Here is a 112,510-nt window from a genome sequence, read left to right on the forward strand (position 1 = left end):
ATCGTCGACGGCGTGGTGCGCGACCATGTGCGTGCCGGGGGTCAGCGCCGTGCGACGCGAGACGAGGCCGTCCCACTCCACGAGGTCCGCGCCCGGCGGCGACGCCGACCTGGAAGACTGGGACGATGTTCGTCGTCGTGGGAGTGACCGGGGGCATCGCCGCCTACAAGACCGTGAGCCTCGTGCGTCTTCTCGTCAAGGCGGGGCACGACGTGCACGTCATCCCCACCGAAGACGCGCTGCGCTTCGTCGGCCTGCCGACGTGGGAGGCGCTCAGCCGCAACCCGGTGACGACGTCGGTGCACGACGACGTCGCCCGGGTCCGGCACGTGGCCCTCGGCCAGTCCGCCGACCTGGTCATCGTCGCGCCCGCCACCGCGAACACTCTCGCCGCGATGACGGCGGGGCTCGCTTCCAACCTGCTCGGCACGACCCTTCTCGCGACGACCGCGCCCGTGGTCGTCGCCCCCGCGATGCACACCGAGATGTGGCGGCATCCGGCCACCGCCCACAACATGGACGTGCTGCGCGCCCGCGGCGTGTTCGTGGTCGGCCCTGCCGACGGCGTCCTCACCGGGGGCGACTCCGGACCCGGGCGCATGTCGGAACCCGAGGAAATCCTGGCCGCAGCCCTCGCTCTGGTCGAACGCCCGCGCGACCTCGAGGGACTCTCGTTCGTCGTGAGTGCCGGCGGCACCCGCGAGCCCATCGATCCCGTCCGCTTCCTCGGCAACCGCTCAAGCGGACGACAGGGCGTGGCGATCGCGCGAGCCGCCGCCGACCGCGGCGCGCGCGTGACGCTCGTCGCCGCGCATCTCGATGCCGACGTCCGCCCCGATCCTCGCCTCGAGGTGATCGCGGCCGGCACCGCCGATGAGCTCGGACGAGCGATGGATGCCGTAGCCCCCGACGCCGACGTCATCGTCATGGCCGCGGCGGTCGCCGACTACTCCGTCGCCCAGGTGTCGGAGCACAAGCTTCGCAAGCACGACTCCCCCGGCGGTCTCACGCTCGAGCTGCGAGAGAATCGCGACATCGTCGCGGGGCTCGCGGCTGCTCGTCGCGCGGGGCAGACGATCGTCGCCTTCGCCGCGGAGACGGTCGCCGACGATGCGGAGCTTCTCGAGCGGGCTCGCTCGAAAGCGGCCCGCAAGGGAGTCGATCTTCTGGCCGCGAATGCCGTGGGGTGGAGCCGCGGGTTCGAGACGTCCGACAACGCGCTGACGATCGTGGATGCCGCGGGTGAGATCGTCGCGACCGCATCGGGGTCGAAAGACGACACGGCGCACGCCGTGCTCGACGCCGTCCTGGCGGCGCGCGGCCGCTGAGCGAGGAGCCGTGCGGCGACCGCCGAGGCTCCAGGCCCCGACGGTCGCCTGCGGTCAGTTCTCGCTGAGACGGTCGACGGCCCCGACGATGTCGGCGACCTCGGTGCGCGAGGTGTAATCGACGTGGACGTCCGCGAAGCGGATGCGTCCGGCCCGATCGATCACGTAGACCGAGGGGAAGGGCACGCGCGCCGTCGCGTCGGCATTGCTGTCGGAGACGGCGAACCCCAGTTCCGTGTGTGCTTCCTGCGCGTGCGCGCTCGGTTCGGTGACGATTCCGAACCGGTCGGCCAGGACGTTGCCGGGGTCGGACAGCACTGTGAACCCGAGGGCGCCGTTGGTCTGGCTCTGCGCGGTTCCGTCGGCGGTTTGGGGCGAAATCGCCACGAGCCGCGCGCCCCGCTCCTCGAGAGCCGGCAGAAGGTCCTGCTGGTAGGTGCGCAGGGTGATGTTGCAGTACGGGCACCACGCGCCGCGGTAGAAGACGACGACGGTCGCGGCGTCGTCGAGGACGGACGAGAACGTGACCGTCGCACCGTCGGCGGTCAGCAGATCGGCGTCGGGAGCCGTGTCGCCCTCACCGAGCGCGCCGTCCGGCACACCGGCCGCGCGAAGCTCGCTCTGCTCCCCGGAGAAGACCGCGGCGAGACGATCGCCGATCTGCGATTCGAAGCCGACGTTGAAGTCGTCGACCTGCTGGGCGATGGATGGTGTGGACATGCGTGGCCTCCCCGGCGGAACCGACATCGGGCGTCGGTTTCAGGAGCGTATGTCGGCCAGGGAAGGCCGCGGGCGACGCTGTCGCGCGGGGGAACATTGCGTCATACAACGTCATGCGGGAAAGGCCGGAGGGGTGCTGCCGAGGCGAGAAGCAGCACCCCACGCCCCGTCAGTAGCCGTAGCTGCTGGAGAACTCGCTGCCGAGAGACACGAGCTGCGAGATCAGCACGACGGCCCAGATGATGAAGCCGATGACCACGACGACGTTGACCGCGATGGATGCCCAGATCGGGGCGAGACCCGACCCGGTGCGGCGACGCAGGACGACGCCGCGGCCGATGATGTAGACCAGCCCCGAGCCGATGGCCAGCACGAAGAAGCTGAAAGCCCAGTGGAACGGCCGATCCACGCCGCGTGCGCGCAGCTGACGCCAGTCGAGGAAGGCGAAGAGCACCGTGAGCGCCGAGACCACGATGCTCACCACCGAGGTCACCCCGGTGAGCAGCCCGGTCGCCGCATTGATCCCTGTCATCGACGCGGGGCTCGAATCGTACGAGTACACGTCGACGTAGAAGGCATCGCGGAAGTACGACGACCAGTCGAAGATGATGATGCCGAGCAGGCTGAGCAGCGGCAGGAAGACCATCAGCCACACCCACACGGTGTTGGTCTTGATGTCGCGGCGGGGAGCGGCGGTGTCGTACGCGACCGGTGGGGCGCTCGGGTAGCCGGGAGTCGCGCTGTAACCCGCGCCTGCGGCGGCCGCACCCGCACCGTACGCCGGAGCGGAGGGGTACGACGGGGCGCTCGAGAACGCGGGCGCCGACGTGTACGCCGGGGCGGCGGGAGGGTCGGCGGGGGCTGCCGGGGCGGGCGGCGTCACCGGCGGGACGCTCGCCCCGGGCGCGGTGTACTCCGTCTGCGCCGGGCCCTCCGCCGGGCTCGCCGCCGGGGTCTCCGCCGGGGCCGAAGCCGCGGGCTCGCCCTGCGGGTCGAGGCTCGCCGAGATGCCGTGCGACGATCCCTCGGCGGCGGGCGCTGCCTCGGACGAGGAGCCGTCATCGAGTCCTGCCGCGGAGCTCTGGGCCTTCGGGGAGGAGTCTTCCGACGGGGAGTCGGCTGCCGGCGGGTGCGCCTCAGCGGACGCGGGCCCGTGGGCCCCGGTGGATTCGTCGTCCGCGCGGGACACCGCCCCGGCGTCGTGCTGCTCGGATTCGGCCGGCGCCGGCTGCCCGCCGTCGGCGGAGCGCACCTCATCGGTCCAGCTCGTGCCGTTCCAGCGGCGCAGACCGCCGCCTCCGGCGGGATCGGGATACCAGCCGTCGGGCGGGGTGGGAGTGTCGGTCATGTCGTTTCCCCTGTCAGGTGCGGAACCGGGCGAGATGGCCCGAGTCTAGTGAGGGCGTCCGATGTCATCGGAAGTCTCGCGACGTGTGGGCCACCCCCACCCGGAGATCGGTGAACCCGTCGGCGACCACGTTGGTCACCCCCTCGACCGAGCGCTCGAGCATCCCTCGGACGATGAGGGCGGGTGATTCGCGGGCGACCCGGCGATACCTGTTCCACACCCCGACGGAGCAGATGATGTTCATCAGCCCGTGCTCATCTTCGAGGTTAAGGAACGTGATCCCGGATGCCGTGGCCGGCCGTTGCCGGTGCGTGACGAGCCCCGCCACCTCGATGCGCCGATCGGTGGCGAAGGTGCGCAGTTCGCGCGAGGTCAGCACCCCGCGGGCGTCGAGCGCGGCACGGAAGTGGGTCAGCGGATGGTCGTCGGCCGACAGACCCGTCGCCCACAGATCGGATGCGAGGATCTCATAGCTCGACGGATCGGTGAACAACGGCGGCTGCACGGCGACCAGCGAGTCGGGGAGGAACTCCGGGCGATCCAGAGCGGCCGAGCCCGACAGCCAGATCGCCTCGCGCCGCGTGTGCCCGAGGCACTCGAACGCCCCGGCCGTGGCGAGGGCCTCGAGCTGCGCGGTCACCAGCCCCGTACGGCGCACGAGGTCACGCAGGTCGCGGTAGTCGCCATGGGCGTCTCGCTCGGTGACGATGCGCTCGGCGATCTTGGCGCCAATCCCGGTGACCCCGGCCAGCCCGAGACGCACGGCGAATCCTCCGTCGCGGCGATGGGCGAGGGACTCGTCGGCTTCGGACGGGTCGAACTCCCCCGTCGGCGGGTGGATCGCGTGCGCACAGGCGTCGAGCCCGGTCGGCTCGCTCGGCCCGGCGGCATCCGCCCGCTCTGTCCCGGCCCGACCCGGCGTATCATCAAGGCCCTCGAGGGTCGCCTCGACCCCCGAACGCAGCAGGTCGGGTCGACGCACCTGCACCCCGTGCCGACGGGCGTCGGCGGTGAGCGTGGCGGGTGAGTAGAACCCCATGGGCTGCGCGCGCAGGAGACCCGCGAGGAACGCCGCCGGGTAGTGCAGCTTGATCCAGGAGCTGGCGTAGACCAACAGGGCGAACGACAGCGAGTGCGACTCCGCGAAACCGAAGTTGGCGAACGCCTGGATCTTGGCGTACAACTCGTCGGCGACCTGCCCCACCAGGCCGTTCTCGGCCATGCCCGCGTACAGCGTCTCGCGGAGGGAATCGATGCGCTCGAGTCCTCGCTTGGAGCCCATGGCCCGGCGGAGCAGATCGGCGTCTTCGGCGGAGCAGTTGCCGATGGCGACGGCCATCTGCATCAGCTGCTCTTGGAACACCGGCACCCCCATCGTGCGGGCGAGCACGGGCTCGAGCTTCGGGTGCACATAGGTGATCTTTTCCTGCCCGAGCTTGCGGCGGACGAACGGGTGCACCGCCCCGCCCTGGATGGGTCCGGGGCGGATGAGGGCGATCTGCACCACCAGGTCGTAGAACACGCGCGGCTGCAGTCGGGGCAGCAAACCCATCTGCGCGCGCGACTCCACCTGGAACACCCCGATCGAGTCGGCGCGGCACAGCATGTCGTAGACCGCCTTCTCTTCCTTGGGCAGCGTCGACAGCTCCCAGTCCTCGCCCGTCGCCCCGCGGATGAGGTCGAAGCAGTACTGCAGGGCTGCGAGCATGCCGAGGCCCAGCAGGTCGAATTTGACCAACCCCATCCACGCGGCGTCGTCTTTGTCCCACTGGATGACCGTGCGGTTCTCCATGCGCGCGTGCTCGATGGGAACGACCTCCCCCACCGGACGGTCGGTGAGCACCATGCCCCCCGAGTGGATGCCGAGGTGTCGCGGCGCCTTCAGCAGCTCCGACGCGAACTCGATGACCTGGTCGGGGATGTCGTGGTCGGCACCGGTCTCGAGCGTCGCGCCCCACCGCTCGACCTGCTTCGACCAGGCGTCCTGCTGCCCCGGGGAGTGCCCGAGGGCTCGGGCCATGTCGCGCACGGCGTTCTTCGGTCGGTATTGGATGACGTTCGCCACCTGCGCCGCACGCTCGCGCCCGTACTCGCCGTAGACCCACTGGATGATCTCTTCGCGACGGTCGGAGTCGAAGTCGACGTCGATGTCGGGCTCTTCGTCGCGCAGGCTCGACAGGAACCGCTCGAACGGCAGCTTGTAGTAGATCGAGTCGATCGCGGTGATGTCGAGCAGGTAGCAGACCGCACTGTTGGCCGCCGACCCGCGCCCCTGGCACAGGATGCCGCGTCGACGCGCCTCGGCGACGATGCCGTAGACGATGAGGAAATAGCCCGGGAAGTCCTTCATCTCGATGACGTCCAGTTCGCGCTCGATGCGCCGCCGGTCGTCATCGGAGAGGTTCGGGTACTTCCGGGGGACGGCCTCCCACACCAGATGTCGCAGCCACGACATGGGTGTGTGCCCCTCGGGGACTTTCTGCTTCGGAAGCGCGGGCTTCACCCGACGAAGCGGAAAAGCGATCTCGTCGGCGAGCTCGACCGTCCGAGCGACCGCTCCGGGATACCGCCGGAACCGCGCCGCCATCTCGACCCCCGAACGCAGATGCGCTCCGGCGTGGGCGGGGAGCCAGCCGTCGAGCTCGTCGAGCCCGCGGTTGGCCCGCACCGCGGCGACGGCGGCCGCGAGCAGCTCCTTCTGCGGAGCGGCGTAGTGCACGTTGTTGGTGGCGAGGATCGGCAGGCCCCGCTCGGCGGCGAGACCGGCGAGCACGTCGTTGCGACGGGAATCGAGCGGATCGCCCTGGTCCATCAACTCGACGTAGACCGCTTCCGCGCCGAACAGGTCGATGAGCGTGTCGAGTTCTCGCGCGGCTCCGGCCGGGCCCTCGAAAGCAAGGGCCTGACGCACCGCTCCCTTGCGGCATCCGGTGAGCACCGCCCACTGCGGGTCGCCCGGTCCTCCGGCCCGCTCGGCGAGGTCTTCGAGGTCGTAGACCGGTCGGCCCTTCTCGGCGCCGGTGAGCTGAGCGTGGGTGATCGCCGCGGCGAGCCGGTGGTACCCCTCTTCCCCACGGGCGAGGACGAGGAGGTGCGAACCCATCGGGTCGGCCTCACCGTTCTGGGGACCGGCGAGCCCGAGCGAGAGCTCCGCGCCGAAGACGGTGTTCACCGCCCGCTGCTCGGCGGCCTCGGCGAAGCGCACGATGCCGTAGAAGCCGTCGTGGTCGGTGAGGGCGAGCGCGTGCAGGCCCAGACGTTCGGCCTCTTCGACGAGCTCTTCGGGAGAGGACGCACCGTCGAGGAACGAGTACGACGAGTGCGCGTGCAGTTCGGCGTAGGGCACGGTGTCGGCCGGTCGGTCGATCGAGGGCGGCACGTAGGCGCCGCGCTTGTGCGACCATGCCGGGCTGTCGCCTCCGTCGCCGTTCGGCGGGGCCCCGGTGGGACGGCGGGAGTCACTGAGCAGGCGCTCGAGCTCCGACCACTTGACGGGAGGGTTGGTCCAGCCCATCAGCGCACCCCGATCCCGAGGCCGGATCGCTGGTCAGTCATACCGCCCCTCCGCCCGCCACTCGCCCTCTTCCACCACCAGGAGCCACGCACCGCCATCGGCGTCCACCACCTGGAAGCGGTGTGCCTTGCGTGCGCGCAATGCGTCCCACCCCCGCTCGCTGATCGGCCACGGGCCCGCCCACTCGCTGATACGGCGTCGCTGCCCCGCGGTCTCGAGGACCGCGGGCGGAGCGCTCAGGACGTCGCGCTCCCCCACCGTGACCGGAGCCCCCGCGATATCGGTGACCCCCACCAGACGCGGCTCGGGGTAGACGGTGGCGGGCAGGGGGTCGGGGAGGCTGCCGGGCCACGGCCGGGTCCGCACCTTCTCGGTGACCGCGCGGTCCCCCCACGGCACGAGCACTTGACGCTCGGCGAGCCAGCGCCCACCGCCGATCGTCGGGGTCACGACCCCGCGGTGTCCGAGCATGGCCTGCACGCGCGAGAGGGCGTGGTGCACGCGCTCGTCGGGTCCGGCCCCGAACAGCCCCTTGGCGTGGTGCGCCGCGGCGTCGACGGCCTCGGGTTCGATGTGCACGCCCGCCACGCCGCTGCCGAAGATGCCCTGGGCGTCTTCGGCGAGCTGCCAGCGCACGCGGTCGACCACCCCCGCGGCATCGAACGAACCGGGGTGCAGCCAGACACGCTCGCTGCGCTCGCCCCGTTCCCCCGTGAGCACGACCCGCAGCTCCGTGCACACGAGGTCGTGCGCGCCGAGCTGGGCGATGAATTCCTCGGCCGCCACGCGCATGCCGAACGCGATCTGGTCGGCGAGCTCGAGCGGTGGTTCGAACGCGACATCGCGGTGCAACTCGGGCGGGGGTGTGCGCGGCTGGACCGGTTGGGAATCGAGTCCCCCGGCGAGCGCGTGCAGGCGCACGCCCCTCTCGCCGAAACGCTCTCGTACTCGTTCGACCGAGAGCCCGGCCAGCTCTCCCAGGGTGTGCACGCCCAACCGCGACAGCAGGCTGCCGAACTCGTCGTCGTCGAGGGTCGCGATCGAGAGGGGCGCGAGGAAAGCTCCGGCCTCGCCGGGTTCGACGATGCGGACGGGGTCGTCGGCCGCAGCCGAACGAGCGGCCTGCTCGGCGGTGAACACCCCGTCGGCGACGCTCGCACGCACGCCGGCGAACCCGTCGTCGTCGAGCTGACGGATCAGCATCCGAGCCGCCTCGAGTTCGCCGCCGTAGTACCGCGCCGGCCCCCGCGCCCGAAGAGCGCAGAGCCCCGGCCGCACGACATGCACCCCGGGCGCGCGCTCCTCGATCCGGGCGACCACCGGGGCGAACGCCCGCACGTCCCGTACCGGGTCGGCCGGCACCACCTGCAGCCCGGGGCACAACGCCTGCGCGTCACGGCGCTTCTGCCCGCGGCGTACGCCCTGTGCGCGAGCCGCCCACGAGCACGCGATGACGAGGTTGTGCGCGAACACCGCCACCGCGGCATCCGGTCGAGGAGGACTGACGGCCTCGCTCACGAACGCCGTGATGGGCCAGTCGGGGAACCACAGCACGAGGCTGCGCGTCGGGGCCTGCATCACCCCACCGCCCGCACCGGGAACGCGGTGCGCTCGCGCGGAACCAGACGCTCGGCCGGAGCGCCCAGCAGCTCGATCGACCCGTCGGCCGCGGGCAGCAGCATGCGGGCGCGCCGGGGGTTCGGCGAACGGCGGCTGGTCACCGACACGGTCAGTTCGCGACCAGCCAGATACCCGTGCCCCTGGCCGAGCCCCGACCATCGGGGGTCGGCCACGTCGATCACGGCCTCGGCCTGGGGCCAGGCTCCCTGCACCAGCAGGACCGACCCGCGATCGCGCAGGCGAGCGGCCAGTCGCGTGGTCTCGGCACCCCCGCGCGCGGCCGTCGATCCCGAGGGAGGGCGCACGGCCACCACGGGGAGCACCTCGGTGATCGTCGCCGTCACGGCCAGCCACCGGGGACCCGGATCGGGGATGAACACGAGACGGTCGAGATCGAGACCGTACTTCTCTGCGGCCTCGGCGCCGAGCTCGGGCATGCCGATCACCCCGCACCACGCCCCGTCTTGGGAGGGACGGGCCATGAGCGCCAGCAGAAGAGAGGCCGAGCGGGTCAGCGCGTACGCCGACCCCGGCCGCAGGCCCCCACCGGGTAGCAACGACGAGAACGCCGGGTGCGTCGGCAGGACGGGGGCGTCCATGCGGCGCCCCTGCATGCGCTCGAGGCGATCGCGCAGCGCATGGATATCGGGTACGGCCTGTACCTGGTCTCTCACGATCGCCCTCACTCCCACAGGTTAGAACATCTGTTCGATGACCTCAATCCCTGTGGGTCGAAGATACGATCGACCTCCGACATCGCGCGGAAAGCGCCGATCGCGGAACGAAAAGCGCGCGCGGGCTCGCCGACACCCCGCCGAGGACGGCTCCGCGCACACGCCGTTTCAGACCAGATCGGTCGTCGCGGTGATCCGCGCGAACCCTCCCTGCTGCAGCACGACGGCCGTGTTCGCCATGAGTTCGGCGGCCGTGCGGGTGACGGTCCCGAGCCCCGCGATCTCTCCGCTCAGGTCGAAGGTGCGCGTGGCATCCAGCACCACGGTGACGTCGTAGCCGAGGTTTCCCGCCATGCGCGCGGTCGTCTCGACGCACATGTTCGTCTGGATGCCGCAGATCACCAGTTCCCGGATGCCGCGCTCGCCCAGCCAAGCGTGCAGGTCGGGGTCTCCGTAGAACGCCGAGTTGACGCTCTTCGACACGACGAGGTCCGCCGGGGCGTCGGCGACCACCTCCACGAGGGCGTTGCCCTCGGCATCGGGGTGAAGGGGGGAACCGGGAGAGGCCGAATCGTGCCGCACGACGACGATCGGCTCCTCCGCCCGGCGCCAGGCGTCGATCAGCGAGGCGACGTTGCGTTCGCAGTCGGGATTCGCGGTCGGCCCCCAGAAGGCGAGGTCGTCGAACCCCTGCTGCATGTCGATGACGAGGAGAGCTCGGGTCATGCACCCATCTCACCACCCGAGCGGTGCTCCTCGGCCCGAGGAGACGAAGCCTGTCGTTTCGGTCGCTCGCACGTCAAGGACTGTGCGGGTGAACTTTTTCTCAAAGAGGATGAAAAGTAGACGGAAAGGTTCACAAACGTGATCGTCGAAACCACCATTCATCGCGACGACCTGCGACGAGAGGTTCGGCGTCGAGAGCTGTCGAAGGCGCGACGTCTCGCTCTCGTGCGAATCATCGTGATCCTGTCGGCCGCCACGGGACTCAACTACATCACGTGGCGCTGGCTCGCCTCGGTGAACTGGGAGTCCTGGTGGATCGCCGTCCCCCTCGTCCTCGCCGAGACCTACAGCCTCATCGACTCCCTGCTGTTCGGCCTGGGGGCGTGGCGACTCCGCGAGCGCCACGACGCTCCCCCGCTCCGGCACGACGTCACGGTCGACGTGCTCGTGACCACCTACAACGAGCCCCTCGACCTCGTGATGCACACCGCCCGCGCGGCGAAAGCGATCCGCTACCCGCACGAGACGTGGATCCTCGACGACGGCGATCGCCCCGAGCTGCGCGCCCTCGCCGAGGCCGAGGGCATCGGGGTGGTCACCCGCTCAGAGGCGTGGCGGGACCGCCCGCGCCACGCGAAGGCCGGCAACCTCAACAACGCCCTCATGGTGACCGAGGGCGAGTTCCTTCTGATCCTGGATGCCGATCAGGTGCCGTCCCCCGATATCCTCGACCGCACCCTCGGGTGGTTCGAAGACGACACCGTCGCGCTGGTCCAGACGCCCCAGTGGTTCGTGAACGTGCCCGTGAGCGACCCGCTGGGGAGCCAGGCCCCGTTGTTCTACGGCCCCATCCAGCAATCCAAGGACGGCTGGAACGCCGCCTTCTTCTGCGGGTCGAACGCGATCCTCCGCCGCGAGGCCATGATGCAACTGGGCGTCTCGCGCTACGTCGGCGAGGTCACCCTCGCGGTGAACCGTGGCATCCGCTCCTCCCGTCGGGTTCTCGCCCGTGCTCGCCGCGAGCACGTCTCCGATCCCCGCATCACGGCATCCCTCGACGCGGTCGGGCGAGCCCTCGACGATCTGAAGTCGGGGATCGCCCGCGGGGACGCTCTGGCGGATCTGACGTTCGCGTTCCAGCGCCGCATCGTCGAGGTGCGCCGAGAGCTCGCCGACCAGGACATCGCGAGCGTGCGCGCCGAACTCGCCGAGCTGGCCGAGGTCACCGGCGACCCCGCCGCTCTAGCCGCCGTCGACGACCTCGCCCTCGACGCCCTCGGCGAGCGCAGCCTGTCGCCGCTGGCCGCGGTGGAGTCGGTGAGCATGCTCGTGGAGTCCTTCGACGTCGGACGCGAAGAGGAGGCCCAGGCGATCATGCCCCTGGCCACCATCTCGGTCACCGAGGACATGGCGACCTCGATGCGCCTGCACGGCCTCGGGTGGACGTCGGTCTACCACGACGAGGTCCTCGCGAAGGGACTCGCCCCCGAGGACCTGCCCACCATGCTCACCCAGCGCCTGCGTTGGGCCCAGGGCACCATGCAGGTCATGTTCCGTGAGAATCCGCTGGTGCAGAAGGGCCTCAGCTGGGGTCAGCGCTTGATGTACTTCGGCACCATGTGGAGCTACCTGTCCGGGTTCGCGGCGGTCGTCTACGTCGCCGCCCCCGTGCTGTATCTGTCGTTCGGGGTCATGCCCGTGCAGGCGTGGAGCGTGGACTTCTTCGCCCGCTTCATCCCGTTCTTCGTCATCAACCAGGTGCTCTTCCTCGTCGTCGCGAACGGACGCCCCACCTGGCGCGGCGCGCAGTACTCGTTGGCGCTCTTCCCCGTGTGGATCCGTGCGGTGACCAGCGCGTTCGACAACGTCTACCGCGGTCGCTCGCTCGGCTTCTCAGTGACCCCGAAGACGCGCTCGCTCGAGAACCGCCCGCGGTGGGATCTGGTGAAGCCGCAGCTGTGGGTGATGGGCGCCATGATCGCCTCCCTCGGTGTCGTGGCGATCCGCTATGCCGCCGGTCAGGCCGAGGGCATCGCTCCCCTGATCAACATCGCGTGGGTCCTCTACGACCTCGCCGTCTTCAGCATCATCGTGCGCGCGGTGCTGTACTCCGCTTCCGATCACCAACCGAAGGGTTACTGACATGCTCCAGGTCGACATCGACGCCCGAGACGGGGGTACCGTCGTCATCCCCCGAGGCCGACTCACCATGGTCTCGGCGAAGACGTTCCGCGAGACCGTGACCGCCGAGATCGACCGTGGGGCGGGTGGAATCGTCGTGGTCGACCTCTCGCAGACCGAGTTCGTCGATTCGTCGGGGCTCGGCGCCCTCGTATCGTGCCTGAAGGTCGCGCGACAGTCGGGCGGCGACCTGCGTCTGGCCGCGCCGTCCGAGCAGGTCACGATGGTTCTGGGTCTGACCAATCTCGATCGCGTGCTGCGTCCGCGCCCCAGCGTCGACGAGGCCCTCCGTGGCTGATTCGACCGCCCACCGCTCGCTCGACGCCGCGGTCGCGCCGGCGAGCCTGGAGGCGGTGTTCGAGCTGCTCGCCGCGTGGTGGTCCGAGGTAGGCGAGGTCCCCGCCGCGACTCGTCTCGGTTTCGAGACCGCCGTCATCGAGATCGCCGGCAACGTCGTCGAACATTCGCGGGGGGATGCCGATGAGCGCCGGTTCACCCTGGAGCTGTTCGCGGATTCCAGGGTGATCCGGGCCACGTTCCGCGACGACGGCGATCCTCCCCTCCTCGATCTGGACGCCGTGCGTATGGCCGGCGAGGAGGAGGTCAGCGGCCGGGGCCTCGCTCTCGCCCGTGCGAGCGTCGACGACGTGGCTCTCGACCGTGATGGCGACCGGAACGTGTGGACCCTGGAGTCGAGAAGAACGTGAGACGGATCGGACAGCGGGTCGCGGCGGCTCTGGGGCTCACCGCCGCGCTCCTTCTGACCGTGGCGGCTCCGGCCGCCGCCGCAGTCCCCACCGAAGACGGCGTATGGTTCGGGGCCGAGCTCAACTGGGGAGACGACGGCCCGGACGGCTACCGTGGTCGACTCGGCGAACAGCCCGCGATGTATACCGTTCGCCTGTCGTATCCCCTCGACGACCGGGCGATCTCCGAGTGGGAGCGCGCGGCGACACAGGTCGCCGGTCAGGGTGCCGCCCTCGTCCTCACTCTCGAGCCCTCCATATCCCTCGACCGGCTCACCGACGCCGACGCGGCCGATCTCAATTCCCATCTCGAGAATTTCCGGGCGCAGTACGACGCGGTGCAGTTCGTGCGCTTCGCCCCCGAGATGAACGGGTCGTGGGTGTCGTGGGGACAGCAGCCGACCGCCTATGTCCGCGCCTTCGAACGAGTGGCCGAGGTGGTGCACGCGGGATCGTCGCGGGCCGAGACCGTGTGGAGCCCCTCGTACGCCGCGGGCTATCCCTTCGAACGCGCGGACGGCCGACTCGACACCCTGATGACGAGCGACCGCCTCACCCTCGACACCGACGGAGACGGGCTCTTCTCCGAAGCCGACGACCCGTACGGCCCGTACTTCCCCGACCCCGACGCGGTCGATCGCGTCGGACTGACGATGTATTACTTCGGCAAGGGCGAGTCGGCGGCCGCCGCCGGACGTGACGTCCCGCTCGAAACGAACAGCGCCCCCGACGAGGGCGAGGTCGCCGCGCGCTTCGACGAGAGCTGGGGCTACGCCACCGGCCAGCGCACATCGTTCTACGACCGCTTCGCCGTCGCCGAGGACAAGCCCATGCTCCTCGACACCGGTGCGCTCTACGACTTCGGCCGCGAGGGTGACACCGAGCTCGCGGTCAAGCAGGGGTGGTGGCGGCAGATCCTGGCCGAACTCCCCGACCACCCTCTCCTCACGGGGGTCACCTGGCTCGAGGTCGTCCGCGAGGAGGCGGAGGCGGGTGGTCAGGTCGTCGATTGGCGGGCGACGGCGAACGGTGAGCTCGCCGGATCGCTTCGGGCGGACCTCGATGCCGCAGGGCTCATCCGCTGGGGCCCGGTCACGACCGTCATCACCCCGGAACAGGCCTCCGCGGCGACGGTCCAGGTCCGCCAGGGCGGCGCCGAGCCGGATGAAGAGATGAACTGGATCACCGGCAGCGCCGCGGTGCTGGCCGTGGCCTTCCTGGCATCCGGCATCGTCGGGCGTGCCGTGCCGAAGTGGCGGTACGACGACTCCTCCGCGAGCCGGGATCTGCGCATCGACATGGTGCGCGGCTTCATCATCGTGGTCGTGGTGGTCACGCACATCGAGGTCACCAGCCCCTTCGCCTATGCATCGCTCAAGGCGATCGGCGCGATCACCGGCGCCGAGCTCTTCGTCCTGCTCAGCGGCATCGTCCTGGGGATGGTCTTCCCGGCCGCCATCGCGCGCGGGGGTGAGTGGGCCGCCGCCCTCGCCGCATGGGCTCGCGCACGCAAGCAGTATCTCGTCGCCCTGGCCGTGATCCTGCTGATCTTCGCCGTCGGTTTCGTCCCCTTCGTCGACACCACCGCAATCACCACCTTCACCGACCGGGGTACGGGCGAAGGGGGCACCGGAGACAGCGGCCGCGTCTACGACCTCTACCCCAACGCGGAACGCCTGCTCGACTACCCACCGCCCTGGTACGCGGTTCGGCAGTTCCTCCTGCTCGAGATGGGCCCGTGGCCGTTCAACATCATGGGCCTGTTCGTGGTGCTGAGCCTGGCCTATCCCGCCCTCATGTGGTTGATCCGACGCAAGATGTGGTGGCTCGTCCTCGCCCTGAGCTGGGGCGTCTACGCGGTGCACTATGTGGCGCCCGGTGCGCTGAGCCTCCCCTCGCAGTTCGATGCGGTCTTCCCCCTGGCCCTCTGGCAGGTGCTGTTCACGCACGGTCTGGTGATCGGTTACTACCGGCGACAGATCATCCGCGCCCTCACCTCGATCCCGGGCAAGATCGGCGTCGGTGTGTTCGTCGTCGGCTACGCGGGTTTCCTCGTGTACCTCTGGGCCGGTCAGACCTACGGCTTCACGCCCGTCCCGTTCCCCGCCGACCTCTACGGTTCGCTCTACGATTCGGGGTACCAGCGCATCTTCCTCGAATGGGGACGCCTGCTCGATCTGCCCCTCGTGATCGTGTGCTCGTACGCGGTGCTCACGGTGGCGTGGAAGCCGCTGTACAAGAGCATGGGCTGGCTGTGGATCCCCCTCGGCCAGGCGAGCCTCTACGTGTTCATCGTGCACGTGTTCTTCGTGCTCGCCGTCGCGAACATCCCCGGCCTCGACCGCGGCAGCATATGGCAGGGAACGCTCATCCACAGCGTCGTGATCGGACTCATCCTCTTCATGGTCCGAAAGCGATTCCTCTTCTCCGTCATCCCGCTGACGTTGGAGCAGACCCAGGATGCCGTCACCCCGAAGACCGTGATCGGTTCGCCGGGGTGACGGATTGCGCGGAGGCCGTCAGCTCACCGACAGCACGACCGCGGTGACGTCGTCGTCGACCTGGTGCGTCGACACCCGCAGAGTCAAGCCGTCGAAGAATCCGTGCGGGTCGGCGGCCGCGCGCAGGTCGTCGCCGATGAGACGCAGGCTCTCGAGGGTCGAGTCGTACGCGTCCAGGGCGCCGTCCGACACGCTCACGAGCAGGTCTCCTCGGCTGACGCTCGCGCGCCCGGCCTCCCACTCGACGTCAGCGGGGCGCAGCCCCAGGGGGAGGTTCCGCGACGTCAGACGCTCCGACGACCCGTCGGCGCGGAGCACCAGGGTCAGACCATGACCGGCGTCGATGTAGTCGACCGTGCCGGCGGCGGCGTCGATGACCGCGTGGAACACCGTCGCGAAGGTGTCGAGGTAGAGGCCGCTCGAGCGGGCCTCGTCCTCGACCGAGAGCATCGCCGCCACCGGAGACATGTCTCGACGCGCCTGTAGTGCGTGCAACAGCGCTTCCGCCACCGCACCCGCCGCCTCGCCTTTGCCCATGACGTCGGCGAGCGTCACGACCACGCGTCCGCCCACTTCCTGCCACCCGCTCCGATCGCCGCTGACGACCCCGTGCGGAATGGCGAGGGATGCCAATCGCACACCGTCCGCGGTGAAGTCGTCCGCTCGCGGCGTTCGGCCGGTCGCCACGGCACCCTCGACCGGACCCGGATCGCTCTGTCGGATCTCGGCTTGCGCCCATCGACCGAGATGCTCCAACGACCGACGCTGATCCTCGTCGAGGGCATGCGGATCGGGGTCGATGAGGCAGAGGGTACCGACCGGCTCACCGTCGTCGGTGCGCAACGGGAAGCCCGCGTAGAACCGCATCCCGTACTCGGTCACCGAGGCGATGTCACGGAAACGCTCGTCGAGGGTCGCGTCGTCGACTTCGAGGATGCCGTCCTGCTTGACCGTCTCACCGCAGAACACCGCCTCGCGGGGAGTGCGACCGAAGTGGGTCTCGGGCGGCTGCGACTTCGTGTACACCTCGTCTTCGCCGACGATGTTGACGAGCGCGTAGTCCACGTCGAACATCTCTCGCGCGAGCCGGGTGATGCGATCGAAGCGCTCTTCGGGGGGCGAATCCATCAAGCCGATGCGCTCGACAGCGGAGACGGTGCGGTGAGAATCGGTGGCCATCGAGGACTGCCCTTCGCGTCGCGTGGATCCCGTCGGGGACGACGAGACCGCGACGGATCGGCGCACGGGCATCGTGTGAACGGCTCGAGTCGATGCCGTCCCCACGCCACCGCGGAACCGATCGCGCCGACCGTTTCAGCCTATCGACGCCCGCGGGAGGAGGTCCCGAGTTTGTCGTTTTCAGGCCGCCAGCGCCAGATATGGTTCCCAACGCGGGTCGCTCTTGTCCACGCCGCGCACGGTCCACGACGAGCCTCGAGGGGGCGCCGGCACCAGCCGGAGCTCCCAGCGCATCTCCTGAGGTGTGCGATCGCCCTTCACGTTATTGCAGAGCAGGCAGCACGCTACGAGGTTCTCCCACGTGTCCTTACCGCCGCGCGAGCGGGGAAGCACGTGATCGATCGTCGACGCCGCTTTGCCGCAGTATCCGCAGCGGTGCGCGTCACGGCGCAGAACACCGCGGCGGGTGACCGGTACCTGGCGGGCGCCCGGCACGCGCACGTAGCGCGTCAGGATGATCACCGCCGGACGGTCGTAGGTTCCGTGGGCGGCCCAGACCGGGTCCTCGTCCACGCTCTCGATGACGGTGGCCTTGTCGTTCATGACGAGCACGAGGGCTCGCTTGAAAGACACGACAGCGAGGGGTTCGTAGCCCGCGTTCAGCACCAGTGTGCGCATTTCTCGTCCTCTCGAATGGCCGAGACGGCTTCTCGGATGTTCGACTCGCGACGACGGCAGGCGCGAAAGGGTATGAAAAAGGCGCTGTCTAGGCAGACAGCGCCTGAGAGGTCACGGCGAGGCCGCGGCATCCGATCACACGATGCCGAAGAACGAGCAGCCCGAGAGCATCCATGGTGCGGATGCGCGGGCTGGTGTTCATCGGTTTGTCCCTTCGGTTCTTCCGACGTCGCTGACAGGCTAACCCACGACGACACGCCCGGGGTCGGCCACGGGAGGAAACAGAAAGCGGCGTGTCGGAGAACGATGTCCTCCGGCACGCCGCCCCGCGAGAGAGGTCAGCCCGCGTTCTGCTGCAGCCAGGCGTAGGGGTCGACGACCGAGCCGTTGATGTGCACCTCGAAGTGGAGGTGGTTGGCCGTCGAACTGCCCGTCGATCCGACCAGGCCGATGAGCTGGCCGGGGGCGACGGTCTGGCCGGCCTGCACCTGGCGGCTGCCGTAGGTCATGTGGCCGTAGGTGGTCGACACCTTCTGGCCGTTGATCACGTGCTCGATCACGATCGCGACCCCGTACCCGCCGTAGCTCTCTTGCGAGACGCTGACGACTCCACCGGCGGCCGCGAAGATCGGCTGCCCGCCGGGAGCGAGGAGGTCGACGCCCTGGTGGTAGCCGGAGTCCCACAGGCCACGCCCGAGGGTGTAGCTGGTGAGAGGCCAGCGAACCTCTCCCGAACCGGGCGCGGTCATGTTCAGATCGACGGAGCTGACCGACGTCGACGCCTTCGAGGCGTTGGCGGCGAGCTGACGGGCACGCTCGGCTGCGGCTGCGGCAGCGGCCTCCTGATCCTTCTTCTTCTGGATCTCATCGGCCGTGGTGGCCGAGTAGCTGCTGCGGTCGAGGGTCTCGGCGGTCGCGTCGGAGGCGACGACGAGCGACTGGTTGTCGGCGGCCGACATCTCTTGCAACGTCATGGTCTCGGCGGCCGGCATGGTCGCGGCGTAAGCGGGGATCGCGACGGTGGCGACGAGGCCGGCGACCATCGAGAGGATCACGGCGCTGCGCAGCGGCTTGCCGACACGGCGCGGCGACGAAGCGGTACGAGTGGGGGCGGTGCGGGCGACCGGGGCGGTCGCGGGAGCCGTGGCCTGCAGGGCTCGACTCGACGGTCGGGCCACCGCGGCACGCGTGCTCTTGCGGGTGGGTCCCGTCGCGACACCTTCGGGTAGGTGCGCTGCGGGCTCGTTGTGTTCAGCCAATGTTCCTCCGGCGCCTCTGCGTCTTCGGGGACGCTGGCTCGTCAGCACTCGAATGTGGGGCACGATGTGCGGGCTGGGCCCTGCGCGGACGACGAGCCGATGAGGCAAACCGCGAGGGGTCCGACGGCGGGCTTCTCGCCTGTGGACTTTCTGAGGCTACCCGAAGATAACGAACAAGTCACGCTTAGGTAACCGCTCCCAGGCGATGCTCGGCCCGGCTCTTCGGAAAGCGGCCGAACTCAGTCCTCAGCGACGAGGAAGATGTGCGAAGCCACCTCGACGGGTAGTTCGAGACCCTCGTCGACGCCGTCCATCTGGACGAGCACGTATCCCTCGTTGAAGCGGTAGTCGCCTCGTGCGCCCGGCAGAACGCCCGCGGCTTTGAGCTGCTGCAGAAGCTCGGGGTCGACCTGTGCGGGCTCGGCGAGCCGGCGCACCGTGCCCGTGATGGGGCCGCCCGCGTCGGTCAGCTTGCGGACCAGGCCGACCACTCCCGCGTCGAAGGTGGCGCTGGCGGCGTCTCCCAGCTGGTCGAGACCCGGGATCGGGTTGCCGTAAGGCGACTCGGTGGGGTGGCCCAGCAGCTCGACGAGCCGACGCTCCACCTGCTCGCTCATCACGTGCTCCCAGCGGCAGGCCTCGTCGTGCACGTACGCCCAGTCGAGACCGATGACGTCGCTGAGCAGGCGCTCGGCGAGCCGGTGCTTGCGCATGACGTCGATGGCCTTCTGCCGACCGGAGTCCGTCAGCTCGAGGCGGCGGTCTTCCGACACGACCACGAGACCGTCGCGCTCCATCCGACCGACCGTCTGCGAGACGGTCGGACCCGAGTGCCCCAAGCGCTCCGAGATGCGCGCGCGCAACGGCACGATCCGCTCCTCCTCGAGCTCCAGGATCGTGCGCAGGTACATCTCAGTGGTGTCGATCAGATCGGTCATTCGGGTGTCCTCGATGTCGCGCGGCAGATGCTCCCAGCCTACCGACCCCCTCCGACATGAGCGCGGGTGGCGCCCGGGGGTGACCCTAGAATCGGTGCCATGTCGCACGTGGAACTGCCCGCCGATCTCCTGCCCGCCGACGGTCGCTTCGGTTGCGGCCCCTCGAAGGTGCGCGGTGCGCAGCTCGAGTCCCTCGTCACCCGCGGCGCCTCGATCCTCGGTACCTCGCACCGCCAGGCGCCGGTGAAGAACCTCGTCGCCAGCACGCGCGAGCGTCTGTCGCAGCTGTTCCGCCTGCCCGAGGGGTACGAGATCATCCTCGGTAACGGCGGATCGACCGCTTTCTGGGACGCCGCCGCGTTCGGTCTCATCGAGAACCGCAGCCAGAACCTGGTCTTCGGCGAGTTCGGCGGCAAGTTCGCCTCGGCCGCCGCCGCCCCGTGGCTGCAGGCACCCGATGTGCGCAAGGTCGAGCCCGGCACGCGCGCCGAGGCCGAGGCCGTCGTCGGCGTCGATGTGTACGCCTGGCCGCACAACGAGACCTCGACGGGCGTCGCCGCGCCGATCCGTCGCGTGGAGGCGGATGCCGGAGCCCTGACGGTCATCGACGCGACCAGCGCCGCAGGAGGCATCGACTTCGATGTGACGCAGGCGGACGTCTACTACTTCGCCCCCCAGAAGAACCTCGGCTCCGACGGCGGACTCTGGTACGCCGCCGTCTCTCCCGCCGCGATCGAGCGGATCGAGCGGATCGCGGCATCCGACCGCTACATCCCCGAGTTCCTGAGCCTGAAGAACGCGCTCGACAACTCGCGTCTGCAGCAGACGCTGAACACCCCCGCTCTCGCGACGTTGCTGCTGCTCGACGACCAGCTCGGCTGGATCCTCGACAACGGGGGCCTCTCCTGGGCCGGTGCTCGCACCGCCGAGTCGTCCGGCGCCCTCTACGAGTGGGCCGACGCGAGCGCGGTGGCGACGCCCTTCGTCGGTGACCCCGCCGACCGCTCCCCTGTGGTCGTCACGATCGACTTCGACGACAGCATCGACGCGGCGGCGATCGCCAAGAGCCTGCGCGCGAACGGCATCGTCGACACCGAGCCCTACCGCAAGCTCGGCCGCAACCAGCTGCGCGTGGCCACCTTCGTCTCGATCGAGCCCGAGGACGTGCGCCGTCTCATCGGCGCGATCGACTACACGATCGAGCGCCTGCCGCAGTCCTGAGCCCTGTACGACGAAGGCCGTCCCGCACCAGCGGGACGGCCTTCGTTCGTGAGCGGCGATCAGTAGCTGCGGTCGCCCTCGTCGTAGTCGTCGTCGTCGTCCGCGTCGTCGTCATCATTCACGTCGTCGTCCGAGCCCTCGTGCTCGTCTTCGCCGGTCGCGGAACCTCCGTCGAGCTCGTCGATGTCGACGCCGTCCAGGTCGCCCGCGTGGAATCGCGCCTTCGGCTCGTCCGCGTCGTCGTCCTCGTCGTCGTCATCCGACTCGTCGTCGACGTCCTCATCGGTGTCGTCGTCCTCGTCGTCTTCGTCGTCCTCGACGGCCGCCGCGGCCTGGGCCGCCTGGTACTCAGCGAGACGGGTCGCCCACGGCACCCAGTCGGGGGCGAGCAGTGCGCCGTCGCCCGGCAGCAGCTCGACCTCGAGCACGGTCGGCTCGGAGTCGTCCACCACGGCCACGCTGACCGTCCAGAACCAGCCGGGGTAGCCCGAGAGCCGGGTGTGGAAGCGCAGCGACACCGCGCCGTCCTCCTCGGCCGTGTATCCGGCCGCAGGGCCGATGGTGTCGGCCGGGGTGATCTCGTGCAGAGCCGCGAGCGCCAGGTCGTGAGCGCCGATCAGGCGCTCGTCGACGGGCTGCTCAGGCTTCGAAGTCATCGGCGACCTTGCGCAGGACCGCGGCGATCTTCTGCGCGTGCGGACCGTTGGGGTAGCGACCGCGTCGCAGATCCCCGCCGATGCCGTCGAGCAGCTTCACGAGGTCTTCGACGATGATCGCCATGTCGTCGGCGGGCTTGCGCGAGCGCTTCGACAGGCTGACGGGGGCGTCGAGCACGCGGACCGAGAGGGCCTGCAGACCGCGCTTGCCGTCGGCCACGCCGAATTCGAGGCGCGTCCCGGCCTTCGGTCCGGGGGCTCCGGCGGGCAGGGCGGTGGCGTGCAGGAACACGTCCTGGCCGTCATCGGTGACGATGAAGCCGAAGCCCTTCTCGTCGTCGTAGAACCTGACCTTGCCGGTGGGCATGGATACCTCGCTGGATGAGTGCGCGAAGAGCGCGGCGGAACTCGGGACCCGAACGGATCCCGGTCTTCCAGCCTACGGCACCGCCGCCAGGCAGTAGGCTGAGCCCGATGAGCACCCGCACCTCCGGTGGCAGCACACCGGGCGACGACGTCCCCGTCCGCCGCATCGACCGCATTCTCGCGTTCATGTCGCTGGGCCTTCTCGCGCTGTCGATCGTGTGCTTCTTCGCCATCATCATCGGCTCGAGCTCCGGGGCCGACATGGGTACGGGCGTGTGGCCGGTCATCGGCCTGCTCGTCTACATCGCTCCCCCGGTGGCTTTCGCGTGCCTTCTGGCCGTGCTCATCATGAGCTTCATCCGAAGGGCCAAGGCCAACAAGGCCTGACGACGTGCCCGAGACCTCCGCACAACGCGCACTGGCGGTCTCGTTGAGCGCGCGCAGCGACACCGACCTCGCCCGCCTCTTCGCCGAGCGCCACATCTCGCCTTCGAGCACGTGGCGCGACATGTTCGATGCCGCCGAAGCGCTCCTCGACCCGGCGTCCGTCGCGCGCGGGCTTCCCGCGCTGAGCCGCGACGATGCCGTCGCCCTGCTCGACGCCGCCGAGGGACGAGCGGCGACCGGAGCGATCCGCGAGCATCTGGCATCCCGCGCCCTCGTCGGAGACGACGGCCTTCCCTTCCCCACGGTGATCGACGCGGTGCGCGACATCCTGCCCTCGGGGATCCCGGATGCCGAGCCCCCGCGCCGTACCGTGGCAACGCCCGAGAGCACGGCCGCCGCCTCCGAGGCGGTGTTCACCAACGCCGCGTCCCTCGCCGACATCCTCATGCAGACCCTCGACGCTCCGCTCGGACGCATCGGATCGGGATCACTGGGCGCCGCCGAGAGACGCCGCCTCGTCGACGCCGGTGCCGTGTCCACCGCTGCCGAAGCCGACCTCCTCGTCGGGCTCGCGGCCGAGGTGGGGCTGCTGGGCACGAACGACCGCGCGTGGCTCGTCTCTCCCGCCGGGCGCGAGTGGCTGCGCCTGCCGACGCTCGAGCGCTGGCAGCGCACCGCCTCGGCCCTTCGAGACGCCCTGCCGGCGGCCTTCCGCTCTCCCGAAGGCGGGTGGATCCCCACCGAGCAATGGCGCTCTGCGACGCCGTTCGACCCCGAGGGCCCCGACCGCGCCGACCTCTGGATCACGCGTCTGGTGCGCTGGGGGCTCCTCGACACCGCCGGTCGCGCGACGCCCTGGGCGCTCCCGCTGGCCGGCGGCGCAGACGTCGACACATCCGCTCTGCGGGAGCTCCTGCCCCCCGAAGTCGACCGCGTGTATCTGCAGAACGACCTGACCGCGATCGCCCCCGGCCCGCTCGCCCCGCACCTCGATGTGCGGCTGCGCTCCATGGCCGCCCGCGAGTCCCGTGCCCAGGCCTCGAGCTACCGCTTCAGTGCCGCGACCATCGGCGCCGCCATCACCGCGGGAGAGACGGCCGACAGCCTCCGCGACTTCCTGACCGGGATCTCGCTCACCGGCCTCCCGCAGCCGCTCGCGTACGTCATCGAGCGCACCGCGGCCGAGCACGGCCGCGTGCGTGTGACCACCGACGCCGAGTCGCATCTCACTCGGGTCCTGACCGACGACGAGACGCTTCTGCGCTCGATGGAGGTCGACCAGTCGCTGCGCTCGATCGCGCTCACCCGCGCCGACGACGAACTCGTCTCGCACGTCTCGGCCGACGTCGTCTTCTGGGCACTCACCGACGCGCACTACCCCGCGGTCGCGGTCGACGCCGAGGGACGCCCACGCGCCCTCGAGCGCGCCAGACTGGCGGCTCCCGAGCAGCCCACGGAAGCCGCCAACGACATATACGCAGATCTCATCGCGCGCCTGCGCACCGGCGCGGAGGACTCGGATGCCGCGTGGCTCGAGCGCGAGCTCGATCAAGCGGTTCGCGCTCGTTCGATCATCGACGTCACCGTCCGTCTCCCCGACGGTTCGGCACGGGTCTTCCGCCTGGAGGCCACGGGGCTCGGCGGAGGGCGCCTGCGCGGACGTGATCGCGGAGCGGACGTCGAGCGGACGCTGCCCCTCTCGCACATCGACGGCGTCGCACCCGTCGAGTGACGCTCGCGCACGCCCCGCTCCCCCTGACCCCGGTAGACTCGAACGCTATGGCTGACGGCCCCCTTATCGTACAGAGCGACCGCACCGTGCTCCTCGAAGTCGCGCACCCCCACGCAGAGACGGCGCGCCATGAGCTCGCGGTCTTCGCCGAACTCGAGCGCGCACCCGAGCACATCCACACCTACCGCATCACCCGTCTGGGGCTGTGGAACGCTCGCGCGGCGGGTCACGACGCCGAGTCGATGCTCGACACCCTCGACCGGTGGTCGCGCTTCCCCGTGCCGGCCTCGGTCAGCACCGACATCCGCGAGTCGGTCAACCGCTACGGACGCCTGGTCATCGAGCGCAACGACGAGGGCGAGCTCGTGCTGCGTTCGACCGACGCCGCGGTGCTCAGCGAGGTGTCGCGCAACAAGCGCATCGCGCCGCTCCTCATCGGTCGGCCGAGCCCCGACAGCTTCCTCATCGACGCCTGGGCGCGCGGCCACATCAAGCAGGAGCTGCTGAAGATCGGCTGGCCTGCCGAGGACCTCGCGGGCTATACGCCGGGGACGCCGCACCCCATCGATCTCGCCGAGGACGGCTGGAGCCTCCGCCCCTACCAGCGCCAGGCGGTGGATTCCTTCTCCGAGGGGGGTTCGGGCGTCGTCGTCCTCCCCTGTGGAGCGGGAAAGACCCTCGTCGGGGCCGGTGCCATGGCCGACACCCGCACCACGACACTCATCCTCGTCACCAACACCGTCAGCGCGCGCCAGTGGCGTGACGAGCTGCTGCGGCGCACGAGCCTCACGCCCGAAGAGATCGGCGAGTACTCCGGCCAGGTCAAGGAGATCAAGCCGGTCACCATCGCGACCTACCAGATCCTCACGGCGAAGAGGAAAGGCCAGTACGCCCACCTCGCCCTGCTCGACGCGCTCGACTGGGGACTCGTCCTGTACGACGAGGTCCACCTGCTTCCCGCACCGGTCTTCAAGCTCACGGCAGACCTGCAGGCGCGCCGCCGTCTCGGTCTCACCGCGACGCTCGTGCGCGAAGACGGCCGCGAGGGCGACGTCTTCAGCCTGATCGGGCCGAAACGCTTCGACGCACCGTGGAAAGAGATCGAGGCCCAGGGCTTCATCTCGCCCGCCGCCTGCTACGAGGTGCGCATCGACCTTCCGGCCGACGAGCGGCTCGAGTACGCCGCGGCCGCCGACGAGGATCGCTACCGTCTCGCCGCGACGGCGCCCGCGAAGATCGACGTCGCCCGGCGCCTGGTCGAACGGCATCCGGGCGAGCGTGTTCTCGTGATCGGACAGTATCTCGACCAGATCGACGAGCTCTCCCAGGCGTTGAACGCCCCGCAGATCACGGGGGCCACGCCGATCCCCGAGCGCGAGGAACTGTTCCAGGGCTTCCGCGACGGGAGCATCCCGCTGCTGATCGTCTCCAAGGTCGCCAACTTCTCGGTCGACCTGCCCGAGGCATCGGTCGCCATCCAGGTGTCGGGGTCGTTCGGCTCGCGCCAGGAAGAGGCTCAGCGCCTCGGACGCCTTCTGCGACCGAAGCAGTCGAGCCACACCGCGAGCTTCTACACGCTCATCGCCCGCGACACCGTCGACCAGGATTTCGCGCAGAATCGCCAGCGCTTCCTGGCCGAGCAGGGGTACGCCTACACGATCCTCGATGCCGACGGAATCGACGCCCAGGCCGCCTGACGCATACCAGCACGCGGCTTTCCGTTCCATATCCAGCACATTGCTGGGTCAGGTCACGATAATGAGGGCATGACAGCTCCTCGCATCCTCGTCGTGGACGACGAACCCAACATCCGCGACCTGCTCATCACGAGCCTGCGTTTCGCCGGGTTCCAGGTGCGAGCCGTGGCCAACGGCGCGCAGACGATCTCGGCCGTGCTCGAGGAAGAACCCGACCTCATCGTGCTCGACGTGATGCTCCCCGACATGAACGGGTTCAGCGTCACCAAGCGCCTGCGCGGCGCGGGGTACACCGCACCGATCCTCTTCCTGACCGCCAAGGACGAGACCGAAGACAAGATCATGGGGCTGAATGCCGGCGGCGACGACTACGTCACCAAGCCGTTCAGCCTCGACGAGATCGTCGCCCGTATCCAGGCGATCCTCCGGCGCACGATGCAGGCCGACGAAGAGTCGATCATCCGCACCGGCGAGCTGACGATGGATCAGGACACCCACGATGTCAGCGTCGGCGACGTCTCGATCGACCTGAGCCCGACCGAGTTCAAGCTCCTGCGCTATCTCATGCTCAACCCCAACCGCGTGCTGTCGAAAGCGCAGATCCTCGATCACGTGTGGGAGTACGACTTCAACGGCGACGCGGGCATCGTCGAAAGCTACATCTCGTACCTGCGCCGGAAGATCGATCCGCACTCCTCGGAGCCGCTCATCCAGACCAAGCGCGGCTTCGGCTACATGCTGAAGTCGGGCAAGACCGCCTGAGCGAAGGGCTCGCTCCTGTCGCACTCCGATGACTCCCTCACCCGCTGGTGGCGCGGGCTGAGCCTGCGCACCAAGGTCACGGGCGTCACCGTCGCGCTGCTAGCCATCGGGCTGTTCACGGCGGGAATCGGAACCATGGTGTTCCTGCGCACCACCCTGGTGAACAACCTCGACGAGCAGCTCGCTCAGCAGGCCGCCGGGAGCATCGCGAACAGCATCTTCACCACGGCTCCCGTCGACGGTCGCGTCGTCTTCTCGCAGGTCGAGAACGCCCCGCAGATCGGGTCGATGGTCGTCGTGTACGGCCCCGACGGTCAGCGCGAGGCGTTCTACAACGGCACCTCGACGACCGCTCTCCCCGACATCCCGCCCACCTTCACGGTCGAGCAGACGTACAGCCAGATCGATCGGCGCATCGAGCTCGAGGCACCGGATTCGGGCCAGCACTTCCTCGCGCGGGTGGGGGTCTTGCAGGTGCCGGGCAATCCCGGCGTCTACACCCAGATGGTGATCCAGCCGCTCGCCCCGACCGACCGGATCGTCGCGGCCTATGTCGGTATCTACGCCTTCGTCGCACTGCTGATCCTGATCGCCACTGCCCTGCTCACGCGGTGGCTCGTCACCCTCGCCTTCCGCAATCTGCGGCAGGTCGAGACGACGGCCATGGACATCGCAGCGGGCGATTTCAGCCAGCGTCTGACCGACATCGTCCCCGATACCGAGGTCGGCCGGCTCAAGACCGCCATCAACGCGATGCTCGCGCGCATCGACGGCGCCCTCGGACAACGGGATGCCACCGTGCGGCAGATGCGTCGCTTCATCGGCGACGCCAGTCACGAACTGCGCACGCCCCTCGTCACGATGCGCGGCTACGCGGAGCTGTATCGCATGGGAGCGATCCGCTCCGACGAGGATGTCGCGCAGTCGATGGAACGGATCGAGAAAGAGGCGATCCGCATGGGTGCGCTGGTGGAAGACCTCCTCGCCCTCGCGCGCCTCGACGAGCGGCGCGACGTCACGATCGTCGCCCTCGATCTGCGCCCGATCGCGCGCGACGCCGCACTCGATCTGCGGGTGACGTCCCCCCAACGCGAGGTCACGGTCGACGACACCACGTCCCGTGACGAGTTGATCCTCCCCTCGATCACCCTCGACCCCCTCCTGGACTCCGGCGGGAAACCCGCGACGGCCAACGGTCGCCGACGCGCCGCTCCCACCACCTCGGCGATGGCGATAGCCGGCGCGACCCTCTCGCGACTCCGGCGTCGGTCGAAGGACGGCACCGAGCTGTCGGCATCCACCCCCCCGGAGGGGACACCCGCCACACCGCTCGGCGTGGTGCGGCCCGTGCCACGCCTCGCGCCCGTCGTCATGGGCGACGAGAACAAGGTGCGTCAGGTCGTCGCGAACCTGCTCGGCAACGCGCGGCGCTTCACCGCCGACGACTCCCCCATCGGCCTTCGCGTCGGAGTGGATGCCGAGACCGACATGGGGTGGATCGAGATCATCGATCACGGCGAAGGCGTGCCCGAACAGATCCGCGAGCAGATCTTCCAGCGCTTCTGGCGCGCGGACACGTCACGGACGCGCGAGACCGGTGGATCGGGCCTCGGCCTGTCGATCGTGGCATCCATCGTCGATCTGCTGCACGGCACGGTGGAGGTCCGTGACACCCCCGGTGGCGGCGCCACCTTCCGCGTGTCCCTCCCGTTGGCGGACCGTCGCGACGCACAGGAGCACGCCCTCATCGAGACGCAGCCGCTCGAGCGGCTTCCGGAGAACTACCGGCCGGGGACCGACGCCTGACGCGTTCCGCCGTCGTCGATGGTGTGCACCGGCTGCCGCTCTCCGCTCGCACGCTGGCCCCGGGCATGTCCCGATGAAAGCGGACCGCGTCCCAAAAACGGCTGACTGACGCCATCCCAGGCAGCCAGAACTGGGACATGGCGCGCCCCTCCCCCTATCAACGAAGAACGCCCCCTCCCGAAGGAGGGGGCGTTCTCAGGCGTCAGCGTGGATCAGAAGTCCATGCCACCGGTCGGGTCGCCCGCGGGAGCGGGGTTCTTCTCCGGCTTGTCGGCGACGACGGCCTCGGTCGTGAGGAACAGACCGGCGATCGACGCGGCGTTCTGCAGCGCCGAGCGGGTCACCTTGGCGGGGTCGATGATGCCCTGTGCGAACAGGTCACCGTACTCGCCGGTCGCGGCGTTGAGGCCATGGCCCACGGGGAGCTCGGCGACCTTGTTCGCGACGACGCCCGGCTCGAGACCGGCGTTGAGCGCGATCTGCTTGAGCGGCGCCTCGATGGCGACACGGACGATGTTCGCACCCGTGGCCTCGTCGCCCTTGAGCTCGAGGTTCTCGAGAGCGTTCTTGCCGGCCTGGATGAGCGCGACGCCACCACCGGCGACGACACCCTCTTCCACAGCGGCCTTGGCGTTGCGCACGGCGTCTTCGATGCGGTGCTTGCGCTCCTTGAGCTCGACCTCGGTCGCGGCTCCGGCCTTGATGACGGCGACGCCACCGGCGAGCTTCGCGAGGCGCTCCTGGAGCTTCTCGCGGTCGTAGTCGCTGTCGGTGTTCTCGATCTCGCGGCGGATCTGGGTCACGCGACCCTCGATCAGCTCCGACTCACCGGCACCCTCGACGATCGTGGTCTCGTCCTTGGTGATGATGACCTTGCGTGCACGGCCGAGCAGGTCGACGGTCGCGTTCTCGAGCTTGAGGCCCACCTCTTCGGTGATGACCTGGCCGCCGGTGAGGATCGCGATGTCCTGCAGCTGCGCCTTGCGACGGTCGCCGAAGCCGGGAGCCTTGACGGCGACCGACTTGAAGATGCCGCGGATCTTGTTCAGCACCAGGGTCGCGAGAGCTTCGCCCTCGACGTCCTCGGCGATAATGAGGAGCTCCTTGCCCTCCTGGATCACCTTGTCGACGATCGGCAGGAGGTCCTTGATGTTGGAGATCTTCTGGTTGGCGATCAGGATGTACGGGTCTTCGAAGACCGCTTCCTGACGCTCGGGGTCGGTGACGAAGTAGGGGTTGATGTAGCCCTTGTCGAAGCGCATGCCCTCGGTGAGCTCGAGCTCGGTGCCGAAGGTGTTCGACTCCTCGACGGTGACGACGCCTTCCTTGCCCACCTTGTCGATGGCCTCGGCGATGAGCTCGCCGATGGCGGGGTCGGCGGCGGAGATCGACGCGGTGGCGGCGATCTGCTCCTTCGACTCGACCTCCTTGGCGGAAGCCAGCAGCTCGTCGGTGACGGCCTTGACGGCCTTCTCGATGCCCTTCTTGAGCGAGATGGGGTCGGCGCCGGCGGCGACGTTGCGCAGGCCCTCGCGCACGAGCGCCTGGGCGAGAACGGTGGCGGTGGTGGTGCCGTCACCCGCGACGTCGTCGGTCTTCTTGGCGACCTCCTTGACCAGCTCGGCGCCGATCTTCTCGTACGGGTCGTCGAGCTCGATCTCCTTGGCGATCGAGACACCGTCGTTCGTGATCGTGGGGGCGCCCCACTTCTTCTCGAGCACGACGTTGCGACCGCGGGGGCCCAGGGTCACCTTGACGGCGTCGGCGAGAGTGTTGAGGCCGCGCTCGAGACCGCGCCGGGCCTCTTCGTCGAAAGCGATGATCTTTGCCATAAGTGTGTCGTCCCTCCCGGACGGGTGACTTGCAGATTTTGGCACTCGACGAAAGCGAGTGCTAACTCATTCTGGCACTCGCCCCTAGGGAGTGCAAGCGCGCACCGTCCCGGAAACGTCGAACGCCGCGGCATCCGGAACTCGGATGCCGCGGCGTTCTGATCAGCGCTCAGGCCAGTCGCACGGACTCCGCCTGAGGGCCCTTCTGACCGGTGCCGACGGTGAACTCGACGGCCTGTCCCTCCTCGAGGACGCGGAAGCCCGACATCTCGATGCTGGAGTAGTGGACGAAGACGTCCTGCCCGTCATCGACGGTGATGAAGCCGAAACCCTTCTCGGCGTTGAACCATTTGACAGTGCCCTGCGTCATGCGAATCTCCTGTTGCTGAACGACGAGGTCATCGTAAGCACGGGGGATACCGCGGATTCGGGGTTCCGGAGCATTGTTGACGCGCGTGCATCCAAGTTGTTACGCCGCGGAAACACCCGGACCTTCCGCGGTCAGGAGGAGGGCGAAGCGGAGGGCTGGTCGGCCGCGCGGTCGAGGCCGATCACCACGATCAGTCGCTTGACGTCGCTCTCGTCGGCCGGGGTGTTCGGGTCGTCGGTCGGCTGGAGGAAGTCGCTCTGCGCGATCTGCGCCCCACCGATCGTCTGCGCCAGTCCCTCGGCCGCCGCCTCGTCGCTCTCGAGGCGGTAGTAGATCGTCGTGTCGGCGAAGTCCGTGCTGTCGGAGTTGCCGGTCTCGACGCTGTCACCGCTCCAGCCCGCGGCCACGATCTGGTCGCGGACGCTGGCGGCGAGGCCCTCGTCGGGCGTGCCGTTCAGCACGACCACCGAGTACGAGGTGTCGACGACGGCCGGGGTGGTCGGTTCGGCCGAGATGGTGGGGCTGGGTGCGGCGTCGGACCCGAGCGAGATACGACCCGAGACGACGAGCATCGCGAAGATGCCGGCGATGATCAGCACCAGGGTGGCGATGGCCGCCCACAGGAAGACGATCCAGCCGCGCAGCCGCGGCCTCTCGGCTCGGTGAGCCCCGACACGACCGGACTCGGTCGGAAGGTCGTCGAAGCGATCCCGAGGGAAGGTCGATCTGGCCATTGGACGATGCTATCGGTCGCGCCGAGGCGAACCCGTCAACGGGTGGCCGTTCGGCCGAGGCGAGCGCGGTGCTGAGCCGCCGCATCGTCGCGGCGACGCCGCAGCCGGCGCACGAGCATGGGATCGTGGGCGAGGGCCTCGGGGGTGTCGATCAGACGGCCGAGCAGCTGGTAGTAGCGAGCGGGCGTCAGCGAGAACTCCGCGCGGATCGCCTCCTCCTTCGCTCCGGCGTGACGGCGCCACTCCCCCTCGAAGGCGAGGAAGGCGAGGTCACGGTCCGAAAGGGGCACGCCGCAACGCTACTGCGCCGGCGCTCACGATCCCGGATGCCACGCCACCCACGCCCCGAGCGGGTCGGCCTCCGCCAGCACCTCTCCATCGAGAGCGAGGGCGAAGCCGCCTCGCACGGATTCCGGGGGCCGGGTCCACCCCTCGTGCAGGGCGGGCGCGTCGAGGGTGATCCACCTGCCCGCCGCCCGAGCCGCCTCGATGACGGCGGTGCGGTGCACCCGCGGCACGTGCGCGAGCACACCGGGAGTGGTGACGACCAGCGTGGCCCCGGCGGGGGCTCGTGCGGCGAGCGCGGGAAGGGCCTGCGCGCCGTCCCCCGCGACGAGGATCGGAGGGTCGTCCGCCGCGATGTCGAGCGCCCGCTCGATGCGTTCGCGACGCCCCTCCTCCCCCGGCCAGACGAGCCCGGTCAGCCAGTCGCGGTCTTCAGCCCGTCGGGCATCGAGCGGGCTCAGGTCGATACCCGCGCGCCAGACGATCTCCGGCATCCGCAGGTCTGGGTGCCCCTCGAGGTCGCTGTCGAGCACGACGCGACTCGGACCGTCGACGGGATCGAGTTCGACGACCGCGTCACCGGAGCGGTAGCGATACGAGTACCGGTCGGGGTACAGGCAGAGCCCCGCGCTCGCCCCCACCTCGAGCAGGGCGATCGGGCCGCCGATCAGGGACAGCGCCGGCAGCAGGGCGGCGCACCGGAGCGGCTCGTTCGTCTGCACGCTTCGGCGCCCGCACTCCTCGACGACCGCATCGGCGTGGGCGAGGACCCACGACGTCCACGCATCGAGGTCGTCGAGCGGCGCCCCGAGAAGACGCATCACCGCGAACACCAGCGGGGGCTGACGGCGCGTCTCGGGGATGACCGAGAGGGCCTCCGTCACCGCGGCGTCATCGGCCACCCGCCCGGCCCAGGCCTCGTAGACCGCGGAACGCCCGGGCGCCTCGTCTCGGGCGAAGCGGCGATAGCGATCGGCGACGGCGGTCGCGGCATCCTGAGTCACCCGGGAGATTATGCCGTCACGACCTGATCGCCGCCGGGCGCGAGAGAATAGGACCGAAGAAGGAGAGTGAACATGACCTACGCCGTCGACAAGTCCGACGACCAATGGCGCGCCGAGCTCAGCCCGGAGCAGTACGCGGTGCTCCGCCAGGCGGGTACCGAACGCGCATGGACCGGTGAGCTGCTCGACGAGAGCCGTGCCGGTTTCTACACCTGCGCCGCCTGCAACGCCGAGCTGTTCCAGAGCGGCACCAAGTTCGACTCGCACTGCGGGTGGCCGAGCTTCTACGAATCGGTCCGCCCCGAGGCCGTCGAACTCATCGAAGACAACAGCCACGGCATGCAGCGCACCGAGGTCCGCTGCGCGAACTGCGGCTCCCACCTGGGTCACGTCTTCCCCGACGGTTTCGGCACGCCCACCGGCGACCGATACTGCATGAATTCGCTGTCGCTGAACTTCACCCCCGAAGACGACGCGTGAGCGCACTCGAGGCGATGCGCGACCGCCGGTCGTGGTCGAAGGTCACCGACCTCGCCCCCACCGGCCCCGAGCTCGAGGCGTTCGTCGCCGCGGCCGGTCGCGTCGCCGACCACAAGAGCCTGAAGCCGTGGCGGCTCATCGAGATCCGCGGCGCCGACCGCGACATCCTCGCCCGTGCGCTGAACAAGGCGGACGGCAAGAAGGGCCTGTCGTCGAAGCCCCGCCGGGCACCGCTGATCATCGCGGTCGTCGCAAACCTCCGCTCCAAGAAGATCCCCGCGTGGGAGCAGGAGGCCGTGGCATCCGGAGTCGCTCACATGCTCAGCCTCGTGCTCGACGAGGCGGGATTCGGCGTGTTCTGGCGCACCGACGACAACACCCGCAGCAAGGTGCTGGCGAAGGCGCACGGGCTCGAGAAGGGCGAGGTCCTGCTCGGTTGGCTGTACGTCGGCGGCAAGCCCCCGCGCACCCGCGCCACTCGACGCAAGACCGTGGATGCCGCGAAGCACCTCTCTCGCATGCCCGGAGGCAAGAAGAAGCGCACGGTCGACGAGACGCGTCTCTGACCTCCGCTCGATCGACGCCGCCGCGGGACTCCGGTCCTCGGCGGCGTCGTCGTCTCCGGCGTCAGCGGCGGCGGCGGAACGGGACGGCGACGATGACGACTCCGGCGATCGCGACGGCAGCGGCGAGCAGAGCGACCGCGGTCGAGGGGGCCGCCGGGGCCGGCCACAGCGCGTCGAGCAGCACCGAGGTCGCGAGAAGACCGACGACCGAGCCGAGACCGAGCAGCAGAACGCCCGTGCGGCGCACGACGACGGACGACAAGAAGATGTACACGACGCCGACCGCCCCGCCGATGTAGAGCCACGGCTCCGTCGGCACGGTGCGCGGTGCTCCGACGACGGCGACGTGCACGCCCGCGGCGATCAGCAGGACCACCGTTCCGCCGACGAAGTTCACCAGGGTCGCGGTCAGCGGACTGTCCACGCGCACGCGCAGGCGCCCGTTCGTCCCCTGCTGCCACGCCACGCCCGCACCCGCGATCGCGGGGACGACGAGCATCCAGAGGGGGACCCCGCCGAGCGCGTCCCCCGACAGGCAGACGACGACACCGGCGATCGCCAGCAGAGCGCCGACCAGGCGACGCACGGTGACCGGGACGACACCGGCCGGCCCGTACCCGATGCGGTCGAGCACGAGACCGCCGGTGGTCTGCCCCGCGACGAAACCGACGGTGAAGAGGGCGACGCCGATGGTGGCGACGGTCAGGCCCTGGCTCGCCACGGTGAACGCGCCGACCAGACCGCCCAGCAGCATCCACGGGGGAATGGAGCGGGACCGGATGCCGTCGACCAGCCGCCCGAAGCCGCGTCGACCTTCCGCAAGCAGCGCCGACAGCGCGACCAGGATGAGCAGGCCCGAGCTGAACGAGATGGCGGCGGCGACGAAACCGTCCCCCAGCTCCGCACCGAGACTGCCGTTGATGCGCGCCTGCAGCGCGGTGAGGGCGCCGATGAGCACGGCTCCTCCGACGGCCAGTCCGACCGAACCCCGCTCCGCCACGGCTCTCCCCTCGTGCTCCCGCGCGGGAGCCACCGTCGATCGTACGACGCGACGTCGTCCCCCCTCTCGCCTCGTCGCGGCGACGACGTGGACGGGGGCTTGCGTCCCCGCCGCGCTTCGCACCACCGCTGCGGCACGTCGATGTCGGCCGGGGCCGCTCCGATGCGTCAGGCTGTGACCCGTGACTCAGCTCCACCCCGGCCCCGACGACGTCTCGCGCCTGATCGACGACCTCCGCGCGGCCGACGCCGACCGCGAGTTCCTCGCGCACGCCGAACGACACCTCCCCCGCCTGCACGACCTCTTCACACAGCTGTACGGCGAACGACCCGACGGCCTCGAGCGTCTGGCATCCGTCCTCGATCTGGCCCGCACCTCGTGGACGGCGCGTCCGCGCACCTTGAAGACGCTCGACCGGGAGCGCGAGAGCGCAGCGGACTGGTTCGAGAGCCAGCGCATGCTCGGTGGCGTCTGCTACGTCGATCGGTACGCGGGCGGGCTCCGCGGCATCCGGGAATCCATCCCGTACTTCCGCGAGCTGGGCCTGACCTACCTTCACCTCATGCCCCTGTTCGAGAGCCCGGAGGGCAACAGCGACGGCGGTTACGCGGTGTCGAGCTACCGCCGGGTGAATCCCGCGCTCGGCACGATGGACGAGCTCGCCGCCCTCGCGACCGAGCTCCGCCGGGCGGGGATCTCGCTCGTGGTCGACTTCATCTTCAACCACACGAGCAACGAGCACGAGTGGGCGAAGAAGGCCATCGCGGGCGAGGCGGGGTACGAGGACTTCTACCTCATCTTCCCCGACCGCGAGATGCCGGACGCGTACGAGCGGACCACCCGCGAGATCTTCCCCGACGACCACCCGGGCTCGTTCGTGCAGCTCGACGACGGCCGGTGGATCTGGGCGACGTTCTACCACTTCCAGTGGGACCTCAACTACGCCAACCCGGCCGTCTTCGAGGCGATGGCCGGCGAGATGCTCTTCCTCGCGAACCAGGGCGTCGAGATCCTCCGCATGGATGCCGTGGCCTTCATCTGGAAGCAGCTCGGCACGACCTGCGAGTCCCTGCCCGAGGCGCACCTGCTGCTGCAGGCGTTCAACGCGGTGCTGCGGATGGCCGCCCCGGGACTGCTGTTCAAGTCGGAAGCCATCGTGCACCCCGACGAGGTGGTCTCGTACATCTCGCCGGACGAATGCCAGATCTCGTACAACCCCCTGCAGATGGCCCTCACCTGGGAGGCACTCGCCACCCGCGACGGCCGCCTGCTGCAGCAGGCTCTCGAGCGCCGACACGCGCTGCCCGCGGGGACCGCCTGGGTCAACTACGTACGCAGCCACGACGACATCGGCTGGACCTTCGCCGACGAGGATGCCGCCGAACTCGGCATCGACGGCTACCCGCACCGCCGCTTCCTGAACGACTTCTACGTCGGCCGGACCGAGGGCTCGTTCGCGCGCGGCGTGCCGTTCCAAGAGAACCCTCGCACGGGCGATGCCCGCGTGACCGGCACCACCGCGTCCCTCGCCGGCATCGAGGCGGGTGACGCCGGCGGCGAGGACCGCGTCGTGCTCACCCACGCCCTCGCGCTCTCGACCGGCGGCATCCCCTTGCTCTACCTCGGTGACGAAGTCGCTCAGCTCAACGACTACTCGTTCACCGGTCGGCCGGAAGAGGCGGGCGACAGCCGCTGGGTCAACCGCCCCTTCCGTCCCGAGCAGAATTACGACGATCGAACGGATGCCGGCACCCCGGCCGGTCGCGTCTTCTCGCGGCTCTCGCGACTCACCGAGGTACGCCGGTCGACGCCGGAGTTCGCGGGCAACGAGCTGATCGCGTTCGGGGCGAACGTGGCATCCGTGGTCTCGTTCCTGCGCCCGGGTGACGGTTTCTCGGTGCTCGTGCTCGCGAACGTGGGTGACGCGTCCGCGGAGATCAACGCCCTGACGCTCTCGGGAATGGCGCCGGAGGCCCTCGACCTCGTGTCGTCGCAGCCCGTCTGGTTGGGCGCCGGTCTGACCCTCGCGCCCCACGGCGTGCGGTGGCTGCGCGTGCGGATGCGCTGAATCATGTCCGACGGCCTCGCGGGAGCGCGCACTCGCGCGTGGCATCTGGGCGCGCTCGGTGCGGGAGTCGTCGCGATCGCGACGTCGGTGCTGGCGCCGCCCGGCCTGATCGGCGACCTGCTCGTGCTCGTCGTCGCGGTGTGCGCGTTGCTGTTCGCGCTGGATGCGAGTCGCCGGCGCGGGCCCCTGCGCTGGGTCGCCGTCGCGGGCGCACTGCTCGCGGGGCTCGCGCTGATCGTGGCGGCGGCGGTGTTCCTCGTCGCCCTCGCGAAGGCGCTGCCGTGATTCCTCTCCCGCAGGTGCCAGCGGGCGGCGGATCGAGGGGCGCTCTACGTGGCCGACACGTGCGCGCCCGTCACGCTGTCTGCCGGTCGGGTCGCCGGCCGCTCTCGCGATCCCATTCGAGCGACTTCCACTGCAGGAACGTGCAGAGATTGCTGGCGATGACGAGCTCGGCGGCGAAGCTGGCGATGTCGTGGACCGACATCACGAGCTCGTTCGGACGGCCCGACATCGTGATCTCCCAGACGGGATCGTCGTAGTTGCGCGGTCGCATGAAGATCGACTCGGTGGCGTTCCGCGGATTCAGGATCACCAGACCCGTGTCGTCCCCACCATCGTCTTCCTGCGGGGCGACCGTGATGGTGCCGGCGATGCAGTGTTCCTCTTCTTCGAACTCCGCGACCCAGGCTTCGAGTTGCGCACGGGATCGTCGAGGCGGCGAGTTCTCCAGGGCTTCGTCAGTCACGCAGCGAGCATAAGGCCTCGCCCGATGCGTGCCGTGGGGTGTGGACGCAATTCGTCTGGGGGTTCCGTTGCGAGAGAGTGTGCCGGCTACAGGACTTGAACCTGCAACCCCCGTTTGTGCGGTGCGCTGTATTTAGGTGTACTTACTTGTACCGCCCGCGTGATTACGCGGGGCCGGTACAACCAAGTACACGTATGGACATACGCAAAACCGTGAGTAAATCGTGAATGAGGCCTGCCACGCTCACGCAGTACGACGCCGCTGCTCGGCCATCCGCGCCGCCTACAGCCGACGCAGCCGGCGCACCAGCATGGGCCGCGCCGCCACCGCCTCCGGGGTCTCGATCACGCGGTGCAGCACCTGAAAGTACCGAGCCGGCGTCACTCCGAAGCGCGACCGAATCGCCTCATCCTTCCGCCCCGACCAGCGCGGCCACTCCTCCTCGAAGTCGAGCAGGTTCATCATCTCGATAGCTGCCATGCGCACAGTCTCCCCGCACCTCCGACATGGGCGATAGCCTGACAATCGACCTAGGGGGAACACATGGAAACGATCACCGCGAACGGCGTCAACGGCCAGATCTCGTTCGATGGCAACGTGGTGCGAATCACTCGCGCCGGATTCTTCGGACGCGTCGGCCACGGCCGCGGCGAGAAGACTCTCAATGTCCGATCGATTGGGGCCGTGCAGATCAAGCCAGCATCCGCTCTCGTGAACGGCTTCATCCAGTTCTCCGTTTCGGGCGAGTCTTCGAAACAGTCGATCGGCTTCGGGCGGTCGCAGGATGCCGCCCAGGACGAGAACGCCGTGATCTTCGCGAAGAAATCGACGGCCGATTTTGAGGCAGTGCGCGACGCCGTGCTCGCCGCCCTGGCAGGCGGGTCGACCCCTGCGCCCGCCGTCGACCACGCCGAGCAGCTGACCAAACTCGCCGCCCTCCGGGATGCCGGCGTGATCACGACCGAGGAATTCGACGCGAAGAAAGCCGAGATCCTCGAGCGAATGTGACGCGTCACCCGCGGCCGAAAACGACGAATCGCCCCGGCGCCCGCCCTCGAGAGGGTCGGACGCCGGGGCGTGTTTTCATGCGGGGCGCGTGTATCGAATGTTCAGCACGAACGATCCGGGGGTGGCAGTACCGCCGAAACCCCCGTACTGCGAGCCGACGGCGACGAGCCCGCGCGCGGCGCCCGTTCGGAACGCTTCACGTAGACCGCTCGGCAGCGCGATCTGTCCGGTGCCGCCCGATCCGATCGAACCCGAAGCTGCGGCCTCGAAAGGGCCGGCTGACGGCTCGCCCTGGGGGCGGCTGCCTGCAGCGGTACCCTGCACGGTGAGCACCGCACTGTTCCCGTCCGCGGTCTTCCGTGCGGTCAGAATGGCCTCGTCGATCGACACGGCTCCGAGGTTGGCGATCTGATCGCCGTAACCCGCGAACCCTCGCAGCTGCCCCGATCCGTAGGCCGACCCCTGGTAGATATCGCTCGCGCCGCCGTAGCGATCGGTGTTCCACTGATCCCAGCGCCCGGCCGACACACAGTAGGTTCCCGACGACTGCGGGCCTATGGATGCCGTGGCCGTGACGGTTGATCCGCCCGCGCTCGGGGGCGCCTCGACGGGCGGCGGGGCGGGCACGGTCGCCGGCCCGAGCGCGATCACCGGCAGCCCCCAGTCGTCGAGCAAGATCCATGCCGTCTGACCCACTGTGTATGTGCCGGCGACCGAGGGGACGGTCGACGTCTTCCCGTCGACTGTCACCGTCACACGGGTGCCGTTGACCGCTGCCACGGTGCCGAGCGTCGCGGGCGCGCCCGGCTCGATCGATCCGAGCACGAGCACCGGACGCGCCGACGTCGCATCGAACAGGACACGCACGGGCGCCGCCGGCACGTAGCGCCCGGCGACCGCCGGCAGCCACACGTCGCCGCCTCGAAGCGCGACACGCACACGCCGCCCGTCCACGTCGCGATCGATCACTGATCCCGTCGAGACGAGCGCCGTGTCGTCGTCGCGGCCTGGCCCCTGCGGCACCATCCGCTCGAGCGAGCCGAGCAGGTTCAGCGGACTGACGTCGATCACCCGGACACCCCCACGTCGATGCGCATGTCTCCCCCGTCGGCCGTCAACGGCAGATCCCACGCGGTGACCCAGCCCCACAGGGGCGTTTCATCCCCGCGGATCACGGCCACCGGATCATCGATCTCGAGACGCGGGTCGGGCGCGATGCGAACCGGCACCGCCTGAGCGGGGCGCGCCGCGTTGTCGAGCATGGTGCGCGCTGCAGCCTGAGCTTGCGACGCGTTCTCGAGCAGACTCGACGACCATTCCTTGACAACCACGCCGTAATCGCCGTTGATGCTCATCGGCCCCGAAGTGATCGCCGCGACCCCCTGCACGTCGGCCGTCGTCGAGCTTCCCGTCGTCGCGACGACTACGTTCGGAACACCCCCGCGAGAGTCCGACCGCGGGGCAGCGATGAGCGTTCCGCCCTCGCCGTCCCGCAGAGTGACGACCGGTTTCGGAACTTCGGGCAGCGGGGCGCGGAACGCGATCTGTCCCCACGCGTCCACCCGCAGCAGCGCCGGCCATGCGTCGGCGATCTCCTGCAGATTCTCGATCCGGCTGCGAGACCATGACATAGCCGGCGAGCACGGCCGGTCGACGAGCTTCGGGTCAAAGGACACGCCCATACCGGCCGGGGCGAGGCGGCGCGCCTCGCTTTTCAGGGTGCCGGTCGGCGAGGTGAGCGACAGCAGCTTGTCGTCGCGGGGTCGCGCCAGCAGCGATTCCGCTTTCACCGTGACTGTGCCGGCGTCGTCGTCATCCCAGTCTTTGACCTGGTAACGGCCGATCCGGGTTTCCCAGATCTCGCCCGTCACGACGGATTCGATGATCGTCGTCACGTCAAGCGTCTGCCCGTACCGCGCGAGCGCGTGCCCTGCATTCTTTCCGGGGCGCCAGTCCTGCACGTCTCCCCCGGGTGCCCCAGCTGCGAACCGGGGCACCGTCAGGGAGAGCTCTTCGATCACCTCTTGCGTCGCCTTGCCGGTGACGCGCCCGGCGACGATCGGAACCGTCGCGGCGAGCAGTCGGCCGCCGAGCCATGACGTGATCCGCGCACTGTAAAGAGGCGCTCCTGCGAGCACCTCGTCGGGTGGGCCGTTACGCATCCCGACCCCCTCTCAGAGCAGCGACCAATCGGCCGCGTCGAACTGATCCCACGTGGCGAAGAGCTCATCGAACGACCCGACCGGAACGACCGAACCGGCCGAGATGGTCGGCGCAGACACGTCCAGCTGATCGTTCGCGGCGACACCGGATGCCGCCATGCGCGCCCCCGAGGCGAGGCCGTTCACGCCAGCAGGCGCGACGGCTGTCACAGACACCTGCTGCCACTGCCCGGTGAGGGTGACGGGCGCACCGGTGACGACCGCCCCCGACGACCACTTCAGCAGCGCAGACGCCGAGCGCCCCGCTGTGCCCTTCACCCGCAGAGTCACCGTGTAGGTAGCCTGCGGCGTCACGGCGTCCCCGAGCGTCTTCGCGGCGGCCGTGTAGACCGACTCGACGACGTCGACCGCAGTCCCGGCAGCGGATGCCGTGGCACGGGCGAAGTTGGGCGTGAGGTATCCGCCTGCCGTGACGAGCGAGAGCGCGCCGTTCGCGGCCGCCCACCCTGCGAGGGACGGAAACAGCGAATGGTACGACCACACCCGATCCGCCATCGCGTCATCGAAGTCACGCCACGTGAACGCGATCAGAGCAGACGACGGCTGCGGGTCGCCGATCTCCCGGACCGTAAGCGAGAACCGCCGCCACGTGTCGAGCCCATCGGATATGAGCTCATCGCCCCAGTCGGTCACGATCCCGAGCACAACGGGTTTCAGGTCACGGATGCCAGGCGGCAGCCGACGCACGATCGGACGACCGGTGAGCAGAATCTGTTCCATCGCGGCCGAGTCGGCGCCCTGAGTATCGAACTGCCACGAGTACGAGAACGACCCCGGCACGTCGAGACGCGCCGCGGGGTCGCGGCGGCCGGCGATCTCGAATGTCGACGATCGCGTGTTCGACTTCCGCGCCTCGGTCAGAGACGCGATCTCCACGCCTGCCTTTTGCAGACCGTCGATCGTCTGCACGACGCCGACGCCGGGGCCGGCGTAGCTGACCGTCAGGGGCGCCGCGGCGTAGGTCACCCCGTCGACCACCGCCTGATAGGTGATGAGCGCGTTCAGCGCTGTGCGGCTGTCGATGAGCACCAGCTGCCCGCCCTGCGACACACCCGCACCGCCGGGGATCGTCCAGCGCGAACCGTCCGCGGTCGTGCCGACCACTTGGAACACTGCGCCCGCCGCGACCCCGCTCAGTGTGACCTGAGCGGGGCGCGGGTCGGCCGACGACAGCAGCGCCGCGGTGAGAGTTACCGGCATCCGCTCACACCCCCAGTGCTGTCTTGATCTGCGACTGCGCGCCCTTCACGATCAGCGGGTACACCGTCTGACCGATCAGCTGCGCGACCAATTCGAGATCCTCGCGGGCGAGACGGGTCGGCCCGCCGGGCGCCGAGGCCCGGCCGGATGCCGCAGCCTCGAGCGCCACCCGCTCCATGCGTATAGCGACCTTGTCTACGGGCTCGATGTACTCGCGCCCGCCGGGATTGTCGCCGACGACGGCGAGCATCGGCCCCATCGTCACGCCACCCGTCGCCAGGTAGGGCACCTGCGGCAGCGACACCCCGAACGACTGACCGCCGACCATCGGCACCCATGCCGGGATCGTGACCGAGATCCCGTTGATAGCCCGGATGGCCCCATTCACCAGGCCGATGATCGCGTTTATCGGACCGCGGACGGCATTGACCGCCCCGCTGAAAGCGTTCGAGATGAACCCCCCGATCGCACCGAACACGTTGCGGAACGCGTTTCCGACCATGTCGACCGCCCCCGAAATCGCGTTGAACACGGGCGAGATGATCGAGTTGTACACCCACTGCACAGCCTGACCGATCCCGTTTACCGCCGGCATGATGGCACTGTTCCACAGCCACGAGAACACCGAGCCGACGGCGTTCACCGCGGCCCCGATGGCAGCCCCGACCGGCACGACGACGTTCGCGTGCAGCCACGAGAAGACGCTGCCGACGTTGCGGATCACGTCAGCGACGAACTGACCGAAGGGGGCGAACACGTTCTGCCCTATCCAATTCAGCACGTCGCCGATGCCGCGAATGACAGCGTCGATGCCCTGCCCGACCGGAACGAACACGTTCTGATATAGCCACTGCAGCCCCTGCCCGATGAGATCGAACACCGGCATCGCGACGTTCTCCCACAGCCACACGATCACCGCGGCCCATAGGCCGATGTAAAGCATGATCCCGGTCACGACCGGCAGGATGATGTTCTGATACAGCCAGTTGAAGACGTCGCCGATCCCCTGCACGACGGTGGCGATAAAGCTCCCGATGGGGGCGAAGACGTTCGTTCCAAGCCACTCGAACGCGGCTCCGATCGCCGAGAAGACGGGCGACAAGACGTTGTCCCAGAGCCACGACCAGGCCGACCCGAGCCACGAAATGACGCTGTCCCAGTTCGACGCGAGCCAGATGATCCCCGCAACCAGCAGCACGACGGCCGCGATGATCCCGAGGATGATCCACGTAATAGGGGACGCGAGCCACGCCGCGTTACTTGCCCACTGCGCCGCCGTTTGAATTGCCTGCGCAGCAGCGAAGACCTTCATAGCGCCGCCCGCGAGGATCACCGCCCCCGCGAGAACGCCGACCACCGACGCGATCGCCGTTACGACCCCCTGATTCTCGCTCGCCCAGTCGGCGAATCCGCGAAGCACGCCCAGACCATCGGTCACCGTCGGCGCGAAGGATTCGCCGATCTCAGCGGCGGTCATCTGCAGGTCGCGGCGGATGGACTCCCACGAGCTCTTCATGTTCCCCGACGTGGTCTCGGCCATTTTCGCGGCCGACCCCGACACGTCGCCGAGGGCCGTATCGACGCCCGTCAGAGTCTCGAGGAACTGGGGGATCTCATTCACGCCGAGATCCTCGAGCGGCGTACCGAACAGGCCGATCGCAGCGTTCGCTCGCTTCACCGGATCTTCGATGCCGAGCAGCCCCTGCACTACCTGCTGGAACCCCTCTTTACCCTGCTCGCCGCCCGCGAGGATCTTCGCCGCCATATCGGACGCCGAGAGCCCCGCGGCCTCGTACGCCGCGACGGACGCGGCAGACATGTCGGTCGCGCGGATGCCAAATTCCTTGACCGCGTCGCCGGTCTTGTCGATCCCGTACATGCCCTTAGACGCCGACGCGAGCAGCGCGCCCATCGCGTCTTCGCCAGACATGCCGATCTGCTGAAAGAAAGGCCCGTACTCGTCGACCGCGTCGAGAATGTCCTCACGGACAGCCGGCGGCACCTTCTGCAGCGTCGCCGTCAGCAGATCGAGACCCTCCTCGGCCGAGGACGCGAGCCCCGTCGAGAGCATCTGCCCGACCACCTGCGAGACGCGATCAGCCTCGAGCTCGAACCCCGTCGATATGGTGAGCACTTCCTCAGTGATCCCCTGGATTTCCTCGGCCGATGCATCACGCATCCCACGAATACGGCCGTCGCCGCCTGCACCTCCTCGAGCGACCCACCGAAGGCGTTCGCGTAGGCGTTCGCGGCGGCTTCACCCGCCGCAGCGGCCTGCGGTTCGGTCAGCGCCAGCGTTCCCGCCAGCCGATCGACCCCCTCCTCGGCGTTGGCGAACGCGATCGTCGACCCAGCCGCCGCACCCGTGACGGCGAGCAGCGTCCCAGCCGCAAGCTTCGACCCCTGCTCGAGCGCATCGTTCCATGCGTCGAACTTCGCTTTCGACCGGTCGACCTTGTCGAGAGATTCGTCTTCGACGAGCAGTCGGATGATCAGATCCGTTGCGGACTTACCGGCCACTCAATCACCTCCGTTTTCTCAGACGCTCCAATTCGGCGGCGTCTTCCTCTTTTTGCTTGGCGATCGCGTCGCACGACAGGGCCAGCTGCGCCCACAGGTCGTAGGGCAACTCCCACAGACGGTCGGGGGTGAGCGCGGGCCAGTAGTCGTGACGGCAGATCAGCAGCGCACGGCGCATTACCTGCTCTTCGAGCCACGGCTCGCGCTCGTTCAGCGCCTCGAGCTCGGGCGACGCCTTCTCGGGCTGCCTGCGTCGCCCCCGCCCGTTACGGATTACTGAGGGTCCGGGGTCTCCTCACCCTCCGCCCCGGCATCGCGGTGGTCGCCGGGCTCGGCGAGCAGGTTGTCGATGCCGTCGAGATTGGCGCACGAGTCGAAGGTCACATCGTGGCCAGCGCGACGCAGGCTCGCGAAGATCGCGAACGCGGTCTGCATGCTCCCCGACTTCATCCGCTCGGCGTACTCCTTGCGGTTCCAGCCGGTTTCTTTCTCGACGGCCGCACCGTCCCAGAGATTGGGCTTCACGATCGGGATCGTCGAACCGTCGGCGAGCTTGATTTTTGCCATGCGCTTTTCTCCTAGGTGTCTTGGGCTGCGCGCGTGATGATCTCTTCGGTTGCGCGCAGCAGGTGTTCGCGCCCCTCGATGACGGGCGCGCGGAAGAACGGTTGTCCGGCCTGGTCGACGTACCGCTCGCGGTTGCCGAACGCGGGATGGCGGAACCGGCGCTTCTGCCAGAACTTCGCCTTGTTGAATCCGTCCGGCCCCTTCGGGCCGGTGGTCTTGAACTCGATCCCCTGCCGGGTCTTGCCGGCGACGATGCGGAACTTCAGGCCGGCCTTGATGGCGGCGCGCATACCCTTCGATTTGCCGCGCCGCGTGACGTCGCGATCCGAGTAGATGTTGACTTTCACGGCGTAGAACTTGCCCTTGCGCTTCGAGTGCACGAGCTTGTGCCGGAATCCGGTCTTCACCAGGCCGCGCGGTAGCGGGCCGTCCAGGATCGATTTCTGCGCGCTGATGACGGGCGCGCCGAGGCCGCGAAGTTCCCGCCGGACCGGCGTACGCACGGCCGGCGGGAACTCCCGCAGCTTCGAGATGAGGCGACGCAGCGACTCCGGGTCAGGGACGGCGCCCGTCGCCTGCTCGGTCACACCGTCGCGTCGAGCGTCCGGTACACGATGTACACCGGCTGCGGCGAGACACCGTCGTCGAAGGCCTCGAAGTCAATCGAGAGCTTGATCGCGCTACCACCGTCGGATGCCGGCACCTCGCCCTTCAACCGAATGGCCGGCAGGGCGATCTGCAGCATGGCCTTGTTGGCCCCCGAGATGGCGACGTTGTGCTCGAAGGTGAGCAGCAGCGACAGCGGCGTCTGCGCGAGGTACGCGTCGCGCAGCGTGTTGTCGGTGTACTCCGCGGTCATCTTGCCCGAGAGCTCGGGGAGACCGAGCAGCGGGGCGCGCGAGCGCAGACCCTTGCCGCCGAGGTTCCACCCGTCCGAGTCCAGCGAGCGCTTCACAGCGAAACTGAAATCGGCGATGTTCGCCGCGGGCGTTCCGGTCATCGACGCGGGCGCCGTGGCCGTGGGGGCCGTCAGCGTGCCGCCGACGACGATCCCGCCGTGCACGAACGTGAACAGCGAATCATCGGCCGGGTAGCTCGCAGCTGCAGCACCGAACGCGGTCAGCAGTTCGCGCGCCGTCACCGACAGCTTCGCCTCGACGAACCCGCCCTCCTTGGCGCTGAGCTCGATCGAGTCGAAGGCGCAGCCGGTGAAGGTGTGCGGGTAGGAGTTGACGCCGCCGAGGGTCGGCAGCACCTCCTGCAGCGTGAACGTCTGCACCGGATCGGTCGTACTGATCGTGTGCACCTGCTGGTACACGGCCGGCGTGGTCGACGGAACGACCGTGCTCACGACCGCGCCGAGCACGGCGTTCAGCCAGATACCGAACCCGCGGGTCGGCACGTCGAACGCCACATCTCCCGAGCCCTCGAACCGGCCGATCGCGTTCCGGTTCAGACGGTTGACGTTCTTCCCGGGGCGCAGCCCCTTCGACTGGATCGTCTTCACGTCGTACTTCATCTTCGCGTCGGACTCCGCGAACCGGGTCGGCGCGACGGCCGTGCCGTAGTTCGTCTCGCGGCCGATGCCGACCGTGAAGTCAAGCTGCGTCGTCACCCTCGGTCACCTCCTCGGGCTCGGGCTCCTCAGTGGGGGCGAGCGCCTCCGCCGTCGCGGCCTTCGCCGAGGCGTTGACCGGTTCGTAGTTCTCCACCTGACCGGCGAAGAGCGGCACGAGATCCTCGCGCACGTCGAATTCCTCACCCTCGGTGATCACGCGCCCCAGCGCGGGCACGTCGAGCGCACCGAGCGGGGACACGTTCTTGTATCGGGGCACAGCCTTTCCGGCCATAGCTCCCCCTTCCGTTGTTTGGTCGATCAGGTGGGGCGCACGCGGTGCGCGCACACGAACTCGGTTTGGATCTCGACGACGTATCCGCCGCCCTCGGGGTCTTGCACACCGGCCGTCGACATTGAGCCCGGCAGGCACCACAGAACGGCGCCCCCGAGCGTGATGTCGGTCTGTGTGATGTGGGTTTGGATCTCGGCGAGAATGCCGTATGCCGCATCGAACGCTGCGCGCCCGTCGGCCTCACGATTGCCGGATGCCGCGACCCACGCCCCTACAGAGATGCCGACGCGAATCGACTCGTCGAACTGTCGACGCGGGCCGATGTTCACGAGATCGGGGTCGACTGAGACGTCTTCCATCGCGACCCAGCGGGTAGCGAGGATCTCCGCGGGCGGCGCGTAGTAACGGTCGATGTCCACGCCGCGGTGCGCGGTCGCTGCCTCGACGGCCTCCCACACGCCGTCGCGCGCCGCGAGGATGCCGGTTGCCTGGCTGATCCCACTCACGCGCCGCCGCCGTAGAAGATGCGGGGCGGGAAGGGCGCGAGCCAGACGGCGACTTTCGCGGGCATCCCGACGCCCGCGGGCGCGGTCGGCTCGGCAGACTGACCGCGGGCGTTCGTGCCACCCTTGGTTTGGTTCCACATGAGCTTGCCCCACTCGCGGGCGCTCATCACGAACTCAGGCGGCAGCCCGGCGAGCGGCAGCTGATGCCGGTTGGGCTCGATGTGTCGGCCGGTCGCGCGATCGATCAGGCTGCAGACGGTAGCCGCAAAGAACGCGAGCTCGTCTTTCTCAGCTGCGATCTGTTCGACGCTCAGGCTGATCGCGTCGCCGAGCACCTCGCCCGTGATAGGCCAGTTTTTCGCCACGGGGATGACTCCTCTCGAGGACGGGAGGGCGCACCTTCTGGCACGCCCTCCCGTTCTGCGGTTACTCGGCGGGTGCCGCGTAACCGTTGGCGACGAGCGACTCGGCCTCGGCGGCCGGGAGGGTCACCGTGCGCCCGGCGCGCGGCCAGGGCTCGCCGTTGCGGAGACCCGAGATCGTGATGAGCATCACGATCTCGACGTCGCCCTCGGTCGGGATCTCCTCGTCCGTGTACGGCTCGCTCGTCGGCGTGGCCGCCTTCGATGCCGAGTCGGCGAGGACGGATGCCGCGGCGGCGACGTCGGCGACCGCCGGCCCCTGACCCTGCGTCGGGTCGACGTCGGCCTGCGCCTTGACGTCGACCGTCACCTCGGGCACGGTCTGCCCGGCCGGGGCTGCCGCGGTGTCACCCGCGGCGACGGCGACGAGCGGGGCCGGCTGGTCTGCCGACGTCTCGACCGCCGCGTCTTCGCGCACCTCGCCCGTCTCGGCGGGGACCGACTGCGTGTCGGCCTTCGCGGGGCGGCCCATCAGGACGCACCGCCCGCGAAGTGCTTGATGGCCGAGGCGTCCATGAGACGACCGTCGGCGCGCAGCAGGCCGCGGAACGCGACCTGGTCGGTGCCGAACAGGGCGTGGTCCGAGCGCTCGATGCGCAGGTTTCCGACGGTGCGCACCCAGTAGCGGGAGAAGTCACCGTAGAACAGCGACTTCGCACCGACGCCGACGCCCGCGATGAACGGGTCACGGAAGACGGGCGCGCCGAGCAGGGTCGACGGGGCGCCGTTCAGGCCGTTCGGCTCCCAGAGGTAGCGGCCCGATCCGTCCTTCTGCTTGCGGATGGATGCCACGGCCGAGTTGGACGCGACCCATGCGGCGTTCGCCTGGTAGGGCGCGAGCACCGATTCCTGCAGGTCGATCAGGTTGTCCCACGTCGGGGCGCCGCCGACGCCGGTCGCGCCGGTCACGCCGACGGTCGTCGCGTTTGCGATGCCCTGCGGGGCGCCGACGCCCGAGCCGGTCGCGAGATCCTGGCCCAGCAGGACCGAGATGTTCTCACCGATGAGCTTGTTGGTGAGCCCCTCGATGTCGATCAGCGAGTCCTGCACGAGCTCGGTCGAGATGCCGACGAACTCGCCGAACTTCTTGGAACCGAACGTGATCTGACCGAAGGTCGGATCGGTGCCGCCGATCTGCGTCTGCTCGGGGACCGCCGCGGCAGCGCCGAACGACGTCAGCCGGGGCAGGGTGACGGCGTCGCCCTTCTCGGTGACGAACACGTACGCGCCCGCGGCGAAGATGCCCGAGAACTGACGCAGGGGCTGGATCAGCTGCGCGAGGTAGGTCTGCCCCACCGTGTTGCCGCCGGCCAGGGCGGTACCCACCGACAGCGCGCGCGCCTCGGCGTGCATGATGGCGCGAACCTCGTTCGCGTCGGGGATGTAGTCGAGGAACTTCGTGTCCCCGTTCAGCACGCCGCGGATCTCGCTCGCGAACTGCGCGACGTCGGCCGCCGACCCGAAGGCCGAACGGTTGCCGAGGAGGTTGCCGGCGAAGTTCGCGGCGCGCTCCTCGATCGTGCGCTGCTGCACGAGCAGGGTCATGCGGTCGTCGTAGTCGTTGTAGGCGCGCTCGAGCGCCTCGAACTTCGTCCGCTCGTCGGCGGTCAGAGCCCGCTCGGCCGCGATGTCGGCGAGGGGCTTGCCCTCGTTCTCCCACGCCCGCTTCTGCTCTTCGGCGAGGGACTTGATTCGTTCCTGAATGCTGGTCATTCGGGTGTGTCCTTTCTCAGATCCCGCGCTTGCGGGGTCGGTTGGCGAGCGCGGGGTGCGTCTCGCGGGTCATGGCCGCGGCGCGCTTGGTCGCCTCGGCCTCCCACTCGCCGGGGGCGGCGGGGGAAGGGTGCAGCGACGCGCGCACGGCGTCGATGTCGACGGCGCTGCGCATCTGCGTGGTGGCCGCCCAGTAGGCGGGGTCGGCCACGGGTGCGACGTCGCTCAGCGTGGAGCGAGTCACTCGGCGCACGAGGCTGCCGGCGGCGTTCTCGCGCCACTCGACGTCGAGCGCGTGGAACGCGAACGACGAATGCCGGTAGTCGCCGCGCTTCGCGAGTGCGGCGACGTCGCGACCGGCGCCCGTGTCGGGCAGATCCACCTCGTACCGCACGCCGACGTCGTCGATGTACAGACGCAGCGTGCCGGCATCCGTGGTCCCGAGCAGCAGTCGACTGTCGTGCTCCGCTCGCGCGATCACACGCGTGTGCAGGGCCATGTCGACGCGGCCCTCGGCATCCGGTGCGCCGAACGCTTCTGGTGCGATCTCCTCGAACCAGCCGCCGAGATCGCGAGAGGGTGAGTCGAACACGACCGCGTAACCGGTCAGCACGCCCACACCTCCCGACCCCTCGGCCGCGGCTCGGAACTCGGTCGGCTTGTCGACGACCCGGCGCTCGAGCTCGGTCATTGCGTCCCCCCTTCGGGCATCTCGACGCGGGACGTCGAGTCAGATTCGGATTCGGATTTCGTGGTGGCGTACCAGGCCTGCCACTGCTCGATCTCGGTGTCATCGATGCCGCGGCGGCCGAGATCTCGACGCGCCTCGGCGAGCGTGAGCGTGCCGTTTTTCAGCTGCTCCGTGATCGACCGCATGAACTCGAGCAGGCCGGGCCGCTCGAGCCGTGACAGGTCGTAGGTCAGTTCCTGACCGAACGGGAGCACGTCGCTGAACGCGGCCTCCGCGCGCCCGGACACGCCGCCCAGCGTCTTGATGCGGAACAGGGTCGCGTCCATCTCGCGGTTCGAGTACGTGCGCGAGGAGCCGGCTTTGCCGCCGACCTCTTCGGGCGGGACGCCGAAGATAATCGCGATCTCGGTAGCGGATGCCTCGATGGTCTGCAGAAACTGGGCCTCTTCGGGCGAGACTGTGATTTTGCGGTAGTCCCACTCGCCCGGCAGGGCGACGGGCTTTCCCTCGGCGGCGGCGCGCACGAAATCGTCGCGCACCTCGGCGAGCACCTCGCCGCCGACCTTCGCCGTCTTCGCCTGCAGGATCGCGGGCGGCATCGACGATTGCTTGAACCAGCGGCGCCCATACTGCCGCGCCAGATCCGCCCACTCGAACGACGCCGCGAACGCCGAGATCGGCGACAGGCCGCGGACGGTACCGGCGCGCAGCTGCTCGCGCAGGTGCAGCAGGTTGCCGCCCTGCGACACCAGCTTCACCGGCACCCCGGCCACCCGGTATTTCGGGTCGAAGGGATTCGATTCGTCGATGGTCACGTGCTCGTCGGCGACCCACTGACAGAACCGGCGATCACTGTCGACGAGCCCGTACGCGTTGCCGCGTGTCTTCAGTTCGGCGACCATCTGCACCCGGGAATCCCAGACGGAGATCGTCGGCGACGGCTTCGACAGGATCAGCGGTGTCTCAACGATCTCTCGCTGACCGCCGCGCACCTCCGTGACGGTCACCGTCGCCTGCGCCCACTGATCGGTGATGTAGCGAATGGCCGCGTAGGTTGCGGCCTGCCGCATCGCCCCGCCGCGGCCGAGCGACTGCCAGGCCGGGCCGAACACGTCAGACGCCGAGATGTCTCGCGTCTCAGCCTCTCGGGTGAACAGGCTCACGATCGCCGCCGCACCGGCAGCGGGTGCACGATCAGCAGCACCGCGATACCCGCGATGATGAGCGCAACCGGCAGCGACCACATCGCCACCCCGACGACGATCAGCAGCACGCCGAGCGCCTCGAGCAGATCGTCGCGGAACGTCGCGAGGAACGATCGCAGCACCGCCCATGCGGCAGCGAGCGCCGCGCGCGGCTTCATTCGGTCGGTCATCCGGCCTCCTTTGTCGTGCCGTTCGCGGCGCGAAACGCTGCGATCGGGTCGTATGCGAGATCCGGCAGGAGCTCGGCGAGCATCTGCCGTGCGTAAGTGATGGCGACGAGCGCGGAAACGGGGCGCATCGACTTGCCCCTGATCCACTTCCACCCGGCATCCGTGGCCTTCGTGCTCGCGGATTTCAGCGCCTCGGTGAGCTCGTCTTGCCCGAGGTGCACGACGTCGTGATTCAGCACGGCGTCGAGCAGGCCGGGGCCGGCGACGGCGATGTTCGCAGCCGTCATCACACGGGCGTCGATACCCGCCTCGAGCAGCTTCGGCAGCAGGAACCCGGCCGCGCGGTGCTCGAGGTAGACCGGCCCGGGCGCCTCGCGCACCAGGTCGACGATGCCGGGCACGCCGTCTTCGCCGAGGGTCGGGTCGCCGTCGAGAATCCAGTCGGTGCCGGGCGCGTCGGCCAGCACTTCCAAGTGCACCTTCGTGTCAGTGCGGATGCCGGCGACAGCGATCGACGCCCACGCCGATTCGGGCGCCACGTCGATGACGTACACGACCTCGTCGCGCGCCACCTCCGAGCCCGGGTCGACGACAGCCTCGTGCTCCCACCGTTCTTTCGGGATCTTCCACGCGAGCTCTAGGTCGTCCTGCCACCAGTTCAGGAACGGCCGCAGGAACCCTCCCTGCATCGACTCTCGGAACGCGGCGATCTTCGTCTGATTCGTCGTGTAGCCGAGCGCGGGCATGCACGACCACCAGGTGACCGGGTCGTCGGGATCGGCCTTTGGGTCAGCCGAGTATTCGATGTAGAGGGACCGCATCCGCTGCGCGTTGAGCAGCGACGGATCGGCGCGGAGTAGCTCGACGCGGGATCGCCCCGCCTCGGCTTTCTTCCACAGGAACGGCGACTTCGTCTTGCTGTATCCGACGGTCGAAATCCACATCGACTGTGCGTCGTCGACCGCCGTCGTCGCCGGCATCAACGCCGCCTCGAGACGGTCGTCCTTCTGCGCGAATATCTCATCGCCGATCGTGAGGCCGAGCGTGCCACCGTGGCCGGCGTCTTCCGTCGGCGCGTCAATCGCCCACTTCGAACCGTTGCGGAACCGCATCGACTCCGACCCGTTCGACAGGTGCAGAGTGTTGCCCCGCCGGTTCGGCCGCAGCTGCGACTTGAACACTGACGCCGCGATGCGGTGGTGGTGTTCCTCCTCGAGCTTCTCGAGCGCCTTGTCGCGGGTCTGCGCGATGTACAGCAGGTACTGCCGATCGGGCCACATCAGCATCCGGTGAACGCCCCACGGGATCACCAGGGACGACTTGCCCGATTGCCGGGGCACGATGATGACGATCTCCGAGTACCACAGCAGGCCCGTAGCCGGATCGATCTCGAAGGCGGTCTCGAGGATCTCGCGCTGCCACGGCATCGGCTCCCAGCCGAGCAACCGCATGCACCCGATCACCTCGGACGCGATCGTTCGCCGAGCAGGGTTACGGGGCGTCGCCCATCTCGGCACCGTCTCCGTCATCCCGGCCGGCATTCCTGATCGCTTCCACGATGTCGGCACTCGAACCCCCCTCGTCATCCGTGAGATCGGCGAGCACCTTGCGCAGCGCCTCGACGGTCGACGCGTAGTAGCGAGCGTTCTTCGGGTCATCGAGTGCGCGAGCACCGCGGAAGATCAGTTCGTGGCGCAGACGCGTCGCCTTGTCGGGCGCCTCGGGCAGCGCGTCGCGAGCGGCCCGCTCGATTGGCGCGTCAGCCTCGAGCAGGTCGAGAAGTTCGAGCGCGTCGAGAGAGCCGCGGTGAATCCACCCGGCATCCCGGATCGCGGCGGCGGCGACGATCGACGCCGTCGCCGAATCGCCGCTCGCATCCCATAGCGCATCGTCGATCAGCTGCGCGAGCTCGTCGCCGAGCGCGGGCCGACGAACCGACAGAGCGGATCGCACCTGGTCGTCGAAGTCAGGCGCCCCGACGGACACGATGACCGGACCCGTCGGGCGGGCCCGCTCGACGGGTCGCTCCTCGGTATTGGTTGTAGGGCGCTTTTCGCGTGTAGGGCGCGCCCTCACTTGGGGTGCGGGCACCGCCTTGGCGACCGGTTCGCCACCCGCGGCGGCGCGCTTGCGCTCCCGGTACTCGGCCTGGTCTTTCGTCTTCCACGCACGGCACGAATCGCACCGACAACCCGCGCGATATCGCGGCCGGGTGCCGTGCTCGGGGGTCTTCGCCACCACGGCGCACACCTCCGCTCTGCGCCCCTTTGACGCGTCGAGCCGAAGGCACGCATCGCAGCGTGACCCGAGGCCTGTTCGGCCGCGCACGGCCCCCTCCGCGCCCTACACGCCCTACACCCGCACGCCGAATGAACCGGGGAGAGGGATTTGGGAGCGGGGCGAGGGTCGGGAGCAGTGCCGGGGGGTGTAAAAAAGCGATCGAAAACCGGCGGGTGCCGACGGCGCGCCGGCGCTCATGGCTCGCGGGATGCCGTCGACACTCGTCAGGCTTCGATTAGTTCACGTCATCAGCGGCTCGGTCACGACGACCAGCATTCGCCCAGCGTGACGAGCGGGTACCACGCGGCACCCGGGGCGTGCGGTCCCGCCTACCCGAGTTGCACCCATAGTGAGCAGGCCGCAAGTTCCACAGATCCCACGTGCCGCCATCCTTCGCCGCCTTCACGTGATCAAGCGACGGACCGAGCGAATGCCAAGGACGCAGCCCGTACCGGATCGGCCCCCGTGCCCCACGGCACAGCCAGCACTGCGGCGTGTCCACCTCCGGCACCACGATCGCCAACAGGCGCGCGTACTCCGAAGCGCTGAGCTTCTCGGCGTAGTGAGGCATGGCATGCCCCCGTTCATTCACTCAATCGGTAGGTGCTTCACCCTCCGATTCCAGGAAAAACTTTGGAGTGGGCGGAATGAAACGCTCACGGTCCCACGCGGCGTCGCCCTGGTCACGAAAGTCGTCAGCAGGTATCTGCCCGTCGCGCCACGCGTTCAGCCGGAAGAGCACGCTCGCCCCCACGGCAGCCCGGAACGCGCTCTCCTCCTCCGTGTAAGGGCGGTCCTCCGGCACGACCGAGTTGGCCCTCATCATCTGCCGGAACCACCAGTTACCGACTTCCCCGGTCGCCTCGATGGCATGAAGGGCGATCACCTCTCGGGTCACCTCGACGATCTCAGCTTCTACATCGTGCTTCAGCTCCGCGGGTGTGCTCATCGAACGGACGGCTATCGTCGTGGCGCTCTTCACCGCTTCGGCACGGGCTTCTGCTTCTTTGTCAGCCCGAGCACGCTTGCGCGTGAACATCTCTGAAACCTGCGACAGTACGAAACCCAGCACCACCGACACGACCGCTACCGCCGCCGTCACCCACGGCTCAGCCGGGTCGCCGGCCAGCGCGTCCACAATCTGCTGCACTTGTTCGTCGGTCATGCGCTCACCATAGCGACGAGTGTCCGAACCTCGGCGTACCGTCCCCCACATGGACCCACGACGCGGCGCAAGCCTCGGCACCGTCAACACCGAGCACGAGCTCGCCTACCTCCGAGCAGGCAGCGACCCACCCTGGGAGCGCCCACACCGCGACGGTCTCGATATCACCGACACCCCCGAGATGTGGACGCCCTATCAGCGTGAACGCCGCCTAACCTTCGAGGCCCGCGTCGCCGACTACCGGCAACGCGGCCTCGTATGAAGTCACCCCTTCAACCCGAACGCGTTCGTCAGCACAGCCAAGGCGAAGCCGATCGGAAGCGCGAGCGCCGCCGTTATTATCCCAACCTTGAGATTCGCTCTCGCGTCGATCCGGCGAGCGTGGGTCTCCGCACGGGTCTCCATCCGAATGCGATGCCGCGACTGCCTCGCCTTCTCCGTCTGCGCGAGTTTGTAACTCCATTGCCCCGCCTTGACCATGACGACGCCGCTCACGATCCACCCAAGCAGCACGCCCGGGAGGGGGACAGGGGTAACCAGCATTAGCCACACCCATAGGGCCACGACGAGAACCGCCCCCACCACCGGCAGTGAGGGCGCGAAGCGAAGCGGACGCCATATCGGCTGACCGTTGCTCAGGATGATGTCTTCGAGTTCCCTCCTGAGTTCGATCCAGTCGCCGACACCCTCTCTGCTAGTCGTGATCGCATAGCCGAGGCCATTGCTGAATGACATTCGCGCGTGAAACGCGCCACGCGTGACGGTGATAATCATCGTGTTGCGATCGTATGCAGACAGCGTGTCGAGGCTCTCCGGCGGCACGATCTCTCCGCTTCCGACGGCGAACGTGGAACGCTTTAAGTAGGTCACGACGGCGGGACCTTCATCCGGCACGACCTCGGCGTCGAGCAGCGTCTTCGCCCGCGCCGCCAATTCCCTCACCGTATCCATATCGACGATTGTCGGCCGGATGCTGAATTGATCCCTCGGAGGGCCGTAAAGAAGGTCGACGAAGAACATGCGGCACAGACTACGGCTTCTCTACCCTTCACCCTGCGAGCCGAACTGCATACGAGACTTCGGAGGCCTGTGTGACCAACTGTCTACAACGCGAATCCCTCCGACGACCGCTCAGCCGTGGACACCGCCTCGAGCAGCGCAGCACGATCACCACCATCGGCCACGTACTGCGCCGCCATCTGTGCCACCTGCTCGGGAGCGCGGGCGAGGCGGGCGCGTCGCTCCTGCTCAGCGAGCACCGCGTTCAGGTGGTACGCGAGCTCCTCGTCGCTCAGGTCGTGAAGATCCATGTTCGCTCCTTACGCGCTGGGAACTGATCCGTCAGCCGTACCGGGCAGACTCGTCGGCCATGCCTGTTCGGTCAGGTAGGTGAATGAGCCGTAACGCCCGCTCCCCGTGGGGAGGTTTATGTCACCATTCCCCCAGACGGTCGCGGTGTTCGGCGAGTAGCCCACGGGGTACACCGCCGCGCTCGTGGTTCGGAACCCGACCGGGATCAGACCCGCCACGGTGGGCGCGCCCGAAGGCACCGTGACGTTGTCCAGGGTCACGGTCACGTGCCGCCCGTAGCGCGAGATGAGCACCCGACCAGCGGTCACCGAGGCACCGAACAGGCTCGTTATGTCGCGGCGACCGGTGTCGCCGAAAATGAGTTGATCGCGGCCCGCAGTGTCATCCCACAGGTAGATCGCGCGCCCCGCGGTCAGATCTACCCGCGGAGACGCAAACACGGCCCACGCGCCCCATCCGCCGCCGGTCTGCGTTCGCATGTAGAACCGGCGAGCGTCAGAGCTCAGCGCGTTGTGCTTGATCGCGATCTGGGTAACAGCGTTGGACGCGCGAGGGAGCGTCTCGAACGTTCCCACGAAGTTCTCATACGGCGCTCCTTGCGCCACGGCCGCGCCCCACGTGATCCGGTACACCCCGGGGTTGGTCAGGGTGTCCAGGCTCGTGTTCGCGGCGGGCGTCGTGCCGCCGAAGTTCGTCGTCTGGGCGGCGTCGCGCGCCGCCTCGGCTGCGGTCTTCGCCGTCTCAGCCCCGGTCCGCGCGGCCTCCGCACCCGTTCGTGCCGTCTCAGCGCCCGTGCGGGCCGTGCCGGCGGCGTTCTCGGAGCCCTGCGCCGCGGCAGCAGACCCCGCCGCGCTGAACGCCGAGGTGCCGGCGCGGTCAGCGTCCGTGTTCGCCTTCCCCGCCGAGGTAGCCGCGGCATCCCGGGCGGCGACGATCCCCTGCGAGGCGAGCACCGCGACACCGGCGGCTTCGCCCGCGTCGCCGGCAGCGTCGCCGGCAGCGGATGCCGCCCCGATCGCGCTACCGGCGGCCGACGACGCCACGTCCGCGGCAGACACGGCGCGTCCCTCGGCGGCCTCGGCGCGCTGCACCAGCACCATCGACACCGCAGAGCCGTCTTCGCCCTTATCGCCGCGCGGGGCCGCGTACACCGAGATATCGACGTCCGACTGCACCACACGCGTCTTCTGCGACGGGCCAACCGGGATCGACGAGCCGACGGCCGCGCCGACCGAACCGTGCAGGAACGTGCGGCGACCGCCCGCGAGCGTGCCCGACAGCGTCACCTCATCGCCCCACTCGGCGTCGGCGGTCTGCTCGGGCGTGAACGTCATCGCGAGACGACCCTCGCCCGAACGCGACGCATCCACCACGCCCACGTGCTCGGCGAGACGCGCCTCGAACACCCACGCAGACAGGTCGACCGGTGCCTGCGTCGTCATCGAGCGCACGTGCACCTCACGGAACCACGTATCCCCCGGGTACAGGTGCACCCCGACGACGAGAGGCTCGACAGGCGACGACTCGAACAGTTGCGCGGACACGGCGCCCCCTCTCAGTAGTGCGCGGGACCGCGCAGCACGGTGGACGCGCGCTGAGCACGCTCCACCGACGACACCGCCACCTCGGGCGGATCTGCCTGCTGCACGACGAGCGCCTCGACGGGCGGCGTCATGCGAGGCGGGTCAGGGACGATCGCGAACGACACGACGTCGTCGAACGATCCGGTCACGACGTCACACCCGACGTCAGGTAGGTCTCGAACGTGCCCGCCGTCGTCACGATCGAATCGGCCGAGTCGCCGAGGTTGCGGACCTCGAGCGCCTTCGAGAGAGCGAACGAGCGCACCGGGTCGAGCTCAGCCATTAGTCGACGCCGCCGACTGCACCCGCGGCCCCTCGTAGATCGACGTCGCGACGTTCGGCTCGAACGTCTCGATCAGACCGCGAGTAAGCGGGACCGTGACGAGCACGACGTCGAACGTGAACCCGCGCATCGCGGTAGCCAGACGGAAGACGTCGATGGTGACCGGCGTCGGCGCGAAGCGCGCCCGCACGTCGTCGAGCGAGGGGACGTCGCCATACGGGGCGAAGATCGCCACCCGAAGACCGCCCAACCGCAGCAGCGGCTTACCCGTGCGCAACCTCTCGAGCGCATTCGTCAGCCCCGTCGCATCCGAAGTGATCGGCACCACGAGATCCGCCACTGGGGCGGTCGAGAGCGTGCCGGCGTTCACCATCTGCAGCGCACCGACCAGGATCGACGCGAGCACCGTCGCCACCTGCAGCATGAGAGACGACGTCGACTCGGACCACAGCGAAAACGTGACACCGACGATGCCGATCGCGCCGCCGAGCGAGTAGATCACGCCGCGGCCGGTTGTGTTCAGCCACGTGAACCGGTCACCCGGGCGCAGCAGGAACAGGCCCAGCGCGCCCTGCAGCGCGAGCAGGCCCGACGCCGACAGGTCGAGCAGCGCCGACGACTGCACGTCGGTCACCGCGCCGAGGATGACGAGCAGCGACGTCGCCGATGCGACCAGCGCCTGCAGCGCCTGCCGCCGAGCATCCGTGAACCAGCCCGCAACGCGGGTCAGGAAAGCCTTCATCCGTTCGTCTCCTCTTCGTCTTCGTCGGGCTCGAGCGTCTGCCACAGGCGGTCGTCGACCGCCGCGAGCTCCTCGTACTTCACGTACAGACCGGCCACGCCCTCTTCGAGACGATCGGCCGTCTCGCCGAGCTCGGACACGCGCGCCTCTGTGCGGCGAACCGAGTCGTTCAGGCTCGTGCCCGAGTTGGGGTGCAGTTCGTGGTGCACCGCCGCCATCGCGGCATCCGTACGCTCGATGAACGCCGGCAGCCCCTTGACGCTGTCCAGCACCTGCGCGGCCGTGATCACCCCGCGCGCGAACGCGACCACACCGGCCGGGATCGTCTTCACGACCGGCCACACGCGCTTCACGAACAGCCACACCGCGACGATCGCGCCGACGATGATCGACACCCCGGCCGCGATCTCCTCGAGCCCGAGGGCGGCCAGAATGTCGACCATCAGCGGTTACTCGCCCTGCTGCTTGCGGAGACTGTCGATCTCGTGCTGCGGCCACGTCACCGACATGGCACCGCGCGCGAGGAGATCGTTCATCACGTCGGGATCGGTGAGGTAGCGGACCTCGCCGTCATCGAAGATGTAGACCGTGCCGTCGCCGCCCTCCGCGTAGACCACGATCGGGAGCACCTCGGCCGGGTCCGCGGCGCGGCGGCGAGCGTCAGCATCCAGGATGCGCGTATGCACCGCGGCCGGCATTTCGACGATCGAGACCGGCAGGCCGGCGGTCGACTTCGTGCCGCGCACCTCGTCGGGGTGAGTGAAGGGAACGACCAGGCCCGCGATAGCGAAGGACTGACCGATGGTCGAACTGATGATGGTTGCCATGTCTTCGTCCTCCAAAGGATCGGGTTTCGCCGTGGTCTCGGGCTTGATGACGATCGCCGCGAACGCGGGAACGTTGAACGGGTCGAAGTCGCCGATGTGCCACTCTTCGCGGGGGCTGACGAAGTCGACGGTGAAGCCGACCGCACGGCACAGCGCGACGAACCGCGCCCACGCGAGCGACTCGTTCGACGGGGCGAGGGAGCGCCAGTTGTAGACGTCGACCGCGGCGCAGTCGCGGCCCTGGTAGCTCAGGCCGTGCGAGGAGTAGCCGGGCACCGCGGCGAGAATCCCCAACTCGCGCTTGTACCGAACCTGAACGTCGAGCGGGCGGTACCCGTTCCACCCCGGCGTCACGACGAGCAGCACGCCGTACTTTCCGACGCCGAGGCGTCGAAGCTCAGCCCACCGGGCAGCGGTTCCCGCCGGCAGGTAGAAGTCAGGCCCGAGGTAGACGAGATCGCTCAGCGGCGCCTCACCGTTTTTGTAGCGTGGCATTCCGGCCTCCCCTCAGAATCCGACCGCGACCCAGTTCGCACGGCGAAGGCCAGCGGCCCCCGCCGCCCACAGCGCCGTAAAACCGTTCTTCGTCGGATTGATCACACCGCGAAGCGCCCCGCCGCCCCCGGCGTCACCATCGGTGACGACCGTCGAGAGAACACCATTCGGGAACGGCCGGTAAAACCCGATGTTCATCCCGTTGCCGTTCCCATCGACGTTCATCACGCTCGTACCCATCTGCATGAACACGAACGACGTCGGGCTCACACCCGGCTCGACCTCGACGGGGCGACGCCAGGCGGTGCCGTCCCACAGGTACTGACCCGCGCCGATCACGCACTGATCCCCCGGGCTCAGCAGCGAGCCATTCGCGGACGCCCAGTTGTCGGCCGCCGTCTTCGTCGCGAACGACAGGACACCCGACGTCGGGACGAACACGCCACCGCGGGACACCTCGATCTGATGCAGCGGGCGGGCGTCGCCGCGGGTCGTCGCCAGCGGGCGCGCAGCGCTCACCGGGAAGTCACCCCCGGCCAGGGCATCGACGATCTGCGCCTGCTCGGTCGCGTTCGCCGTCGGCACCACGTCACTGATCGACAGCAGCGCCTTCGCGAGCGCATCACGCTTCGGCGCCTCGCCCGCCGCGATCGTCGAATGCTTCTTGACGTCCGTTGCCAAAGCCGTACCCCCTTCGGTCGTGCGGGAACGGCCGCCCGCGGGGTTTCCCCACACGCAGGCGACCGCCCCCTCTCACCACTCCCACCTCACAGGGAGACCACTACCCGACACCCGCCGGGAAGAACTACGCCCCGGGCCGCACACCCGCGAAAGGATGGGCCTTGCATCACGAGCGCGCGGCATCCGCTGGTAGCGCGATGCTCGACGACGTGCCCGCGGCCGGCTACTTGTAGTGGCAGCAGCGGCGACTCGAGGCGAGCCCCCGACCCGGTTGTATACACACGGCGTCGGGAAGACTCAGGCGCAGGAACACCAAAGGCCCGAACCGCCAACCGGTCCGGGCCTTCGTGTCAACTCTTGCGCAAGCTCAGCTTAACAGGTCGCCGCGCCACACGGTATTCACTCGTCCTCAGATCGAGTTTCCACCTGCAGCGGCTCGTCGTCATAAAGAGACATAGTGGGCTTCGGTGAGCCCGCTGGCATTGTCACTTCAGCACCGATGCCAGCCAGCATGGGAACAAAGTGGCTCCGAGCGAAGTCATACAGCGTCTCAACTGCTTCGCTACCCGCCAGAACCTCTTCAAATTGATCCGGTGCGACGTCGTGCGCATTCTTGACGAAGGCTGCGACAGAGATGTCTCCCCAACCGCCGGAACCCCCCGCGTGGAGCGTCGCAAAGACGGGCCAAACATCGCCGTAGGTCGTGTCTATCGGCGTCGGGTCGTAGGTCACGTCCCACTGCACGTGCTGCTCGTCGGACGCGCTCGACGCTCTAACGGCTCGCCACCTGTCAATGTAAGGCGAAACGAGTGCCAACGTAGTGTTCATAGTTTTGCGGCCGCTCCCCAGCGCCAGGTCTTTCCTACGTCGAGATCATTGTCGTCCGAAGTGTCAATGCGACCCCGCGCGTGGTCAGCCATTTTCCGAAGTGCGCGGTGGTGGGTCGTGTATTCAAGGTGAGCGGCGCGAACTTTGTAAGAGATCACAATTTCAGCGGCGATAGAGAAATGGCGCAGTTCGTCGACAGACAGGTCGCCCGGATGCGCGAAAGCAGACTTCAATTCGTCTAAGCCGATGCCAAGGCGTTGCGCGATCAACGCCTCGTCAACGCCGGAATCCGCCTGCGCTGCAGCGAGGGCAATGAATAAGTTCTCCTGGTTGGCGAGGCTGTTACGGGCTACCCAGGCGATCGCGTCAGGAGTGCTGCGCTCGACACCGCCGTGCGCGCACCAACTGATCTCCGTGTTGCTCATGGTCGTTCCTCCTGCCATCAGTCTAGGTGTAGAGGCTATGCCGCAGCCCAGCGGTGCGCCCGGGCTATTGACTCCGCGATCGCTTGGTCCTGCTCTTCGGACCCTTCGTCGCCGTTCGTCTTGTTCGCGAGATGGAGGGCAAGCAGCATCTGCTCTCGAGCCGCTGGCTCGCCGAAGTACAGCCGCATCAGCCGCGGCGCACGCCCGAAAAGACCGCGTCGACCTTCAATGAACGGCTTGAGCTCGGCGATTATCCACTGGATTGGAACCGCCTCCTTGCCTCCTACTTCAACAATAAGAGTGCCGTTTTTCGCTTTTTGTAGCAGCTGTGTGAGCTTCTCGCGTGCATCCGCGTGCTCAGTCTCGCTCATCAGGGGGTCCAGGGTGTTGTCCCACAGGCTGTCCATCTCAGAACGAGCTTCGCTCACCCAGTTCCATTCGTTGCGCGGACGCCCATCGTCATAGATCCTGGCGAACCCGCACCTCGCTCCGACAGGACGCGCGGGCTCATACCGCCTCTCCACCAGCTGCATGTCCCGCAGCATATATGCGTGCCGCGCCGTTGTGCACGGCCCCCTGCGTGAACCGTCCGCTATGCCCGCGCATGGTCTTCGACTCCGCCATGCGCTCCTTCACGGCGAGCAGCGCCGACTCTCGGTACAGCGGCGTCTTCCGCCCGGCGACATACGGTGACGCCTCCGGCACGATCTCGCCAGCCTTCGCCCACCTCTGGAGCGTGCGCAGCGACCCGGCGATAGCCGCGGCCTGCGCGCCGCCGAGCAGCCGGTCGCCGTGCTCCGCGATCGGGCGCGCCGACTCCTCGTCGAACACCCGCTCGGGCCGCAGTGCACGGGATGCCGTCACCGCCTCCTCGGCCGGCTGCTCCCGACGCTCCGCGCCCCACTTGTCGAGCGCATCCTGCACCGACCACGCCTCGCGCACGCCATCCTCATTCGCCGGATGCCGCTCAAGCAGCAGCCGGTACAGCGAGAACACGTCATCTTCGTCAGAGAGCCACGTGTCGAGATGAGCGAGGATGCCAGCCGCCGCGGCCTCGGCGTCGTCGAACGCCTCCGCGGCATCCGAGCGCGGCCACCCGCCACCGGGCGACCAACGCCACAGCCCCTTCTGCACAGCCTCAGACGCGTCGATCAGGTCGGCGGCCACCGGGGCGGGCGCCTCGGGCGACGGCGAGCCGGTACGGCGCGCACGGTCCTCGTAGACGATCGCCGACGTCGGATCGATCAGCGACCGCATCCGGCCGACCAGGTCGGGCACCTCCCGCAGCGCGAACCGGAACCGGCCCCGACACTTCGAGCACACGAGCGTGCCACCGACCGTCGGCTCAGCCGCGCACCCGTCGCACGGAAACGCGTACTCCCGGCCGTCGTAGACCATGCAGTCAGCGAAATGCACGCCCTGCTGAGCGCACCCCAGAACACAGCCCGTCATCGATGCACCCCCTCGATCGTCTTCTGAAGCACGAGCCGCCCACCCTGTCGACCGGACACCCACACGAACGTGCACCCGCTATCACGAGCGGCCTCGTACGCAGCGAGCATGCGAATCTGCCAATCCGTGAGCTCGTACCCGACCGACCTCGCGAAGGCCCGGTACCGCTCGACGACGCGACGCTGCCGGCGGATGGCCCGCCCGGCGCGACGCTCTGCACGTGTGCGGCCCATCAGAACGGCACCTCTTCGCCCGTCGGGACCGACCAGGCGCCCGAGTCGTCGACCGGGGCGTCATACGGCGCGGACGACGGCCGCGCGCCCGACGACCCACGGGATGCCGTGCGCGTCACCTGCGCCGTCGCGTACCGCAGGGACGGGCCGATCTCGTCGACCTCGAGCTCGAGCGACGACCGGTTGTTGCCCTCGCGATCCTGGTAACTGCGCTGCACGAGACGCCCCGTCACGACGACACGGGCACCCTTCGTCAGCGACCCCGCGATGTGCTCCGCGAACTCCCGCCAGGCCGAGCAGCGGAGGAACAGGGGCGCCCCGTCCTTCCACTCATTCGCCTGCCGGTCGAACGCACGCGGCGTGCTCGCGACGGTGAAGTTCACCACCGCCAGACCGTTCTGCGTGTGCCGCAGTTCCGGGTCGGCGGTCAGGTTGCCGACGATCGTCAGCGGGGTCTCTCCGGTCACAGGCTCAGCCCCTCTCGGATCGCGTCGCGCACCGCGTCGAAAGACAGCCCGTCCTCGGCTAGCCCTTCGACGGCGATGTCCGGCCCCATCCACACGGCGATGAGATTGGCGATCCGCTGCTGCTCGACGAGCGCGAGCGTCGCGTGCACTTGCGCAATACCCGCCATCTGAGACGCCAGCGCGTCCGTTATGTCAGGCCTTTCGGCCCCGTCGAGCCAATCCGCAGCCTGCTTCAGGTGGTCGATTCGTTCTCTCGTCATGCCGTCCTTCTCTCGTTTCGTTCTCTCCACCCGGCGGCCCACTTCGCGAGCCGTCCGCGCTCCTTCTCCTGCATCTCGGCGATAAACCGGTCAGCATCGGCCACCGCGGCCAGGTGCCGTTCCCGGGCCGCCTGCCGCGTCCGGCCCGCCGCGAGGTTCTGCGCCCGGTGAAGCTCCTGCTGCACCCGGTCGGTCTCAGAGCCCGGTCGCTCCCGCATCGCGACGGCGAGGGTCGGGCCGGCCTCTTTCAGCGCCGCGCGCCTGTTGACGGGCCAGTCCCACCCGTCACCACTCCTCGCCGGGCTCATCCGTCTGCGCTTCCCACGCGGTCTCCCGGTCGGTGTGCCGCTGCTGCTCTATCCAGAGGTCGTGTTGTCGGCGGGCCGTGCCGCAGGGTCCGCAGGGTCCGAATCGACCGTTCGGATGGTCCGGGCACCCGATCGGCGGGGCATCCATGAGCAGCGGTCGCCGCGGCGGCGCGGCCCTCTCGGCCCGCTCCCGCCACGCGGCCCACTCGCCGTCCCGCTCGGCCTGCTCGGCACGCACCCGCGCCTGCGCCCGCTCCCTCGCGCCCTCTCCCCCCATAGCCGCGGAATTCCTCGGAACTCCGAGCGGCGGGGGCGGCGGGATCTCCGACGTCGCCCCGCGGGTATCCGCCTTCAGTGGACGCCGCAACGCCAGCACCTCGGCCCCCTCGTGCTCGTACCGCACCAGGAACCCCGACTCCTCGAGCATCAGCACGTGCAGAATCACCTGCTCCGTCGCCGCCTCCCCCGGGTAGATCGCCGCGGCGATCAGTTCCGGCACCAGCAGGCACCGCCCATCGACGTCCGTCGCCTTCGTCCACAGACCCAGCGCGGTCGGCTTCGCCTCGTGCGGCGCCCGCAGGTACCCCACGAACTCGAGATCCGCCCCGCTGATCCGGCGCTGAACGCTCCTCGTTGACACCCGTATCGCTACCTCTCGCAAAACCCTTGAAACACAGATCGACGGCCAACTGCACGTAGTGCTCGGGCACGCTGAAACACTCCGTCCAGCCGCGGCCGTACGGCATCAGCGGCCACGCGTCGAGCTCGGAGTCGAACGCGTCGGGGAACCAGCGGCGAAGCTCACGCAACGCCTCCCGCTCCCACGTGGCATCCGTCCCGCGAGCGAGCACGAGCACGTGACCACCGGTCGACGTCATCGCGTCGATGCGATCCCACTGCGACGTGCGCCCGACCTTCAGCACGGCACGCTCGGGCCAGTAGATGACGTACGTCATCGCGAACCGAGGCATCATGCGGCACGCCCCGCGAAGACTTCCCACGCCCGAGCGACGCCGCCCGAGCCGGCGAACAGGTCGCTGAATTCGTCCTGCGGCTCCGCGCCGAGCAGATCAAACACCCACCGGCAGAACGCCGCCGGCTTCGCGCCGGTCACGCGGCCGGGCTCGGTCGTGCGAGCACCCGGACGATAGGCGAGCACATCGACACGTCGCGCGGATCCGAGCGACGCGTCGGCCGCGGCCACCAGCGACGCGTTCGCGGCCGCACCGCGCGACGCGTCTCGCTCGACGTCAGACACGACACGTCGCGTTTCGCCGGCACCGCGCGACGCGTCGGCCAGGTCCTCCGCGACGCGTGCACCTGGTCGGCGCGACGTCTTCTCGCCCGCCATGGTGGAACGCGACGCGTCACGACGCCCGCCCCAGTAGATCACCGGCTCCCACGCGTTGAGCGGGCCCGCGCTACGGGTCGGGCGCTCACCTCGAACCCACGCCGCCACCCGCGCCCCGGGAGGGCACAGTGCTAGCACCTCCTGCAGCGCACGCGCCGACGTCGAGAGCGCCCACCCGTCGAACCCGTTCAGCTGCTCGACGAGACGCCTGTGATCGACCTCCCCGGCGAAGTCAGGGTGATCGCCGTAGTACCGCTTCGACAACCCCGGGTAGGGCGGATCAGCGTAGGCCAGACGCAAGACGTCGTCACCGCGGGCCCCCGCGACGCCTACACCCGAGTTGAACCGGTGCCGCGCCTGACGGCAACGCACCGAGCAGCACACCGAGTCACGACGGGCGGTCGCCGGGATCGGACCACGGCACCACGCACACGATCGACCGCTCATCGTGCCGCCTCCCGCGCCTCGGTCTGCATGACGGCACGCGCCAGCGCCGCCACCTGCGACATGCCAAGCGGCTGCGGAACGAGTCGGGGCGCGCGGAGGAGTACACGGAGCGAACGGCCGTGCTTCACCATCAGCCCCCACCCCTCGGGCAGTTCACCGTCGCGCACGATCGCGGCATCCGACGCGACCAAATACCAGCCGTGGCAGTAGCGCTTCCGGGCCTCGGCCTTCTCGGGGTCGCGGAACTCGGTCAGCCAGTCCGACCGGGACACCTTCAGTTCGTGGCCGATCAGCGTCGGCGTGCGCGCGTCCCACGAGATGACCCCCTGCTGCGCGAGCGACTCCTGCTCTCGATATGGCAGGTGCTCAAATCCGTGACTGCTGAACATGCGCACGGCGAGGAAGTCAGCGATGCGGGAGCGGTCGAAGCTGACCCCGATCGGCACGTGCTCGGCGCGCGCGTGCTCGCGGCCGACATAGCTCCCGTTCTTATAGGTGCGGCCGTATCGGACGCACAGGCGATCTAGCATCGTGCGCTCGGTCTCGTCGCTCATCGCCGCCCCCCTCGGCCGCGCGCCGCGGGCGCGGGGGCGGGCACCGCCGGCAGCCCGAGGCGCACCCGGTAGGCCTTGTGCGCCTCGGTCACCTTCGAGCAGAGCCCGGCCTGGTCGAGACGCAGGGTCGACTGCCCGCACAGCTTGCACTTCGGGTAGTCGGCCTGCATCCGGTCGATGCGTGCCGACGTCGCCGCCCACTCGCGGCGCAGGTGCTCCGTCCGGCGCCCGTCGATCTTCGACCCGGCGTCATCCCACCCACCGCGGGGCAGGGCGGCGACCTCGGGCGAGCAGCATCCCAGCTTGCACCCCTTCGTCACGACGCCCACCGCTCCTCCTCCTGCCCGGCGACCCACTGCCGCTCGAACTCCGCATATGTCACCCGAGGGTGCTCCTCCCAGTGCTCGACGAGCTCGGGCGACGCGTACGCGTACGCCCGCACCGCTGGCCCCATGAACAGCGACACCGCGTCGACCTGCGCCCGACGTCCGCGCTCGTTCAGCAGGGCGCCGTTCGTCGCGACCTCCGCCCGGGTGTACGCCGAATGCAGCACCTCGTCGGACGCCTCCCGGCACTCGCGCCACACGGCGAATGCCTCCGAGATCACGCTCACGCGGCATGCTCCAACTCCTCTTCGTCGGGCTCGTCGGCAGGCGCATAGCCGCCGTCGTCGTCGAGCCGCACCCACCCGAACAGGGCGTGCAGCAGGGGCACGTCGACCGGGCGGCGGATGCCGATCCGGGGGACACGGAAACCGAGGCGCGCGGGCACCTCGTTGCGGGTGATCTCGCCGTGGCATCCGGCGACACCGTCGCCGCAGAGCAGGACACCGTTCGCAGCGAGCGCCAGGTAAGCGCGTGGCTGCACCCGGCCCTTGCTCGCGCGCTTCACGCCGCCCGCGCCGCGATCCTCGCGGTGATGCACGGACCATCCGCCGGGACCGGGGCCGCGACGCTCCCAAACCAGGAACGCGCCGCACTTCGCACACCGGCCGCTGTCGCGCTCCCAGATCAGTTCGACCGCCGCGGGCTTGAACTCAGCCGGGCCGGTCAAGATGAACACCCGGCGATCGACGCAGCGACTAGGAGCAGGCTCACGAACAGCGACGTCGCAAACGTCGCCACCGGACGCCGGTCGCCGTAGATGACTGCCACTGCCAGCATGCCGAGCGACACGAGCGCGGCGATCAGGGCCACGACCCCCACGACGACGAAGATCATCGGGCACCGCCGCGAGTCCCGGGCGTGACCAGGCGCGGGACGTCCGGCGCGGGCGGGCGGGGCACGGGTGCCGGCATCGCGGCGGTCTCGATGCCACGGTCGCAGCGGTGCACCTCGGCCGCCCCCCACGGGAGCGCGCGCACAAGCGCCTCGAGCTCGGCGGCTTCGGTATCCGACAGGAGCGGTCCGGGCTCCCCGTCGGCGGGCTCGACCGGCGCGGGCGCGGCGGCGCGGGGGCGCGGCTTGCCCGGGTCGGGGCGGTCGCCGATGACGTCGGCGAAGGCGCGGGCGAGCGCGGCGCGCAGCACATACGACTCGAACCGCTCGGTCGGGTTTTCGAGCCACACGTCGACCCAACGTCGGCCGGTGTCGGTCAGCGACTCGTCGCCGGGCAGCGCCTCCACCCACCGCCGGTAGACGACGGTCTCGACGCCATCGCGTCGCACGGTTGCGCGCGCGGCGGCGGGCGGCTCGGCGTTCAACCACAGCGGCACCCACACCTCGCCGTCGGCGGTGAACTCCACCGGGTCGATCTCGAGGCGCGAGCCCGACGACAACGCGAGGCGCGTGTACTCGGCGAGGGTCTGCGAGACGTCGTCGACCGGGGCGTTAGCCGGGGGCCGCTCGGCACCGCGCAGGCGGGACGCCCTGATCTCGGTCGGGATCTGAATGTCATCGATAGTCGTCATGCCGTCAGCCCTCCCAGGCCTTCGTTGTGGTCGTAGACCGCCCAGTTCGGCGGAATCGCGATCTGCAGTTCCTGCGGGTAGCCGGGCCACGCGCCCGACTCGATGCCGGCGGCGAAGCGGCGGCGCGCCTCGGCGGCCCCGGCGTAGCCCATCTCGAGGTACTCGCGGCCGAGCACGTACGTCGCCGTCAGGTAGGGCGGTTCCTTCTCGACGACCACGAACACGAACTGGTCGACGCCGCCACCGGCAGCGGCGAGGGTGTCGAGGTAGTGGCCGACCTGGACGTGATAGCCGAGCTCGGCGACGGTCTTCGAGAACTTCACGGGCGTTGCCAGGCCGTGCTTCGTCTTCAGGTCGACGGCGAACCGGCGGCCCGACCCGCTGCCGAGGTAGTCGAACCGGCACCGCTGCTCGATACCCGTCTCGTCGTCACGGGAGAACACCGACAGTTCGGCGTCGCCCTGCTGCTCGAACATGACGCGGGCCATCGCATGCGCCAGCACCGATTCCGCCATCGCGTCCACCTCGGCGATCTCGGGCGCTTTGAGCGGGATCGCGTTCGACTCGCGGGCCGCGGCGACCCAGTCTTTTGCGGCGACGCTCGAGATCGCGCGGTTCGGCCCCGACAGCAACTCATCCGGGATCTCGACGACGTCCCACCCCGTGCCGAGCACCTTCGCGTGCACCGCCGAACCGACGTCATACGCCTTTTTGTGCGGCGGCTTGTTCTCCATCCAGTGCGCGAAGCGAGCGGGCGCCTGCAGCAGCTGCCGGGCACCGGTCGATGACAGCGCCGGGTGCGCGTGGTACGTCACCTCGTCGAGATCGGGCACAAACCCCTCGAGCGCGCTCACGCCTGCCCCCCTCGGCTATGACGGTCGCGCCACCAGGCGACGGCGAGACAGGCGCAGAGCACGCCTGCGATCGGCAGACCCAGCTGCGGCGGGAAGTAGTCGGGATTCACATCGACCTCCTGCGGTCGGTTTCGGGCAGCACGGAACATCGGCCGTGTCGCCGAGAGATGGTGAGGGGTGGGTTAGCGGGCGAGCGCCCAGACCTCGGCGCGGCGGGTGCCGGTCGGGCCAGGCTTGAAAGACGGCGTACGGGTCAGCCACCGTTTCCGCTCGAGCTCGGGGCAGCAGGACCGCAGTCGCTGATCCGAGTAGGTCGATCCGAGGCGGCGGCCCCAGGCGACGACCTCGTGCTCGGCGAGGGCCGTCACGCCCTCCTCGCGGGCTATCTGGAAGATGGCGAGCACCTCCATCTGTGAGCGGGCGAGATCCGTGTCGGCGACCGCCTCGGCCGAGGTGACCGGGTCGGCGTCCCGGGTGCGCAGCGTGACCCCCATCAGGCGGCGCCCCCGTCGTAGGCGCGCTCGGCGCGGCGGTCGACGCAGGCGAAGTTCTTCGCCGCCCGCGACTGCCGGTCGATCCGCTCCTCACGCTCGGTGCGGACCCGGCGGGACTCGAGCGCCTTCACGACCGGCATCCCCGGGATGGCGAGCGTGCGCCGCGTGCCGCTCATGCCTCGAGCTTCCGAGTGAAACCGTGCGTGCGGTTCGCGGCCTGCTCGGCGATTACACCGGCCAGCAGGCGCGCGGCGCTCTTCGACGCGTTCGCGTAGGCACGCTCCCAGCCGTCGGCGGCCAGCACGCTGTGCACGGTCGCGAGCGCCATACGGTCACGCTCGACGCGCAGCGCCTCATCGTTCAGCGCCTGAGCAGCCGAATCCGCGACGCGCTGCGACCGGGCGAGCACCTCGCGATGCGTCGGCGCTACGGGAGCCGGGCGATCGACGATCAGCGCCTCCACCTTCGGGGCGCTCACGCGGTCACCGCCTCTTCGGGAAAGCCGACGTAGGCGAGGCGGGAGAGCAGCGCGCGGGAGAGTGCGAGCGTCTCGGCCGGGGTGAGGTAGCGGACGCCGTCACGCTGCTGCATGACGACGACGCGCTGCCCGTCGATCGTGGTCGTGTCGATCGTGAACGTGTCGCTGTCGAACGACGCATCGACGACAAGAGCGACCGGGCGCTCGACGGCGGGAACGGTATCGGTGTTGCGGTCAGGCATGTACTGCCCCTTCAGGTGAGGTGGGTTTGTGACGCCGCGGCCTGCGTCGGGTCGGTGATTCGCTCTCGCATCCACGCGTCGAGATCGACGGGATAGAAGACGTTCAAGCGGCCTTGCTTGAATTTGCGCGGGCCTTGGTCCGCGGCGAGGAGGTTTCGGAAGGTCTGATAGGCGAGACCGCTATACGTCGCGGCCCCTCGTGTGGTGAGGACGGGGCCGCCGCGGCCAGAGGAGCCGGTCACGATGCCACCGCGTGCGCGGGCTCCTCTGCCCGGCGCAGCAGTTCTTTCGCGTCCATGCCGAGCCACATCGCGACAGCCATCAGTTCAGTGACGCTGAACGCGACGGCCCCGCTCAGGCGGCGACCGGCGGTGTGCGCGGTGATGCCGAGCACCCGCGCCATCTCCCCCGCCGTGCGCTTTTGCCGTGCCATCTCGGCCCGCACCTCGCCCGCCAGGCGCTGCGCGGCGGCCAATCCGACTGCTGCGTGATTTGTCATGTGACGAGAATGAATGACTTGTCATGCGCTGTCAAGCTAGTCATGCGTATTGACTAAAAATCATGCAGCGGACATACTCAGATCCCGTGGACAACTACTCTCAGCGCCTCGCCGACGCTCTCGTTTCCGAGATCAAAGCCGAGATGGGCCGGCAGGATCTCTCTTCCCGCGCCCTCGGTCGTCTGATCGGCGAGACCTCGCAGTACATGTCAATGCGCCTCGACGGAGGAAACCCCCGCACGGGCGAGCGCGTGACGCTGAACGTGCGCGACCTCTACTCGATCGCGAGCGCGCTCCACATCGACCCCCTAGACCTGATGAGCAGAGCGCAGCGCGTCGCCAGCGAGGCCACCAACGTGACCCCGTTCCCGACCCGCAATGTCGGAACCCCCACCGAAGATGACTTGTACCTCGCCGCCCGCGCCGCCGACCCCGAACCCACGGACGAACAGCCCTCATATGACGACCCCAGTTGACCTTCGCCTCCTCGACTTCGCCGAGGCGATCGGCGTCACCATCGAGTACGTGCGCATGCCCGCTGACCGCGACGGAATCTATGACCACGACGCCCGCCGCATCCGCCTGCGTCGCGGAATGTCGGCCCGCCATCACCGGTCGGTGCTCGCGCACGAGCTCGGGCACGCGGCGTTCGGAGACTGCCATACGCGCTTCGGTCCCGTGCACGCGAAACAGGAACGCCGCGCGGAAGAATGGGCCGCGCTCCGCTTGATCGACCTCGACGACTACCGGCACCTTGAAGCCGTGCACGCCGGCCACCCCGGCGCGATCGCCGTCGACCTCGACGTCATGCGCAGCACGGTCATCGCGTTTCAGAGCCTGCTCGAGCGTCTGGGCGACAACGTCTACATGCGCCCGCGGATGGGCCTCGGAATGTGGGAGCGACGCGAGGGCGTCGCCTGATGGCTCGGCCGCCGCTCGAACTCGAGACGTGGGGGCGCATCCGCCGCATGACGGTGAAGGGCAAGCCGACCGCACGCGCCTACTATCGGGATTCCGACGGCGTCACACGGTCGATGGACCGGCAGGGCAAGACCCCCGCCGAGGCTGAGCGCAATCTCGTGCGGGCGCTGAAACAGCGCCTGGCCCCCGCGAGCGACGATCTCACCGCAGACACGACCGTCTCCGACCTCGCGACGCGTTGGCTCGAGTCCCGCACCCGCCTCGCCGAAGGCTCGGTACGGATCTATCAGAACGCCATCACGAAGCACATCACCCCGGGTCTCGGCAGCGTGCGCTTGCAGGAGTGCAGCGTGCCACGGCTCGACCGGTTCCTTGTCGCGCTCGCGCGGTCATCCGGGCCGGGCACCGCGAAGACGACGCACGTCGTGCTGAGCGGAATGTTCACCCTCGCCGCCCGACACGGGGCCGTGCGCGCCAACCCGATGAGCGACGTCCCCGCACCCGAGCGCGCGAAACGGACGGCGCGAGCAGCCGCCCCCGACCGCTCGGCGGTACAGGGCATCCTCGACCGCTTCGAGCAATGGGACGCCGGGTCTGAGCCTCGCGACGAGAGCGATCGTCGACCGCGCCGCGCGCGCGCGAGCGACCTCGCCGATACGGCGAACATGTTCGTCGGCTCGGGCATGCGCACGGGCGAGGTCTTCGCACTCCGATGGGATGCGCTCGACCTCGTCGCACAACGGGTCATCGTCCGCGGGACGATCGCGCAGGATCGCGACGGGAAGATGTTCGTGCAGGAAGTGACGAAGAGCGACGCCGGTTATCGCGAGCTCGAGCTACCCGCCGAGACGGTCGACATGCTGATGCGGCGACGGGTCTCGTCGTTCTCGCAGTTTGTGTTCCCCTCGAGCGTCGGCACATTCCGGCATCCAAACAACTACCGCACGACGTGGCGCGATGCTCTGAAGGGCACAGCGTGGGAAGGGGTGACGCCGCGCAGCTTCCGCAAGACCGTGGCGACCGTCGTCCGCGATGAGCTCGGGATCGAAGCGGCGCGCGATCAGCTCGGCCATGAGGAGACTAAGACGACGGAGCGCAGCTACGCCGACGAGATCCACCGCGGCCCCGCCGCCGCATCCGTTCTGTCGAAACTGCTCACGCGAAAACCGTGAGTAAAACGTGAATCGGCCCCGCACCTTCGAAAAGGAGCGGGGCCGATTCTGCGTCTGACCTGCGGATTCTGGTGCCGGCTACAGGACTTGAACCTGCAACCCCCGTATTACAAGTACGGTGCGCTACCAATTGCGCCAAGCCGGCGTGAGACGCGGGACGTCTCGATGGACGAGTCTAGAGCGGTGGAGCTCCCTCTCGAGACAGCTCAGTCGCGGTGCGTGCCGCTCTCGCGGTCCCACTCGAGCGACTTCCACTGCAGGAACGAGCAGAGGTTTCCGGCCACCACGAGCTCAGCGGCCAGGCTCGCCATCTCGTGCGGAGAGAGCGTCAGGTCTTCGGGGCGCGAGGTGAGCGTCGCTTCCCAGAGCGGCTCGTCGTAGCCCTTGGGCTGCATGTAGACCGACACACGCGCGTTGGTGAGGTTCATCACCACGAGACCGGTGTCCTGGCTGTCGGCGTCCTCCTGCTCGACGACCTTGAGCTGACCCGCGAACAGATGGCCTTGGTCGCGGAATTCCTGCACCCACGCCTTCAGTTGCGTGAGAGACCGCCGCGGCGGGGAGTCCTCAAGCTCTTCGTTCATGTCTCCAGAATCTCATACAGCGGCGCGTTCGCACCGAACCGATCACCCCGCGGGGGTGGCAGAAGGCGTGGTCGACGGCGTCGGCGTGGCGGTCGAGTAGTACGCGTTGCTGTCGACCGTGAGCACGAACTGCGCGAACTCCTTCGCGTCGTCCATGTTGCCGACGTACTCGGTACCGTTCACGAGCACCGTCGGGGTCGCGGTCAGCGCCTGCCCCTTGGTTCCCGGCAGACCTTTGATCGCACGGTCGGTGGCGGCCTTGGCCCACGCGGTGTAGGTCTCGCCCTCGATGCAGTCGCGGACGGCGGCGATGTCGCCCACCCCCGCGCCCTGCGCCATGTCGGCGAGCTGCTGGTCGCTGTAGCCGTCGGAATCGACAGCGGGCTGATTCGTGAGCAGCTCGTGGTTGTAGGCGAAGAAGCGGTCGGACGAGTGCGTCGCCACGCAGGCGGCCGCCCCGGCCGCGCGCAGGCTGTACTTCGTGCCGTTCGACTTCGACGTGAGCATCGCGACGGGGTAGTACGTGAGGGTGGCAGCCTTGTCGCCCACCCACTTCGACAGCTGGCTCGCGTTGGCGGTCTGGAACTCGCGCGCCTCGGCCGACATGTAATCGACGTAGACACGGATGTCGACGGGCGCTGCCGTGCCGGTGGGCTCGGGAGTCGGCTCGGTCGTGGGCGCGGGCTCTGCGGCCGGAGGAGTGGCCTGTGCCGACATCGTCGCGGCGCTTCCGTCGACGGTCTGGTCGGCGAGGGGGTCGGCCACCTGCGAAGCGCTCGTGATCACGAAGCCGTCGTCGGTCGCGGCGTCGGGAAGAGCCTGCGAGCGCGCCTCGCGCGAGTTCAGGGCGAACGAGACACCGACCGCGGCGATCGCGATCACGGCGACCGCACCGATGCCCAGCAGCGAGCGACGCGCGATGCGCCACCGCGTCTGCTTCGCCTTGACCTGCTGCGCCTTCTCGCGGACCGCCTCACGGCGATCGCGTTCTGCTGGCACATTCGGTGACTGGTCGTTGGACATGAAACCTTCCGGGCACGGACGATGCCGCATGAAATCGGGGGGCCGCTCGGGTGGGGCGGACGAGCATCGATGGTAGCCAGGCTGGCTGAGAAATGACCAGACACGTGCGATACTGACGAATGCGTCCAACGTCGGGCGCACGGGGTCGCCCCCGTTCATTCCATTCACTACGGATCGTCCGGCACGTACCTGCCGGTGAAGGAGAAGAGAAAATGGCGTCCGTCACCTTCGACAACGCAACCCGTCTGTACCCCGGCGGCACCCGCCCCGCGGTCGACAAGCTCAACCTCGATGTCGCCGATGGCGAGTTCCTGGTCCTGGTCGGTCCCTCCGGCTGCGGTAAGTCCACCTCGCTGCGCATGCTGGCCGGCCTCGAAGAGGTCAACTCGGGTCGCATCCTCATCGGCGACCGCGACGTCACCGACGTCCCGCCGAAGGACCGCGACATCGCGATGGTCTTCCAGAACTACGCGCTGTACCCCCACATGACCGTGGCCGAGAACATGGGCTTCGCGCTCAAGATCGCCGGCGTGGGTAAGGAAGAGCGCGCCTCGCGCGTGCTCGAGGCGGCGAAGCTCCTTGACCTCGAGCAGTACCTCACCCGCAAGCCGAAGGCCCTCTCGGGTGGACAGCGTCAGCGCGTCGCCATGGGCCGCGCGATCGTGCGTCAGCCCCAGGTGTTCCTCATGGACGAGCCGCTGTCGAACCTCGACGCCAAGCTGCGCGTCCAGACCCGCACCCAGATCGCATCGCTCCAGCGCCGCCTCGGCGTCACCACCGTCTACGTCACGCACGACCAGACCGAGGCGCTCACCATGGGCGACCGCATCGCCGTGCTGAAGGACGGCCTCCTGCAGCAGGTGGGCACGCCCCGCGACCTGTACGAGACCCCGAAGAACGTCTTCGTCGCCGGCTTCATCGGCTCCCCCGCCATGAACCTCTTCACCGCCGACCTGGCCGAAGGCGGAGTCCGCTTCGGCGACGTCGTCGTCCCCGTCGAGGCCGACACCATCGGCAAGGCCAACGGCTCCGAGGTCACCATCGGAGTTCGTCCGGAAGACATCCAGGTCGCTCCCGCCGACGGCCGCGGCCTCACGGTCGTCGTCGACCTCGTCGAGGAACTCGGCGCCGACGGCTACCTCTACGGCCACACCGAGATCAACGGCAAGCGCACCGACCTCGTCGCGCGCGTCGACGGTCGCCGTCACCCCAACGCGGGCGAGACGGTCGTGCTGGCGCCGGTCCCCGGTCACGTGCACGTCTTCGACCTCGAGACGGGCGACCGTCTCACCGACCGGGCCATCGCTTCGGCCTGACCCACACCGACGCGGCGCGTCCCCGATCCCGATCCGTCGGGTCGAGGGCGCGCCGCACCGTTTTCCCGGAGGATTCCGTGTCCGATTCCCTCAGCATCACCGCGAGCGCCGTCGACCCGGGCCTGCTGCAGTTGCCCTGGTCGACGGGTCTCGCCGACTGGCCCAGCAGTCACATCGTGGCGCTGCCCAAGGGCATCTCGCGGCACCTCGTGCGCTTCGCCAATCTCTCCGGCCGGGTCGTCGCCATCAAAGAGACGACCGAGGAGATGGCGCGTCGCGAGTACGACATGCTCGGCAACCTCGACCGTCTCGACGCCCCCTGCGTCGATCGTGTCGCCGTGATCGCGGGCCGGACCGACGCCTCGGGACGCCCCCTCCCCGCGGCCCTCGTCACCGCGCACCTGCGTTTCTCGCTCCCCTACCGCGCCCTGTTCACCCAGGTGCTGCGCCCGCACACCGCGACGCGCCTCGTCGACGCCCTGGCGGTGCTGCTCGTGCGTCTGCACAACGTCGGTTTCTACTGGGGTGACGTCTCGCTGTCGAACACGCTGTTCCGCCGCGACGCCGGCGAGTTCGCGGCCTACCTCGTCGATGCCGAGACCGGCGAGCTGCACGGCAACCGTCTGACCCCCGGCCAACGCGCGCACGACCTCGACATCGCCCGCATCAACATCGCCGGCGAGATCATGGACCTCGAGGCCGGCGGCCGCCTCGAGGGCGGGGTGGATGCCGTGGCCATCGCCGACGGACTGGTGTCGTCGTACCACTCGCTGTGGGGCGCCCTCACCGACAAGGAGTCGTTCGCGGTCGACGAGTCGTGGCGCATCACCGAGCGCGTGCACCGTCTGAACGCCCTCGGCTTCGACATCGGCGAGATGTCCATCCGCACGGCGAGCGACGGCACGAAGGTGTCGATCCAGCCGAAGGTGGTGGATGCCGGCCACCACCAGCGCCGTCTGCTGCGCCTCACCGGTCTCGATGTCGAAGAGAACCAGGCCCGCCGCCTGCTGAACGATCTCGACGAGTTCCGCGCCCGGGTCTCCCGCCTGGGCGCCGATGAAGAGATGGTCGCGCACGAGTGGCTCACGCGCGTTTTCGAGCCGATCGTCATGGCCATCCCGTGGGACCTGCGCGCGAAGCTCGAACCCGCCGAGGTGTTCCACCAGGTGCTCGAACACCGCTGGTACATGTCGCAGGCTCGCGGCCGCTCCGTCCCCCTCGCCGAGGTCGTGAGCTCCTACATCGACGACGTCCTGCGCCACCGCCGCGATGAGGCCACGGTCATGGGCCCGCCCACCGACACGATGTCACTGCCCACGATCTCCGACGCCGATGCCCCCGCCACCGGCGAGATCCCCACGACCGACACCGACTCGGTCGACTGGCGCGACCTGGTCTGACGCCGCCGGTCCCCGCGAAGCGACGAGGCCGTGGCATCCGGAATCGATCCAGGATGCCACGGCCTCGGTGCGTCGCGGGCTCAGTACCCCACGGTGAAGCGTCCGCGCGTGTGCTTCGGGTTCTCGATCTCGTCGAGGACGGCGATCGCGAAGTCGGCGCCACCGATGAACGAGTTGCCCTCGCCGTCGACGACAAGCACGTCGCCGCCGTCGCGGTACGAACCGGTGCGCTCGCCCGGTGCCCACGAGCCGAAACCGCCGGCCGGGTGAACGTAGAACCAGTCGCGGCCGGTGTCGTCGGCCTGGAGGTCTTCGAGGATGCCGATCGCCTCGCGCGCCTCGGGCTTGTACTCCTCGGCGAAGCCCTCCGTGTCGATCAGGCGCGGCCCGCCCTCGGCCACGAGCGACCCGCCGGCGCCGCCGACGACGCCCACGCGGACGTTCTCGGGCAGAGCCGTGACGAGCTCGGCGATCGCGGGGCGGAGCTTGCCCTCCATGTCGCCACGGGGAGCAGCGGCCGAGACCACGACGTCGACCCCCTCGAGCTGGGCGACGAGACCGGGGACGTCGAGGACGGTTCCCTCGAGGTAGGTGGCGCCTTCGATGCGCTCGGTGGGCACCGAGCGCGCGATCGAGACGACCGTGTGGCCACGGCGGACGGCCTCGGTCACGATGTGGCTACCGGCGTAACCGGTGCCTCCGATGACGGCGATACGGGGCATGAGCGTTCCTCTCGATGGATCAGACGGTGCCGCGGAGCGTCGACACCTGGTACAGGGCGACGGATGCCGCGATGCCGGCGTTCAGCGACTCGGTCGCGGCGGAGATGGGGATCGACACGACCTGGTCGCACGTCTCGGTGACCAGGCGCGACAGCCCCTTGCCCTCGGAGCCGACGACGATCACGACGGGGCGGTCGGCGAGCTCGAGAGCCGGCAGCGATACGTCGCCGTCGCCGTCGAGGCCGAGCACGAACACGCCCTGCTTCTTGAACTCCTTCAGCGTGGCCGTGAGGTTGGCCGCGAGGGCGACGGGGATCCGGGCGGCGGCCCCGGCGCTGGTCTTCCACGCGGCGGAGTTGACGCTCGCCGAACGACGCTGCGGGATGATCAGGCCCTGACCGCCGAACGCGCCGGTTGAGCGGATGATCGCGCCGAGGTTGCGGGGGTCGGTGACACCGTCGAGGGCGACGAGCAGCGGCACCTGACCGCGGTCGATGATCTGCTCGAGCAGGTCCTGCGGGTGGGCGTACGCGTACGGGGGGACCTTGAGCGCGACGCCCTGGTGCACGCCGTCGAAGCCGGCCATGCGGTCCAGCTCGGGTCGCGTGACCTCGAGCACCGGGATGCCGCGGTTCGTCGCCATCGACAGCATCTCTTTGACGCGGTCGTCCATCTCGATGCGCTGAGCGACGTACATCGCCGTGGCGGGGATCTTCGCCCGCAGCGCCTCGAGCACGGAGTTGCGGCCGGTGACCGTCTCGGTGTCGTCGGTCGCCTTCGCGCTCTTGCGGTTAGGGTTGCTGCCGACCGCGCGCACGCCGGGCTTCGCCTTGCCACCGGCGGCGGCGTAGCGCTCCTGGGCTGCCTTGCGCTTGCCGGCCGGGTGCCAGGCGCGGTCCTCGGCCTTCGGGGTGGGACCCCGCCCCTCGAGCGCCTTGCGGACGTGGCCGCCGGTGCCCTTCAGAGGGCCCTTCTTCTTGCCGGGGTTGCGTGCTCCCGGGCGTCCAGGCTTAGCCATCGATACTCCAATGCGTTCCGGCCGGAGTGTCCTCCAGCGTGATTCCTGCGGCGGCGATCGCGTCTCGAATGCGATCCGCGGCCGCCCAATCCTTGTCCGCGCGCGCGTGCGCACGCTGCGTGATCATTGTCTGGACGAGGGCGTCCAGAGCGGCGGTCTGCGCTCCCCCGCCGGTGTCACCCCACTGAGAAGAGTGGGGGTTGATCCCCAGGACGAGCGTCATCTGCACGACGTCTGAGACATCCTGCTTCGCCTCATCGTACTTGCCGGCGTCGAGCAGCGCATTCCCCGACCGGATGCTCGTGTGGATCGCGGCCAGCGCCCGGGGCACAGAGAGGTCGTCGTCCATCGCCTCGACGAACTCCGCCGGGAGGCCTTCCTTCGCCTCGGGCCACCCCGGCTGGACGAGACGCCGGGCGCGGTCGAGGAACGTGCGGATCCGACCCAGGGCCGTCTCGGCCTCGGCCCACGACGCCTCGCTCAGGTCGAGGTTGGAGCGGTAGTGCGCCGCGGCGAGGGCGTAGCGCACCACGAGCGGATCGTGAGCGGCGAGCACGTCGGCGGCGAGGGTGAAGTTGCCCAGCGACTTCGACATCTTCTGACCGTCGACCGTCACCAGACCGTTGTGCACCCAGTACCGCGCGAAAGCGTTCCCGGCCGCCGTCGACTGAGCGATCTCGTTCTCGTGGTGCGGGAAGCGCAGGTCGAGACCGCCGCCGTGGATGTCGAACTCCGGTCCGAGGTAGCGGCGGGACATGGCCGAGCACTCGATGTGCCATCCGGGCCGCCCCTCGCCCCAGGGCGAGTTCCAGGTGGCGGACGCCGGCTCGTCGGGCTTCGCACCCTTCCACAGGGCGAAATCGCGGGGATCGCGCTTACCCCGGGGATCGGCGTCGGCCGCCGGCTCCATGGCATCCAGGCTTTGACGGGTGAGTTCGCCGTACGCGGGCCACGAGCGCACGTCGAAATACACGTCACCGGCCGCGGAATAGGCGTGTCCGCGCTCGATCAGCTCGGCGATGAGCTCCTGCATCTGCGTCACCGATGCCGTCGCGCGGGGTTCGTAGGTGGGGGGAAGGATGCCGATGGCGTCGTACGCCCGCGAGAACTCGAGCTCCATGCGGTAGGCGAGAGCCCACCACGGCTCGACCTCGGTCGCGTTGGCGAGGACCTTGTCGTCGATGTCGGTGACGTTGCGCACGAAGGTGACGCGGCCGAAGCGGTGGGCGAGCCACCGGCGCAAGAGGTCGAAGGCCAGGGCCGCGCGCACGTGACCGATGTGCGGACCCGATTGGACGGTCGGACCACAGACGTAGACCGTGATGTTCGCGGGGTCGAGGGGGACGAAGTCGCGGAGTCCCTGCGCCTTCGTGTCGTACAGCCGAACAGTCACCCTTTCAGCCTACCGGCCGCCCCTCCGCGCGACCCGTGCACGAAACATGCGGTCGCTAGGGTGCGGGAGTGCCTCTCGTGATCCGCCCCGATGACCTGTCCGGAGACGCCACGCGCGCTCTCGTCGCCGCCCACCTCGCGGGCATGCTCGAGAACACACCCGCCGAGAGCGTGCACGCGCTCGACGTGGATCGACTCACCGCGGACGGCATCACCGTGTGGTCCGCCTGGGTCGACGACGAACTGGCCGGCATCGGCGCCTGCAAAGACCTGGACCGCGACCGCGCCGAGCTGAAATCGATGCGGGTGGCCGAGGGCTTCCTCGGCCAGGGCATCGGCCGCGCGATCCTTCGGCACATCATGGACGATGCGCGGGAGCGCGGCATCCGGAGTCTCTGGCTCGAGACGGGGAGCACCGACGCCTTCGTGCCCGCTCGTCGCCTTTACGCGAGCGAAGGCTTCGTCGAATGCCCGGCGTTCCCGCCCTACGCGCCCGATCCGCTGTCGACATTCATGACCCGCACGGTCGAGGCGCCCTGATCCCGCGCCCCCTCGACCCGGGCGCCTGCTGCCCCGTCAGCCTCGGGCACCACTCGGCCAACACCTAGGGAACAGGCGTCTCATAGACGTGTGCGATGTCGAGTGCGGTCCCCGTGGACAGCGCTCCTCCCTCCCTCGGCGATCCTGGCGACCCCGGATCGAAACCGTGACGGCACCCCCACCGACGACGAGCGTGAAGCCGTCCCCGCCGCACTGACGCCACGCCGCACACCGTTCCGGACAGAACGACTCCCGTGCCGCCCGTTCGCGCTGCGCGCGGCGTCCACCGCAGCGGGCCCGTGAGCGGGAGGCGGTGAGAGCGACCGCCCGACTTGGACAGCGAGAGGCCAGGGCGCGGGGGCGCGCCCGGATGAAGGAAAGAGGACGAAGAACTATGGAGCAACAGCACGACGACATGTCGATCGAGGCGGTGTTCGCGCATCACGCCGATCGTCCGGCACTGCGAGAGCGGTTCGGAGCAGACGTCGAGGACACCAGCTTTCGCGAGCTGTGGGACCGAGCCAGTGCGGTTGCGGCCGCGCTCGGTGAAACCGTCTCGCCCGGCGACCGGATCGCGATGCTCGGAGCGGCGACCGCCGACCTCGTGACGCTCGATCTCGCGTCGTGGATCCTCGGCGCGGTGAGCGTGCCCCTCCAGGCGAGCGCGTCGCTCGAGGCCCTTCACGCGATCATCGACGAGACGGAGCCGGTGTGGCTCGCGGCCTCTGTCGAGCAGTCGGCCATCGCTCAGGCCCTCACCGAGGCAGCCGCCGGAGACGTGCGGACGATGGTGCTCGACACGGCGTCCGACACCGACACATCGCGTCCGACGCTCACCGAGCTCGTCATCCGCGGCGAGCTCCTGCCACGCCCGACCCCGTGGCATCCCGCGGCGGGCGAAGACCCCCTCGCGCTCCTGATCTACACGTCCGGCAGCACCGGAACCCCGAAGGGCGCGATGTACTCGCGCTCCATGGTCGAGAGACTGTGGCTCGCACGCCGGCCCGGCGTCGACGAGGGCGGCACCGACGACATCGTCGGCTACGCCTACCTACCGATGAGCCACCTCACCGGCCGCGCCGCGGTCTTCGCCACGCTCGGACGCGGCGGAACTCTCGCGCTCGCGACTTCGACGGACCTGTCGGCGCTGTTCGACGATCTGCGCACGTTCGCCCCGACCGAGTTCGTCTTCGTCCCTCGCGTGGCGGAGATGGTTCGGCAGGAGGGCGATCGCGACGAGCAGCGTCGCCTCGCCGCGGGCGATACGGATCAGGATGCCGTTCGCGCGGCTGTGCATGCCGACCTCCGCGTGCGGGCGTTCGGGGGACGGATCCGCCGGGCGATCTGCGCCAGTGCTCCGCTCACCCCCGAGCTCCGCACCTACATCGAGGAGTGCCTCGGCACGGCGCTGCACGACGTCTACGGCTCCACCGAAGCGGGCAGCATCCTCCACGACGGGGTCGTGCAGCAGCCGCCCGTCACCGCGCACAAGCTCGTCGACGTGCCCGAGCTCGGCTACCGCGTCACCGACCGTCCGCACCCGCGGGGAGAGCTGCTGGTGAAGAGCACGTCCACGATCACGGGATACTTCCGCCGGCCGGACGTCACCGCCGCGGTCTTCGACGAGGACGGCTTCTACCGGACCGGCGACATCATGGCGCAGACCGGACCGGGCACCTACGAGTACCTCGACCGTCGGAACAACGTCATCAAGCTGTCCCAGGGCGAGTTCGTCGCGGTGGCGGCGCTCGAGGCCACGTACGGCGGGACGCCCGAGGTGCGTCAGATCGCGTTGCACGGCGACAGCCGACACGCGTTCCTGCTCGCGGTCGTCGTGCCCGCGGATGCGGGATCGTCGGAGCGCGACGTGCTCGCCGCTCTGCAGCGCACCGCCCGCGAGCATGGCCTCGCCCCCTACGAGGTGCCCCGCGGAGTGATCGTCGAACCGGAGCCGTTCACGGTCGAGAACGGCTTGCTCTCGGACGCGCGCAAGCTCCTGCGGCCGCGCATCACGGCACGGTACGGCGAACGGCTCGCGACCCTCTACGCCGACCTCGCGGAGGAGCGCAGCGGCGCTGTGGTGGCAGCCCTCCGCGAGCGCGTCGGCGCCGAGCCGACGCTCGACACCGTGGTGCGCGCGGCCCGCGAGTTCCTCGGCGCCGAGGTGTCCTCGGCAACCGCCGCGGCAGCCCGGTACTCCGATCTGGGCGGTGACTCGCTGTCGGCGCTGACGTTCTCCGGGATGCTCGAGGACGTCTTCGGTACCGAGGTGCCCGTCGGTGTCATCACCGACCCGACGAACGATCTCACCGCCATCGCTGCGTTCATCGATCGCTCGACCGCCGACGATCGGCCCACGGTGGCTCGTGTGCACGGTACCGCCCCGTCGACGCTGCGTGCGAGCGACCTGCGCCTCGACCGGGTGCTCGGCGACATCCCGGAGCCGGTCCTGCGTGCCTCGCGCGCCCCCGCGACTCCGGAGAGCGCTGCTCGCGGCCGCACCGTCCTGCTCACGGGCGCCAACGGATACCTCGGACGGTTCCTGGCCCTCGACTGGCTCGAACGCCTCGCTCCGGTGGGCGGAACACTCGTGTGCATCGTTCGCGGTTCCGACGACGCCGACGCCCGACGTCGCCTCGACGCCGCGTTCGCCGCAGACCCCGCCTTCGCCGAACGCTTCGCAGACCTCGCAGCCTCGCTCGAGGTGAGGGCCGGCGATGTCAGCGAGCGCTCCCTCGGTCTCGACGAGCCGCGGTGGCGCGACCTCGCCGCCCGCGTCGACCTCATCGCGCACGCCGCCGCCCTCGTCAATCACGTCCTGCCGTACACGGCGTTGTTCGGTCCGAACGTCGTAGGCACCTCCGAGATCATCCGCCTCTCGATCGCCGCCGGCAGCGTGCCCGTCACCTTCGTCTCGAGTGTCGCGGTCGCCGGTGGCGCGCGGCCGACCGTCGAAGCCGCGGCCGACCCGGCCGCCCCCGCCGCGCTCGACGAACGTGCCGACATCCGCGACACGATCCCCGTGTGGAGCATCGGAGACGAGTACGCCAACGGGTATGGCGCGAGCAAGTGGGCGAGCGAGGTGCTGCTGCGCGAAGCGCACGAGCAGTACGGCGTGCCGGTGGCGGTGTTCCGCTCCGACATGGTTCTGGCGCACCCACGCTGGCGCGGCCAGGTGAACCTGCCCGACGTCTTCACCCGGCTGGTCTGGAGCGTCCTCGCCACGGGCCTGGCACCGGAGTCGTTCGTTCGGCGTGGTGCCGACGGCGAGCGTCTGCCGTCCCACTACGACGGCTTGCCGGCCGACTTCACGTCCGCCGCCATGAACGCGATCGGCGCCTCCACCAACGGGGGATACCGCACCTACAACGTGGTGAACCCGAACGACGACGGCGTCTCCCTCGATACCGTCGTCGACTGGCTCCAGGACGACGGGTATGCCATCGAGCGCGTCGCGGACCACGCCGAATGGGTGGACCGGTTCCGCACGGCGCTGGAGTCGCTGCCCGACGAGGATCGTGCGCGATCGGTTCTGCCGCTGATGCACGCGTTCGCCACCCCCGAGGAACCGCACGCCGGCTCGACCATCCCCGCGGATGCGTTCGTCGAAGCCATTCGGACGATCCACCCGCTCGGATCGCCGGATATCCCCTCCATCGACCACGCGCTCATCACGAAGGTGGCGGACGACCTCTCGTTCCTGGAGCTGCTCGCGCCGTCACGGCGCGCCGTGGCCTGACCTCGGATGCGACGGCACCCTGGAGGCCTGGCCCCGGGCGCCGTCGCGACGACCCCCGTGAAGGCACAGCGGACGCCCCCGAGGGCGACGAAACGACCACCCCCGCGTTTCCGGCAAGGGAGCGGTCGCGGCGAGAACGGCTAGACGGGCACGACGAGGGCGGTTGCGAACGCGGCGACCCCCTCGCCCCGGCCGGTGAACCCGAGGCCGTCGGTGGTGGTGGCGCTGACCGAGACGGGCGCTCCCCCGAGCGCGGCGGACAACGCCTGCTCCGCTTCGATGCGGCGGTCGGCGAAGCGCGGGCGACGGGCCTGCACCTGCACGGCGACGTTGCCGACGCGCCATCCCGCGGCGGACAAGAGCTGTACGGTATGCGAGAGGAAGGCGGCCGCGTGCGCGCCGGCGAACTCCGGTCGGTCGGTGCCGAAGTGCGTACCGATGTCTCCGAGCCCCGCCGCCGCCAGCAGCGCATCGACGATCGAGTGAGCCACCGCGTCGCCGTCGGAATGGCCCGACAACGCGGGCTCCCCCGGCCACTCGAGGCCCGCGAGCCACAGCGTGCCCTCTCCCCCGAACCCGTGTACGTCGGTGCCGATGCCCACTTGCGGCAGGTCGTGGGACGGGGATCGGACGGTGGATGCCACCGTGACCGGCGCGAGAAGTGCTCGAGCGCGCTCGAGGTCGGGGCCGGTCGTGATCTTGAACGCCACCGCGTCTCCCTCGACCGTCACCACGGAGTGCCCCGCTGCCGCGACGGCGGCCGCATCGTCGGTGTGATCGGTCTCGACGGATGCGAGAGCGGCCTCGAGGATCGAGCGACGGAACCCCTGGGGGGTCTGAGCAGCGGCCAGCTCGGACCGGTCGACGGGAGCGACCACGCGTCCGTGCTCGTCGACGCGCTTGATGGTGTCGACGACGGGGAGGACGGGGATGACGGCGGCCGCCCCGGCATCGACGGCCCGCACGACACGATCGAAGACCGCGGGCGGCGTGAGCGCTCGCGCCGCGTCATGGACGAGCACGATCTCGACATCGGCCCACAGCGCGCCGAGGCCCGCGGCGACCGACTCCTGACGGGTCGCCCCGCCGACCACGACGGTGACGAGGTCGGAGCGATCGCCCGCGGCATCCCGTGCATCGGTCAGCGCCTCGCCCTCGTATCCCCGGGGCACGACGACGACCACCTGCGCAGAGGTGGCCTCGAAGACGCCCCGCAGAGCGTGGTGCAGAATCGACCGGTCATCGATACCGACGAACGCCTTCGGCGCCCCACCCTGGAGACGGGTGCCGGAACCGGCGGCGACGACGATGACCGCGAGACGCGGGACGGGGGTGAGAGTCACCCGTTCACGCTAGCGCGCCGCCGAGGACGGCGACGCGCCGTGCGGGATCAGGAAGCGAGGACCTCGTCGAGCACGACGCTCGCGCGGTCTTCATCGGTCTTCTCAGCCAGAGCGAGCTCCGACACCAGGATCTGACGGGCCTTCGCGAGCATGCGCTTCTCACCGGCGGACAGGCCGCGGTCCTGATCGCGGCGCCACAGGTCGCGAACGACCTCGCTGACCTTGATCACATCGCCCGAAGCGAGTTTCTCGAGGTTCGCCTTGTAGCGGCGCGACCAGTTGGTCGGCTCCTCGGTGAAGGGCGCGCGGAGCACCTCGAAAACGCGGTCGAGACCCTCTTTGCCGATGACGTCACGAACGCCGACGAGGTCGACGTTGTCAGCCGGGACCTCGATGACGAGGTCTCCCTGGGTGACGTTGAGCTTCAGGTATTTCTTCGTCTCGCCCTTGATGACGCGTTCTTTGACCTCGATGATCGTGGCCGCGCCATGGTGCGGGTAAACGACGGTCTCGCCAACCTCAAAAAGCATGGAGTTATGTCCTTTCGGCAACATCCAGGATACCACAGGCCCGCATGCGCTAAGGTTCCGCCCTCCCTCCGCACCTCCCCCTCCTCGCGCGCGTGCGGGCGGCCCGCGACCGCGAACCCCGTAGGATGATCTGGATGCCGTCTGTCGATCTTGGAGGATCCGTGAAAACGCGCCTGATCGCGTCCATCGCCCTGGGTGCCGCTGTCGTACTCGGTACGACGGGATGCAACATCCTCGCCCCTCAGGCGACCACCATCGATTACTCGGCGTCCGACGGGGTGAACGTGCCGGCCGACTCCGGCCCGCTCCACATCCGCAACGCGATGATCGTCGCCGACGACGAGGGCACCACCGGCAACTTCGTCGCGGCCATCGTCAACGACACCACCGACGAGATCACGCTGAACATCGAGGTCGGCGAGGGCTCGACGGCCGTGCGCGCCTCGGTGAACGTGCTGGCCAACCGCACGCTCAGCCTCGGCGATCTCGCCAACGGCGTCGAGCCGCTCACCCTCGACGGCATCGACGCCGCTCCCGGGTCGACGGTGCCCGTCTACTTCCAGTCCGGCGACGGACAGGGTGCTCTCATCCAGGTACCCGTTCTCGACGGAGCCCTCGAGTACCTCGCGCCGCTCGCGCCGAGCCCCGAGCCGTCGTCCACCATCACCCCGCTGCCGGCGACTCCCTCGCCGACGGCCAGCGCGACTCCCGCGTCCTGATCACGCGCGAAGGCGCCGACGGTTTCCGTCGGCGCCTTCGTCGTTCCCGTGCCGTCAGGCCTCGAACCGGTACCCGAGGCCCCGGACGGTGACGAGCATGCTCGGCTCGCTGGGGTTCTGCTCGATGCGCGAGCGGATGCGCTTGATGTGCACGTCGAGGGTCTTGGTGTCACCGAAGTAGTCCGTTCCCCAGACGCGATCGATGAGCTGTCCCCGCGTGAGCACGCGACCGGCATTGCGCATCAGCACCTCGAGGAGTTCGAACTCCTTGAGCGGGATGTTGATCTCTCCGCCGTCGACGGCGACGGTGTGGCGGTCGATGTCGAGCACCACGCGCCCGCCCGAGAGGATGCGGTCGTCGAGGTCGGCCTCTTCCGGCGCACGGCGGCGCAACACCGCTCGCATCCGCGCGAGAAGCTCGCGGGTCGAGTACGGCTTGGTGACGTAATCGTCCGCACCGAGCTCGAGGCCGACGACGATATCGACCTCGGAGTCCTTGGCCGTGAGCATGATGATCGGCACCTGAGAGCTCAATCGCACCTGACGGCACACCTCGGTTCCCGGCATCCCGGGGAGCATGAGGTCCAGCAGGATAATGTCGGCCCCGCGCTCGCGGAAAGCGACCAGGGCGAGGGCACCGTCTTCGGCGATCTCGACCTCGTAGCCCTCTCGGCGCAGCAGATAGGCCAGCGGGTCGGCCAGATCGGGCTCGTCCTCGACGATCAGAACGCGGGTCATGCGGTGTCTCCCTTCGCGGGTACGGGGGTCGTCGCGGAGCTCTTGCGGCTCTTGCGACGGGGCTTGGGACGGACGCTCTCGAGATCGGGAGCCTCCGACATGGGAAGTCGGATGGTGAAGGTCGACCCGCGGTCCGGACGCGACCAGAGCCGCACCTCTCCCCCGTGTCGCTGGACGGCGTGCTTCACAATGGAAAGTCCGAGGCCCGTCCCACCGGTACGGCGCGAGCGAGCCTGGTCGGCGCGGTAGAACCGCTCGAAGACACGATGCTGGTCGCTCTCGGGAATGCCGATACCGCGGTCGGTCACCGCGATCTCGACCACGGTGTCGTCGAGCTTGACGCCGACACCCACCTTCGACCCCTCGGGCGAGTAGGCGATGGCGTTGGCCACGAGGTTGCCGACCGCTTCGGTCAGGATCTGCGGCTCACCGCGCACCCAGAGCCCCTTGGTGCCCCCGCGGACGACCGTGACCTGGGCGGCATCCGCCTGAATCGCGTAACCCTCGACCGCGGCGGTGACGACCTCGTCGATCGACACGTCGCGCACGTCCCTCAGCTCGTCGGACGCCTGCAGGCGCGAGAGGCTCAGGATGCGGTTGACCAAGGCGGCCAGCCGGGTGACCTCGGCCTGCAGCCGCGAGGCGAAGTGCCGCACCTGTGCGGGATCGTCCGCGGCGAACTCGATCGCCTCGGAGAGCAGGCTCACCGCGCCCACCGGCGTCTTCAACTCGTGGCTCGTGTTGGCCACGAAATCGCGGCGCATCTCTTCCACCCGCTCGCGCTCCGTGATGTCGCGCAGCACGACCAGGGTGAGGCGGCCCGAGATCGGGGTGGCACGCACCGCGACCAGGCGGGGCTCGGCCGGAGCGGCACCGCGGCGCAGCCGCAGGTTCTCGGCGATGCCCGATCCGGTGTCGCGCGCCACGCGGGCCACACGTTTGAGCTCCTCGCTCGAGATCACCTCTCCGGTGTGGACGCCGAACACCTCGGCGGCCGGCGAGAGCGCCAGCACCGTCGACGAGGTGTCGCACACGAAGGCGGGGTCGTCCATCGCCCCGAGCATGGCCTCCACGCCCTCCGGCACCTCCGCGGAGGTCTGCGCCAGAGCGCGGTCACGGGCCCGCAGTGCTGCGACCACGAGGCCGACCACCGCCGCCCCGATCAGAAGTCCCGCGAGGAGCGCGAGCAGCACGAGCTGCGGTTGTTGCATGCGTCCAGCGTAGAGGCGCCCCTCGGCCGTCACCGGCCGTTCACCCTCGTAGGAACCGCAGCAGAGGCTACTATTCACTGTCACAGCACCGCTCGTTAACCTTCGCTGGGAAGAATCCCCGAGGGTTGCGGGACACGTCCGTGCCGTGCCGCCGACGAGGAAGGTACCCGCCCATGCGCGAAGTATTCCACCAGTCCCTCGAGGACGTTCAGAGCCGACTGGTCGAGATCGCCGACCTCGTGACCATCGCGATCGATCGCGCGACGCGCGCGTTCGGTACGAGCGACGTCTCCCTGGCCGAAGAGGTCATCGAGGCCGACGCCATCATCGACGAGAAGGCCTTCGAGCTCGACGAGCTCGCGATCGAGATCCTCGCCCGGCAGCAGCCCGTGGCCCGCGACCTCCGTATCGTCGTGACCGCTCTGCGCGTGAGCGCCTCACTCGAGCGCATGGGCGACATGGCCGAGCACATCGCTCAGCTCGCGCGCTCGCGTTTCCCCGAGCGCGCGGTCCCCAAGGGGCTGAAGAGCACCTTCGCGCGCATGGGTGAGCTCGACGTCGAGGTCGCTCGCAAGCTCGCCGAGCTGCTGCGCACACAAGACCTCCGGATCGCCGAGGCCATCCGCGACGCCGACGACGACATCGACGAGCTGCACGTCAGCGTCTTCGAGAAGGTGCTCGGCGACTCGTGGAAGGGTGAGGCGACCGCGACGGTCGACGCCACCCTCGCCAGCCGCTACCACGAGCGCTTCGCCGACCACGCGGTCTCGGTGGCCAAGAAGGTCATCTACCTCGCGACCGGCGACTGGGCCGGTGCCGACGACGACTCCTCGCACGAGCCGATCCCGGTCATCTGACCCGAGGGACAACAGGAGAGGGGGTGGATGCCGATCGGCATCCACCCCCTCTTCCGTGCGGCGTCAGTGCTTGTTGCCCTGGGCGGCGACGGCGGCAGCGCCAGCGGCCGCGGCCTCGGGGTCGAGGTACTCGCCCGGTCCGACGGGGGTGAGGTCGTCGTTGAGGCGGTAGACGAGCGGGATGCCGGTGGGGATGTTCAACTCCGCGATGCCGGCGTCGCTGATGCCCTCGAGGTGCTTGACCAGGCCGCGCAGCGAGTTGCCGTGCGCCGTGACGAGCACGGTCTTGCCGGCCTGCAGGTCGGGGACGATGTCGCTGTGCCAGTACGGCAGCATGCGGTCGATGACGATCTTCAGCGACTCGGTGTCGGGCACCTCGCCGTCGATCCCGTCGTAGCGGGGGTCGCCGACCTGGCTGTACGGGTCGTCGGCGGGCAGGGCGGGCGGCGGAACGTCGAACGAACGGCGCCAGAGCATGAACTGCTCGTTGCCGAACTCCTCGAGAGTCTGCGCCTTGTCCTTGCCCTGCAGGGCGCCGTAGTGACGCTCGTTGAGACGCCACGACCGCTTGACCGGGATCCACAGGCGGTCGGCCGCGTCGAGGGCGATGTTCGCCGTCTGGATCGCGCGGCTGAGCACCGACGTGTGCAGCACGTCGGGAAGGACGCCGGACTCGGCGAGCAGCTCGCCGCCGCGCTTCGCTTCGGCCTTGCCCTGGTCGGTGAGTCGCACGTCGACCCAGCCGGTGAACTGGTTGGTCTTGTTCCACTCGCTCTGCCCGTGGCGGAGGAGGATCAGCGTGTGAGGCATGAGTCCATGCTACCGACGTGCGAGCCGCGAACCGGGGCCGCGGGGCCTGGCAAAATGTGACGGTGACCCCCTCTCCCGTCGGCCGTCCCACCCGCGGGACGACCGGGGTCAACCGCCTGCGCCGCATCGACCGCTGGATCGCCCGGCACCCCGTCCTCCGCCGGACCGACGATCCCCTCGTGGTCGACCTCGGTTTCGGAGCCAGCGCCGTGACACCGCTCGAATTGCTCGCTCGCCTCCGCAGCCACCGACCGGATGCCGAGGTCCTCGGCCTCGAGATCGACCCCGAACGCGTGGCTCGAGCCCGAGAACAGTCCGCGGGGATCGAGGGGGCGTCCTTCGCCCGCGGAGGCTTCGAGGTCCCTGTGCCGCGTTCTCGTCGACCCGCGGTCATCCGCGCGATGAACGTGCTGCGCCAGTACGACGAGGCCGACGTGGCCGACGCGTGGGGCCGTATGTGCTCGCGGCTGCAGCCCGACGGCATCCTGGTCGAGGGCACCTGTGATGAGATCGGCCGCGTCGCGACGTGGGCGGAGGTGGGACCGGATGCCGTGCCCCGAAGCCTCACCATCTCGCTGCGTCTCGCCGAGCTCGACTCCCCCGCGATCGCCGCCGAGCGACTGCCGAAAACCTTGATCCATCGCAACGTCGACGGGGAACGCGTGCACGAGTTCGTGGCATCCCTCGATCGCGAATGGGCCCGAGCCGCGGTGGTCGCGCCGTTCGGGCCGGTCCACCGCTGGCGGACGGCGATGCTCGCCCTGGCGGACGCGGGGTGGCCCCTGCTGCGCCGCGAGAGGTGGCGACTCGGCGAAGTGGGCGTGGCGTGGGAGGCCGTCGCTCCGCGCTGAAGGTCAGACCCGGGGCAGGAGCGCCCGGGCGTCGGCCGAGGGCATTCCGGCTGCGACGAGCAGGTCGACGGCGAGCGGACGCAGGGCCGCGATCAGGTTGAGCTCGCCCACGCGCCCCTCGGGCAGCAGCGCCGCGGGGTCGAGCCGTCGAGCGACCGCGCCGACGGCCTCTCGGGCGACGGGCTCGAGCGAGATGTCGTCGAGACTGTCGCGGACGAGGCCCGCGCCCCGCGCCAGTTCGGTCAGCAGATCGGCGGGGACGGGACGACTCTCCCCGTCCGCGCAGAGGTATGCCGCCCGCCGGGCGACCACACGCAGGTTGCGGGTGGTCAGGTCGAGAGCACCGCGCACGCGCTCGTGGCGATCGAGCTCGGTACGCTGGCGGCGCAGGAACGGCGAGATCCGCGCCACCTCGCGCCCCGACTCGAGCGACCCGCTCCACGCGTCGACGTACGTCTGCAGAGAGCGGGCGCGTTCGAGACCGCGCTCGGCGCGCGCGCGGTCGCCCTTGCGCAGCGCTCGCACGATCGTGTCCATGGCCGCGTCCAGCGCATCGAACAGCTCGTCGGCATCGCGGAGCTCGGTGCGACGGAGGGTGCGCGGGATGAGCGCCGTCACGATGAGCGCGGCAGCGCCGCCGATGGCCCCGTCCACGAGACGCAGGAACGGCACGCCCGACACGAGCACGAGGGCGATGAGCGACTGGACCACCGCCGCGAGGGCGAAGCCCGGCTGAGGAGACAGGAACCGGGCCACGGCGAGGGTCACCGTCATCGCGAGCGCGATCTGCCACCACCCGGCACCCACCGTCAACAGGACGACCTCGGCGATGAGGATGCCCACGAGCATGCCCATGACCGTCTCGGCGACCCGCCACGGCCGCGCGTCGCGGACGAGCCCCAGGCTCGACACGGTGACCGTCGCCGCGAGAAGGGGGACCGAATGACCGAGCACGAAGTGGGCGAAGGCGTACGCCGCGGTGGCCGCGACGACGATCTGCGCGATCGCTGGCAGCGACTCGCGCACGCGGTTGACGCGACGGCCCACCGTGGAGCGCCAGCGCGCACCGGCGACGACGACCCCGACGGTCGTCGTCGAGGAGTCGTCGGAGGTCATTCCGCGGCGCGGCGGCGCCCGAGGCGCGGCAGTCGCGGAACGGCGGCAGTGGCACCGGCGTCCGCCGGCACGACGGTCTCGGCCGCGGCGGCCAGCGGACCGTCGGCGGTGTCGACGACGAGCGCCTCGCCCTCCGGCGCGGTGCGCTTCACGAGGGCCAGGGCGATGGGCCCGTCCTCGTGGTGCACCGCCACCGACGTGATGGCGCCGATCACGGTGTCGCCCGCCCGCACGACGTCTCCGCGCGCGGGGAGGACGTTGTCGCTCCCGTCGAGCTGGAGGGCGACGACGCGACGCGGCGGGTGCCCGAGGTTGTGGACCTTCGCCACCGTCTCCTGACCGCGGTAGCAGCCCTTCGACAGATGCACCGCCGTGCGGAGCCAGTCCATCTCGTGCGGGAGCAGCCGCTCGTCGGCGTCGATCGCCACGCGGGGGCGCCAGGCGGCGACCCGCAGCGCTTCGACGGCGTCGAGACCGGCCAACGCCGTGTCGCCGCCCACGGCCGAGGCGATCACGCGCTCGAACTCCGCGGCATCCACGATCGCTTCCGCCCAATCGCGGTCGGCCCCGGGGTGCGGCTCGACGCGGGCGTACGCCCAGCCGCCCGGCGAGACGTCGGGCCACGGGTCGACCCACACCGGTGCGACGGTCGAGAGGGAGGCCACGGCCGCGCGCGTGCCGCCCAGCACGAACAGGTCGTCCGAGTGATCGGTCACCGCCACACGGAGCCGGAAGCGCATGCGCATGAGCCACGCGGCGAGCGCCTCGGCATCGGACGCGTCGACGAGGAGCCACGTGGTCTCGCCGTCGTCGACCACCGAGGCGGCGTGCTCGACGCGGCCCTGCGGGTCGAGGATGAGGAACTCGGTCGAGACCCCTGGTGCGAGGTGCGTGAGCGCTTGCGACGAGAGGGAGTCGAGCCAGCTGCGGCGGTCCTCGCCCGACACCGAGATGACGCGGCGGTCCCCGAGGGGCGCGAGAGCGGATCCGGATGCCAAGCGGCGCTGCTCCGCGACGGGAGAGCCGACGTGGCGCAGTCCGCGCTCGTCGATCACCGCGCTGGGGACGGCGGAGAGGGAGGTCACGGTCACTCCGCCCGGGCCAGTCGGGCCGAGGCGTGCGAGCCGAGCTCGCGACCGAGAGCGGCGATGTCCCACGCCCAGAGGAGGTGGTTGTCGACGAGACCGTAGAGGCGGGTCGCGGCCGTATAGGTCTTCGCCCCGGCGGTGCGGACCACGGCATCGGTCGCCAGGTCGATGCGCGGCCCCTTCACCTGCCCGACATAGAGCTCCAGGATGCCGTCGGCGTGCGCCAGGCTCACCTCGATGTCGAAGCCGCCGTCGGCGTTGCGCAGCGCCTCGACGTCGTCGGCGGTGCGCGTGACGGGCTCGGCCGTCGCGGGGAGCAGGCCGGGCCCGGCGTCGGCGTCGCCGACGGGGCGCGCGAGACGCCAGTAGCCGATCTCGGAGACGAGCGGACGTCGCTTCTCTCCCTCGAGCAGCCAGGCATCCGCCGAGTAATTGAGGAACGCGCCGCCGTCGTGGCTGAAGCTCACGCGATGGGCGAACTCACCGGAGAAGGATCGACCGTCGACCTCGTAGTCGATGACGCCGGTGCCCTCCCAGACGCCCACCAGCCACGAGAGCGGGACGAGGTCGGCCGGGAGATCGGTCGGGATCTCGATCACGACGCGCTCAGCGCTGGCCGCGGTAGAGGTTCCAGATGACCGTTCCGGACACGAAGGCGATCGCCAGCGAGGCGAGGCCGAGAAGTCCCACGAAGAACGCTTCGAGCGCGAAAAGGTCCATGGGTCGATCCTAGCCCGACACCAGCGCTGCGAGCCCGAAACCGGCCGTGATGATGCCGAGCACGACCATCGCCCCGAGGCTGCTCAGCGCCATGCGCTGGATGAACGCCTGCGAGCGGCCGTACCAGAGCTGCACGGCGAAGGCGACGATGACGCAGCCCCCCAGCGCGACCGTGATCCACTGCGCACGCCAATGCTCGGGGACGAACAGGCCGATGAGCACGCCGGCCACCGCGGCCAGCACCCACACGGCGACGATGCCGCCGAATGTGCGACGCGGCGCGAGGTCAGGGGTCGACATGACCCCATCATCACTCACGACCCCCCTGGCATGCACGCGCAGCGCCGGTGTCGAGCGGCTCCGCGCGTCACCCTAAGATGATCGGGTGCGCGGCACGCCGCACGGGAGGTCCTTTTGGCTCAGCTTCTAGTACTCAGCTCCGCCCCGGGCGGCGGGGCTGCTCTGCCTGCGCTCGAACTTCTGAGCCACCGGGTGCGACAGATCCCCGCCGAGGCCGCGCAGCTGGTGAACGCGCCCAGTGCCGACGTCATCTTCGTCGACGCGCGCTTCGACCTCGTCGGGGCGAAGTCGCTCAGCAAGATCCTCACGACCACGGGTGTCGAGGCACCCCTGGTTCTCATCGTGACCGAGGGCGGCCTCACCGCCGTCTCCACCGACTGGGGCATCGACGACGTCGTGCTCGTCGCCGCCGGCCCCGCCGAGATCGACGCGCGCATCCGCCTCGCGATGGGCCGGCGCGCCGCCGACCAGGTGTCGACGCGCATCCAGACCTCCGGCATCACGATCGACGAATCGTCGTACTCGGCGAAGGTGCACGGCAAGCCGCTCGACCTGACGTACAAGGAGTTCCAGCTCCTGCACTTCTTCGCCACGCACCCGTCTCGCGTGTTCACCCGCGAACAGCTGCTCAGCGAGGTCTGGGGCTACGACTACTTCGGCGGTACCCGCACGGTCGACGTGCACGTCCGCCGCCTGCGCGCCAAGCTCGGCGATCTCGAGCAGCTCATCGGCACGGTGCGCAACGTCGGCTACCGATTCAACGTGTACGAAGACGACGCCCCCGTCCCGGCATCCCCCTCCGCATAAAGTCTCACGCACCGCGTGTTCACTCCCGTGTCACCGACCCCTGCAATGATGTGGGGATGATGGAACACGACTCGCTGGATGCCGGTCTCGGCGATGCGGACGACGACGACTTCGACGAGGCCGTCGAGGCCGAAGACGATCAGCTGCCCGACCACCGGTACCTCGATCGCGAGATCAGCTGGCTGTCGTTCAACCAGCGCGTGCTCGAACTCGCCGAGGACCCCATGGTCCCGGTGCTCGAGCGCGCGAACTTCCTCGCCATCTTCGCGAGCAACCTCGACGAGTTCTTCATGGTGCGCGTCGCGGGACTCAAGCGCCGCATCGTGACGGGCCTCGCCGTTCCCACCAATGTCGGCCGCGCACCGCTGGACGTGCTCGCCGACATCTCGGCCGAAGCTCACCGCCTGCAACTGCGCCACGCCGCCGCGTGGACCGACAAGGTGCGCCCCGCCCTCGCCGAGGCCGGTATCGAGGTGGTGTCGTGGGACTCGCTCGACGAGGACACCGCCGCGCGGCTGACCGAGTACTTCCAGCGGAACGTGTTCCCGGTGCTCATGCCGCTCGCCGTCGATCCGGCGCACCCGTTCCCCTACATCTCGGGTCTCTCGCTGAACCTCGCGATCCGCATCCGCAACGCGCGCACCGGTCGCCAGGAGTTCGCGCGCCTCAAGGTGCCCCCGATGCTCCCGCGCTTCGTCGAGATCGGCGGAGACGGACCGGGCGTGCGTTACCTGCCCCTCGAGGAGCTCATCTCGAACCACCTCGGCGACCTGTTCCCGGGCATGGAGGTGCTCGACCACCACGCGTTCCGTCTGACGCGCAACGAGGACATGACGATCGAGGAGGACGAGACCGAGAACCTCATCCAGGCCCTCGAAGCCGAGCTCCTTCGTCGTCGTTTCGGTCCTCCCATCCGCCTCGAAATCACCGAGGACATGGACGACGTCACCCGCTCGCTACTGCTGAGCGAGCTCGACATCACCGAGCAGGAGGTCTACCGCCTGCCCGGTTCCCTCGACCTGCGCGGCCTGTTCGACCTGTCGCGCATCGACCGCCCCGATCTGCGGTATCCGCCGCACGTCCCCAAGACGGCGCTGGCCTTCCAGCCGCCCGAGCAGAACGGGCGCGCCGATCTGTTCGGCGCGATCCGCAAGGGCGACGTGCTCGTGCACCACCCGTACGAGTCGTTCGCGACCAGTGTGCAGGCCTTCCTCGAGCAGGCCGCTCGCGACCCGCACGTGCTCGCGATCAAGCAGACCCTCTACCGCACCTCGGGCGACAGTCCCATCGTGCAGGCGCTCATCGACGCGGCCGAGGCCGGCAAGCAGGTTCTCGCGCTGGTCGAGGTCAAGGCGCGCTTCGACGAAGCCAACAACATCGTCTGGGCCCGCAAGCTCGAGAAAGCGGGCGTCCACGTCGTCTACGGCCTCGTGGGGCTCAAGACCCACTGCAAGCTCGCCCTCGTCATCCGCGAAGAAGAGGGGCGACTGCGCCACTACAGCCACGTCGGCACGGGCAACTACAACCCCAAGACGAGCCGCATCTACGAGGACTTCGGTCTGTTCACGGTCGACGACCAGGTGGGCCGCGACCTCACGCGCCTGTTCAACGAGCTCAGCGGGTATGCGATCGAGAAGAAGTTCAAGCGGCTGCTCGTCGCTCCCCTGCACCTGCGCAAGGGACTGCTGCGTCACATCGACAAGGAGCGCCGCAACGCCCTCGAAGGCAAGCCCTCCGGCGTGCGGATCAAGGTCAACTCGATGGTCGACGAAGAGATCATCGACGCGCTCTACCGTGCGAGCCAGGCGGGCGTTCCCGTCGAGGTGTGGGTGCGCGGCATCTGCTCCATCAAACCCGGGGTTCCCGGCATGAGCGAGAACATCACGGTGCGCTCGATCCTGGGGCGCTACCTCGAGCACTCGCGCATCTTCACGTTCGAGAACGACGGCGATCCGCAGGTGTACATCGGCAGCGCCGACATGATGCACCGCAACCTCGACCGCCGTGTCGAGGCGCTCGTCCGCGTGGTCGACCCCGCTCAGGTGCAGGAGCTCACGACGCTGTTCACCCTCGCGATGGACGACGGCACGAGCTCGTGGCACCTCGGTTCCGACGGCGAGTGGACGCGGCACAGCGTCGACGCGTCGGGCGCCCCTCTCATCGATCTGCAGGAGCACACCATGACCCTCGTCCAGCGCAAGCGTCGGGCCCGGACGGCCCGGTGACGAAGACCGAGACCGAGACGGCCGTATACGCGGCCGGCGGCGTCGTGTGGCGTCACGTGGAGGGCAAGCTCCGCGTCCTGCTCATCCACCGTACGAAGTACCGCGACCTCACCCTGCCCAAGGGCAAGGTCGACCCGGGCGAGACCCTCGCCGAGACCGCCGTGCGCGAGATCCGGGAGGAGACCGGCATCCGGGTCTCGCTCGGGGTGCCCGTGGGCGTCTCGAGATACCGGATGCCCAGCTCCCGCACCAAGATCGTGCACTACTGGGCCGCCGAGGCGACCGACGCCGCCGTCCGCAGCTCGACGTTCGTTCCGAATAAAGAGGTCGCGGCGATCGAGTGGGTGAGCCTGAAGAAGGCGCGCAAGAACCTCAGCTACCCCGTCGACATCGAGATCCTCGACGAGTTCACGCGGATCGTCGACGAGGGGGCGCTGCCGACCTTCCCGATCGTCGTGCTGCGTCATGGGAAAGCGCGTCCGCGCGAAGAGTGGGAGGGGGCCGATGGCGCTCGGCCGCTGACGCCGCGCGGTCGCCGTCAGGCCGAGGCGATCGTCGGGCCCCTGCTCGCGTTCGGCGTCCGGCGGGTGTACTCCAGCCCGGCGGAACGGTGCGTCCGGACCGCCACACCCCTCGCTCAGTCCCTCGGGCAACGGATCCACCTGACCGACGCGGTCAGCCAGGACGCGTGGGAGGCGGGACGCGCCGATGCGCGCTCGCTCATCGGCGAGCGGGTTCGCGCCCGGAAGCCCGTCGTCGTGTCGAGCCACCGGCCGGTTCTCCCCGACATCCTCCACGAGCTCGCTCTCGCCACGGGGACCATGGGCGGTTCGTACCTGGGCAGCGCTTCGGCGCTCGAGCCCGCGGCGTTCTCGGTCGTGCACATCCCGGTCGAGCACCCCGGTGCCGGCATCGTGGCCATCGAGACGCACGAACCGAAGGTGTGACGCTTCCCGCCGTCGTCCGCGTCGCCTGACGCGAGGTCCCCGCGGGTTCCGCGCGCCCGGGGCGTCTCGCGGGCGGTGCGCCTCGCTGCACGTCGGTACCCCCGCCGTCAGGGCCGCGCGGGCAACGTCACGTCGTCGATCCAGCGAGACAGCACCGCCGCGGCATCCGCTCCCCCGGCGCGATCGACCGCGGCGCGGAAGTCGTCGGTGGTGACGAGCGCATGCCGGTGCTCAGCCGTCCACGACCGCAACAGGTCGAAGAACGCCTCGTCGCCGAGCGAGCGCCGCACGGCGTGCAGCGTCAGCGCGCCGCGCTTGTACACGCGATCGTCGAACATGTCGTCGGGGCCCGGATCGACGAGAAGCAGATCCTGAGGTTTGACGGCGAGACGGGCGTAGTGGTCCGCGACGCACGACTCGACAGACGCGCCTCCCGAGGTCTCCGACCACAGCCACTCGGCGTAGCACGCGAAGCCCTCGTTGAGCCAGATGTCGCTCCACCGGGCGAGGCCGACGCTGTTGCCGAACCACTGGTGCGCCAGCTCGTGCGCCACGAGCCGCTGCGCAGCGGGCACCAGGTGGTTCATACCGAAGACGGCCAGGCCCTGGGCCTCGAGGGGGATCTCCAGCTCGTCAGCGGTGACCACGAGCGTGCAGGCTTCCTGGGGGTAGGGCCCGAAGAACCGCCCGAAAGCCCGCAGCATGTCGGGAACGGTCGAGAAAGCCCGGTCGACGGCCGCGGCGAGCGCGGGAGGCGCCGAGACCATGACCGCGGGCACGAGGGGGTCACCGGTGCCCTCGAGCTGACGCGTGCGGTAGCGACCGATGTGCACGGCCGCGAGATAGGTCGCGGTGGGCACGTCCGAGACGAAACTCGTCGTCACCCGCCCGCCCCGACGGATGCGGGGGCCGGCCACCCCCGTGGCCGCCACGACGTATCCCTCGTCGACCGTCACCTCGAGCCGCATTCGCGCGCGGTTGTCGGGGCGATCGTTGCAGGGGAACCAGGTCGGTGCGCCGATGGGCTGGCCCGCGACCAGGGCGCCGTCGGTCAGCTCCTCCCAGCCGACCGAGCCCCACCGCGAACGGCGGGGAGCCGGAGCACCGGCATAGGTCACCTCGACCTCGAACCGCTCGCCCGCGGCGAGCGCGCGAGGCAGCGTGACGCGGAGGACGCGGGGTCCCGCCGAGAACCGAGCGGTCGCACCGTCGACGCGCACGCGCGAGGTGCGCAGGCCCACGAGATCGAGCGCGATCGACGACACCGGCTCGCACGCGACGGCAACGATCGACGCGACACCCTCGAGACGGTTCGTCCGCACGCGGTACGAGATCGCGAGGTCGTACGACGCGACGTCGTACGACAGGTCGCCGCTCTGCGGAGCGTAGGGGTCGAGCACGCTCACGTCGTCGACTGGTAGGCGCGTACCTTCACCGCGCGCCAGGGGCCGATCGGGTTGCCGCTCCACCGCGAGCCGACCGGCACCGTCTCCCCGCGCATCACGAGCGACGCGGGACCCACGGTCGCATGTGCGCCGAGGGTCGAGGCGGGGAGGACGACGCTGTGCGGACCGAGGGTCGCCCCCGGCTCCAGCTCGACGGTATCCATACTCATGATTCGATCATGGAACAGATGCGTCTGGACGACGCATCCGCGATTGACGGTTGACGCATCCCCCAAGGTCACCAGGTCGGGTTCGGGCAGCCAGTAGCTGTCGCACCAGACACCGCGACCGATCTTCGCACCGAGGCTCCGCAGCCACACGGCGAGGGCGGGCGTACCGGCCGCCGCGCGCGCGAACCACGGGGCGGCGACCATCTCGGTGAAGGTGTCCGACACCTCGGTGCGCCAGACGAAACTCGACCACAGCGGCTGCTCGCCCGCGCGGATGACGCCGACGATGGCCCACTTCGCCGCGGTCGACACCCCCGCGGCGACGGCTCCGGCCGCGAGCAGCACGATGCCCGAGAACAGCAGCGTCCACACCGGGCCCACGCCTTCCCACAGCACCGCGAGAGCGAAGATCACGCCGAGGCCGATCGCGCAGGTCACGACCACCGGCACGAACCGGCACAGCTCCCAGAGCGTGCGCGCGAGACGCAGACCCGCCGTCGGTCGGTAGGTGCGCGACTCGTCGCCCTCGGCTGAGAGGCGGCGCAAGCGCACCGCGGGCGAACCGAGCCACGATGAACCCGCCTTGGCCTTGAGCGGCGCCGACGACAGCACGGCGACCAGCCCGTCGCGCGGAACACGGTGCCCGGGGGCGGCCATGCCGGAGTTGCCGAGGAACGCGCGCTTGCCGATGCGCACCGGCCCGAGCCGGAGCCAGCCGGCGCGCAGTTCGTACGAGGCGACCATGGTGTCGTCCGCGAGGAACGCTCCGTCCTCGATCCGCGTCATCGAGGGGATCAGGAGCACCGTGGACGCCTCGACGTCCCGCCCGACGCGCGCGCCGAGCAGGCGCAACCACACGGGGGTGAACAGAGACGAGTACAGCGGGAAGAGCACCGTACGGGCGGCATCCAGCAGCCTCTCAATCGTCCACGCCTGCCACGCGACCCGACTGCGCACGGGGTGGGTCCCCTCGGTGAGCGCGATCGACAAAAGGCGCACGAGAAGGACCACGGATGCCGCGAACACCAGGCCCGTGGCGGCAACGCCGGGAACGAGCCAGGCGAAGGCCCCCACCGCCGCCTGAGCGAGATCGCCCGCACCGCGCATCCCCCGCGCGACGACGAGTCCCCCGACGGTGAAGGCGGCGAGGGGCAGCAGCGCCAGGACGACCGCCGACGCGGCGTACGCCCAGAGCCACCGGGTGGGCGCGGCCGGTCGCTCGATCGGCCAGCCCTTCGCCGTGCCTCCCACGCGCACGGCCGGAGACCCCGCCCACGACTGGTCGGCCTTGACGCGACCGAAGACCGCGGAGCCCGGGGCGATCTCGGCGCGACGACCGATCCGCGTGCCGGGGGCGAGGGTCGAGCGGGCGCCCACCGTGGCCTCCGCCCCGATGCGCACCTCGCCGATACGCACCAGGTCGCCGTCGATCCAGTACCCGGTCAGATCCACCTCGGGTTCGATCGAGGCGCCGTCGCCGACGACGAGCATGCCCGTGACCGGGGGCAGCGCGTGCAGGTCGACGTTCCGACCGATCCGCGCGCCCAGAGCCCGGGCGTAGTACGACACCCAGGGGGCGCCGGCGAGACCCACGGCATCCACCTGATCGGCGATCTGCTCGGCGAGCCAGAGGCGGATGTGCACCCACCCTCCGCGCGGATAGTCGCCCGGGCGCACACCCGCGAGCAGGAGGCGAGCGGATGCCACGGCGATCGCCATGCGCCCGAACGGTGTAGCGAAGACGACGAGGCCGACCACGAGAGCGGGCCAGGGCACCGTCGGCAGCACGTCGAACCCGGGGACGAGCCGCAGGATCGCCGAAGCGGTGAGCAAGTACAGCACCCACCGCACGCCCGAGAGGATGAACAGCGGCGCCCCGAGCAGCGTCTGCGCCCACTGGGTCGTGCGCGGCGTCGGCGCGGCCCGGTGGAACTCGGCGGGCGTCTCGTCGGCGAGCTGCGGTCCAAGCGCCTTGGCCATCGCCCCCAGGCGCGGCACGTCGTAGATGTCGGCGACCGAGAACTCGGGCACGCGCGCGCGGATGCGCGAGACGAGCTGAGCGGCCGCGAGCGAGCCGCCGCCCAGGTCGAAGAAGTCCGCCTTGCGCTCGGTGACCGCGAGCCCCAGCACGGCCTGCCACTGCTCGGCCAACCACGTCTCGTCGTCCGTGAAGTCGGTGGGGGTGGGCGAGTCGACACCGGGCAGCGGCCACGGGAGGGCGGCGCGATCGACCTTGCCCGAGGTGCGCACGGGGAGAGTGTCGACCACACCCAGAAGCGGGATGGTCGCCGCCGGAAGACGCTCGGCGAGGGCGGCGCGCGCGGCGGGGCGGTCGAGGTCGACGCCCTCCTCCATCACGAGGTAGCCGACCAGCACCGGCACGCCCGCGTTGGTGGTGCGGACGGCGACCGTGGCCGCGCTGACGCCGCGAAGGTCCTGCAGGGCGGACTCCACCTCGCCGAGCTCGATGCGCCGACCGCCGACCTTGACCTGGTCGTCCGCGCGCCCCTGGAACACCAGGCCCTCGGGCTCGAAGCGCACGAGGTCGCCGGAGCGATAGGCCCGCTCCCACCCGAGGGTCGGCATCGACGCGTACTTCTCGGCATCCTTCGCCGGGTCGAGATAGCGCGCGAGACCGACACCGCCGATGATCAGTTCGCCCACCTCTCCCTGCGCGACGGGGAGGCCCTCGGCATCCACCACCGCGAGTGCCCAGCCGTCGAGAGGCAGGCCGATGCGCACGGGCAGCGACCCGTCGAGCGGGGCAGCGCACGCCACGACCGTCGCCTCGGTCGGTCCGTACGTGTTCCAGACCTCTCGTCCCTCGGCCACGAGGCGGGCGGCGAGTTCGGGCGGGCAAGCCTCGCCCCCGAAGATCAGCAGACGCACGTTCTCGATCGAGTCGGCCGGCCACATCGCCGCGAGCGTCGGAACGGTCGAGACGACCGTGATGCCCTGGCGGAGGAGCCACGGGGCAAGGTCCTCACCCGAACGCACGAGCGAGCGGGGAGCCGGCACCAGACACGCCCCGTGCCCCCAGGCGAGCCACATCTCCTCGCACGAGGCGTCGAAGGCCACCGAGAGCCCCGCCAGCACCCGGTCCCCGGGCCCCAGCGGCTCGTCCTGGAGGAAGATGCGTCCCTCCGCCTCGACGAACGCCGCCGCCGAGCGGTGCGACACCGCGACGCCCTTGGGAACACCGGTCGACCCCGAGGTGAAGATGATCCACGCGTCGTCGTCGACCGTGGGCGGGGCGACGATAGGCACGGCGTTCGTGCTCGGGTGCGGGGCGTCTCCGTCGTAGAGACGCACGAGATCACCCTCGGTCGCGATGAACTCACCCTCGCCCGCCACGATGCCGCGCACCCCGGCCTCGCCGAACACCAAGCGAGCGCGCTCGTCGGGGTCGTCGGCATCCACCGGAACGTAGGCAGCGCCCGCCGCCATCACCGCGAGGATCGAGACGTACAGCTCTTTGGACCCGGAGGGCATACGCACACCCACCCGGTCGCCCCGCCGCACACCGGCGTCATGCAGCGCGCCGGCTGTGCGCCACACGCGCGCCAGCAGCTCGCGGTAGCTGAGGGCACCCGATCCGTCGTCGATCGCGGACGCCTCGGGATGCCGTGCGGCGACGTCGGTGAGGACGTCGATGAGGGTGCGCGGGGACGGCGCGGCCCCCGTCCGGTCGAGTGGGGCCTGAGCGGCGAAAGCGGAGGTCGTCACGGGGACGAACAGTACAACCCCCCGGAGAACGCCCCGGAACGGCCGCCCCGGTTCACCTTCCGTTCACCCGTGCAACGCAGTCTGTTCTCTGTCGCTGTTTACCGTTCACGACGAACCCTGCACCGGGTTCCTGTTCCCGACATGCGAAGGATTCACACCGTGAAGCTCTCCCGACTCGCCCAGCTGGGCACCGTGGCCGCCGTGGCCTCCCTGACCCTCGCCGGCTGCGCCGGCCCCTCGGGCTCCGGCGACGCCGCGGGCTCGACCCCCTCGTCGACCTCGTCCGACGTCGCGTTCACCATCGACCCGAACCTGTCGGGCACGATCACGGCCGGTGGCTCGAGCGCCCAGGCGAACGCGCAGGCCGCGTGGACCAGCGCCTACAACGCCCAGGCCAAGGGCGTCACGATCAACTACGACAAGTCGCAGGGCTCCGGCGGTGGCGTCACCAACTTCCTGAGCGGTGCGTACGACTTCGCCGGCTCCGACTCGCCGCTGAACGCCGACCAGACGGCGCAGTCGAAGGCTCTCTGCACCGACGGTGGCGTGAACATCCCCGTCTACCTCGACGGTGTCGCGATCATCTTCAACATCCCCGGCGTGACCAGCCTGAAGCTCTCGGGTGAGACGATCGCGAAGATCTTCGCGCTGCAGATCACCGACTGGTCCGACCCGGCCATCACGGCCGACAACGGTACGGCCCTCGCCGCCGGCGCCATTACCACCGTCGCTCGCTCGGACGGCTCGGGCACGACGCAGAACTTCACCAACTACCTCGCCGCGACCCAGTCGTCGGTCTGGACCAAGCCCGCGGGCAAGGACTGGCCGATCGAGGGCAACGTGTCGAAGCAGAAGGGTGGCTCGGGTGTCGTCGAGGCCGTCAAGGCCGGCTCCGGCACCATCGGCTACGCCGACCACTCCGCCATCGGCAGCCTGAACGCCGCGTCGATCATCCAGGACGGCACCGCCATCGCGTACAGCCCCGAGGCCGTCACGGCGACCTTCGCCGCTGCCGCCGTCGACGCCAGCAACGGCGTGACGGGCGACCTGTCGAAGAAGTTCGACTACTCGAAGCTCACCGCTGAGACCTACCCGATCCCGCTCGTGTCGTACGCGATCACCTGCACCACGTTCAAGGACGCGAAGCAGTCGGAGCTCGTGAAGTCGTACCTCGGCTTCGTCACCAGCACCCTCGGCCAGCAGGTCGCGGCCAAGAACGCCGGCTCCGCGCCGCTGCCCGACTCGGTGCTCTCGGCTGCGGCCGAGACGCTCGCGTCGATCAAGTAAACATCTCTTCGGACTCGGCCCGGCCCGCACCTCGCGTGCGGGTCGGGCCGGGCTGATCGGAGCAGTCGACCACCGTCGAACGTTCCGCTGAGCCGACATCCTCAGAGAACACCCGACCGAGGAGAACCCATGACCCGCGCCGAGCGTGAGATTTCCCGTGACTGACACCGTCGCAGACACCGAGACCGCCCCGTCTTCCCCTCCCCCGCCGCGGACGTCGATCATCGGCAAGCGCCGCGTCGGGGATTCCGTGTTCCTGGGGCTGTCGACCACGGCCGCCGTGTCGATCATGATCATCCTCGCCGGCGTGGCGATCTTCCTCATCATCCGCGGCATCCCCGCCATCACCGGCAACTGGACCGAGGGCGATCTCGCCGGGTACCAGAACGGCAGCTGGACGAACTTCTGGGAGTACGTCGGGCCGCTGCTGTTCGGCAGCATCTGGGCCGCGCTGATCGCGATGGTGATCGGAACCCCGGTCGCCATCGGCATCGCGCTGTTCATCTCGCACTACGCGCCCCGTCGCATCGCCGGCTTCCTCGGCTACATCGTCGACCTGCTGGCCGCGGTCCCCTCGATCGTCTTCGGCCTTTGGGGCATCATCGTCATGCGCCCCCTGCTGGTACCGGTCGGTGAGTTCCTCAACCAGTACCTCGGCTGGATCCCGCTCTTCCAGGGCCCCGTCTCGACCACGGGCTCGACGATGTTCACCGGTGGCGTGGTGCTCGCCGTGATGATCCTCCCGATCGTCACCTCGATCACGCGCGAGATCTTCCTGCAGACCCCGCGCCTGCACGAAGAGGCCGCCCTCGCCCTCGGCGCCACGCGCTGGGAGATGATCCGCCTCGCGGTGTTCCCGTACGCCCGCAGCGGCATGGTCTCGGCGACGCTCCTGGGCCTCGGCCGCGCGCTCGGCGAGACCATGGCCATCGCGCTCATCGTGTCGCCCAGCCTCATCTACTCGGTGCTCCTGCTCACCGACGGCTACAACTCGCAGACGATCGCGGCCAACATCGCGCTGAACTTCCCGATCGCCACCGACCTGCAGCGCTCGGCTCTCATCGGCACCGGCCTGATGCTGTTCGTCGTCTCGCTCGCGGTGAACATGCTCGCCCGCTACATCATCGGGGCGACCGGCCCCGGTGCCAAGGGTCGCAAGAAGGGCAAGCGCTCATGACCGCCTCGGCTCCCTCGTCCCCCGCTCCCCTGGCGCTGACCAGCGGCCAGCTCCCCCGCTTCATCGAACCCGCGCTCCTCGTCGGCGTCGCGATCGTCGTCGCGGGCATCCAGCTCCTGCTCGGCGGCTTCAACCTCGCGGCATGGTTGATCCTGTCGGCGGTGCTCTACCTGGTCGCCATCGGGGTCGGCTCCTCGATCGTCGAGAACCGCCGCAAGGCCGTGGACCGGGTCGTGCGCGGCCTCGTGACGGTCGCGTTCCTGCTCGCGGTCGCCCCGCTCATCTCGACGCTGTGGACCGTGGTGTCCAAGGGCCTCGCGGTGGTCAACTGGAACTTCGTCACGCAGGTCGGCGGAACCGCCTTCAACCCCGACACCCTCGAGGTCGTCGCCACCGCGGGGGCATGGCAGGCCATCACGGGAACGCTCATCATCACCGGGATCGCGGCCCTCATCTCGGTGCCGATCGGCGTGCTCGCCGCGGTCTACCTCGTCGAGTACGCGCAGCCGAACAACCCGCTGCGCCGCGCGATCACCTTCCTCGTCGACGTGATGACCGGCATCCCCTCGATCGTCGCGGGTCTGTTCGCGTTCTCGCTGTTCAGCCTGGTCGTCGGACCCAAGGCGTTCAGCGGGTTCTCGGCATCCATCGCCCTCTGCGTGCTGATGATCCCCATCGTCATCCGCTCGACCGAAGAGATGCTGCGTCTCGTTCCGGCCGACCTGCGCGAGGCCTCGCTCGCCCTGGGCGTGCCGCGTTCGGCCACCATCATCAAGGTCGTGCTGCGGACGGCCGCCTCGGGCATCATCACCGGCGTCGTGCTCGCCGTGGCCCGCGTCGTCGGTGAGACCGCGCCGATCTTCATCGCCGCCAGCTTCACCGACAACTTCAACGCCAACCCCTTCGAGGGGCCCATGCAGACCCTCCCCGTCATGGCGTACACGGCGTACAGCTTCCCCGGGCAGGACATCGACGCGTCGCAGGCAAACGCCTGGGGTGCGGCCTTCCTTCTCGTCGTCCTCGTCGTCATCTTCAACCTGATCGCCCGTATCGTGGCGGCGGTGTTCGCGCCCAAGGCGCGCTGAGCCCAGAAAGGCACACACTCGTGTCCAAGAGCATCGAGGTCCAGGACCTCAACGTCTACTACAGCGACTTCCTCGCGGTCGAGGGCGTCTCGATCGACATCGAGCCCCGCTCGGTCACCGCCTTCATCGGCCCCTCGGGGTGCGGCAAGTCCACGTTCCTGCGCACCCTCAACCGCATGCACGAGGTCATCCCCGGCGGTCGCGTCGAGGGCCGCGTGCTCATCGACGGCGACGACCTCTACGGCCCGGGCGTCGACCCGGTGCTCGTGCGCCGCCACGTCGGCATGGTGTTCCAGCGCCCCAACCCGTTCCCGACGATGTCGATCCGCGAGAACGTGCTGGCCGGCGCGAAGCTCAACGACAAGCGGATGCCGAAGAGCGACGCCGACGCCCTCGTCGAGAAGTCGCTGCGCGGCGCAAACCTCTGGAACGAGGTCAAGGACCGTCTCGACAAGCCGGGCGGCGGTCTCTCCGGCGGGCAGCAGCAGCGTCTGTGCATCGCGCGCGCCATCGCCGTCTCGCCCGATGTGCTTCTCATGGACGAGCCCTGCTCGGCGCTCGACCCGATCTCGACCTTCGCGATCGAGGAGCTCATCGGCGAACTGAAGAGCGAGTACACGATCGTCATCGTGACGCACAACATGCAGCAGGCCTCGCGCGTCAGCGACAAGACGGCTTTCTTCAACATCGCGGGCACCGGCAAGCCCGGCAAGCTCATCGAGTACAACGACACCGCCTCGATCTTCACCGCCCCGAGCGTCCAGGCCACCGAGGACTACGTCTCCGGTCGCTTCGGATAAGCAGGCATCGTGCGAAGGCCCCGCTCCGGCGGGGCCTTCGTCGTTCCCGCTCGCTCTCAGTCGCGAGGGCTGAGCAGGTACGTGTTCAGCTCGTCGGTGAACGCGCGGTCCACCGTCACCTCGACGCCGTCGACCGAGCGGATCGGGGCCGCGAGTCGGACGCTCGACAGGAGCCACGCGGCATCCGCTCTCGTCAGGTCCTCGGCCGGCACGGCCTCGTACGCCGTGGCGAAACCGCGACCCTCGAGAAAGGCGAACAGGCTGAGCTGCGTCGTCCCATGCAGGATGCCGGCCTGCGGCTCCGGCGTGACGAAGCGATCCCCGAAGCGCAGGACGACGGATGCCGTGGGCGCCTCGAGCAGGTAGCCGTCGCTCGTGACGAATACGGCGTCGTCGGCCCCGCGCCGCTTCGCCTCGCGGATCGCGGCCATGTTGACCGCGTACGAGAGCGTCTTCGCCCCGAGGAGGAGCCACGGAGCGCGAGCAGGCACGTCGAGGGCGTACCCACGGTCGAGGGTCGCGACGCGAACGCCCTCGGTGCGCCCGCGGGAGTTGTCGGGGGCGTCGGCGAGCGTGATCCACGCGGTCGGTGCGGGACCGTGCTCGACTCCCCGGCTGAGGAGCAGTTTCATGACGTTCTCGCCCTCGCCCGCGGCGCGAGCCACGCGCTCGACCGCGACGCGCCACTGCGCGAGGTTCGGCGCGGGGAGGTCGCAGAGCGAGGCGGAGTGCGCCAGACGCGCGAGGTGCGGCTCGACCTCTTGGACGTGGCCGTCGACGACGCCGAGGCTCTCGAAGATCCCGTCACCGCGCTGCGCACTCAGCTCGCCCACGCCCAGAGCGGGGCCGTCCGGATCGATCTCGTGCAGCGTGTCGGAGTAGTCGGATCGCTCCTCATCGGATGCCGCGGGGTCGATCACGAGAGCGAAGCGCCAAGCCATGAGCCCGAGCCTACGCCGCGTGACGACACGCCCGGACCTTGTCAACGGGGCCGTCGGAGGGAATGTCCGCGGGCTGGTCTTGTTACACTTCTCTAGCCGGGCCGCAGTAACCCCGGGCTCCATCTTCTGCCGCTATGAGCGGCCATGCGCCGAGAGGCGTTCTGCGGTCCGGCACTTATCTTTTCCCGCTCAGGTCAGCGCGTCACGGCGCCAGAGAGCGGCGGATGCCGACAAGTCTTCGGCGTAGGTAGCCAGGCGCAGTGCCCTCGTCGTCAGCGCTGAGGCCCGCTCCGACTCGGTGTTCTCGTAATCGTCGGCCAGGTGCGTCGATCCCGCCGCCTGCACGCGGCAGAAGGCCGCAGCACGGTCGAGCGCGACGGCGAAGTCCCCCTCGAACAGCCCGCGGAGGATGGTGTCGATCAGCTGCACCAGCTCTTCGGGGCCCGCGGGAGCCGGAGCACCGGCGACCACGGCATCCACCGTCGCGATCTCGACACGGCCGCGTTCGTACAGCAGGGCCGCCGTCGCCGCGTCGTCGTGGATCATCAGCTGCAGCAGGTAGAGGCGCCAGAGCGCACCGGGCAGCGACCGGGCGGGCGATCGCGACCACAGCTCGGCGATGTCATCGATGCCGTGGTCGTCGGTGAAGGCCACGAGACGCTCGACCACATCGATGCTCGGGTCGGCACGCACCCGCGACAGCAGCGCCTGGGCCGTACTGTGGGCGACGCGTGACACCTCGGCCGGATCCTCCGCGGCGAACAGGCGATCGAACAACTCGGCGGGGCGCCGAACCGGCTTGTGGAACTCGCGGGGGGAATCGCTCATCCATCCAGGCTAGAGCGTCGGTCCGCGCCCCCGGGCCGCCGGCACAGACGCGCGAGCGACCGAGGGAAGCGAACGCTCAGGCGGTAGCGACGGCGACGACGGGAGCGGTGCTCGGCGTGCCGTCGGGCGAGCCACCGGCCGGTTCGATCGTCACAGCGATGATGTCGCCCGCGTGCATCTCGCCCTTCAGCACTGCCGTGGCTTTGCCGGCCTCGTCGGGCTCGAAGGTCCCGGCCGCGATCGGGGTGTCGCCGCGCACGAACCAGAGCTCGTACGTCTTGTCGGCGGCGAGGGCCGGCATGCCGTCGGTGACGAGGACGCTCTGTCCGGTCGAGGGCGACCAGTGCGCGGTCGCGACCGTTCCGTCGGGGAGGGTGGTCGACGCGGACTGGGCGTCGGGGGCCTGCTCGATCGACCTCAAGGCGACGACGGAGGCCGGCGGCGAGACCAACTGGCTGACGGAGACCGCACCGAACCCCAAGATGAGGACGGCCGCGAGGGAGGCCGCGAGGGTGAACCACCGGCGGGGTCCCCACACGGACGCCGGAGTCGCCCCGGCCGACACCAGCTCGCGCTCCGGCTCGACCGACGCGACGCCCGCGGCGGCGAAGTCCTCGTCGCCGGCGGAGGATGAGGCCTCGGGGCCGGCGACGACGACGGGCTCCTGCGGCAGTTCGGAGATGCGCGCGAACAGCGATGCCCGCACGGACGGCGGGGGCTCGACGGGTTCGACGGAGGCGCTGATCGCGGCGACGGCATCGGCGGCACCGCTGACGTGGTGGTCCCAATGCGGATTGCCCGCCAAAGCCTCCTGGTACGCGCGTTCATCTGCCTCGGATAGCGCGTTGAGCGCATGTCCGACGGCGAGGTCGGCGAAATCCCTCTCGTTCACTTGTCCACCCCCATCTCCATTCTCAAGCGCGACAATCCGTCACGCATTCGTGTCTTGACCGTACCGAGCGGCGCCCCGACCAGGGTCGCGATCTCACTTTGGCTGTACCCGCCGAAATATGCGAGCGTGAGTGCTTCCTTCTGGGCTTCGGGAAGCGCCGCCAGTGCATCGACGACGCGCCGCCCTTCCATCTTCAGTTCGACTTTCTCGGACACGGCGTCGTAAGCGACGTCCATATCCCGGAAACCCGCGCGCACGTCTCGATCGACACTCGACTGCGATGACCGCACGCGGTCCACCGCCCGACGGTGAGCGATCGTGAGAACCCACGACCTTCCCTGTCCTCTGTTCGGAGTGAAGCGCCCAGCGGATTGCCAGATCTCGAGGAAGACTTCTTGCAGCACTTCCTCGCTCTGCGAGCGGTCGACGAGCACACGCAGGATCAGACCGAAGGCGCGAGCCGACAGGGAGTCGTACAGCTCCGCGAAGGCCGCCCGGTCTCCGCCCGCCACGCGCTGTAGGAGTCCTCCGACGTGGTCGGCGTTGTCCACCCCGTCGTCGGGAAGGTCGAAGCCGTCGATCACCATGGCATCCATCATTGCTTACCTCTCACGCGCGCCTACGCGTGTGCGCGCGCGTGGCGGAAGAGCTAGGGACAAACCGTTATCTAGCCGGTGTGCGGCGCGACCCCTCCACCGGGAC

125 protein-coding genes and 2 tRNA genes are annotated in these 112,510 nt (G+C 69.3%); 34 read left to right on the forward strand and 93 right to left on the reverse strand.

The genetic code is table 11. The features are described from left to right. Window positions 1–125 precede the first annotated feature (125 nt). A complete protein-coding gene (gene coaBC / locus J2X55_RS11620; RefSeq protein ID WP_309823578.1) occupies window positions 126–1,328 on the forward strand; it encodes a bifunctional phosphopantothenoylcysteine decarboxylase/phosphopantothenate--cysteine ligase CoaBC in 1,203 nt (400 codons plus the stop codon). 54 nt (window positions 1,329–1,382) lie between these two features. On the opposite strand, the gene J2X55_RS11625 is transcribed toward coaBC, so the two are convergent. From J2X55_RS11625 to J2X55_RS11650, 6 genes are all read right to left on the reverse strand, one after another. Continuing rightward, complete coding sequence (locus J2X55_RS11625) at window positions 1,383–2,048, reverse strand: peroxiredoxin-like family protein (protein WP_115918997.1); 666 nt, start codon at window positions 2,046–2,048, stop codon at window positions 1,383–1,385. 169 nt (window positions 2,049–2,217) lie between these two features. Beyond that, the gene (locus J2X55_RS11630; protein WP_309823580.1) at window positions 2,218–3,396 is read right to left on the reverse strand and encodes a DUF2510 domain-containing protein; all 1,179 of its coding nucleotides are present in this window, start codon (window positions 3,394–3,396) and stop codon (window positions 2,218–2,220) included. 64 nt (window positions 3,397–3,460) lie between these two features. After that, on the reverse strand, window positions 3,461–6,910 hold the full coding sequence (locus tag J2X55_RS11635) for an error-prone DNA polymerase (protein ID WP_309823581.1): 3,450 nt from the start codon (window positions 6,908–6,910) through the stop codon (window positions 3,461–3,463). 33 nt (window positions 6,911–6,943) lie between these two features. Continuing rightward, complete coding sequence (locus tag J2X55_RS11640) at window positions 6,944–8,488, reverse strand: DNA polymerase Y family protein (RefSeq protein WP_309823583.1); 1,545 nt, start codon at window positions 8,486–8,488, stop codon at window positions 6,944–6,946. Next, window positions 8,488–9,204 (reverse strand): hypothetical protein, encoded by a 717-nt coding sequence (locus J2X55_RS11645; protein ID WP_115919912.1) that lies wholly within the window; start codon window positions 9,202–9,204, stop codon window positions 8,488–8,490. Before J2X55_RS11645 ends, J2X55_RS11640 begins: the two co-directional genes overlap by 1 nt. 168 nt (window positions 9,205–9,372) lie before the next feature. Further along, window positions 9,373–9,930, reverse strand: coding sequence for a cysteine hydrolase family protein (locus tag J2X55_RS11650; RefSeq protein WP_115919003.1), 558 nt, complete (start codon window positions 9,928–9,930; stop codon window positions 9,373–9,375). 225 nt (window positions 9,931–10,155) lie between these two features. Here J2X55_RS11650 and J2X55_RS11655 point away from each other — a divergent pair, with 225 nt between their 5' ends. From J2X55_RS11655 to opgC, 4 genes are read left to right on the forward strand one after another with little or no spacing between them, the layout of a single operon-like run. Continuing rightward, window positions 10,156–12,072 (forward strand): glycosyltransferase family 2 protein, encoded by a 1,917-nt coding sequence (locus tag J2X55_RS11655; RefSeq protein WP_309824026.1) that lies wholly within the window; start codon window positions 10,156–10,158, stop codon window positions 12,070–12,072. 1 nt (window position 12,073) lies between these two features. Then, window positions 12,074–12,409 (forward strand): STAS domain-containing protein, encoded by a 336-nt coding sequence (locus tag J2X55_RS11660; RefSeq protein WP_115919005.1) that lies wholly within the window; start codon window positions 12,074–12,076, stop codon window positions 12,407–12,409. After that, entirely contained in the window at window positions 12,402–12,818 is a 417-nt protein-coding gene (locus J2X55_RS11665) for an ATP-binding protein (RefSeq protein ID WP_210111979.1), read from the forward strand. Before J2X55_RS11660 ends, J2X55_RS11665 begins: the two co-directional genes overlap by 8 nt. Further along, window positions 12,815–15,358, forward strand: coding sequence for an OpgC domain-containing protein (gene opgC, locus J2X55_RS11670; protein WP_309823587.1), 2,544 nt, complete (start codon window positions 12,815–12,817; stop codon window positions 15,356–15,358). The genes J2X55_RS11665 and opgC overlap by 4 nt, the downstream gene beginning before the upstream one ends. A gap of 18 nt (window positions 15,359–15,376) precedes the next feature. Here the strand turns inward: opgC and J2X55_RS11675 are convergent, their stop codons facing one another. The 4 genes from J2X55_RS11675 to J2X55_RS11690 form a co-directional block, all read right to left on the reverse strand. Next, entirely contained in the window at window positions 15,377–16,537 is a 1,161-nt protein-coding gene (locus tag J2X55_RS11675) for a SpoIIE family protein phosphatase (RefSeq protein WP_210073795.1), read from the reverse strand. 180 nt (window positions 16,538–16,717) lie between these two features. Further along, window positions 16,718–17,215 carry an HNH endonuclease gene (locus J2X55_RS11680; protein ID WP_115919011.1) on the reverse strand — a complete coding sequence of 166 codons (498 nt, stop codon included), beginning with the start codon at window positions 17,213–17,215 and terminating at the stop codon, window positions 16,718–16,720. Window positions 17,216–17,553: 338 nt separating this feature from the next. Next, entirely contained in the window at window positions 17,554–18,474 is a 921-nt protein-coding gene (locus J2X55_RS11685) for a M23 family metallopeptidase (protein ID WP_309823588.1), read from the reverse strand. 239 nt (window positions 18,475–18,713) lie between these two features. Beyond that, window positions 18,714–19,412: a metal-dependent transcriptional regulator gene (locus tag J2X55_RS11690; protein WP_115919013.1), complete on the reverse strand. Its 699-nt coding sequence runs from the start codon at window positions 19,410–19,412 to the stop codon at window positions 18,714–18,716. 99 nt (window positions 19,413–19,511) lie between these two features. Between J2X55_RS11690 and serC the strand changes: the two genes are divergently transcribed. Continuing rightward, window positions 19,512–20,633, forward strand: a complete 1,122-nt coding sequence (gene serC / locus J2X55_RS11695) for a phosphoserine transaminase (RefSeq protein ID WP_309823590.1) — start codon at window positions 19,512–19,514, stop codon at window positions 20,631–20,633. A 59-nt stretch (window positions 20,634–20,692) separates the two neighbouring features. On the opposite strand, the gene J2X55_RS11700 is transcribed toward serC, so the two are convergent. Together J2X55_RS11700 and J2X55_RS11705 are read right to left on the reverse strand one after the other, a co-directional pair. Beyond that, the gene (locus J2X55_RS11700; RefSeq protein WP_309823592.1) at window positions 20,693–21,289 is read right to left on the reverse strand and encodes a DUF3027 domain-containing protein; all 597 of its coding nucleotides are present in this window, start codon (window positions 21,287–21,289) and stop codon (window positions 20,693–20,695) included. Continuing rightward, window positions 21,273–21,656, reverse strand: coding sequence for a cold-shock protein (locus J2X55_RS11705; protein ID WP_056229171.1), 384 nt, complete (start codon window positions 21,654–21,656; stop codon window positions 21,273–21,275). Before J2X55_RS11705 ends, J2X55_RS11700 begins: the two co-directional genes overlap by 17 nt. Window positions 21,657–21,763: 107 nt before the next feature. Here J2X55_RS11705 and J2X55_RS11710 point away from each other — a divergent pair, with 107 nt between their 5' ends. From J2X55_RS11710 to J2X55_RS11730, 5 genes are all read left to right on the forward strand, one after another. Continuing rightward, window positions 21,764–22,042 (forward strand): multidrug ABC transporter ATPase, encoded by a 279-nt coding sequence (locus tag J2X55_RS11710; RefSeq protein ID WP_103206249.1) that lies wholly within the window; start codon window positions 21,764–21,766, stop codon window positions 22,040–22,042. Window positions 22,043–22,046: 4 nt separating this feature from the next. Further along, window positions 22,047–23,774, forward strand: coding sequence for a helicase-associated domain-containing protein (locus J2X55_RS11715; protein ID WP_309823594.1), 1,728 nt, complete (start codon window positions 22,047–22,049; stop codon window positions 23,772–23,774). A 47-nt stretch (window positions 23,775–23,821) separates the two neighbouring features. After that, window positions 23,822–25,471, forward strand: coding sequence for a DNA repair helicase XPB (locus tag J2X55_RS11720; RefSeq protein ID WP_115919019.1), 1,650 nt, complete (start codon window positions 23,822–23,824; stop codon window positions 25,469–25,471). Between the two features lie 69 nt (window positions 25,472–25,540). Then, window positions 25,541–26,233 carry a response regulator transcription factor gene (locus tag J2X55_RS11725; RefSeq protein WP_055838218.1) on the forward strand — a complete coding sequence of 231 codons (693 nt, stop codon included), beginning with the start codon at window positions 25,541–25,543 and terminating at the stop codon, window positions 26,231–26,233. 135 nt (window positions 26,234–26,368) lie between these two features. Further along, window positions 26,369–28,039, forward strand: coding sequence for a HAMP domain-containing sensor histidine kinase (locus tag J2X55_RS11730; protein WP_181906494.1), 1,671 nt, complete (start codon window positions 26,369–26,371; stop codon window positions 28,037–28,039). Window positions 28,040–28,251: 212 nt separating this feature from the next. Here J2X55_RS11730 and groL read toward each other — a convergent pair whose 3' ends face one another. From groL to J2X55_RS11755, 5 genes are all read right to left on the reverse strand, one after another. Continuing rightward, complete coding sequence (groL, locus tag J2X55_RS11735) at window positions 28,252–29,871, reverse strand: chaperonin GroEL (RefSeq protein WP_115919023.1); 1,620 nt, start codon at window positions 29,869–29,871, stop codon at window positions 28,252–28,254. A gap of 169 nt (window positions 29,872–30,040) precedes the next feature. Beyond that, window positions 30,041–30,241 (reverse strand): cold-shock protein, encoded by a 201-nt coding sequence (locus tag J2X55_RS11740; protein WP_056229192.1) that lies wholly within the window; start codon window positions 30,239–30,241, stop codon window positions 30,041–30,043. Between the two features lie 131 nt (window positions 30,242–30,372). After that, on the reverse strand, window positions 30,373–30,975 hold the full coding sequence (locus J2X55_RS11745; RefSeq protein WP_309823595.1) for a LytR C-terminal domain-containing protein: 603 nt from the start codon (window positions 30,973–30,975) through the stop codon (window positions 30,373–30,375). A gap of 35 nt (window positions 30,976–31,010) precedes the next feature. Beyond that, complete coding sequence (locus tag J2X55_RS11750) at window positions 31,011–31,265, reverse strand: DUF3263 domain-containing protein (RefSeq protein ID WP_115919027.1); 255 nt, start codon at window positions 31,263–31,265, stop codon at window positions 31,011–31,013. Between the two features lie 24 nt (window positions 31,266–31,289). Then, window positions 31,290–32,264, reverse strand: coding sequence for a DUF2332 domain-containing protein (locus tag J2X55_RS11755; protein WP_309823597.1), 975 nt, complete (start codon window positions 32,262–32,264; stop codon window positions 31,290–31,292). A gap of 72 nt (window positions 32,265–32,336) precedes the next feature. Here J2X55_RS11755 and msrB point away from each other — a divergent pair, with 72 nt between their 5' ends. After that, a complete protein-coding gene (gene msrB, locus J2X55_RS11760; RefSeq protein WP_115919031.1) occupies window positions 32,337–32,744 on the forward strand; it encodes a peptide-methionine (R)-S-oxide reductase MsrB in 408 nt (135 codons plus the stop codon). 14 nt (window positions 32,745–32,758) lie between these two features. Next, entirely contained in the window at window positions 32,759–33,310 is a 552-nt protein-coding gene (locus J2X55_RS11765) for a nitroreductase family protein (protein WP_115919923.1), read from the forward strand. 61 nt (window positions 33,311–33,371) lie between these two features. Here the strand turns inward: J2X55_RS11765 and J2X55_RS11770 are convergent, their stop codons facing one another. Further along, window positions 33,372–34,310, reverse strand: a complete 939-nt coding sequence (locus tag J2X55_RS11770) for a DMT family transporter (protein ID WP_309823599.1) — start codon at window positions 34,308–34,310, stop codon at window positions 33,372–33,374. 181 nt (window positions 34,311–34,491) lie between these two features. Between J2X55_RS11770 and J2X55_RS11775 the strand changes: the two genes are divergently transcribed. After that, on the forward strand, window positions 34,492–36,378 hold the full coding sequence (locus J2X55_RS11775) for an amylosucrase (RefSeq protein ID WP_396653264.1): 1,887 nt from the start codon (window positions 34,492–34,494) through the stop codon (window positions 36,376–36,378). 3 nt (window positions 36,379–36,381) lie between these two features. Beyond that, the gene (locus J2X55_RS11780) at window positions 36,382–36,663 is read left to right on the forward strand and encodes a hypothetical protein (protein WP_115919035.1); all 282 of its coding nucleotides are present in this window, start codon (window positions 36,382–36,384) and stop codon (window positions 36,661–36,663) included. 70 nt (window positions 36,664–36,733) lie between these two features. Here J2X55_RS11780 and J2X55_RS11785 read toward each other — a convergent pair whose 3' ends face one another. The 3 genes from J2X55_RS11785 to J2X55_RS11795 all read right to left on the reverse strand — a co-directional run bounded on the left by J2X55_RS11785 (window position 36,734) and on the right by J2X55_RS11795 (window position 37,606). Beyond that, the gene (locus J2X55_RS11785; RefSeq protein ID WP_309823601.1) at window positions 36,734–37,126 is read right to left on the reverse strand and encodes a hypothetical protein; all 393 of its coding nucleotides are present in this window, start codon (window positions 37,124–37,126) and stop codon (window positions 36,734–36,736) included. 80 nt (window positions 37,127–37,206) lie between these two features. Beyond that, window positions 37,207–37,285: transfer RNA gene (locus J2X55_RS11790), tRNA-OTHER, on the reverse strand. 123 nt (window positions 37,286–37,408) lie between these two features. Then, window positions 37,409–37,606 (reverse strand): DUF3263 domain-containing protein, encoded by a 198-nt coding sequence (locus J2X55_RS11795; RefSeq protein WP_309823603.1) that lies wholly within the window; start codon window positions 37,604–37,606, stop codon window positions 37,409–37,411. A gap of 63 nt (window positions 37,607–37,669) precedes the next feature. Here J2X55_RS11795 and J2X55_RS11800 point away from each other — a divergent pair, with 63 nt between their 5' ends. Then, window positions 37,670–38,134, forward strand: a complete 465-nt coding sequence (locus tag J2X55_RS11800) for a DUF4429 domain-containing protein (protein WP_309823604.1) — start codon at window positions 37,670–37,672, stop codon at window positions 38,132–38,134. A gap of 75 nt (window positions 38,135–38,209) precedes the next feature. On the opposite strand, the gene J2X55_RS11805 is transcribed toward J2X55_RS11800, so the two are convergent. The 20 genes from J2X55_RS11805 to J2X55_RS11900 form a co-directional block, all read right to left on the reverse strand. Beyond that, a complete protein-coding gene (locus tag J2X55_RS11805) occupies window positions 38,210–39,205 on the reverse strand; it encodes a hypothetical protein (protein ID WP_309823606.1) in 996 nt (331 codons plus the stop codon). After that, window positions 39,202–40,272 (reverse strand): hypothetical protein, encoded by a 1,071-nt coding sequence (locus J2X55_RS11810; RefSeq protein WP_309823607.1) that lies wholly within the window; start codon window positions 40,270–40,272, stop codon window positions 39,202–39,204. Before J2X55_RS11810 ends, J2X55_RS11805 begins: the two co-directional genes overlap by 4 nt. A 36-nt stretch (window positions 40,273–40,308) precedes the next feature. Continuing rightward, entirely contained in the window at window positions 40,309–41,556 is a 1,248-nt protein-coding gene (locus tag J2X55_RS11815) for a hypothetical protein (protein ID WP_309823608.1), read from the reverse strand. A gap of 4 nt (window positions 41,557–41,560) precedes the next feature. Next, on the reverse strand, window positions 41,561–43,690 hold the full coding sequence (locus tag J2X55_RS11820) for a phage tail tape measure protein (protein WP_309823609.1): 2,130 nt from the start codon (window positions 43,688–43,690) through the stop codon (window positions 41,561–41,563). After that, on the reverse strand, window positions 43,576–44,076 hold the full coding sequence (locus J2X55_RS11825) for a hypothetical protein (RefSeq protein WP_309823610.1): 501 nt from the start codon (window positions 44,074–44,076) through the stop codon (window positions 43,576–43,578). The genes J2X55_RS11820 and J2X55_RS11825 overlap by 115 nt, the downstream gene beginning before the upstream one ends. Before the next feature lie 4 nt (window positions 44,077–44,080). After that, window positions 44,081–44,254, reverse strand: a complete 174-nt coding sequence (locus J2X55_RS11830) for a hypothetical protein (protein WP_181904596.1) — start codon at window positions 44,252–44,254, stop codon at window positions 44,081–44,083. A gap of 95 nt (window positions 44,255–44,349) precedes the next feature. Beyond that, entirely contained in the window at window positions 44,350–44,643 is a 294-nt protein-coding gene (locus tag J2X55_RS11835; protein WP_309823611.1) for a hypothetical protein, read from the reverse strand. Window positions 44,644–44,654: 11 nt separating this feature from the next. Continuing rightward, a complete protein-coding gene (locus tag J2X55_RS11840) occupies window positions 44,655–45,230 on the reverse strand; it encodes a hypothetical protein (protein ID WP_309823612.1) in 576 nt (191 codons plus the stop codon). Further along, entirely contained in the window at window positions 45,227–46,258 is a 1,032-nt protein-coding gene (locus tag J2X55_RS11845) for a phage tail tube protein (RefSeq protein ID WP_309823613.1), read from the reverse strand. The genes J2X55_RS11840 and J2X55_RS11845 overlap by 4 nt, the downstream gene beginning before the upstream one ends. Then, window positions 46,242–46,493, reverse strand: a complete 252-nt coding sequence (locus J2X55_RS11850) for a hypothetical protein (RefSeq protein WP_309823614.1) — start codon at window positions 46,491–46,493, stop codon at window positions 46,242–46,244. Before J2X55_RS11850 ends, J2X55_RS11845 begins: the two co-directional genes overlap by 17 nt. A 26-nt stretch (window positions 46,494–46,519) precedes the next feature. Then, complete coding sequence (locus J2X55_RS11855) at window positions 46,520–46,999, reverse strand: hypothetical protein (protein ID WP_309823616.1); 480 nt, start codon at window positions 46,997–46,999, stop codon at window positions 46,520–46,522. Continuing rightward, window positions 46,996–47,364 (reverse strand): hypothetical protein, encoded by a 369-nt coding sequence (locus tag J2X55_RS11860; protein ID WP_309823618.1) that lies wholly within the window; start codon window positions 47,362–47,364, stop codon window positions 46,996–46,998. Before J2X55_RS11860 ends, J2X55_RS11855 begins: the two co-directional genes overlap by 4 nt. Window positions 47,365–47,425: 61 nt before the next feature. After that, on the reverse strand, window positions 47,426–47,893 hold the full coding sequence (locus tag J2X55_RS11865; protein ID WP_309823619.1) for a hypothetical protein: 468 nt from the start codon (window positions 47,891–47,893) through the stop codon (window positions 47,426–47,428). Then, window positions 47,893–49,134, reverse strand: a complete 1,242-nt coding sequence (locus tag J2X55_RS11870; RefSeq protein ID WP_309823621.1) for a phage major capsid protein — start codon at window positions 49,132–49,134, stop codon at window positions 47,893–47,895. Before J2X55_RS11870 ends, J2X55_RS11865 begins: the two co-directional genes overlap by 1 nt. A 16-nt stretch (window positions 49,135–49,150) precedes the next feature. Beyond that, a complete protein-coding gene (locus tag J2X55_RS11875; RefSeq protein WP_309823623.1) occupies window positions 49,151–49,825 on the reverse strand; it encodes an HK97 family phage prohead protease in 675 nt (224 codons plus the stop codon). Further along, a complete protein-coding gene (locus J2X55_RS11880; RefSeq protein ID WP_309823624.1) occupies window positions 49,822–50,988 on the reverse strand; it encodes a phage portal protein in 1,167 nt (388 codons plus the stop codon). The genes J2X55_RS11875 and J2X55_RS11880 overlap by 4 nt, the downstream gene beginning before the upstream one ends. Then, on the reverse strand, window positions 50,985–51,200 hold the full coding sequence (locus J2X55_RS11885; RefSeq protein WP_309823626.1) for a hypothetical protein: 216 nt from the start codon (window positions 51,198–51,200) through the stop codon (window positions 50,985–50,987). The genes J2X55_RS11880 and J2X55_RS11885 overlap by 4 nt, the downstream gene beginning before the upstream one ends. Beyond that, window positions 51,197–52,651 carry a hypothetical protein gene (locus tag J2X55_RS11890; protein WP_309823628.1) on the reverse strand — a complete coding sequence of 485 codons (1,455 nt, stop codon included), beginning with the start codon at window positions 52,649–52,651 and terminating at the stop codon, window positions 51,197–51,199. Before J2X55_RS11890 ends, J2X55_RS11885 begins: the two co-directional genes overlap by 4 nt. A gap of 40 nt (window positions 52,652–52,691) precedes the next feature. Beyond that, window positions 52,692–53,186, reverse strand: a complete 495-nt coding sequence (locus J2X55_RS11895) for a hypothetical protein (RefSeq protein ID WP_309823629.1) — start codon at window positions 53,184–53,186, stop codon at window positions 52,692–52,694. A gap of 886 nt (window positions 53,187–54,072) precedes the next feature. Beyond that, window positions 54,073–54,645: a hypothetical protein gene (locus tag J2X55_RS11900; RefSeq protein ID WP_309823630.1), complete on the reverse strand. Its 573-nt coding sequence runs from the start codon at window positions 54,643–54,645 to the stop codon at window positions 54,073–54,075. Window positions 54,646–54,694: 49 nt separating this feature from the next. Between J2X55_RS11900 and J2X55_RS11905 the strand changes: the two genes are divergently transcribed. Continuing rightward, window positions 54,695–54,907, forward strand: coding sequence for a hypothetical protein (locus tag J2X55_RS11905; RefSeq protein ID WP_309823631.1), 213 nt, complete (start codon window positions 54,695–54,697; stop codon window positions 54,905–54,907). A gap of 2 nt (window positions 54,908–54,909) precedes the next feature. Here the strand turns inward: J2X55_RS11905 and J2X55_RS11910 are convergent, their stop codons facing one another. From J2X55_RS11910 to J2X55_RS12060, 31 genes are all read right to left on the reverse strand, one after another. Then, a complete protein-coding gene (locus J2X55_RS11910) occupies window positions 54,910–55,665 on the reverse strand; it encodes a hypothetical protein (protein ID WP_309823632.1) in 756 nt (251 codons plus the stop codon). 83 nt (window positions 55,666–55,748) lie between these two features. Next, window positions 55,749–55,955, reverse strand: coding sequence for a hypothetical protein (locus tag J2X55_RS11915; protein ID WP_309823634.1), 207 nt, complete (start codon window positions 55,953–55,955; stop codon window positions 55,749–55,751). A 9-nt stretch (window positions 55,956–55,964) separates the two neighbouring features. Further along, window positions 55,965–57,500 (reverse strand): pyocin knob domain-containing protein, encoded by a 1,536-nt coding sequence (locus tag J2X55_RS11920; RefSeq protein ID WP_309823636.1) that lies wholly within the window; start codon window positions 57,498–57,500, stop codon window positions 55,965–55,967. 11 nt (window positions 57,501–57,511) lie between these two features. Beyond that, window positions 57,512–57,688, reverse strand: a complete 177-nt coding sequence (locus J2X55_RS11925) for a hypothetical protein (protein WP_309823637.1) — start codon at window positions 57,686–57,688, stop codon at window positions 57,512–57,514. Beyond that, entirely contained in the window at window positions 57,685–57,822 is a 138-nt protein-coding gene (locus J2X55_RS11930) for a hypothetical protein (RefSeq protein ID WP_309823639.1), read from the reverse strand. Before J2X55_RS11930 ends, J2X55_RS11925 begins: the two co-directional genes overlap by 4 nt. Then, window positions 57,815–58,564, reverse strand: coding sequence for a hypothetical protein (locus J2X55_RS11935; RefSeq protein WP_309823640.1), 750 nt, complete (start codon window positions 58,562–58,564; stop codon window positions 57,815–57,817). Before J2X55_RS11935 ends, J2X55_RS11930 begins: the two co-directional genes overlap by 8 nt. Beyond that, complete coding sequence (locus J2X55_RS11940) at window positions 58,561–59,007, reverse strand: hypothetical protein (RefSeq protein ID WP_309823641.1); 447 nt, start codon at window positions 59,005–59,007, stop codon at window positions 58,561–58,563. The genes J2X55_RS11935 and J2X55_RS11940 overlap by 4 nt, the downstream gene beginning before the upstream one ends. A gap of 6 nt (window positions 59,008–59,013) precedes the next feature. Then, a complete protein-coding gene (locus tag J2X55_RS11945) occupies window positions 59,014–59,886 on the reverse strand; it encodes a hypothetical protein (RefSeq protein WP_309823642.1) in 873 nt (290 codons plus the stop codon). Between the two features lie 12 nt (window positions 59,887–59,898). After that, a complete protein-coding gene (locus J2X55_RS11950) occupies window positions 59,899–60,567 on the reverse strand; it encodes a hypothetical protein (RefSeq protein WP_309823644.1) in 669 nt (222 codons plus the stop codon). 399 nt (window positions 60,568–60,966) lie between these two features. Next, window positions 60,967–61,311 carry a hypothetical protein gene (locus tag J2X55_RS11955; RefSeq protein WP_309823646.1) on the reverse strand — a complete coding sequence of 115 codons (345 nt, stop codon included), beginning with the start codon at window positions 61,309–61,311 and terminating at the stop codon, window positions 60,967–60,969. Between the two features lie 80 nt (window positions 61,312–61,391). Further along, window positions 61,392–61,820, reverse strand: a complete 429-nt coding sequence (locus J2X55_RS11960) for a hypothetical protein (RefSeq protein WP_309823648.1) — start codon at window positions 61,818–61,820, stop codon at window positions 61,392–61,394. Window positions 61,821–61,855: 35 nt separating this feature from the next. Next, entirely contained in the window at window positions 61,856–62,353 is a 498-nt protein-coding gene (locus J2X55_RS11965) for a hypothetical protein (RefSeq protein ID WP_309823650.1), read from the reverse strand. Further along, entirely contained in the window at window positions 62,328–63,218 is an 891-nt protein-coding gene (locus J2X55_RS11970; protein ID WP_309823652.1) for a hypothetical protein, read from the reverse strand. Before J2X55_RS11970 ends, J2X55_RS11965 begins: the two co-directional genes overlap by 26 nt. A 286-nt stretch (window positions 63,219–63,504) precedes the next feature. After that, window positions 63,505–63,972, reverse strand: coding sequence for a single-stranded DNA-binding protein (locus J2X55_RS11975; protein WP_309823653.1), 468 nt, complete (start codon window positions 63,970–63,972; stop codon window positions 63,505–63,507). Then, window positions 63,969–64,232 (reverse strand): hypothetical protein, encoded by a 264-nt coding sequence (locus J2X55_RS11980; RefSeq protein ID WP_309823656.1) that lies wholly within the window; start codon window positions 64,230–64,232, stop codon window positions 63,969–63,971. Before J2X55_RS11980 ends, J2X55_RS11975 begins: the two co-directional genes overlap by 4 nt. Next, window positions 64,229–64,540 (reverse strand): hypothetical protein, encoded by a 312-nt coding sequence (locus tag J2X55_RS11985; RefSeq protein ID WP_309823658.1) that lies wholly within the window; start codon window positions 64,538–64,540, stop codon window positions 64,229–64,231. The genes J2X55_RS11980 and J2X55_RS11985 overlap by 4 nt, the downstream gene beginning before the upstream one ends. Then, window positions 64,518–65,180: a hypothetical protein gene (locus tag J2X55_RS11990; protein WP_309823659.1), complete on the reverse strand. Its 663-nt coding sequence runs from the start codon at window positions 65,178–65,180 to the stop codon at window positions 64,518–64,520. The genes J2X55_RS11985 and J2X55_RS11990 overlap by 23 nt, the downstream gene beginning before the upstream one ends. Before the next feature lie 330 nt (window positions 65,181–65,510). Further along, the gene (locus J2X55_RS11995) at window positions 65,511–65,891 is read right to left on the reverse strand and encodes a hypothetical protein (protein WP_309823662.1); all 381 of its coding nucleotides are present in this window, start codon (window positions 65,889–65,891) and stop codon (window positions 65,511–65,513) included. Between the two features lie 443 nt (window positions 65,892–66,334). After that, the gene (locus J2X55_RS12000) at window positions 66,335–66,892 is read right to left on the reverse strand and encodes a hypothetical protein (RefSeq protein ID WP_309823663.1); all 558 of its coding nucleotides are present in this window, start codon (window positions 66,890–66,892) and stop codon (window positions 66,335–66,337) included. Beyond that, window positions 66,889–67,221: a hypothetical protein gene (locus J2X55_RS12005; protein ID WP_309823665.1), complete on the reverse strand. Its 333-nt coding sequence runs from the start codon at window positions 67,219–67,221 to the stop codon at window positions 66,889–66,891. The genes J2X55_RS12000 and J2X55_RS12005 overlap by 4 nt, the downstream gene beginning before the upstream one ends. Beyond that, window positions 67,209–67,505, reverse strand: a complete 297-nt coding sequence (locus J2X55_RS12010; protein ID WP_309823667.1) for a hypothetical protein — start codon at window positions 67,503–67,505, stop codon at window positions 67,209–67,211. Before J2X55_RS12010 ends, J2X55_RS12005 begins: the two co-directional genes overlap by 13 nt. Beyond that, entirely contained in the window at window positions 67,502–67,954 is a 453-nt protein-coding gene (locus tag J2X55_RS12015) for a hypothetical protein (RefSeq protein WP_309823668.1), read from the reverse strand. Before J2X55_RS12015 ends, J2X55_RS12010 begins: the two co-directional genes overlap by 4 nt. Continuing rightward, entirely contained in the window at window positions 67,942–68,112 is a 171-nt protein-coding gene (locus J2X55_RS12020; protein WP_309823670.1) for a hypothetical protein, read from the reverse strand. Before J2X55_RS12020 ends, J2X55_RS12015 begins: the two co-directional genes overlap by 13 nt. Continuing rightward, window positions 68,109–68,801, reverse strand: coding sequence for a hypothetical protein (locus J2X55_RS12025; protein ID WP_309823672.1), 693 nt, complete (start codon window positions 68,799–68,801; stop codon window positions 68,109–68,111). The genes J2X55_RS12020 and J2X55_RS12025 overlap by 4 nt, the downstream gene beginning before the upstream one ends. Next, window positions 68,798–69,655: a PD-(D/E)XK nuclease-like domain-containing protein gene (locus J2X55_RS12030; protein WP_309823674.1), complete on the reverse strand. Its 858-nt coding sequence runs from the start codon at window positions 69,653–69,655 to the stop codon at window positions 68,798–68,800. Before J2X55_RS12030 ends, J2X55_RS12025 begins: the two co-directional genes overlap by 4 nt. A gap of 182 nt (window positions 69,656–69,837) precedes the next feature. Continuing rightward, a complete protein-coding gene (locus J2X55_RS12035) occupies window positions 69,838–70,149 on the reverse strand; it encodes a hypothetical protein (protein WP_309823675.1) in 312 nt (103 codons plus the stop codon). Beyond that, window positions 70,149–70,325 (reverse strand): hypothetical protein, encoded by a 177-nt coding sequence (locus J2X55_RS12040; RefSeq protein ID WP_309823677.1) that lies wholly within the window; start codon window positions 70,323–70,325, stop codon window positions 70,149–70,151. Before J2X55_RS12040 ends, J2X55_RS12035 begins: the two co-directional genes overlap by 1 nt. Further along, window positions 70,322–70,627, reverse strand: coding sequence for a hypothetical protein (locus J2X55_RS12045; RefSeq protein WP_309823679.1), 306 nt, complete (start codon window positions 70,625–70,627; stop codon window positions 70,322–70,324). The genes J2X55_RS12040 and J2X55_RS12045 overlap by 4 nt, the downstream gene beginning before the upstream one ends. Continuing rightward, the gene (locus tag J2X55_RS12050) at window positions 70,624–70,869 is read right to left on the reverse strand and encodes a hypothetical protein (RefSeq protein WP_309823680.1); all 246 of its coding nucleotides are present in this window, start codon (window positions 70,867–70,869) and stop codon (window positions 70,624–70,626) included. The genes J2X55_RS12045 and J2X55_RS12050 overlap by 4 nt, the downstream gene beginning before the upstream one ends. 11 nt (window positions 70,870–70,880) lie before the next feature. Then, window positions 70,881–71,111: a hypothetical protein gene (locus tag J2X55_RS12055; protein ID WP_309823681.1), complete on the reverse strand. Its 231-nt coding sequence runs from the start codon at window positions 71,109–71,111 to the stop codon at window positions 70,881–70,883. Next, entirely contained in the window at window positions 71,108–71,368 is a 261-nt protein-coding gene (locus J2X55_RS12060; protein WP_309823683.1) for a helix-turn-helix domain-containing protein, read from the reverse strand. The genes J2X55_RS12055 and J2X55_RS12060 overlap by 4 nt, the downstream gene beginning before the upstream one ends. 86 nt (window positions 71,369–71,454) lie before the next feature. Here J2X55_RS12060 and J2X55_RS12065 point away from each other — a divergent pair, with 86 nt between their 5' ends. Genes J2X55_RS12065 through xerC form a run of 3 tightly spaced genes read left to right on the forward strand, consistent with a single transcriptional unit; the run spans window position 71,455 to window position 73,461 of the window. Continuing rightward, a complete protein-coding gene (locus J2X55_RS12065; RefSeq protein ID WP_309823685.1) occupies window positions 71,455–71,844 on the forward strand; it encodes a hypothetical protein in 390 nt (129 codons plus the stop codon). Then, a complete protein-coding gene (locus J2X55_RS12070) occupies window positions 71,828–72,289 on the forward strand; it encodes an ImmA/IrrE family metallo-endopeptidase (protein ID WP_309823687.1) in 462 nt (153 codons plus the stop codon). The genes J2X55_RS12065 and J2X55_RS12070 overlap by 17 nt, the downstream gene beginning before the upstream one ends. After that, window positions 72,289–73,461, forward strand: coding sequence for a tyrosine-type recombinase/integrase (gene xerC / locus J2X55_RS12075; protein WP_309823689.1), 1,173 nt, complete (start codon window positions 72,289–72,291; stop codon window positions 73,459–73,461). The genes J2X55_RS12070 and xerC overlap by 1 nt, the downstream gene beginning before the upstream one ends. Window positions 73,462–73,530: 69 nt before the next feature. Here xerC and J2X55_RS12080 read toward each other — a convergent pair. From J2X55_RS12080 to J2X55_RS12090, 3 genes are all read right to left on the reverse strand, one after another. Then, window positions 73,531–73,606, reverse strand: a tRNA-Thr gene (locus J2X55_RS12080). Window positions 73,607–73,667: 61 nt separating this feature from the next. Beyond that, window positions 73,668–74,045 carry a hypothetical protein gene (locus J2X55_RS12085; protein WP_115919039.1) on the reverse strand — a complete coding sequence of 126 codons (378 nt, stop codon included), beginning with the start codon at window positions 74,043–74,045 and terminating at the stop codon, window positions 73,668–73,670. 42 nt (window positions 74,046–74,087) lie between these two features. Further along, a complete protein-coding gene (locus J2X55_RS12090; protein ID WP_115919041.1) occupies window positions 74,088–75,068 on the reverse strand; it encodes a thioredoxin domain-containing protein in 981 nt (326 codons plus the stop codon). A 212-nt stretch (window positions 75,069–75,280) separates the two neighbouring features. On the opposite strand from J2X55_RS12090, the gene J2X55_RS12095 reads away from it, so the two are divergent. Continuing rightward, window positions 75,281–76,384 carry a sn-glycerol-3-phosphate ABC transporter ATP-binding protein UgpC gene (locus J2X55_RS12095; protein WP_309823691.1) on the forward strand — a complete coding sequence of 368 codons (1,104 nt, stop codon included), beginning with the start codon at window positions 75,281–75,283 and terminating at the stop codon, window positions 76,382–76,384. A 77-nt stretch (window positions 76,385–76,461) separates the two neighbouring features. Further along, window positions 76,462–77,784 (forward strand): DUF4032 domain-containing protein, encoded by a 1,323-nt coding sequence (locus tag J2X55_RS12100; protein ID WP_115919045.1) that lies wholly within the window; start codon window positions 76,462–76,464, stop codon window positions 77,782–77,784. Between the two features lie 80 nt (window positions 77,785–77,864). On the opposite strand, the gene J2X55_RS12105 is transcribed toward J2X55_RS12100, so the two are convergent. The 3 genes from J2X55_RS12105 to cysS are packed head-to-tail and all read right to left on the reverse strand — an operon-like array spanning window position 77,865 to window position 80,917. After that, window positions 77,865–78,506 carry an NAD(P)H-binding protein gene (locus J2X55_RS12105; RefSeq protein WP_309823694.1) on the reverse strand — a complete coding sequence of 214 codons (642 nt, stop codon included), beginning with the start codon at window positions 78,504–78,506 and terminating at the stop codon, window positions 77,865–77,867. A gap of 19 nt (window positions 78,507–78,525) precedes the next feature. After that, the gene (rlmB, locus tag J2X55_RS12110; protein WP_210111998.1) at window positions 78,526–79,524 is read right to left on the reverse strand and encodes a 23S rRNA (guanosine(2251)-2'-O)-methyltransferase RlmB; all 999 of its coding nucleotides are present in this window, start codon (window positions 79,522–79,524) and stop codon (window positions 78,526–78,528) included. Further along, entirely contained in the window at window positions 79,517–80,917 is a 1,401-nt protein-coding gene (gene cysS / locus J2X55_RS12115; RefSeq protein ID WP_309823696.1) for a cysteine--tRNA ligase, read from the reverse strand. The genes rlmB and cysS overlap by 8 nt, the downstream gene beginning before the upstream one ends. A 68-nt stretch (window positions 80,918–80,985) precedes the next feature. On the opposite strand from cysS, the gene J2X55_RS12120 reads away from it, so the two are divergent. Beyond that, the gene (locus J2X55_RS12120) at window positions 80,986–81,456 is read left to right on the forward strand and encodes a GNAT family N-acetyltransferase (protein WP_309823697.1); all 471 of its coding nucleotides are present in this window, start codon (window positions 80,986–80,988) and stop codon (window positions 81,454–81,456) included. 394 nt (window positions 81,457–81,850) lie between these two features. Next, window positions 81,851–85,195, forward strand: coding sequence for a carboxylic acid reductase (gene car, locus J2X55_RS12125; RefSeq protein WP_309823699.1), 3,345 nt, complete (start codon window positions 81,851–81,853; stop codon window positions 85,193–85,195). A gap of 140 nt (window positions 85,196–85,335) precedes the next feature. On the opposite strand, the gene ispD is transcribed toward car, so the two are convergent. Both ispD and J2X55_RS12135 read right to left on the reverse strand, forming a co-directional pair. After that, window positions 85,336–86,538, reverse strand: coding sequence for a 2-C-methyl-D-erythritol 4-phosphate cytidylyltransferase (ispD, locus tag J2X55_RS12130; RefSeq protein WP_309823701.1), 1,203 nt, complete (start codon window positions 86,536–86,538; stop codon window positions 85,336–85,338). A 47-nt stretch (window positions 86,539–86,585) separates the two neighbouring features. Further along, the gene (locus J2X55_RS12135; protein ID WP_056229249.1) at window positions 86,586–87,068 is read right to left on the reverse strand and encodes a CarD family transcriptional regulator; all 483 of its coding nucleotides are present in this window, start codon (window positions 87,066–87,068) and stop codon (window positions 86,586–86,588) included. A gap of 161 nt (window positions 87,069–87,229) precedes the next feature. Between J2X55_RS12135 and J2X55_RS12140 the strand changes: the two genes are divergently transcribed. After that, the gene (locus J2X55_RS12140) at window positions 87,230–87,787 is read left to right on the forward strand and encodes a DNA modification methylase (RefSeq protein ID WP_309823703.1); all 558 of its coding nucleotides are present in this window, start codon (window positions 87,230–87,232) and stop codon (window positions 87,785–87,787) included. Window positions 87,788–87,841: 54 nt separating this feature from the next. Here J2X55_RS12140 and J2X55_RS12145 read toward each other — a convergent pair whose 3' ends face one another. Together J2X55_RS12145 and J2X55_RS12150 are read right to left on the reverse strand one after the other, a co-directional pair. After that, complete coding sequence (locus tag J2X55_RS12145; RefSeq protein WP_115919057.1) at window positions 87,842–88,525, reverse strand: response regulator transcription factor; 684 nt, start codon at window positions 88,523–88,525, stop codon at window positions 87,842–87,844. Further along, a complete protein-coding gene (locus tag J2X55_RS12150; protein WP_309823706.1) occupies window positions 88,522–89,736 on the reverse strand; it encodes an ATP-binding protein in 1,215 nt (404 codons plus the stop codon). Before J2X55_RS12150 ends, J2X55_RS12145 begins: the two co-directional genes overlap by 4 nt. 173 nt (window positions 89,737–89,909) lie before the next feature. Between J2X55_RS12150 and phoU the strand changes: the two genes are divergently transcribed. After that, on the forward strand, window positions 89,910–90,593 hold the full coding sequence (gene phoU, locus J2X55_RS12155; protein WP_115919061.1) for a phosphate signaling complex protein PhoU: 684 nt from the start codon (window positions 89,910–89,912) through the stop codon (window positions 90,591–90,593). A 63-nt stretch (window positions 90,594–90,656) separates the two neighbouring features. On the opposite strand, the gene J2X55_RS12160 is transcribed toward phoU, so the two are convergent. Next, window positions 90,657–91,403 (reverse strand): phosphoglyceromutase, encoded by a 747-nt coding sequence (locus J2X55_RS12160; RefSeq protein ID WP_309823708.1) that lies wholly within the window; start codon window positions 91,401–91,403, stop codon window positions 90,657–90,659. Between the two features lie 62 nt (window positions 91,404–91,465). Between J2X55_RS12160 and J2X55_RS12165 the strand changes: the two genes are divergently transcribed. Further along, window positions 91,466–92,254: a class I SAM-dependent methyltransferase gene (locus J2X55_RS12165; RefSeq protein WP_309823709.1), complete on the forward strand. Its 789-nt coding sequence runs from the start codon at window positions 91,466–91,468 to the stop codon at window positions 92,252–92,254. A gap of 3 nt (window positions 92,255–92,257) precedes the next feature. Here J2X55_RS12165 and J2X55_RS12170 read toward each other — a convergent pair whose 3' ends face one another. The 4 genes from J2X55_RS12170 to J2X55_RS12185 form a co-directional block, all read right to left on the reverse strand. Continuing rightward, window positions 92,258–93,370 (reverse strand): aromatic acid exporter family protein, encoded by a 1,113-nt coding sequence (locus tag J2X55_RS12170; RefSeq protein WP_181906496.1) that lies wholly within the window; start codon window positions 93,368–93,370, stop codon window positions 92,258–92,260. Further along, on the reverse strand, window positions 93,367–94,455 hold the full coding sequence (locus J2X55_RS12175) for a glycine cleavage T C-terminal barrel domain-containing protein (protein ID WP_309823711.1): 1,089 nt from the start codon (window positions 94,453–94,455) through the stop codon (window positions 93,367–93,369). Before J2X55_RS12175 ends, J2X55_RS12170 begins: the two co-directional genes overlap by 4 nt. A 2-nt stretch (window positions 94,456–94,457) precedes the next feature. Beyond that, the gene (locus J2X55_RS12180; protein WP_115919067.1) at window positions 94,458–95,057 is read right to left on the reverse strand and encodes an FABP family protein; all 600 of its coding nucleotides are present in this window, start codon (window positions 95,055–95,057) and stop codon (window positions 94,458–94,460) included. A gap of 130 nt (window positions 95,058–95,187) precedes the next feature. Next, window positions 95,188–95,478, reverse strand: a complete 291-nt coding sequence (locus tag J2X55_RS12185; protein WP_115919069.1) for a hypothetical protein — start codon at window positions 95,476–95,478, stop codon at window positions 95,188–95,190. Window positions 95,479–95,592: 114 nt separating this feature from the next. On the opposite strand from J2X55_RS12185, the gene J2X55_RS12190 reads away from it, so the two are divergent. The 3 genes from J2X55_RS12190 to J2X55_RS12200 are packed head-to-tail and all read left to right on the forward strand — an operon-like array spanning window position 95,593 to window position 99,457. Further along, a complete protein-coding gene (locus J2X55_RS12190; RefSeq protein ID WP_309823714.1) occupies window positions 95,593–96,285 on the forward strand; it encodes a response regulator transcription factor in 693 nt (230 codons plus the stop codon). Window positions 96,286–96,341: 56 nt separating this feature from the next. Continuing rightward, window positions 96,342–98,510 carry an RNA degradosome polyphosphate kinase gene (locus tag J2X55_RS12195; protein WP_309823716.1) on the forward strand — a complete coding sequence of 723 codons (2,169 nt, stop codon included), beginning with the start codon at window positions 96,342–96,344 and terminating at the stop codon, window positions 98,508–98,510. Further along, entirely contained in the window at window positions 98,507–99,457 is a 951-nt protein-coding gene (locus J2X55_RS12200) for an NUDIX domain-containing protein (protein WP_309823718.1), read from the forward strand. Before J2X55_RS12195 ends, J2X55_RS12200 begins: the two co-directional genes overlap by 4 nt. 107 nt (window positions 99,458–99,564) lie before the next feature. Here the strand turns inward: J2X55_RS12200 and J2X55_RS12205 are convergent, their stop codons facing one another. Further along, window positions 99,565–100,863, reverse strand: a complete 1,299-nt coding sequence (locus tag J2X55_RS12205) for a M1 family metallopeptidase (protein WP_309823720.1) — start codon at window positions 100,861–100,863, stop codon at window positions 99,565–99,567. Then, complete coding sequence (locus J2X55_RS12210) at window positions 100,860–104,798, reverse strand: Pls/PosA family non-ribosomal peptide synthetase (protein ID WP_309823721.1); 3,939 nt, start codon at window positions 104,796–104,798, stop codon at window positions 100,860–100,862. The genes J2X55_RS12205 and J2X55_RS12210 overlap by 4 nt, the downstream gene beginning before the upstream one ends. Before the next feature lie 159 nt (window positions 104,799–104,957). Between J2X55_RS12210 and J2X55_RS12215 the strand changes: the two genes are divergently transcribed. From J2X55_RS12215 to pstB, 4 genes are all read left to right on the forward strand, one after another. Then, window positions 104,958–106,085: a phosphate ABC transporter substrate-binding protein PstS gene (locus J2X55_RS12215; protein ID WP_115919079.1), complete on the forward strand. Its 1,128-nt coding sequence runs from the start codon at window positions 104,958–104,960 to the stop codon at window positions 106,083–106,085. A gap of 157 nt (window positions 106,086–106,242) precedes the next feature. Further along, window positions 106,243–107,262, forward strand: coding sequence for a phosphate ABC transporter permease subunit PstC (gene pstC / locus J2X55_RS12220; protein WP_115919082.1), 1,020 nt, complete (start codon window positions 106,243–106,245; stop codon window positions 107,260–107,262). After that, window positions 107,259–108,347, forward strand: coding sequence for a phosphate ABC transporter permease PstA (gene pstA, locus J2X55_RS12225; RefSeq protein WP_115919084.1), 1,089 nt, complete (start codon window positions 107,259–107,261; stop codon window positions 108,345–108,347). The genes pstC and pstA overlap by 4 nt, the downstream gene beginning before the upstream one ends. Window positions 108,348–108,367: 20 nt before the next feature. Continuing rightward, on the forward strand, window positions 108,368–109,147 hold the full coding sequence (gene pstB / locus J2X55_RS12230) for a phosphate ABC transporter ATP-binding protein PstB (protein ID WP_056229315.1): 780 nt from the start codon (window positions 108,368–108,370) through the stop codon (window positions 109,145–109,147). A 56-nt stretch (window positions 109,148–109,203) separates the two neighbouring features. Here the strand turns inward: pstB and J2X55_RS12235 are convergent, their stop codons facing one another. The 4 genes from J2X55_RS12235 to sigK all read right to left on the reverse strand — a co-directional run bounded on the left by J2X55_RS12235 (window position 109,204) and on the right by sigK (window position 112,407). Then, entirely contained in the window at window positions 109,204–110,088 is an 885-nt protein-coding gene (locus tag J2X55_RS12235) for an aminodeoxychorismate lyase (protein ID WP_309823726.1), read from the reverse strand. Window positions 110,089–110,277: 189 nt separating this feature from the next. Further along, the gene (locus J2X55_RS12240) at window positions 110,278–110,916 is read right to left on the reverse strand and encodes a DNA-directed RNA polymerase subunit beta (RefSeq protein WP_115919088.1); all 639 of its coding nucleotides are present in this window, start codon (window positions 110,914–110,916) and stop codon (window positions 110,278–110,280) included. A gap of 76 nt (window positions 110,917–110,992) precedes the next feature. Further along, the gene (locus J2X55_RS12245) at window positions 110,993–111,808 is read right to left on the reverse strand and encodes an anti-sigma factor domain-containing protein (RefSeq protein WP_115919090.1); all 816 of its coding nucleotides are present in this window, start codon (window positions 111,806–111,808) and stop codon (window positions 110,993–110,995) included. Beyond that, complete coding sequence (sigK, locus tag J2X55_RS12250; protein WP_181906497.1) at window positions 111,805–112,407, reverse strand: ECF RNA polymerase sigma factor SigK; 603 nt, start codon at window positions 112,405–112,407, stop codon at window positions 111,805–111,807. Before sigK ends, J2X55_RS12245 begins: the two co-directional genes overlap by 4 nt. Window positions 112,408–112,510 lie beyond the last annotated feature (103 nt).

Origin of the sequence: Microbacterium sp. 1154, from assembly GCF_031455375.1 — a bacterium.
Lineage (GTDB): Bacteria > Actinomycetota > Actinomycetes > Actinomycetales > Microbacteriaceae > Microbacterium.

Coding starts and splice junctions, on each gene's coding strand:
- coaBC (WP_309823578.1), top strand. CDS start 126: ATGTTCGTCGTCGTGGGAGTGACCGGGGGCATCGCCGCCTACAAGACC.
- J2X55_RS11625 (WP_115918997.1), bottom strand. CDS start 2,048: ATGTCCACACCATCCATCGCCCAGCAGGTCGACGACTTCAACGTCGGC.
- J2X55_RS11630 (WP_309823580.1), bottom strand. CDS start 3,396: ATGACCGACACTCCCACCCCGCCCGACGGCTGGTATCCCGATCCCGCC.
- J2X55_RS11635 (WP_309823581.1), bottom strand. CDS start 6,910: ATGGGCTGGACCAACCCTCCCGTCAAGTGGTCGGAGCTCGAGCGCCTG.
- J2X55_RS11640 (WP_309823583.1), bottom strand. CDS start 8,488: ATGCAGGCCCCGACGCGCAGCCTCGTGCTGTGGTTCCCCGACTGGCCC.
- J2X55_RS11650 (WP_115919003.1), bottom strand. CDS start 9,930: ATGACCCGAGCTCTCCTCGTCATCGACATGCAGCAGGGGTTCGACGAC.
- J2X55_RS11660 (WP_115919005.1), top strand. CDS start 12,074: ATGCTCCAGGTCGACATCGACGCCCGAGACGGGGGTACCGTCGTCATC.
- J2X55_RS11675 (WP_210073795.1), bottom strand. CDS start 16,537: ATGGCCACCGATTCTCACCGCACCGTCTCCGCTGTCGAGCGCATCGGC.
- J2X55_RS11680 (WP_115919011.1), bottom strand. CDS start 17,215: ATGCGCACACTGGTGCTGAACGCGGGCTACGAACCCCTCGCTGTCGTG.
- J2X55_RS11690 (WP_115919013.1), bottom strand. CDS start 19,412: ATGACCGATCTGATCGACACCACTGAGATGTACCTGCGCACGATCCTG.
- serC (WP_309823590.1), top strand. CDS start 19,512: ATGTCGCACGTGGAACTGCCCGCCGATCTCCTGCCCGCCGACGGTCGC.
- J2X55_RS11700 (WP_309823592.1), bottom strand. CDS start 21,289: ATGACTTCGAAGCCTGAGCAGCCCGTCGACGAGCGCCTGATCGGCGCT.
- J2X55_RS11705 (WP_056229171.1), bottom strand. CDS start 21,656: ATGCCCACCGGCAAGGTCAGGTTCTACGACGACGAGAAGGGCTTCGGC.
- J2X55_RS11710 (WP_103206249.1), top strand. CDS start 21,764: ATGAGCACCCGCACCTCCGGTGGCAGCACACCGGGCGACGACGTCCCC.
- J2X55_RS11720 (WP_115919019.1), top strand. CDS start 23,822: ATGGCTGACGGCCCCCTTATCGTACAGAGCGACCGCACCGTGCTCCTC.
- J2X55_RS11725 (WP_055838218.1), top strand. CDS start 25,541: ATGACAGCTCCTCGCATCCTCGTCGTGGACGACGAACCCAACATCCGC.
- J2X55_RS11730 (WP_181906494.1), top strand. CDS start 26,369: ATGGTGTTCCTGCGCACCACCCTGGTGAACAACCTCGACGAGCAGCTC.
- groL (WP_115919023.1), bottom strand. CDS start 29,871: ATGGCAAAGATCATCGCTTTCGACGAAGAGGCCCGGCGCGGTCTCGAG.
- J2X55_RS11740 (WP_056229192.1), bottom strand. CDS start 30,241: ATGACGCAGGGCACTGTCAAATGGTTCAACGCCGAGAAGGGTTTCGGC.
- J2X55_RS11745 (WP_309823595.1), bottom strand. CDS start 30,975: ATGGCCAGATCGACCTTCCCTCGGGATCGCTTCGACGACCTTCCGACC.
- msrB (WP_115919031.1), top strand. CDS start 32,337: ATGACCTACGCCGTCGACAAGTCCGACGACCAATGGCGCGCCGAGCTC.
- J2X55_RS11765 (WP_115919923.1), top strand. CDS start 32,759: ATGCGCGACCGCCGGTCGTGGTCGAAGGTCACCGACCTCGCCCCCACC.
- J2X55_RS11780 (WP_115919035.1), top strand. CDS start 36,382: ATGTCCGACGGCCTCGCGGGAGCGCGCACTCGCGCGTGGCATCTGGGC.
- J2X55_RS11795 (WP_309823603.1), bottom strand. CDS start 37,606: ATGGCAGCTATCGAGATGATGAACCTGCTCGACTTCGAGGAGGAGTGG.
- J2X55_RS11800 (WP_309823604.1), top strand. CDS start 37,670: ATGGAAACGATCACCGCGAACGGCGTCAACGGCCAGATCTCGTTCGAT.
- J2X55_RS11815 (WP_309823608.1), bottom strand. CDS start 41,556: ATGCCGGTAACTCTCACCGCGGCGCTGCTGTCGTCGGCCGACCCGCGC.
- J2X55_RS11830 (WP_181904596.1), bottom strand. CDS start 44,254: ATGCGCCGTGCGCTGCTGATCTGCCGTCACGACTACTGGCCCGCGCTC.
- J2X55_RS11835 (WP_309823611.1), bottom strand. CDS start 44,643: ATGGCAAAAATCAAGCTCGCCGACGGTTCGACGATCCCGATCGTGAAG.
- J2X55_RS11850 (WP_309823614.1), bottom strand. CDS start 46,493: ATGGCCGGAAAGGCTGTGCCCCGATACAAGAACGTGTCCCCGCTCGGT.
- J2X55_RS11865 (WP_309823619.1), bottom strand. CDS start 47,893: ATGGGCCGCCCCGCGAAGGCCGACACGCAGTCGGTCCCCGCCGAGACG.
- J2X55_RS11870 (WP_309823621.1), bottom strand. CDS start 49,134: ATGACCAGCATTCAGGAACGAATCAAGTCCCTCGCCGAAGAGCAGAAG.
- J2X55_RS11875 (WP_309823623.1), bottom strand. CDS start 49,825: ATGACCGAGCTCGAGCGCCGGGTCGTCGACAAGCCGACCGAGTTCCGA.
- J2X55_RS11885 (WP_309823626.1), bottom strand. CDS start 51,200: ATGACCGACCGAATGAAGCCGCGCGCGGCGCTCGCTGCCGCATGGGCG.
- J2X55_RS11890 (WP_309823628.1), bottom strand. CDS start 52,651: ATGCGGTTGCTCGGCTGGGAGCCGATGCCGTGGCAGCGCGAGATCCTC.
- J2X55_RS11900 (WP_309823630.1), bottom strand. CDS start 54,645: ATGACCGACGAACAAGTGCAGCAGATTGTGGACGCGCTGGCCGGCGAC.
- J2X55_RS11905 (WP_309823631.1), top strand. CDS start 54,695: ATGGACCCACGACGCGGCGCAAGCCTCGGCACCGTCAACACCGAGCAC.
- J2X55_RS11910 (WP_309823632.1), bottom strand. CDS start 55,665: ATGTTCTTCGTCGACCTTCTTTACGGCCCTCCGAGGGATCAATTCAGC.
- J2X55_RS11915 (WP_309823634.1), bottom strand. CDS start 55,955: ATGGATCTTCACGACCTGAGCGACGAGGAGCTCGCGTACCACCTGAAC.
- J2X55_RS11930 (WP_309823639.1), bottom strand. CDS start 57,822: ATGGCTGAGCTCGACCCGGTGCGCTCGTTCGCTCTCTCGAAGGCGCTC.
- J2X55_RS11935 (WP_309823640.1), bottom strand. CDS start 58,564: ATGAAGGCTTTCCTGACCCGCGTTGCGGGCTGGTTCACGGATGCTCGG.
- J2X55_RS11940 (WP_309823641.1), bottom strand. CDS start 59,007: ATGGTCGACATTCTGGCCGCCCTCGGGCTCGAGGAGATCGCGGCCGGG.
- J2X55_RS11945 (WP_309823642.1), bottom strand. CDS start 59,886: ATGCCACGCTACAAAAACGGTGAGGCGCCGCTGAGCGATCTCGTCTAC.
- J2X55_RS11960 (WP_309823648.1), bottom strand. CDS start 61,820: ATGAGCAACACGGAGATCAGTTGGTGCGCGCACGGCGGTGTCGAGCGC.
- J2X55_RS11965 (WP_309823650.1), bottom strand. CDS start 62,353: ATGCAGCTGGTGGAGAGGCGGTATGAGCCCGCGCGTCCTGTCGGAGCG.
- J2X55_RS11970 (WP_309823652.1), bottom strand. CDS start 63,218: ATGGTCTACGACGGCCGGGAGTACGCGTTTCCGTGCGACGGGTGCGCG.
- J2X55_RS11980 (WP_309823656.1), bottom strand. CDS start 64,232: ATGACGAGAGAACGAATCGACCACCTGAAGCAGGCTGCGGATTGGCTC.
- J2X55_RS11985 (WP_309823658.1), bottom strand. CDS start 64,540: ATGAGCCCGGCGAGGAGTGGTGACGGGTGGGACTGGCCCGTCAACAGG.
- J2X55_RS11995 (WP_309823662.1), bottom strand. CDS start 65,891: ATGGCGGGCGAGAAGACGTCGCGCCGACCAGGTGCACGCGTCGCGGAG.
- J2X55_RS12000 (WP_309823663.1), bottom strand. CDS start 66,892: ATGAGCGACGAGACCGAGCGCACGATGCTAGATCGCCTGTGCGTCCGA.
- J2X55_RS12020 (WP_309823670.1), bottom strand. CDS start 68,112: ATGATCTTCGTCGTCGTGGGGGTCGTGGCCCTGATCGCCGCGCTCGTG.
- J2X55_RS12025 (WP_309823672.1), bottom strand. CDS start 68,801: ATGACGACTATCGATGACATTCAGATCCCGACCGAGATCAGGGCGTCC.
- J2X55_RS12035 (WP_309823675.1), bottom strand. CDS start 70,149: ATGGGGGTCACGCTGCGCACCCGGGACGCCGACCCGGTCACCTCGGCC.
- J2X55_RS12040 (WP_309823677.1), bottom strand. CDS start 70,325: ATGAGCGGCACGCGGCGCACGCTCGCCATCCCGGGGATGCCGGTCGTG.
- J2X55_RS12050 (WP_309823680.1), bottom strand. CDS start 70,869: ATGCCTGACCGCAACACCGATACCGTTCCCGCCGTCGAGCGCCCGGTC.
- J2X55_RS12060 (WP_309823683.1), bottom strand. CDS start 71,368: ATGACAAATCACGCAGCAGTCGGATTGGCCGCCGCGCAGCGCCTGGCG.
- J2X55_RS12070 (WP_309823687.1), top strand. CDS start 71,828: ATGACGACCCCAGTTGACCTTCGCCTCCTCGACTTCGCCGAGGCGATC.
- xerC (WP_309823689.1), top strand. CDS start 72,289: ATGGCTCGGCCGCCGCTCGAACTCGAGACGTGGGGGCGCATCCGCCGC.
- J2X55_RS12085 (WP_115919039.1), bottom strand. CDS start 74,045: ATGAACGAAGAGCTTGAGGACTCCCCGCCGCGGCGGTCTCTCACGCAA.
- J2X55_RS12090 (WP_115919041.1), bottom strand. CDS start 75,068: ATGTCCAACGACCAGTCACCGAATGTGCCAGCAGAACGCGATCGCCGT.
- J2X55_RS12095 (WP_309823691.1), top strand. CDS start 75,281: ATGGCGTCCGTCACCTTCGACAACGCAACCCGTCTGTACCCCGGCGGC.
- J2X55_RS12105 (WP_309823694.1), bottom strand. CDS start 78,506: ATGCCCCGTATCGCCGTCATCGGAGGCACCGGTTACGCCGGTAGCCAC.
- rlmB (WP_210111998.1), bottom strand. CDS start 79,524: ATGGCTAAGCCTGGACGCCCGGGAGCACGCAACCCCGGCAAGAAGAAG.
- car (WP_309823699.1), top strand. CDS start 81,851: ATGGAGCAACAGCACGACGACATGTCGATCGAGGCGGTGTTCGCGCAT.
- J2X55_RS12135 (WP_056229249.1), bottom strand. CDS start 87,068: ATGCTTTTTGAGGTTGGCGAGACCGTCGTTTACCCGCACCATGGCGCG.
- J2X55_RS12145 (WP_115919057.1), bottom strand. CDS start 88,525: ATGACCCGCGTTCTGATCGTCGAGGACGAGCCCGATCTGGCCGACCCG.
- J2X55_RS12150 (WP_309823706.1), bottom strand. CDS start 89,736: ATGCAACAACCGCAGCTCGTGCTGCTCGCGCTCCTCGCGGGACTTCTG.
- phoU (WP_115919061.1), top strand. CDS start 89,910: ATGCGCGAAGTATTCCACCAGTCCCTCGAGGACGTTCAGAGCCGACTG.
- J2X55_RS12160 (WP_309823708.1), bottom strand. CDS start 91,403: ATGCCTCACACGCTGATCCTCCTCCGCCACGGGCAGAGCGAGTGGAAC.
- J2X55_RS12170 (WP_181906496.1), bottom strand. CDS start 93,370: ATGACCTCCGACGACTCCTCGACGACGACCGTCGGGGTCGTCGTCGCC.
- J2X55_RS12185 (WP_115919069.1), bottom strand. CDS start 95,478: ATGTCGACCCCTGACCTCGCGCCGCGTCGCACATTCGGCGGCATCGTC.
- J2X55_RS12195 (WP_309823716.1), top strand. CDS start 96,342: ATGATGGAACACGACTCGCTGGATGCCGGTCTCGGCGATGCGGACGAC.
- pstA (WP_115919084.1), top strand. CDS start 107,259: ATGACCGCCTCGGCTCCCTCGTCCCCCGCTCCCCTGGCGCTGACCAGC.
- J2X55_RS12235 (WP_309823726.1), bottom strand. CDS start 110,088: ATGGCTTGGCGCTTCGCTCTCGTGATCGACCCCGCGGCATCCGATGAG.
- J2X55_RS12240 (WP_115919088.1), bottom strand. CDS start 110,916: ATGAGCGATTCCCCCCGCGAGTTCCACAAGCCGGTTCGGCGCCCCGCC.
- sigK (WP_181906497.1), bottom strand. CDS start 112,407: ATGATGGATGCCATGGTGATCGACGGCTTCGACCTTCCCGACGACGGG.